At 44.6% G+C, this 115,343-nt stretch carries 110 protein-coding genes, 2 tRNA genes, 1 other RNA gene, 1 pseudogene and 1 riboswitch (2 of these 115 running past the window's edge); of the genes and pseudogenes, 17 read left to right on the forward strand and 97 right to left on the reverse strand.

All coding sequences use genetic code 11. From position 1 onward, the window contains the following. A protein-coding gene (locus ABE28_RS21960) for a M14 family metallopeptidase (protein ID WP_257390662.1) crosses the window boundary here: on the forward strand, positions 1-603 show its 3' end. 1,053 nt of this gene lie to the left of the window's left edge; only the last 603 of its 1,656 coding nucleotides appear in the window; the start codon falls outside the window, past its left edge; the stop codon is at positions 601-603. A 128-nt stretch (positions 604-731) separates the two neighbouring features. Next, positions 732-2,627 carry a squalene--hopene cyclase gene (gene shc, locus ABE28_RS21965; protein WP_064467258.1) on the forward strand — a complete coding sequence of 632 codons (1,896 nt, stop codon included), beginning with the start codon at positions 732-734 and terminating at the stop codon, positions 2,625-2,627. A gap of 220 nt (positions 2,628-2,847) precedes the next feature. On the opposite strand, the gene ABE28_RS21970 is transcribed toward shc, so the two are convergent. The 11 genes from ABE28_RS21970 to ABE28_RS22025 all read right to left on the reverse strand — a co-directional run bounded on the left by ABE28_RS21970 (position 2,848) and on the right by ABE28_RS22025 (position 12,651). Beyond that, the gene (locus ABE28_RS21970) at positions 2,848-3,336 is read right to left on the reverse strand and encodes a tetratricopeptide repeat protein (protein WP_064467257.1); all 489 of its coding nucleotides are present in this window, start codon (positions 3,334-3,336) and stop codon (positions 2,848-2,850) included. A gap of 277 nt (positions 3,337-3,613) precedes the next feature. After that, positions 3,614-3,684: transfer RNA gene (locus ABE28_RS21975), tRNA-Cys, on the reverse strand. 1,109 nt (positions 3,685-4,793) lie between these two features. After that, on the reverse strand, positions 4,794-5,342 hold the full coding sequence (locus ABE28_RS21985; protein WP_064467255.1) for a PepSY domain-containing protein: 549 nt from the start codon (positions 5,340-5,342) through the stop codon (positions 4,794-4,796). Positions 5,343-5,407: 65 nt separating this feature from the next. Beyond that, positions 5,408-6,763, reverse strand: coding sequence for a sensor histidine kinase (locus tag ABE28_RS21990; RefSeq protein WP_064467254.1), 1,356 nt, complete (start codon positions 6,761-6,763; stop codon positions 5,408-5,410). Continuing rightward, the gene (locus tag ABE28_RS21995) at positions 6,760-7,455 is read right to left on the reverse strand and encodes a response regulator transcription factor (RefSeq protein ID WP_064467253.1); all 696 of its coding nucleotides are present in this window, start codon (positions 7,453-7,455) and stop codon (positions 6,760-6,762) included. Before ABE28_RS21995 ends, ABE28_RS21990 begins: the two co-directional genes overlap by 4 nt. A gap of 108 nt (positions 7,456-7,563) precedes the next feature. Next, positions 7,564-8,085 carry a peptide-methionine (S)-S-oxide reductase MsrA gene (msrA, locus tag ABE28_RS22000; RefSeq protein ID WP_064467252.1) on the reverse strand — a complete coding sequence of 174 codons (522 nt, stop codon included), beginning with the start codon at positions 8,083-8,085 and terminating at the stop codon, positions 7,564-7,566. A 109-nt stretch (positions 8,086-8,194) separates the two neighbouring features. After that, positions 8,195-8,803, reverse strand: coding sequence for a response regulator transcription factor (locus ABE28_RS22005; protein WP_064467251.1), 609 nt, complete (start codon positions 8,801-8,803; stop codon positions 8,195-8,197). 12 nt (positions 8,804-8,815) lie between these two features. Beyond that, positions 8,816-9,937 (reverse strand): sensor histidine kinase, encoded by a 1,122-nt coding sequence (locus ABE28_RS22010; protein WP_064467250.1) that lies wholly within the window; start codon positions 9,935-9,937, stop codon positions 8,816-8,818. Positions 9,938-10,200: 263 nt separating this feature from the next. Beyond that, a complete protein-coding gene (locus ABE28_RS22015; protein ID WP_064467249.1) occupies positions 10,201-11,127 on the reverse strand; it encodes an AEC family transporter in 927 nt (308 codons plus the stop codon). A gap of 152 nt (positions 11,128-11,279) precedes the next feature. Further along, entirely contained in the window at positions 11,280-12,152 is an 873-nt protein-coding gene (locus ABE28_RS22020) for a LysR family transcriptional regulator (RefSeq protein WP_064467248.1), read from the reverse strand. A 136-nt stretch (positions 12,153-12,288) separates the two neighbouring features. Next, complete coding sequence (locus ABE28_RS22025; protein ID WP_064467247.1) at positions 12,289-12,651, reverse strand: Na-translocating system protein MpsC family protein; 363 nt, start codon at positions 12,649-12,651, stop codon at positions 12,289-12,291. A 323-nt stretch (positions 12,652-12,974) separates the two neighbouring features. On the opposite strand from ABE28_RS22025, the gene fdhF reads away from it, so the two are divergent. Both fdhF and ABE28_RS22035 read left to right on the forward strand, forming a co-directional pair. Continuing rightward, positions 12,975-15,914, forward strand: a complete 2,940-nt coding sequence (gene fdhF, locus ABE28_RS22030) for a formate dehydrogenase subunit alpha (RefSeq protein WP_064467246.1) — start codon at positions 12,975-12,977, stop codon at positions 15,912-15,914. Positions 15,915-15,932: 18 nt separating this feature from the next. Continuing rightward, positions 15,933-16,409, forward strand: a complete 477-nt coding sequence (locus ABE28_RS22035; RefSeq protein WP_064467245.1) for a helical membrane plugin domain-containing protein — start codon at positions 15,933-15,935, stop codon at positions 16,407-16,409. 35 nt (positions 16,410-16,444) lie between these two features. Here the strand turns inward: ABE28_RS22035 and ABE28_RS22040 are convergent, their stop codons facing one another. The 11 genes from ABE28_RS22040 to secG form a co-directional block, all read right to left on the reverse strand. Further along, positions 16,445-17,413: a nuclease-related domain-containing protein gene (locus ABE28_RS22040; RefSeq protein ID WP_064467244.1), complete on the reverse strand. Its 969-nt coding sequence runs from the start codon at positions 17,411-17,413 to the stop codon at positions 16,445-16,447. 316 nt (positions 17,414-17,729) lie between these two features. Next, entirely contained in the window at positions 17,730-19,379 is a 1,650-nt protein-coding gene (locus ABE28_RS22045) for an FAD-binding dehydrogenase (protein ID WP_064467324.1), read from the reverse strand. A 272-nt stretch (positions 19,380-19,651) separates the two neighbouring features. After that, the gene (locus tag ABE28_RS22050) at positions 19,652-20,401 is read right to left on the reverse strand and encodes an ABC transporter permease (protein WP_064467243.1); all 750 of its coding nucleotides are present in this window, start codon (positions 20,399-20,401) and stop codon (positions 19,652-19,654) included. Further along, positions 20,402-21,163 (reverse strand): ABC transporter ATP-binding protein, encoded by a 762-nt coding sequence (locus tag ABE28_RS22055; protein ID WP_064467242.1) that lies wholly within the window; start codon positions 21,161-21,163, stop codon positions 20,402-20,404. Positions 21,164-21,350: 187 nt separating this feature from the next. Continuing rightward, a complete protein-coding gene (locus ABE28_RS22060) occupies positions 21,351-21,704 on the reverse strand; it encodes a DUF1048 domain-containing protein (RefSeq protein WP_064467241.1) in 354 nt (117 codons plus the stop codon). A 71-nt stretch (positions 21,705-21,775) separates the two neighbouring features. Next, positions 21,776-22,096 carry a PadR family transcriptional regulator gene (locus tag ABE28_RS22065; RefSeq protein ID WP_064467240.1) on the reverse strand — a complete coding sequence of 107 codons (321 nt, stop codon included), beginning with the start codon at positions 22,094-22,096 and terminating at the stop codon, positions 21,776-21,778. A gap of 298 nt (positions 22,097-22,394) precedes the next feature. Further along, positions 22,395-22,756: a transfer-messenger RNA gene (gene ssrA / locus ABE28_RS22070) on the reverse strand. A gap of 123 nt (positions 22,757-22,879) precedes the next feature. Then, complete coding sequence (gene smpB / locus ABE28_RS22075) at positions 22,880-23,347, reverse strand: SsrA-binding protein SmpB (RefSeq protein WP_061141144.1); 468 nt, start codon at positions 23,345-23,347, stop codon at positions 22,880-22,882. A 66-nt stretch (positions 23,348-23,413) separates the two neighbouring features. Further along, positions 23,414-25,783 (reverse strand): ribonuclease R, encoded by a 2,370-nt coding sequence (gene rnr / locus ABE28_RS22080; RefSeq protein ID WP_064467239.1) that lies wholly within the window; start codon positions 25,781-25,783, stop codon positions 23,414-23,416. Positions 25,784-25,816: 33 nt separating this feature from the next. Then, entirely contained in the window at positions 25,817-26,563 is a 747-nt protein-coding gene (locus ABE28_RS22085; RefSeq protein ID WP_064467323.1) for an alpha/beta hydrolase, read from the reverse strand. A gap of 142 nt (positions 26,564-26,705) precedes the next feature. Next, positions 26,706-26,939, reverse strand: a complete 234-nt coding sequence (gene secG, locus ABE28_RS22090) for a preprotein translocase subunit SecG (RefSeq protein WP_057912046.1) — start codon at positions 26,937-26,939, stop codon at positions 26,706-26,708. A gap of 176 nt (positions 26,940-27,115) precedes the next feature. Between secG and ABE28_RS22095 the strand changes: the two genes are divergently transcribed. Then, positions 27,116-27,658 (forward strand): hypothetical protein, encoded by a 543-nt coding sequence (locus ABE28_RS22095; RefSeq protein WP_064467238.1) that lies wholly within the window; start codon positions 27,116-27,118, stop codon positions 27,656-27,658. A 56-nt stretch (positions 27,659-27,714) separates the two neighbouring features. Then, entirely contained in the window at positions 27,715-28,542 is an 828-nt protein-coding gene (locus ABE28_RS22100) for a M15 family metallopeptidase (protein ID WP_064467237.1), read from the forward strand. A gap of 93 nt (positions 28,543-28,635) precedes the next feature. Here ABE28_RS22100 and ABE28_RS22105 read toward each other — a convergent pair whose 3' ends face one another. The 14 genes and pseudogenes from ABE28_RS22105 to ABE28_RS22165 all read right to left on the reverse strand — a co-directional run bounded on the left by ABE28_RS22105 (position 28,636) and on the right by ABE28_RS22165 (position 41,920). Continuing rightward, on the reverse strand, positions 28,636-29,544 hold the full coding sequence (locus ABE28_RS22105; protein WP_064467236.1) for a hypothetical protein: 909 nt from the start codon (positions 29,542-29,544) through the stop codon (positions 28,636-28,638). A gap of 294 nt (positions 29,545-29,838) precedes the next feature. Beyond that, positions 29,839-29,934 (reverse strand): annotated as a pseudogene (locus ABE28_RS25345) (hypothetical protein); the annotation flags it as partial. 347 nt (positions 29,935-30,281) lie between these two features. Further along, entirely contained in the window at positions 30,282-30,557 is a 276-nt protein-coding gene (locus ABE28_RS22110) for a hypothetical protein (protein ID WP_064467235.1), read from the reverse strand. A 283-nt stretch (positions 30,558-30,840) separates the two neighbouring features. Continuing rightward, positions 30,841-31,338, reverse strand: a complete 498-nt coding sequence (locus ABE28_RS22115; protein ID WP_064467234.1) for a toxin-antitoxin system TumE family protein — start codon at positions 31,336-31,338, stop codon at positions 30,841-30,843. Beyond that, positions 31,328-32,101, reverse strand: a complete 774-nt coding sequence (locus ABE28_RS22120; protein ID WP_156775882.1) for a MerR family transcriptional regulator — start codon at positions 32,099-32,101, stop codon at positions 31,328-31,330. The genes ABE28_RS22115 and ABE28_RS22120 overlap by 11 nt, the downstream gene beginning before the upstream one ends. A gap of 553 nt (positions 32,102-32,654) precedes the next feature. Next, complete coding sequence (gene eno / locus ABE28_RS22125; RefSeq protein WP_064467232.1) at positions 32,655-33,950, reverse strand: phosphopyruvate hydratase; 1,296 nt, start codon at positions 33,948-33,950, stop codon at positions 32,655-32,657. A gap of 30 nt (positions 33,951-33,980) precedes the next feature. Further along, positions 33,981-35,516: a 2,3-bisphosphoglycerate-independent phosphoglycerate mutase gene (gpmI, locus tag ABE28_RS22130; RefSeq protein WP_064467231.1), complete on the reverse strand. Its 1,536-nt coding sequence runs from the start codon at positions 35,514-35,516 to the stop codon at positions 33,981-33,983. Beyond that, positions 35,509-36,270 (reverse strand): triose-phosphate isomerase, encoded by a 762-nt coding sequence (gene tpiA / locus ABE28_RS22135; RefSeq protein WP_064467230.1) that lies wholly within the window; start codon positions 36,268-36,270, stop codon positions 35,509-35,511. The genes gpmI and tpiA overlap by 8 nt, the downstream gene beginning before the upstream one ends. A gap of 46 nt (positions 36,271-36,316) precedes the next feature. Then, positions 36,317-37,501 (reverse strand): phosphoglycerate kinase, encoded by a 1,185-nt coding sequence (locus ABE28_RS22140; protein WP_064467229.1) that lies wholly within the window; start codon positions 37,499-37,501, stop codon positions 36,317-36,319. Positions 37,502-37,750: 249 nt separating this feature from the next. Beyond that, positions 37,751-38,758 carry a type I glyceraldehyde-3-phosphate dehydrogenase gene (gene gap / locus ABE28_RS22145; protein ID WP_064467228.1) on the reverse strand — a complete coding sequence of 336 codons (1,008 nt, stop codon included), beginning with the start codon at positions 38,756-38,758 and terminating at the stop codon, positions 37,751-37,753. Between the two features lie 32 nt (positions 38,759-38,790). Further along, on the reverse strand, positions 38,791-39,825 hold the full coding sequence (locus tag ABE28_RS22150; RefSeq protein ID WP_064467227.1) for a sugar-binding transcriptional regulator: 1,035 nt from the start codon (positions 39,823-39,825) through the stop codon (positions 38,791-38,793). A gap of 139 nt (positions 39,826-39,964) precedes the next feature. After that, complete coding sequence (locus tag ABE28_RS22155; RefSeq protein WP_064467226.1) at positions 39,965-40,207, reverse strand: glutaredoxin family protein; 243 nt, start codon at positions 40,205-40,207, stop codon at positions 39,965-39,967. A 16-nt stretch (positions 40,208-40,223) separates the two neighbouring features. Further along, a complete protein-coding gene (gene rpoN / locus ABE28_RS22160; protein WP_257390663.1) occupies positions 40,224-41,561 on the reverse strand; it encodes an RNA polymerase factor sigma-54 in 1,338 nt (445 codons plus the stop codon). A 287-nt stretch (positions 41,562-41,848) separates the two neighbouring features. Then, positions 41,849-41,920: transfer RNA gene (locus ABE28_RS22165), tRNA-Arg, on the reverse strand. 276 nt (positions 41,921-42,196) lie between these two features. On the opposite strand from ABE28_RS22165, the gene clpP reads away from it, so the two are divergent. Then, complete coding sequence (gene clpP / locus ABE28_RS22170) at positions 42,197-42,805, forward strand: ATP-dependent Clp endopeptidase proteolytic subunit ClpP (RefSeq protein ID WP_064467225.1); 609 nt, start codon at positions 42,197-42,199, stop codon at positions 42,803-42,805. 86 nt (positions 42,806-42,891) lie between these two features. Here the strand turns inward: clpP and ABE28_RS22175 are convergent, their stop codons facing one another. The 16 genes from ABE28_RS22175 to ABE28_RS22250 all read right to left on the reverse strand — a co-directional run bounded on the left by ABE28_RS22175 (position 42,892) and on the right by ABE28_RS22250 (position 58,266). Beyond that, positions 42,892-43,149 carry an HPr family phosphocarrier protein gene (locus ABE28_RS22175; RefSeq protein ID WP_048688029.1) on the reverse strand — a complete coding sequence of 86 codons (258 nt, stop codon included), beginning with the start codon at positions 43,147-43,149 and terminating at the stop codon, positions 42,892-42,894. A gap of 20 nt (positions 43,150-43,169) precedes the next feature. Then, complete coding sequence (gene whiA / locus ABE28_RS22180; RefSeq protein ID WP_064467224.1) at positions 43,170-44,123, reverse strand: DNA-binding protein WhiA; 954 nt, start codon at positions 44,121-44,123, stop codon at positions 43,170-43,172. 68 nt (positions 44,124-44,191) lie between these two features. After that, on the reverse strand, positions 44,192-45,178 hold the full coding sequence (locus ABE28_RS22185; RefSeq protein ID WP_064467223.1) for a gluconeogenesis factor YvcK family protein: 987 nt from the start codon (positions 45,176-45,178) through the stop codon (positions 44,192-44,194). Beyond that, complete coding sequence (gene rapZ, locus ABE28_RS22190; RefSeq protein ID WP_064467222.1) at positions 45,168-46,067, reverse strand: RNase adapter RapZ; 900 nt, start codon at positions 46,065-46,067, stop codon at positions 45,168-45,170. Before rapZ ends, ABE28_RS22185 begins: the two co-directional genes overlap by 11 nt. Before the next feature lie 45 nt (positions 46,068-46,112). Further along, positions 46,113-46,571: an NUDIX hydrolase gene (locus ABE28_RS22195; RefSeq protein ID WP_064467221.1), complete on the reverse strand. Its 459-nt coding sequence runs from the start codon at positions 46,569-46,571 to the stop codon at positions 46,113-46,115. Between the two features lie 485 nt (positions 46,572-47,056). Beyond that, complete coding sequence (trxB, locus tag ABE28_RS22200; RefSeq protein WP_064467220.1) at positions 47,057-48,004, reverse strand: thioredoxin-disulfide reductase; 948 nt, start codon at positions 48,002-48,004, stop codon at positions 47,057-47,059. A 103-nt stretch (positions 48,005-48,107) separates the two neighbouring features. Beyond that, the gene (locus tag ABE28_RS22205; RefSeq protein WP_064467219.1) at positions 48,108-49,610 is read right to left on the reverse strand and encodes a tetratricopeptide repeat protein; all 1,503 of its coding nucleotides are present in this window, start codon (positions 49,608-49,610) and stop codon (positions 48,108-48,110) included. 181 nt (positions 49,611-49,791) lie between these two features. Then, entirely contained in the window at positions 49,792-51,249 is a 1,458-nt protein-coding gene (locus tag ABE28_RS22210; RefSeq protein ID WP_064467218.1) for an aldehyde dehydrogenase family protein, read from the reverse strand. A gap of 465 nt (positions 51,250-51,714) precedes the next feature. Beyond that, a complete protein-coding gene (gene hisIE / locus ABE28_RS22215; RefSeq protein ID WP_064467217.1) occupies positions 51,715-52,371 on the reverse strand; it encodes a bifunctional phosphoribosyl-AMP cyclohydrolase/phosphoribosyl-ATP diphosphatase HisIE in 657 nt (218 codons plus the stop codon). Next, on the reverse strand, positions 52,368-53,126 hold the full coding sequence (hisF, locus tag ABE28_RS22220) for an imidazole glycerol phosphate synthase subunit HisF (RefSeq protein WP_064467216.1): 759 nt from the start codon (positions 53,124-53,126) through the stop codon (positions 52,368-52,370). Before hisF ends, hisIE begins: the two co-directional genes overlap by 4 nt. Next, on the reverse strand, positions 53,127-53,861 hold the full coding sequence (hisA, locus tag ABE28_RS22225) for a 1-(5-phosphoribosyl)-5-[(5-phosphoribosylamino)methylideneamino]imidazole-4-carboxamide isomerase (protein ID WP_064467215.1): 735 nt from the start codon (positions 53,859-53,861) through the stop codon (positions 53,127-53,129). Next, on the reverse strand, positions 53,858-54,490 hold the full coding sequence (hisH, locus tag ABE28_RS22230) for an imidazole glycerol phosphate synthase subunit HisH (RefSeq protein ID WP_064467214.1): 633 nt from the start codon (positions 54,488-54,490) through the stop codon (positions 53,858-53,860). The genes hisA and hisH overlap by 4 nt, the downstream gene beginning before the upstream one ends. Continuing rightward, entirely contained in the window at positions 54,491-55,078 is a 588-nt protein-coding gene (gene hisB, locus ABE28_RS22235) for an imidazoleglycerol-phosphate dehydratase HisB (RefSeq protein WP_064467213.1), read from the reverse strand. Positions 55,079-55,152: 74 nt separating this feature from the next. Further along, positions 55,153-56,433: a histidinol dehydrogenase gene (gene hisD, locus ABE28_RS22240; RefSeq protein WP_064467212.1), complete on the reverse strand. Its 1,281-nt coding sequence runs from the start codon at positions 56,431-56,433 to the stop codon at positions 55,153-55,155. 26 nt (positions 56,434-56,459) lie between these two features. Then, complete coding sequence (hisG, locus tag ABE28_RS22245; RefSeq protein WP_064467211.1) at positions 56,460-57,089, reverse strand: ATP phosphoribosyltransferase; 630 nt, start codon at positions 57,087-57,089, stop codon at positions 56,460-56,462. Further along, complete coding sequence (locus ABE28_RS22250; protein ID WP_064467210.1) at positions 57,082-58,266, reverse strand: ATP phosphoribosyltransferase regulatory subunit; 1,185 nt, start codon at positions 58,264-58,266, stop codon at positions 57,082-57,084. Before ABE28_RS22250 ends, hisG begins: the two co-directional genes overlap by 8 nt. Positions 58,267-58,718: 452 nt before the next feature. On the opposite strand from ABE28_RS22250, the gene ABE28_RS22255 reads away from it, so the two are divergent. The 3 genes from ABE28_RS22255 (at position 58,719) to ABE28_RS25350 (ending at position 60,660) form a co-directional block, all read left to right on the forward strand. Further along, on the forward strand, positions 58,719-59,792 hold the full coding sequence (locus tag ABE28_RS22255; RefSeq protein WP_064467209.1) for a processed acidic surface protein: 1,074 nt from the start codon (positions 58,719-58,721) through the stop codon (positions 59,790-59,792). Further along, complete coding sequence (locus ABE28_RS22260) at positions 59,788-60,447, forward strand: class D sortase (protein ID WP_064467321.1); 660 nt, start codon at positions 59,788-59,790, stop codon at positions 60,445-60,447. Before ABE28_RS22255 ends, ABE28_RS22260 begins: the two co-directional genes overlap by 5 nt. Positions 60,448-60,516: 69 nt before the next feature. Beyond that, the gene (locus tag ABE28_RS25350; RefSeq protein ID WP_156775884.1) at positions 60,517-60,660 is read left to right on the forward strand and encodes a YwzD family small protein; all 144 of its coding nucleotides are present in this window, start codon (positions 60,517-60,519) and stop codon (positions 60,658-60,660) included. A gap of 38 nt (positions 60,661-60,698) precedes the next feature. On the opposite strand, the gene ABE28_RS22265 is transcribed toward ABE28_RS25350, so the two are convergent. The 11 genes from ABE28_RS22265 to ABE28_RS22315 all read right to left on the reverse strand — a co-directional run bounded on the left by ABE28_RS22265 (position 60,699) and on the right by ABE28_RS22315 (position 74,028). Further along, positions 60,699-61,217, reverse strand: a complete 519-nt coding sequence (locus ABE28_RS22265; RefSeq protein WP_064467208.1) for an acyltransferase — start codon at positions 61,215-61,217, stop codon at positions 60,699-60,701. Continuing rightward, positions 61,214-61,882 (reverse strand): pyrophosphatase PpaX, encoded by a 669-nt coding sequence (gene ppaX, locus ABE28_RS22270; protein WP_064467207.1) that lies wholly within the window; start codon positions 61,880-61,882, stop codon positions 61,214-61,216. Before ppaX ends, ABE28_RS22265 begins: the two co-directional genes overlap by 4 nt. Then, complete coding sequence (locus ABE28_RS22275) at positions 61,872-62,816, reverse strand: nucleoside recognition domain-containing protein (RefSeq protein WP_083232198.1); 945 nt, start codon at positions 62,814-62,816, stop codon at positions 61,872-61,874. The genes ppaX and ABE28_RS22275 overlap by 11 nt, the downstream gene beginning before the upstream one ends. Before the next feature lie 27 nt (positions 62,817-62,843). Beyond that, positions 62,844-63,656: a prolipoprotein diacylglyceryl transferase gene (gene lgt / locus ABE28_RS22280; RefSeq protein WP_064467205.1), complete on the reverse strand. Its 813-nt coding sequence runs from the start codon at positions 63,654-63,656 to the stop codon at positions 62,844-62,846. A 23-nt stretch (positions 63,657-63,679) separates the two neighbouring features. Then, positions 63,680-64,615 carry an HPr(Ser) kinase/phosphatase gene (gene hprK / locus ABE28_RS22285; RefSeq protein WP_064467204.1) on the reverse strand — a complete coding sequence of 312 codons (936 nt, stop codon included), beginning with the start codon at positions 64,613-64,615 and terminating at the stop codon, positions 63,680-63,682. A 209-nt stretch (positions 64,616-64,824) separates the two neighbouring features. Continuing rightward, a complete protein-coding gene (locus tag ABE28_RS22290; protein ID WP_064467203.1) occupies positions 64,825-65,196 on the reverse strand; it encodes an iron chaperone in 372 nt (123 codons plus the stop codon). Positions 65,197-65,491: 295 nt separating this feature from the next. Beyond that, positions 65,492-66,592 (reverse strand): DUF4097 family beta strand repeat-containing protein, encoded by a 1,101-nt coding sequence (locus ABE28_RS22295; RefSeq protein WP_064467202.1) that lies wholly within the window; start codon positions 66,590-66,592, stop codon positions 65,492-65,494. A 326-nt stretch (positions 66,593-66,918) separates the two neighbouring features. Beyond that, positions 66,919-69,798 (reverse strand): excinuclease ABC subunit UvrA, encoded by a 2,880-nt coding sequence (gene uvrA / locus ABE28_RS22300; protein ID WP_064467201.1) that lies wholly within the window; start codon positions 69,796-69,798, stop codon positions 66,919-66,921. Between the two features lie 6 nt (positions 69,799-69,804). Further along, a complete protein-coding gene (gene uvrB, locus ABE28_RS22305; protein WP_064467320.1) occupies positions 69,805-71,790 on the reverse strand; it encodes an excinuclease ABC subunit UvrB in 1,986 nt (661 codons plus the stop codon). 215 nt (positions 71,791-72,005) lie between these two features. Further along, positions 72,006-72,236 carry a CsbA family protein gene (locus tag ABE28_RS22310; RefSeq protein WP_034309928.1) on the reverse strand — a complete coding sequence of 77 codons (231 nt, stop codon included), beginning with the start codon at positions 72,234-72,236 and terminating at the stop codon, positions 72,006-72,008. Positions 72,237-72,420: 184 nt separating this feature from the next. Beyond that, positions 72,421-74,028: a catalase gene (locus ABE28_RS22315; RefSeq protein ID WP_064467319.1), complete on the reverse strand. Its 1,608-nt coding sequence runs from the start codon at positions 74,026-74,028 to the stop codon at positions 72,421-72,423. A 155-nt stretch (positions 74,029-74,183) separates the two neighbouring features. Here ABE28_RS22315 and ABE28_RS22320 point away from each other — a divergent pair, with 155 nt between their 5' ends. Continuing rightward, positions 74,184-76,451: an MMPL family transporter gene (locus tag ABE28_RS22320; protein WP_167353421.1), complete on the forward strand. Its 2,268-nt coding sequence runs from the start codon at positions 74,184-74,186 to the stop codon at positions 76,449-76,451. Positions 76,452-76,644: 193 nt separating this feature from the next. Next, positions 76,645-77,178, forward strand: a complete 534-nt coding sequence (locus ABE28_RS22325) for a YceI family protein (RefSeq protein ID WP_064467200.1) — start codon at positions 76,645-76,647, stop codon at positions 77,176-77,178. A 53-nt stretch (positions 77,179-77,231) separates the two neighbouring features. Here the strand turns inward: ABE28_RS22325 and ABE28_RS22330 are convergent, their stop codons facing one another. Next, positions 77,232-78,287 (reverse strand): FecCD family ABC transporter permease, encoded by a 1,056-nt coding sequence (locus ABE28_RS22330; protein ID WP_064467199.1) that lies wholly within the window; start codon positions 78,285-78,287, stop codon positions 77,232-77,234. Beyond that, complete coding sequence (locus tag ABE28_RS22335) at positions 78,284-79,288, reverse strand: FecCD family ABC transporter permease (protein WP_064467198.1); 1,005 nt, start codon at positions 79,286-79,288, stop codon at positions 78,284-78,286. Before ABE28_RS22335 ends, ABE28_RS22330 begins: the two co-directional genes overlap by 4 nt. Before the next feature lie 179 nt (positions 79,289-79,467). Here ABE28_RS22335 and ABE28_RS22340 point away from each other — a divergent pair, with 179 nt between their 5' ends. Beyond that, positions 79,468-80,457, forward strand: a complete 990-nt coding sequence (locus ABE28_RS22340) for an ABC transporter substrate-binding protein (RefSeq protein ID WP_064467197.1) — start codon at positions 79,468-79,470, stop codon at positions 80,455-80,457. Between the two features lie 591 nt (positions 80,458-81,048). On the opposite strand, the gene ABE28_RS22345 is transcribed toward ABE28_RS22340, so the two are convergent. From ABE28_RS22345 to secA, 9 genes are all read right to left on the reverse strand, one after another. Beyond that, positions 81,049-82,242 (reverse strand): PDZ domain-containing protein, encoded by a 1,194-nt coding sequence (locus tag ABE28_RS22345; protein ID WP_083232199.1) that lies wholly within the window; start codon positions 82,240-82,242, stop codon positions 81,049-81,051. A gap of 211 nt (positions 82,243-82,453) precedes the next feature. Continuing rightward, on the reverse strand, positions 82,454-83,878 hold the full coding sequence (locus ABE28_RS22350) for a S41 family peptidase (protein ID WP_064467196.1): 1,425 nt from the start codon (positions 83,876-83,878) through the stop codon (positions 82,454-82,456). A 138-nt stretch (positions 83,879-84,016) separates the two neighbouring features. Next, positions 84,017-85,402, reverse strand: a complete 1,386-nt coding sequence (locus ABE28_RS22355; protein ID WP_064467316.1) for a murein hydrolase activator EnvC family protein — start codon at positions 85,400-85,402, stop codon at positions 84,017-84,019. A gap of 92 nt (positions 85,403-85,494) precedes the next feature. After that, on the reverse strand, positions 85,495-86,388 hold the full coding sequence (gene ftsX / locus ABE28_RS22360) for a permease-like cell division protein FtsX (RefSeq protein ID WP_064467195.1): 894 nt from the start codon (positions 86,386-86,388) through the stop codon (positions 85,495-85,497). Beyond that, complete coding sequence (ftsE, locus tag ABE28_RS22365) at positions 86,378-87,064, reverse strand: cell division ATP-binding protein FtsE (RefSeq protein ID WP_061141190.1); 687 nt, start codon at positions 87,062-87,064, stop codon at positions 86,378-86,380. Before ftsE ends, ftsX begins: the two co-directional genes overlap by 11 nt. A 298-nt stretch (positions 87,065-87,362) precedes the next feature. Beyond that, a complete protein-coding gene (gene cccB / locus ABE28_RS22370; RefSeq protein ID WP_064467194.1) occupies positions 87,363-87,704 on the reverse strand; it encodes a cytochrome c551 in 342 nt (113 codons plus the stop codon). Positions 87,705-87,752: 48 nt separating this feature from the next. Beyond that, positions 87,753-88,616 (reverse strand): YitT family protein, encoded by an 864-nt coding sequence (locus ABE28_RS22375; protein ID WP_064467193.1) that lies wholly within the window; start codon positions 88,614-88,616, stop codon positions 87,753-87,755. A gap of 171 nt (positions 88,617-88,787) precedes the next feature. Next, positions 88,788-89,886 (reverse strand): peptide chain release factor 2 gene (gene prfB / locus ABE28_RS22380; protein ID WP_257390664.1). Its coding sequence is split into 2 segments (ribosomal slippage): positions 88,788-89,822 and positions 89,824-89,886, totalling 1,098 coding nucleotides; the frame shifts between segments, so codons are not numbered across the junction. 169 nt (positions 89,887-90,055) lie between these two features. Then, positions 90,056-92,569 carry a preprotein translocase subunit SecA gene (secA, locus tag ABE28_RS22385; RefSeq protein ID WP_064467191.1) on the reverse strand — a complete coding sequence of 838 codons (2,514 nt, stop codon included), beginning with the start codon at positions 92,567-92,569 and terminating at the stop codon, positions 90,056-90,058. A gap of 407 nt (positions 92,570-92,976) precedes the next feature. On the opposite strand from secA, the gene ABE28_RS22390 reads away from it, so the two are divergent. After that, entirely contained in the window at positions 92,977-93,297 is a 321-nt protein-coding gene (locus ABE28_RS22390) for a helix-turn-helix domain-containing protein (protein ID WP_064467190.1), read from the forward strand. A 136-nt stretch (positions 93,298-93,433) separates the two neighbouring features. Here the strand turns inward: ABE28_RS22390 and ABE28_RS24740 are convergent, their stop codons facing one another. From ABE28_RS24740 to flaG, 7 genes are all read right to left on the reverse strand, one after another. After that, positions 93,434-93,565 carry an anti-repressor SinI family protein gene (locus tag ABE28_RS24740; RefSeq protein ID WP_156775969.1) on the reverse strand — a complete coding sequence of 44 codons (132 nt, stop codon included), beginning with the start codon at positions 93,563-93,565 and terminating at the stop codon, positions 93,434-93,436. Positions 93,566-93,604: 39 nt separating this feature from the next. Next, a riboswitch (cyclic di-GMP riboswitch) is annotated at positions 93,605-93,690 on the reverse strand. A gap of 249 nt (positions 93,691-93,939) precedes the next feature. Further along, positions 93,940-94,122, reverse strand: a complete 183-nt coding sequence (locus ABE28_RS22395) for a hypothetical protein (RefSeq protein ID WP_064467189.1) — start codon at positions 94,120-94,122, stop codon at positions 93,940-93,942. Positions 94,123-94,304: 182 nt separating this feature from the next. After that, positions 94,305-94,862 carry a ribosome hibernation-promoting factor, HPF/YfiA family gene (gene hpf, locus ABE28_RS22400; RefSeq protein ID WP_064467188.1) on the reverse strand — a complete coding sequence of 186 codons (558 nt, stop codon included), beginning with the start codon at positions 94,860-94,862 and terminating at the stop codon, positions 94,305-94,307. A gap of 256 nt (positions 94,863-95,118) precedes the next feature. After that, on the reverse strand, positions 95,119-95,460 hold the full coding sequence (locus ABE28_RS22405; RefSeq protein WP_064467187.1) for a flagellar protein FliT: 342 nt from the start codon (positions 95,458-95,460) through the stop codon (positions 95,119-95,121). Next, complete coding sequence (gene fliS, locus ABE28_RS22410; RefSeq protein ID WP_064467186.1) at positions 95,460-95,861, reverse strand: flagellar export chaperone FliS; 402 nt, start codon at positions 95,859-95,861, stop codon at positions 95,460-95,462. Before fliS ends, ABE28_RS22405 begins: the two co-directional genes overlap by 1 nt. A 24-nt stretch (positions 95,862-95,885) precedes the next feature. Then, on the reverse strand, positions 95,886-97,397 hold the full coding sequence (locus tag ABE28_RS22415) for a flagellar hook-associated protein 2 (RefSeq protein ID WP_083232201.1): 1,512 nt from the start codon (positions 97,395-97,397) through the stop codon (positions 95,886-95,888). Between the two features lie 14 nt (positions 97,398-97,411). Further along, positions 97,412-97,771, reverse strand: coding sequence for a flagellar protein FlaG (gene flaG / locus ABE28_RS22420; RefSeq protein WP_064467185.1), 360 nt, complete (start codon positions 97,769-97,771; stop codon positions 97,412-97,414). A gap of 179 nt (positions 97,772-97,950) precedes the next feature. Here flaG and ABE28_RS22425 point away from each other — a divergent pair, with 179 nt between their 5' ends. After that, positions 97,951-98,589: a DNA endonuclease gene (locus ABE28_RS22425; protein ID WP_257390665.1), complete on the forward strand. Its 639-nt coding sequence runs from the start codon at positions 97,951-97,953 to the stop codon at positions 98,587-98,589. Between the two features lie 675 nt (positions 98,590-99,264). Here the strand turns inward: ABE28_RS22425 and ABE28_RS22430 are convergent. The 14 genes from ABE28_RS22430 to ABE28_RS22495 form a co-directional block, all read right to left on the reverse strand. After that, positions 99,265-100,455 carry a flagellin N-terminal helical domain-containing protein gene (locus tag ABE28_RS22430; RefSeq protein ID WP_064467184.1) on the reverse strand — a complete coding sequence of 397 codons (1,191 nt, stop codon included), beginning with the start codon at positions 100,453-100,455 and terminating at the stop codon, positions 99,265-99,267. 138 nt (positions 100,456-100,593) lie between these two features. After that, entirely contained in the window at positions 100,594-100,827 is a 234-nt protein-coding gene (gene csrA, locus ABE28_RS22435; RefSeq protein ID WP_064467183.1) for a carbon storage regulator CsrA, read from the reverse strand. Further along, the gene (gene fliW / locus ABE28_RS22440) at positions 100,827-101,270 is read right to left on the reverse strand and encodes a flagellar assembly protein FliW (protein WP_064467314.1); all 444 of its coding nucleotides are present in this window, start codon (positions 101,268-101,270) and stop codon (positions 100,827-100,829) included. The genes csrA and fliW overlap by 1 nt, the downstream gene beginning before the upstream one ends. A gap of 8 nt (positions 101,271-101,278) precedes the next feature. Next, the gene (locus tag ABE28_RS22445; protein ID WP_306807311.1) at positions 101,279-101,860 is read right to left on the reverse strand and encodes a DUF6470 family protein; all 582 of its coding nucleotides are present in this window, start codon (positions 101,858-101,860) and stop codon (positions 101,279-101,281) included. Positions 101,861-101,901: 41 nt separating this feature from the next. Next, entirely contained in the window at positions 101,902-102,780 is an 879-nt protein-coding gene (flgL, locus tag ABE28_RS22450) for a flagellar hook-associated protein FlgL (RefSeq protein WP_064467181.1), read from the reverse strand. A gap of 15 nt (positions 102,781-102,795) precedes the next feature. Continuing rightward, on the reverse strand, positions 102,796-104,355 hold the full coding sequence (gene flgK / locus ABE28_RS22455) for a flagellar hook-associated protein FlgK (RefSeq protein WP_064467180.1): 1,560 nt from the start codon (positions 104,353-104,355) through the stop codon (positions 102,796-102,798). A 28-nt stretch (positions 104,356-104,383) separates the two neighbouring features. After that, the gene (locus ABE28_RS22460; protein WP_064467179.1) at positions 104,384-104,872 is read right to left on the reverse strand and encodes a flagellar protein FlgN; all 489 of its coding nucleotides are present in this window, start codon (positions 104,870-104,872) and stop codon (positions 104,384-104,386) included. An 82-nt stretch (positions 104,873-104,954) separates the two neighbouring features. Then, complete coding sequence (gene flgM, locus ABE28_RS22465) at positions 104,955-105,218, reverse strand: flagellar biosynthesis anti-sigma factor FlgM (RefSeq protein ID WP_064467178.1); 264 nt, start codon at positions 105,216-105,218, stop codon at positions 104,955-104,957. Positions 105,219-105,438: 220 nt separating this feature from the next. Then, positions 105,439-105,858, reverse strand: coding sequence for a TIGR03826 family flagellar region protein (locus tag ABE28_RS22470; RefSeq protein ID WP_306807312.1), 420 nt, complete (start codon positions 105,856-105,858; stop codon positions 105,439-105,441). A 98-nt stretch (positions 105,859-105,956) separates the two neighbouring features. Then, a complete protein-coding gene (locus tag ABE28_RS22475; RefSeq protein ID WP_064467176.1) occupies positions 105,957-106,649 on the reverse strand; it encodes a ComFC family protein in 693 nt (230 codons plus the stop codon). Next, entirely contained in the window at positions 106,642-107,604 is a 963-nt protein-coding gene (locus ABE28_RS22480; RefSeq protein ID WP_306807313.1) for a helicase-related protein, read from the reverse strand. The genes ABE28_RS22475 and ABE28_RS22480 overlap by 8 nt, the downstream gene beginning before the upstream one ends. 551 nt (positions 107,605-108,155) lie before the next feature. Beyond that, a complete protein-coding gene (locus tag ABE28_RS22485; protein ID WP_064467175.1) occupies positions 108,156-108,998 on the reverse strand; it encodes a DegV family protein in 843 nt (280 codons plus the stop codon). 165 nt (positions 108,999-109,163) lie between these two features. After that, positions 109,164-109,847 carry a response regulator gene (locus tag ABE28_RS22490; RefSeq protein WP_064467174.1) on the reverse strand — a complete coding sequence of 228 codons (684 nt, stop codon included), beginning with the start codon at positions 109,845-109,847 and terminating at the stop codon, positions 109,164-109,166. A gap of 40 nt (positions 109,848-109,887) precedes the next feature. Continuing rightward, positions 109,888-111,030, reverse strand: a complete 1,143-nt coding sequence (locus ABE28_RS22495) for a sensor histidine kinase (RefSeq protein ID WP_064467173.1) — start codon at positions 111,028-111,030, stop codon at positions 109,888-109,890. Positions 111,031-111,661: 631 nt separating this feature from the next. Here ABE28_RS22495 and ABE28_RS22500 point away from each other — a divergent pair. Continuing rightward, positions 111,662-112,297, forward strand: a complete 636-nt coding sequence (locus ABE28_RS22500) for a YigZ family protein (RefSeq protein WP_064467172.1) — start codon at positions 111,662-111,664, stop codon at positions 112,295-112,297. A 177-nt stretch (positions 112,298-112,474) separates the two neighbouring features. Further along, positions 112,475-113,500 carry an LCP family protein gene (locus ABE28_RS22505; protein WP_064467171.1) on the forward strand — a complete coding sequence of 342 codons (1,026 nt, stop codon included), beginning with the start codon at positions 112,475-112,477 and terminating at the stop codon, positions 113,498-113,500. A 99-nt stretch (positions 113,501-113,599) separates the two neighbouring features. On the opposite strand, the gene ABE28_RS22510 is transcribed toward ABE28_RS22505, so the two are convergent. After that, positions 113,600-114,649, reverse strand: a complete 1,050-nt coding sequence (locus ABE28_RS22510) for a glycosyltransferase family 4 protein (RefSeq protein WP_064467170.1) — start codon at positions 114,647-114,649, stop codon at positions 113,600-113,602. Positions 114,650-114,725: 76 nt separating this feature from the next. Further along, positions 114,726-115,343 carry the 3' portion of a glycosyltransferase family 4 protein gene (locus ABE28_RS22515; protein WP_064467169.1) on the reverse strand. Its footprint extends 486 nt past the window's final position, so only the last 618 of its 1,104 coding nucleotides appear in the window; its start codon lies beyond the right edge, outside the window; the stop codon is at positions 114,726-114,728.

Raw genomic sequence — 115,343 nt, forward strand, 5'->3', positions numbered from 1 at the left:
CAAGCACGTACCGTAAAAAAAGTGGTGAAACAGGCAGAGCATGAAATCGTCGAAAAAGGAAGAAAGGCTAATGATAAGGACAAGGTTGTCATTACAAGCGAGAATAAGCTAATCAGGAATCAAAGGCTTACAGTCGTCGATTTAGCGAAAGGCAAATTGGTCAATACCCAGATCGATTGGCTGGATTCTACCGATGCCTACCCTACCCTTGTCAGGAATCGCCCGACAGCCTACATCCTTCCGCCTGAATATAAAGATATCGCCAAGAAACTTCAGCTATTGGGTGTAGAGGTGAAAAAATTAAAAAAACCGATGAAAATATCAGTTGAAGGCTATAAAGTCAAGGATGTAAAAGTATCTCCAGAACTGGAAAGCGGACATAGCACAAGGGAAGTCACGACCGACATAACGACGAAGAAACGCGATTTCCCGAAAGGCAGCTATGTATTCGACATGGCCCAGGCCGATGCCAATTTCATCTCCCTTGCCCTCGAGCCTGAGGGGATAGACAGTTATGTGACATTCCATTTCATTCCTGCCGAAAAGGGGAAGGAACTTCCGATTTACCGCTATATGCACCAAACCTCGTTACCTGCTAAATGATTTATCCTGTTTATTTTAAAAAACGCTTTGGCTGATTTTATCGCCAAGGCGTTTTCTGTTTTCACGAATGCACTGGTAACTTCCGAATATATATTATAAATCAGAAAGTGTTTTAAGGGGGATCATCTTTGAACCAAAAAGTACAAGGGGAAATAAACCGGCTTATCCATCATTTGAAAAGGGACCAATCCGCTGACGGCTCTTGGAATTACCCATTTGATACCGGGATAACTGCAGATGCCTACATGATTATCTTATTAAAACTTCTCGATATGGAAGATCCTCCTCTTATAGAGGCTTTAGTAAAACGAATCGAAAGCAGGCAAACCGATAACGGTTCATGGAAGCTTTTCCAAGATGAGCTGGATGGGAATGTTACGGTGACGATCGAGGCATATTATGGTCTGCTTTATAGCGGCCTCCGAACTAAGCACGATGACCATATGAGGAAAGCGAAGCAATTCATTCTTTCCAAGGGCGGAATCAAGCAAGCCAAGGTGTTGACGAAAATGATGCTAGCGGTCACCGGGCAATATAAATGGCCGCGCTTATTCCCCATTCCTCTCGAAGCCGTCTTACTGCCGCCAACCTTTTTCGTCAGCATCTATGATCTTTCCGTATATGGAAGGGTCAACATGATCCCCATCCTGCTACTTGGTCATAAAAGGTTTCAGGCCAGGAGCTCCAACGCTCCCAGTTTAAAAGATTTGTTCCTGACGAGGGAGGAACGTTCAGAGGAACATGCTTGGGATGAATATCGGACAGATGAATATCGCTCATTCTTCTCCAACATTCAATCCGGTGTCAAAACATTGATCGGGTTTCCCGATTACTTGCATTCCCTGGCCTTGGATTCAACGAAGCGGTATATGCTCGACAGGCTTGAACCAGACGGAACGCTTTATAATTATTTCGGCTCCACCTTCTTCATGATCTTTGCACTCCTTTCGATTGGATATCCGAAAAACGATCCGGTGATCGTCAAGGCAGTGGCCGGTTTGAAGGGGATGGCCTGTTTCGCCGACGGACAGACGCATATCCAGTTTACGACGCCCCATGTTTGGAATACCTCCCTGATCAGCTATGCGCTTCAAGAAGCGGGCATCCCCTATGAAGACGGGACCGTTCATGCCGCCAATCAATATTTGCTTTCGCGCCAGCATTACATGTATGGAGATTGGTTGATTCATAATCCTGATGCGATCCCAGGGGGCTGGGGATTTTCCGATTTGAATACGATGAACCCGGATGTGGATGATACGACTGCCACGCTGCGGGCGCTCGCTAATCAAATTCGTGAAGCAACGGATAAACGGGATAGCTGGCAGCGCGGCGTCTCCTTCACCGTCTCCATGCAAAATGACGATGGCGGATTTCCTGCCTTCGAGCGCAATAACGACCATAAATGGCTCCAGCTTCTGCCTCTAGAAGGTTCCAAATATCTCCTGACCGACCCTTCGACTGCTGATTTAACGGGGAGAACGCTTGAATTTCTAGGAAACTATACAAACTTGAAGAAGCCCGAGGAAGTCAGCAAACGAGCGGTTGACTGGCTACTGCAAGACCAGAAGCGGGATGGGTCGTGGTATGGACGCTGGGGAATCTGCTATCTATACGGCACATGGTCTGCCCTTACTGGCCTGAAGGCAGCAGGGCAATCCAGCGAGCATCCGTCCATCCGAAAAGCGGCAGCCTGGTTGAAGAAAATCCAAAATAAAGATGGCGGCTGGGGTGAATCCTGCTACAGTGACATCAAGGAACGGTATATCCCGCTAGGTGCCAGTACACTGACCCATACGGCCTGGGCGGTGGATGCGTTGATCTCCGTATCCGAGGAGCCGACAGAAGAAATAGAAAAGGGCATCGCCTATCTGATCCGTTTCGGTGAAGCCGGCAGCTGGACCGATGATTATCCTACTGGTCAGGCAATGGCAGATTTTTTGTATATACACTACCATAGCTATCGTTATATCTATCCGCTTTTAGCTTTAAGTCACTACAAAAACAAATTCCTGAATGCTTAATCGTCCCTTCTGCTTGTTGGCATGTTGAATATGTGGATTACCTGTGGAAAAGGGCGGGATATATCAGAAATGTTATCCACAATCCACGGTTATCCACATCAGTTTGTCCGTAACATGACAAAATCGGCAATTATTGTTGATTACTCCATGCCGAAACTGTGCGTAACACCATTTTCGAATTGTTTTTTTCACGATATGTGGATAGTTTGGGGAAGGTTAATCATTTTTCCGTGAACACGGTATCCAATTTATCGCTATAGAATTCAATCGCCTTTGCATACGATTGAATGTCGTGGTCATTCGAGGTTTCCGCTATGATTTTCAATAAAGACTCCATGGCTTGATTGTGCTGCCCCAAATTATAAAAGGCCATCGCCCTGAATACCGATAACGCCTTATCATCAGGAAACTTTTCCAGACCCGCCTCCAAGGTCCGTTTTGCTTGCTCGTATTTCCCGAGGGTGCGAAATGTACTTCCCAATCCTAGGTAAGCACCCTTTGCTTCCTCATCCGGCAATCCCAATTCGATGGCCGCTTCATAGTGAGGCACCGCTTCCTCCTCAAGTCCCAGGATATCCAAGCTCCAGGCACATTGATATCGAATGGTTGCATCCCCGGGATCTCGCTTCGCCAGCTCCTGCAATACTTGCTTCGATTGTTCATATTCGTTGTTTGCTCTCAAGGACAGTGCCCTCGCTAAACCTTCCATCCGACATCCCTCCATTAAATGAAAATGCTTCCCCCCTCATTCGATAGGCACACCAGCATTTCCTGCTTCATTCTTCAAAAAACGTCCGTGTAAACAAGAATATGAAATTCCTATTACCCACAGTTTACGCTGGTTCATACTTTAACCCGTTCCATTGAATACGTATTCCTATAGAAATCTCGTATCTTTCAAACGAGAGTTTCACACCCTCCTAAGTGGAAAGTGCAAACAATAAAAAGTAAAAGACATCTCCACAACCGTAGGAGATGCCTTTTTAAGGCGGCAATCGGGATCGAACCGATGATGGAGGTTTTGCAGACCTGTGCCTTACCACTTGGCTATGCCGCCGTATCAACTTAGAAATAATAAAAGATACGACCTTACCTTAAGTTATGTCTCCCAATCATAAATGTGAATAAAAGATTATATAACCTTAAAAATATTCCTTGCGCGGCTAAATCTTTATAACACATAAAGGTTATTTACTGGAAAATTGAAGGAAGTTATAATGGGTTTGTAAAATGTAGATTATTTCAGGAGGACGAACCTTGCTTTCTTTCAAGAAAACCATTGTAGGTCTTATTGTAATCTAGCTGCTTGTGACTACGGACAAGTTCAAAAAAATGACATAATTATACCGAGCCAAATGAAGCACCCGTCACTTTTAAAAAAAACAGATAGTATCCCATTCAATTTCAATCCTGAATATGAATGGGGAAATTAACCGACTGCAGTGACATGCATCTAATGATGTATAAAAACCCATCAAAACGATGGGTAATGAAGTCTTCTTTTATTTTCAAACACAGTGCAATGGAACGGAAGGCGCGAGACTCCTGCGGGATATGCGGTCCTGGGCAGACACCGCAGGCGCAAACGCCGAGGAGGCTTCCCGGACCGCCCGCGGAAAGCGAGCGACTGCAGTGTAATGGAACGGATTCTCCAACCTGCGTGACATCTGTATCCCACCTTCATTTTCACACAGAGTGCAATGAAACGAATAATGTACAAATCTCCGAAAACGATGGGTAATGGAGTCTAATTTCACTTTCAAGCACAGTGACATGGAACGGTCAACGTACAAATCATCAAAACGATGGGTAAGGGAGTCTTCTTTTATTTTCAAGCACAGTGCAATGGAACGGAAGGCGCGAGACTCCTGCGGGAGTGCGCGTCCTGGGCAGACACCGCAGGCGCAAACGCCGAGGAGGCTTCCCGGACCGCCCGCGGAAAGCGAGCGACTGCAGTGCAATGGAACGGTCAACGTACAAATCCTCCAAAACGATGGGTAAGGGAGTCCACTCTCATTTTCACGCAAAGTGAAATGAAACAGTCTGTCTATATACTGGAACCCGAGCAACCGAGGTCTAAAAAACAGCCAATGAACATAAAAAAAGCCTCGGAATGAAATCATTCCGAAGCTTTGAGCCTGCGAATGGCAGGAATCGTTTTATTGTTTAATCGTCCAACTCGGTTTTCAAAACTTTCCCCGTCATTGCATCGACTGCTACATCATACTCTTTTTTATCTTGTTTGATCTCCAATTCATAAACAAGGCCGCCATCCTCCGAATCCAATTCTGCATCCGTCACTTGGCCGTCCACCTTTTTCAAGGCAATCTTTTCAGCTTCCTCCATGCTCACTTTTGCTTTGTCCACCGCTTGCTGCGTGCTCATTTCTTCATCGTCATCATCTTCGGTCTCCTGAGAAAGAATCTCCCCTTTTTCAGCATCGACATCTACATCTTGATAGCCATCCTTCGTTTTGACGGTCATTTCATAGGTCGTTGGCTGATCCCAATCCTTCTCGAATTGAATAACCTCCCCGCCTAGCTTATCCGAAATCATCTTGACAGCCTCATCCTCCGATAGTGCACCTTTGTTGACTGCGTATACAGCCGTTCCGGCGGCTCCGCCAAATAGCAATACCGTGGCTGCGGATACTGTCATGATCATCTTTTTCCTTTGAATGATACCTTCCTTTATCGTGCTCCACTGCTTTTTCATGAATGATTTCCTCCTTTAATTTGTTACCTTAAGAATAACCATCCTTCATGAAACGAGCATGAGTGCTAGATTAGAATTTGATGAGAAAGGATGATTGTCACCACAGTCCCCTCTCCCACCTTACTTTGGATGCCCAATTTACCATCAAATGACTCGACTAGCGATCGAGCGATGGAAAGCCCGAGACCGTTGCCTCCGGTTTTCCTTGCTCTCGACGAATCGACGCGATAGAAACGTTCGAATACATGCGGGAGATGTTCTGGCGATATTCCTGGACCTCGGTCTTTCACGCTGATGAAAATTTCATCCATCTGCCGTTTTATTACGACCTGTATATCGGCATCACTATATTTCATCGCGTTGTCGAGAAGAATGACCAGCACCTGTTCAAGCTTATGGGGAATGGTCATTGCATATATTTCCTTATCCTCGGATTGCAGCTTTATGTCACGCTTGCCCGTTCGCCTAAACGTCTGGGCCATTTGTTCACAAAATGAAATAAGCTCGATTTCTTCCTCCATATCGGCAGAAGGTCCCGATTGGGAAGCGGCCTGCAGCAAATGCTCTGTCAGCTGCTTCATCCGGATCGCCTCATGATGGATCGCCTCCACCGCCTCCTCCTGAATTGCCGCATCCTTCATTCCCCAGCGTTTCAATAAAGAGGAGTAGCTTTCAATGACCGTGATCGGCGTCTTCAATTCATGTGAAGCATCCGAGAGGAATTGCTGCTGTTGGTCATGATTTCGCTCCAGCCTGCCAATCATGCGGTTGAATGATTCACCCATTACCTCCAGCTCGTCCTTGGACTGTCCTGATAGCGGTATCCGTTTGAATTCACCACTCTTTTCGATATCCAACATCGTTCCGCTCATGACCGAAATCGGTTTGAGAATCAGCTTCGCCAGCCACTTGCCGGCAAGTGCCGATAACAGAATGACAAAAAGGGAAGACCCGCCCAATACGAGGGCAAGGGTCGATAAATGATCAAGGAGGGTGTCCTGCGGCTGGGTGATCTCGATCATTCCCAGCTTCTTTCCTTCATCTGGATAAGGATGGCGGTAGGTCAGTACATATTCCCCGTCAATCTTGGTAAAATCATATCCTTTCTCCCTAACCGACCGAGCCCCAAGCGCCAGGAGATCTTCGTCATCTGCAAACGAATTTACCACGCTTCCATCGGTTCCGAATATACGCACCATCGCGTCATCGGGCGTATAAGCCTCCAATAAACCGGCATCACCGGCTGCCAATTCTTTGTCCACGATGTTTTCTTCAATCAACGAAGCTTGATCTTCAAGCAGATCTTCTTCCCTTTCCACGGATATCCAAAGAAAAGCCAATAAAACGATAACGCTCAATAAAATAAGCATGATGCTTAAAAAGAGGCTGGAATACAATTGAATTTTCGCAGAAATCTTCATAAAGGCTCCTTCAAGCTATAGCCCACCCCGCGATACGTATGTATGAGCTGCATATCAAAGGGATAATCTATTTTTTTGCGTAAATATCGGATATAAACATCCACCACATTCGTATCGCCTACGAAGTCATATCCCCAAACCTGGGAAAGGATTTGGTCCCTTGACAGAACTTGATTTTTATTATGCAAAAGATATACAAGCAAATCGAATTCGCGGGAAGTCAGCTCGATCCTTTTACCCTGCCTGAGGATATCCCTTGTGCCGAGGTTCAATTTCAGATCATGGATCGTAAGTTCATCCGCATTTCCTTCTGCCTGACCCTTCTGGACACTGGTACGAAAACAAGCACGGATCCGTGCCAGCAGCTCTTCGATTTCAAACGGCTTTGTCACGTAATCATTCGCTCCATGGTCAAGACCATTGACCTTATCCGGCACGGCATCCCTGGCAGTTAAAAGGATGACTGGTGTGGAGATATTTTTCTTCCGATAACGCCTAAGCACTTCTATCCCATTCAGCTCCGGCAGCATCACATCCAATAAGATTAAGTCCCACTCCTCACTTTCCGCTCTCTCCAAGCCTGTTTTCCCGTTAAAGGCCGATTCCGTCCGATATCCTTCATAGTTCAGTTCAAGCTGGAGAACCCTTGCGATTTTTTCTTCATCTTCTATAATTAAAATCCTTTTATTCATCGTTACGACCACCTCCCCCTTAGTGTACTGAAGAAAAATGAAAATATCATGAGAATCTCATGAAAAGGATAATAAAAAGGACCGGATGTGAAACACATCCGCCCCTTTTCATTTTCCTACCCAATGTTGATCAAGGAATTCATCACGCCCCGATTTCGCTCGATCGGCCTTATACTCTTCTTTGTTTTTCTTATGGTAGCCTTGATGGTAGTCCTCGGCAGGATAAAAGGTTTGGGCCGGAAGGATTTCGGTCACGATCGGTTTGGTGAATTTCCCGCTAGATGCTACCTTCTCCTTCGCTTCAATGGCCAGCTTCTCTTGTGCCTCATCATGAAAGAAGATGGCTGTGCGGTACTGGCTCCCCCTGTCATGGAATTGACCGCCGTCATCGGTTGGATCAATCTGCTGCCAATACAGTTCGAGCAGCCGTTCATATGGAAATAATTGAGGATCGAACGTGATTTCCACGACCTCGTAATGTCCCGTAGCTCCCGTCTTCACTTCCTCATAAGTCGGGTTTTCCATATGCCCCCCCGTATAACCGGATACGATCCCACCGATTCCAGGTTGTTCTTCAAATGGTGTTACCATGCACCAAAAACACCCTCCAGCAAATGTTGCTTTTTGCATACTGGTCATCTCCTATCCTATATGTAATAAAAATCAATATACCATACTTCAATCATGACCCTATATTTTCGGACCCCACAAAGAGGAAATACTGTCGGCCCATCCTAATTCAATCTTTAGACCAGCCCTTTTCCTTGAACCTGACGATCGCCTCCACGCGATTGCTTACATCGAGCTTGTCGAGGATGACCGAGATATAATTACGGACCGTGCCGTTCGTTAAATAAAGCTGGCTGGCAATTTCCTTCGTATTCTTGCCATCGGCAATCAGTTTGAGCACCTGACACTCCCGTTCAGTCAGAGGGTTCTCCTCCTCGAACGCCATATCGACGAGCTCCGGGGCATAAATGCGCCGGCCATCCATGATGACCCGGATGGAGTTTGCCAGCTCCTCACTTGGGCTATCCTTCAGCAAATAGCCGCCGACCTCAGCCTTTCTCGCCCTTTCGAAATAGCCAGGCCGCGCAAACGTTGTCAAAATGATGACCTTGCATTGATTGCCCTCATTCTTGATCTCTTCCGCTACATCCAGTCCGGTTTTTACCGGCATCTCAATATCCGTAATGCATATATCGGGCTTTAAACTTTTGACGAGCTTCATTGCTTCTTCCCCGTTGCTCGCTTTTCCGACAACCTCCATATCCTCTTCCAAATCGAGGATGGAGCCTAGCGCACCGAGCAGCATTCGCTGGTCTTCGGCAATTACGATTCGAATCATCGCCAACCACTCCTAATCATTATTTTTTATGGCATTCGGCACCCTGATATACAGTGTCGTTCCATCAGTCGATTGAATATCCAGGCTGCCGTTCACGAATTCAAGCCTCTCCTTCATCCCTTGAAGACCATTGCCTTTATAAAACTCCGATTTATGTGAAAGTCCCACTCCATTATCTTCGACCTTGATCGTCACATCTGTCTGTAATTCCTCTATTACGATATGACAGGAGTCGGCATGGCTATGTTTGACGATATTGGTCACGGCTTCCTTCAAGCACATGCTTAATACCGTTTCAACAAGCAAAGGGGTATCTTGCAATTCCGTCGTGCCTTCCAAACTGAATTCTATCTCTGCGGCCTTCAATATTTGCTGGACCCGGATGATTTCATCACTCAGCTTGGCCCCGCGCATTTCCGATACCATTTCCCGTACTTCCTTGAGTGCCGTTCTCGCCGTTTGCCGGATGTCCCTGATTTCTTTCTTGGCCGATTCCGGTTTTATATCGATCAATTTTCCTGCGAGATCGCTTTTCAAGCCAATCAATGAAAGCTTTTGTCCTAGCGTATCATGTAAGTCCCGGGCAATCCGCTGACGTTCCTCTATCTTGCCCAGCTCTGATATTCGTTTGTGCGCATCTTCCAATTGTTCTTCCAGTCTATCCCGTTTATTGCGATTATACGTATTGAATGGAAGAAGGATCACACCCACTACACAAATGAGCATGAAGGGAAACTGTGAAAAGAAGGTCGGGTCCTTCATGATGAAGCCAATATTGACGGAAACGATGGCAGCTAAGAGCTGAATGGAATATAAAACGAAAAAGCCAACCTTATTTTGAACATTGCCAATAAAAAAGGCCAAAAAAAGGGAAAAGTAAATATAGCCGAAAAAAATGGTCATTGATATCGAGATGATGATTTGCATCGCCGTCCACACGTATACGGGCCAACCCTTAGATACGAATGAGAGACCATAAGAAATGAAAAACAAAATGATCATGACGATCCCAAAGACAATCTCCAGCATCGATGAAGATTTGAAAATGAAATAAAAAGGGAGGATACAAAAAATGATCCAGACATAAGGGCTTAGCCCCGTATTCTTCGGAAAGATATGATACCAACTTTGCATGGCGCCGCCTCTAATTCTTTTATTCCTAGTATATACTAAGAAGTTTCATCAAAAAACCATCCAATGGAATTCGAATGGTTTTTTGAGTGCGATTTAATTTTCTTGGGACGCTGCTTGATCTAAAACATCTTGTTTTCCCCGTCATGCAGTCAAAAACGAAACATTTTCAAGCTCGATCCGAGGGTGATTGTCGTTGCCTGCTGCAAAGGCACTTGAATATTGGATGCATCATTCAGTGACTTTTTCGTGAAAAGCAGGTCCTGCTAGAATAGTATTTTCGATAGATATACGACCAATGTTACCGTTATGCTGCTGAATAAGGTGGACATCAGGACAGCCTGTGCCGCATACTCCGGGTGGTTATCATACTCCAATGCGAATAAGGCGCTGTTTCTTGAGGTCGGAAAGGAGCTTGCGATGAATAGCCCTTGGGCGACAGTCCCCTCCAAGCCCAGCATGAGGATGATCACGAACGCGATGGCTGGAGAAAGGATCAACCGTCCGATCAAGCTAAGGACAAGCGGAAGCGGGAAATGCGTGATTTTCAAGTAGGCGCTCTGTGCACCCAAGGTAATCAGGGCGATGGCTATGAATGCACTGGCGATATTATCGATAGGGGTCCATAAAAACAAAGGGATATCAAAGGACGCAGCCTGTAATATAAACCCAAGTAAGAGCGCATAAATGATAGGATTTTTCAAAAATTCACGAATGGCTCCCTTTGCACTTTTTGTATGGACCGAAACGGAATTCATCAATCCATATGTATAGCTCAACAGGTTTTGAAATATGATCACGATGATTTGGATTGACAAGCCAAGGGGATTCCCATGAAAAACCATCTGGCTGACCGGCAGCCCGAAATTGGCTGAATTATTCAGAACCACACTATTTTTGAACGTGGCAGCGAGACTTTGGTCAAACCCGGCAAGCTTGGCAACCACGGTACTCACCAAGATGAGGCTTATCGCTTGCAGCGCGAGGAAGCTAAATATTTGGGCAACCATTCCCCCGCCGATATCGCTTTGATAAATATTGACAAAGCTAATCGCCGGCATGAGCAGAAAGTGATTCAATTTCGATAATGTATTCATATCGAGCTTGAATCTACGATGAAGAATGGCTCCAGCCCCTATCAGGAAAAAGACCGGGACAATGACATTCAATACGATCAGAAACAGGACACTCACATGACTTCCTCTCCATTTCTTAGGCTGATTCCTGTTGATTGGTATCTCCCTTCCATCATAGCCCTGTATAATCCATAATTAAAATACCAATAAATTATTGATATCCATTCAAAAAAAGAATGACAAAAAAGCACAGAATTTTCTGCGCCTCCTTATAGATCCGTCATGAAATCGATGCCTTCGACGAATTCGACAAACTCTTTCACCAGCTTTAATTCGAGTGACTTTTCATGATATAACATCCACGTATTCCGGATAAGCGGGTTTCCTAGCTCATCCCTGAGGTCCAGCTGCCTTAGGGTTGGGTCATGCTCCAATAATACACTAGGCAGGATTCCATACCCCAGCCCATTTTTGACCATTTCCTTGCATGTATCCCCCTTGTCCACCGCCATTCCCACTAATGGCGGACCTTGAAAATTATTCCTCCACCAATCATCGATCATCGTTTTCAGAAGTGCATCGGTCGTGTAATCGATTCTCGGCAATGATGGCAGGTCCCCGACTTCGATTTTCTCCTTGGAAGCAATGCAAATCGTTTCCTCAAAAAGATGATGCTTCGCCCCGGACCACTGATAATCGCCCCGGACGATTCCGACGTGGACTTCTTCCTTGTAAATGAGATTCAGTACCTCCTTGCTCCAGCCTGTAGTCACATGAAAATCCACCTTCGGATATCGCTCACGAAATCTTTTCAGCAATCCTGGCAGCTTATGCAGCGTAATGTAATTGGAAACGCCCAACCGTAATGATCCACTGATCTCCTGTCCCATATTGAACGCCGTCTCTTTGATTTGCCGCAGCCTGATCAGCATCTCATCAGCACAAATGGCCAAGTATTCCCCCTGAGGGGTGAACTGCACTCCCCTCGTTCCTCGCTCGACAATCTTCAAATTGAATTCCTTCTCCATCTGCTGGATCCTTTTCGTTAAAGAAGGCTGTGAGATATATAAGCTTTGCGCCGTTTTAGTGATATTCTTGTGCTCATGCAGAACCTTTAAAATATGCCAATCCCTTTCATTCATGGACCTTCCCCCGATACATTCATCCGTTGTTCACTTTTTCAAGTAGATATATTCCCTACATACAAAAAAAAACCGGCAAGGACTTTTTCCAGTCATTCATCGAATATGATTCTCTTACGGGGCTATGTAAATCCCTTTAATGCACATTAAACTTCCCCGCTATTTCTTTGTCGAAAACAAATACCGAGATTGCTATATTTTCTTCCACTTTAATATCAGAAAACAAATGAACAAGCTTGGCTCCCACCAGTTTTTCCATTCCATCGGGAGGATTCACGGTGTATACATCCTGAATCATTTTGGTTCGTGCAGAGTGAACCATATCCCTGCCTTCCTCTGTGCTGGATATGAATATTTCCGTCGGGGTTAAATTCCCATACAATGTGGTGACGGCCATATTTTCAACGAAAACAGTATGAATCCGTTCCGGGCCTTTCCCGAATAGTTCCTTACGCAGCTTACGGATCATGTCATTAAATTCATGAATGACCTTTGACATCATGCACTCACTCCAAATCGCCTTCTTTTTTCCTTATCATAAATCACGAAAGGCAAAAACGAAAGGAATTTTGGGAACGTCCACATCCAAGCAGGATTGTATCTTTTTGTAAATGAAGGTATAATGGCAGTGATGAAAGTTGGTGATGCAATAGTGAATTGTTGCGTATCTTTCTTTTTCATTGCTTATACATAATGGTATGATTGGTATACTGGCAAGTTTTGCTATTAAACTACTCCACCATGACTTACACCATCGTTTTAAAGGCGGAGGTGTGGGCATGGTGGTTTTTTATATGCTTTGGCTAAAAAGGGGGAAGTAGTATGAGCAATTCGACTGGCACATTTAAAATCAATGGCTTGGATTATACGGCAAAAACCGGATTAACGATACTTGAAGTCCTCAATCAAAATGGGATAGCCCATCCCCAGATTTGTTATGTCCCTGAGGTCGATCCGATCCAAACCTGTGATACCTGCATTGTCGAGGTGGATGGGACACTCGTCCGGTCATGTTCGACCGTGGCGGTGAGCGGGATGGATATCACCTTGGACTCAAGCAAGGCTAAGGAAGCCCAGACCGAAGCAATGGATCGGATCCTGGAAAATCACTCCTTATACTGTACGGTTTGTGATAATAATAACGGCAATTGCAAACTTCATAACACGGCAGAGTTAATGGAAATCGAACACCAAAAATATCCTTACACACCGAAAGTGAAATTGGCCGATGTCGATATGTCCCACCCATTTTACCGCTATGATGCCAATCAATGCATCGCCTGCGGACAATGTGTCGAAGTATGCCAGAACCTTCAGGTCAACGAGACTCTATCCATCGACTGGGAAGCGGATCGTCCAAGGGTCATCTGGGATGAAGGCACCGAAATCAACAACTCATCATGTGTTGGGTGCGGACAGTGTGTAACCATTTGTCCATGTAATGCATTAATGGAGAAATCCATGCTTGGTGAAGCTGGGTTCATGTCAGGTATAAAAAACGATTTGCTCGAACCGATGATTGATCTTGTCAAAGAAGTGGAGCCTGGGTACAGCGGGATATTTGCCATTTCGGAAATCGAGGCGGCAATGCGTGAGAAACGGACGAATAAGACAAAAACGGTCTGTACGTTTTGCGGGGTCGGCTGCTCATTCGAGGTCTGGACAAAGGGCCGGAAAATCCTTAAAATCCAACCGACTCATGAAGCCCCCGTCAATGCGATTTCCACATGTGTCAAAGGGAAATTCGGCTGGGATTTTGTAAACTCCGAAAAACGATTAACCAAGCCGCTCATTCGGAAAAATGGCAAATTCGTCGAATCGAGCTGGAATGAAGCATTGGAATTCGTCGCCTCAAGACTCGGGACGATCAAACAACAGCATGGCGGCAACTCCGTAGGCTTCATTTCTTCCTCCAAGATTACGAATGAAGAAAACTATGTGATTCAAAAGCTGGCACGGCAGGTATTCGAGACGAATAACGTCGACAATTGCTCCCGATATTGCCAATCACCTGCTACAGACGGATTGTTCCGTACAGTCGGAATGGGCGGGGATGCCGGAACGATCAAGGATATCGCCGCCGCCGGCCTGGTCATCATCGTCGGGGCGAATCCTGCTGAAGGGCATCCTGTACTGGCGACACGCGTGAAGCGTGCCCATAAGCTTCACGGCCAAAAACTGATTGTGGCGGATATCAGGAAAAATGAAATGGCGGAGCGTTCGGATATTCATATCAGCCCCAAACAAGGAACGGACCAGGTCTGGTTGATGGCGGTTACCAAATATATGATCGATCAAGGCTGGCATGATCGAAAATTCATTGATGAAAATGTGAACTTCTTCGAGGAGTATATAGAAGTACTTGAGAAATACACCCTCGAATATGCAGAAATGCACACAGGGCTTACAAAAGAAGCATTGGTCCAAATAGCAGAAATGATCCGTGATGCCGACGGGACCTGCATTCTTTGGGGAATGGGTGTAACCCAAAACACGGGAGGCTCCGATACGTCTGCCGCCATTTCCAACCTTTTGCTGGCTACAGGAAACTACCGCCGAAACGGAGCCGGGGCCTATCCGCTTCGAGGCCACAACAATGTACAAGGTGCTTGCGATATGGGGACCCTGCCGACATGGCTTCCCGGATACCAGCATATTTCCGATGATGCGGCACGCGCTAAATTCGAAAGTGCTTACGGTGTAAAAATCGATGGCAAACCAGGCATGAACAATATCGAAATGCTTCACGCCATTGAAAAAGGCGACATGAAAGCGATGTACCTTGTCGGTGAAGATATGGCACTTGTCGATTCCGATGCCAACCATGTTCATGACGTATTATCAAGCTTGGATTTCTTCGTGGTACAAGATATTTTCCTTTCCAGAACCGCCCAATATGCAGACGTCGTATTGCCAGGAGTGCCCTCTCTTGAAAAAGACGGAACATTTACCAATACGGAGCGTCGCGTACAGCGTCTATACCAGGCACTGCCTGCTCTAGGAGATGCTAAAGCGGATTGGTGGATCACCCAAGAGATCGCCAATCGGCTAGGGGCGGATTGGAACTACACACACCCTGGTGAAATCTATGATGAAATGGCAAGCCTCTCGCCATTATTCAGCCAAGCCAATTACAGTGCGCTCGAAGGCTGGAACAGCTTTCTCTGGGGCAGCCATGATGGAGCAAGCACGCCGCTTCTTTATGTGGACGGCTTTAACTTCCCTGATAAGAAGGCCCGATTTGCCCTATCCGATTGGGTCGAGCCGGCTCAATTCCCAGCGGAATACGATCTTCATATCAACAACGGGCGGATGCTGGAGCATTTCCATGAAGGAAACATGACGAATAAATCAATTGGAATCCAAGCAAAGGTTCCTGATATTTTCGTTGAAATTTCGCCAAAGCTTGCCAGTGAGCGCAAAGTCGGTGATGGCGGACTCGTTCGCTTAGTCTCACCGTTCGGAGCCGTTAAATTAAAAGTGCTGATCACCGACCGGGTAAAAAACAATGAACTCTTTTTACCGATGAACTCCGTTGACAAAGATTCTGCCATCAACTTCCTGACCGGTCCTATCTATGATCAACGCACAAGCACACCTGCCTACAAACAAACGATGGTCCGCATGGAAGTATTAAGCGCTTGCGGAGACACCCCGCTGCCTGATACGAATCCACGGAACAAAAAACGCCATCCCCAGAATGGTGTCGAGGTTGAACGGAAGTGGGCCCGTTCAGGGTATGTACATTTAACGGAAAAATAAACAAGGAAGGTGATATTCATGGCAGCTCCCATTACGGAAATCCATAATCCGCTTACAGAGGAAGAAAAGAAGCTCCAAAAGCTGGAAGAATTAAAAACACTGATCGCCAATAATGAAGATGCGTTAAACAATATGTTTAAGATCGTCAATGAACTGAATGACGCGGGAGTATTCGAGGCAGCGACCTCCATGCTACAAGGAAAAGAACAAATTGCAAAAATCGCCCTTGAACAAGTTACAAGACAACCTGTCACAAACCTGATCAATACCGTTATGGGGGCAACAGGAGCCTTGATGAATGCAGATGCCGCACAATCGACGAAACTGCTGAACAGTGCACTCGCAGGAATCGATGAAGGAAACAAGTTCCTCCAAAGCGAAAAGAAAATCGGCGTACTCGATCTAATGAAAACGTTGAATGATCCCGACATAAACCGGGCGATCGGTTTTGGCGTACACTTCCTAAAGGGAATGGGCAAGGAATTGAAGGAATAGGAATGAGGGCTGATTCTTTTAGGGTCAGCTTTTTTTCACTCATCAAAAAACAAGCTGTACACCCTCCCCTTATTCGCACCACTGCTTGTCAGATTCAATGATTGCAGGATACGAGTGGCAGCGGATGCGGAGGAAAGGTTAATAAAATCCCGCAGCTGCCGATTCGTGATAGTCGCTCCGATCAAGTAAAAATAATCTCGTAAAGCATGGATATGTGCCTCCTTACTGGATAGGCCGCATTGGTTGCAAAGCCATGTTCCATGCCTTCTAAGTAACTGGTGACTGTTGCAGTTCCCGCATATTACGCCCTTGATGAGGTCTTCTTCAGTAAGACTGTATCGTTCAAGGATGGAAAAATCGGCATCGATATGCTGTTTATTGATGATGCGAACAGCTTTCTTTAAAACTTTATCATCTAAAATGGACTCTTTCATCATATGTTCAATTTGCTTAATTTTAGCGGGAAGCGCATCGCGATGGATGACTTTGAAGTGCAGTTTACGGTTTTCAGGAGAGGTGCGAATGATGGTTTGGGGATTACTGATGACAATCAATGAAAGGATCGGAAATGCTGGGAAGCCATGTTCCAAAAACCAATTCTTCAACTGTTCTTCCTGGCGGCTGACTTGAATGAGGGGATCCGGAAACGCAGACTCCACTCCATCTTTCGTTCGGATAAGCTGATTGAAGTGGTGATCAAAAAAGAGCATGCCCGTTATATTTTTCACTTCGATGATGAGGCCGAATTTCTTTGTCATGATCAAGGTATCCAACTGAAAAAAACGGGCCTGTTCCTGAAGCCGTACATCGTGGAAAATGAAATGACTCTCCGGCTCTAAAAAGCCTAATGGATAGTCAATGGAACACTCCCCTTTATAGCCAGCCTCCTTTTTTTTGAGATCATTTATGATGAAGGCCATTCTAGGAAGATTAGGTGGAAGCCTGCGCGCCAAAACACGTAATTTGAGGATGGTAAGCGGTACTTTTCGTTGTTTTACAATCAATATTCATCACTCCAATCTATATTTCTCCCAACATGATTCGACAACTGCAATGAATACTCCTTCAAATTATTGCGATTGGACGTTTTTTCTGCGAAATGTGCTTTTTATCTACGATACTGCACCTTTTATCTGCGAAATCGGCATTATATCTACGATACCGGACCTTTTATCTCCGAATTCTGCTTTTTATCTACGATACTGCACCTTTTATCTCCGAAATCGGCATTATATCGATTTTTCGACAAAAAAACTGCACCTCCTCCAATTGTTAGGTGTTACCTAACAATTGGGCTCACTTCAAAACAGGTCCTCGCCGTCATAATTCTGCGATCGCTCTGCCGGCCTGTCTTCCGGAGAAAAGGCAGCCACCGACGAATGTTCCTTCCAATGAACGATAACCGTGAACCCCGCCACCGCCGAATCCGGCTACTTCACCCGCTGCATACAGGCCATTCACTGGATGTCCGGAAGCATTCAGGACGCGGCAGGAGAGATCGGTTTGCAATCCCCCCAATGTTTTTCTGCTGACGATATTCAACCGCACTGCTATTAACGGACCATTCTTCGGATCGAGCATTTTATGAGGTGCTGCCACTCTTATTAGCCGGTCACCGATATAATGGCGTGCTCCATGCATTGCGGTAATTTGCAGGTCTTTCGTGAATTTGTTATCCATCTCTCTATCCCTCGCGATGATTAGCCTCTCGATTTCGGCAAAGTCAAGCAAACTCTCCCCCGTGATCTTATTCATTCCCTCCACAAGTTCGGAGAGTGAATCAGCCAGCACAAAGTCCTCCCCTTTGTCCATGAAAGCCTGGACGGGAGATGGCGCACCCGGCAGGACCCGGGATAAAACCTTCCGAATGCTCTTCCCTGTCAAATCGGGATTTTGCTCTGAGCCCGATAAAGCAAATTCTTTTTCAATGACCTTCTGCGTCAAGATGAACCAAGAATAATCGTACCCTGTCGCCATGATGGCTTCAAGCGTTCCTAACGTATCAAAGCCAGGGAAGTTAGGGGCAGGGAATCGCTTGCCTGTTGCATCGAGCCACAGAGATGAAGGTCCGGGAAGGATTCGGATTCCATGCTTGGCCCAAACAGGATCATGATTCTTGATTCCTTCCGTATAATGCCACATCCGGTCGCGATTGACGATCCTTCCGCCAGCCTTTTCCGTTATGGCAAGCATCCTCCCGTCCACGTGCTCAGGTACGCCGGAAATCATATGTTTCGGAGCTTCACCTAGCCGCACAGGCCAATTCTTTCTGATCAAATCGTGGTTGGCCCCGATTCCGCCGCTTGTAACAAGCACAGCCTTCGCATGAAATGAGAAGTCATCGACCACTTCCCGCGAGCTAGCCTCGCCGCGAGCTGCCGAGCTCGGCACGAGCACGGATCCACATACACCAATGACAGCATCATGTTGCGTTAGCAATTCATTCACGCGATGACGGGGGCGATAATCGATCAGGCCATTTGCGATCGCTTTACGAATGCGATCCTCGAACGGCTTAACGATCCCCGGTCCCGTTCCCCAAACAATATGAAAACGCGGAACCGAGTTACCATGCCCTTCAGCAAGGTATCCGCCTCGTTCTGCCCAGCCAACTACCGGAAAAAAACGGATGCCCTGGGCTGTCAGCCATTCACGTTTTTCCCCAGATGCAAAGTTGACATAAGCCTCCGCCCACTTTTTCCCCCAATAATCTTGATCATCCTCACGATCGAACCCCGCCGAACCTAACCAATCCTGCCAGGCAAGTTCCCGCGAATCCTTAATGCCCAGTCTCCGCTGCTCGGGTGAGTCGACAAGAAACAAGCCGCCAAAAGACCACCAGGCCTGCCCGCCAAGGGAAGCTTCCGGTTCTTGATCCAATAACAAAACCTTCTTCCCGGCATCAGCGAGCTCCGCCGAAGCCACCAATCCGGCAAGGCCCGCTCCGACCACAATCACATCGAATTCCATCAACGTCAACACACCTCCAGTATGTAAACACTTCCATAATATTCGAAAAAATTTCACACTCTTCCTACATTCCCCGTTAAAACTCATTTTCCTTTCAAGGAGGAAGAATAATCTTGAAAGGAAATATGTTTTGAACCATATCTTGACCTTTTCAGAAGACTGGAGTTCCTTCAAACGAAAAACCTATGAAGGACACTCCTACTGAAATGCTCCTGGGAAAGAGCACTGTCTTCAATTTCTGCATTAGTTGCCAAGGCATTTAAGCGGGATGCTTACCCTAACTGGCGTTTGAATTCTTTACTGGCGAAGAAGTAAGCGATGACCATGATGCCGACGCACCAGGCAAGCGCTGTCCAGATATCGCTACCAACAGACCCTTCATACAAGAGGGCACGAATCGCATTAACGATTGAAGTCACGGGCTGGTTCTCTGCGAACACACGGACCATTTTAGGCATGGTTTCGGTGGGGACAAACGCCGAACTGATAAACGGGAGGAAAATCAGCGGATACGAGTAACCTGTCGCGCCCTCCAAAGAACTAGCTTTCAAACCGGGGATGACCGCCAGCCATGTCAGCGCTAGGGTAAACAGCCCGAGGATCCCTGCTACAGCGAGCCAATCCAGGATATTAGCGCTGGAGCGGAAGCCCATTAAAAGCGCGACGAGGATGACCACCATGAGAGTCAGCGCATTGGCAACAAGCGAGGTCAACACATGGGCCCACAATACGGAAGACCGCTTGATGGGCATCGTAATGAAACGCGCCATCAGCCCGCTTTTAACATCCGTAAACAGCCGAACGGAAGTATAAGCGACGCCGGATGCGATAGCTATCAGCAAGATTCCCGGCAATAGATAATTGACGTAGTTGTCTGTCCCTGTCTCCATGGCGCCGCCAAATACATAAACAAACAGCAGAAGCATCATGATCGGAGTAATCGCCACCGTGATAATTGTATCCGGACTGCGCATGATGTTACGCATTAAACGCCCTAGTAATACCCCTGTTTTGCTTTTCATTTACATCTCCTCCTTTTTCCCGATGATTGAAAGGAAAATTTCTTCCAATGTTGGCTGCTTCTCGATGTACTCCACTTTCGCTGGCGGAAACATCTCCTTGAGTTCGGTAAGGGTACCGGTCGAGATGATTTTTCCGCCATGCAGGATGGCAATACGGTCCGCCAGTTGTTCTGCTTCCTCCAGATATTGAGTCGTCAGCAAGATTGTCGTGCCTCCACCGGCGAGCTCTTTGACGGTTTCCCAAACTTCAATCCTCGCTTCGGGGTCAAGCCCTGTCGTCGGTTCGTCGAGAAAAATGACGGCTGGCGTCCCGATCAGGCTCATGGCGATGTCAAGCCGACGCTTCATCCCCCCGGAATATTTGTCCGCCCGGCGGTTGGCCGCATCCGTCAGGCTGAATCTTGCAAGCAAATTGTCTGCGACTTGAGCAGGATTGGAAACTCCCCGTAACTTGGCAATCATCATCAGGTTTTCACGCCCGGTAAGCATACCGTCTAAAGCTGCGAATTGCCCGGTCAGGCTGATGCTCTGGCGAACCTGTTCCGGTTGACGCCGGACGTCAAAGCCGCAAATGCCTACTTCTCCATCATCGGGCTTCATCAACGTCGAGAGGATGTTGACAATCGTTGTCTTCCCTGCTCCATTCGAGCCCAGTAGTGCGAAAATTTCCCCACGCAGCACTTCAAAATCCACCCCATTTAATACTTCCTTGTCTTTAAAGGATTTTTTTAACCCTTTTACGGATATCGATTCGTCGCTCATCTTTTTTTCCTCCTTATATAAAGTGCAGCAGATCGCTTACACATTTCATAATTAATCGGTAGAGCCAGTTTGCTTATATCCCTCTATTCAGTCAGACTGATATTCTGTATAACTTAGTACCAAACCGAAAATATAACTGAAAAGCAAAGGTGGCAATTCACAATTGTAATCAGCTATTCAGTCGATATTATTTATTAAGTTCATTTTTTCCCAATCGCTTGATGATACTTTGATTTAAATCTTCACGATACTTGTCGACATAGGTTTTAGCGTTCGCCACTAGTTCATCGGCAAAGGATGCTACGTCATCTCCAGTTATCTCCAGAACTTCTCGACCATCCGCTGCACCGGCTTCGAACAAATCAATTAATTCATACTGCATATGCAGCATATCCATTCCGTTGCCCGCCGCGAAATTCCACATGTAGCTTTGGATTTTCTTAAACACAAACTGATAGTCCTCTGGAAGGGCTTCAACCCGTGCCATCATCAGCTTATACTCTTTCTTATCACCAATCATCTTTTTGAAAAAATCCATCATATTATTTTTCCTCCTATTTATAATAGCTGAACAAGACACTCCAGGAATATCGTACGGAACATCTTATGAAGCTAATTTGATTTTAAGAAGTTGATTTTTGAGGATACGAAATCCCATTTCCCCCAAAACAATTCAAGCTCCTCGCGGCCAGCTTCATTCAGGGAGTAAAACTTACGGGGCGGCCCCATATCTGAAGGTTTTTTTTCTATGATCACCAGTTTTTTCTTTTCTAATCTCACGAGGATGGTGTAGACCGTCCCTTCAACGACTTCAGTAAACCCAAGGTCATTCAGGCGGCGGGTAATCTCGTAGCCATATGTTTCATGACGGCTGATGATTTCCAGCACGCATCCTTCAAGCGAACCCTTCAGCATTTCAGTTAAATTTTCCATGTTCAGCACCTCCCCTACTTAGTCTGACTTGTATTCAGTATTACTTAGTACTAAATAAAATTTTCACTGTATAGCTTTATGATATGCTATTCAGTATGGAGTATACATGTGCATGTGTAAACATAATTATTTAAAGCCGAGTTGGTATTACATGTATATCGTATCACTTAGTAGAAGAACGGTCAATGTGAATTTGTAAATATTTTCAAAAATATTTAGCCCAAATGGCTACCAATGCACCTCTCACATGGACGCGAATCTATTCCAAAGCCAAATAAAAAACCACCAATATATGTATTGGTGGAGACGGTGGGAGTCGAACCCACGTCCAGACATAACGGCACTTAAGCTTCTACGAGTGTAGTCGATATATTCGCATTTCGCGAACTCATTAGCCTATCGACAGGCGGCAGAGCAGCTAGTCTGATTGGTCTCTTCCTTCATCCTCAGACGGTGGATTCCGGCGTATCCCACTTAGAGTGAGTCCCTTACCCTACCACGTGGGCCATGGAGGGAGGAACAGCTAACGACTGTTGTTACGCAGCGAAAGCTAGGTTGTTGTTTTGTTTGCCAGTTATAGGCGTTGACGTTTTAACGAGGCCGATCCCCTCGACTCGCAACTTAAGCTCGAACTATCCCTGTCGAATCCGTAACGTCCCCATGAATGAAATGGAGCGTACGAGAGAAGAATAGTCAGCAAGTTGGCTGATATTCAATTGTCATCGGTACAGGATTAATTATAACAGATTGAAACGAAAAATCAATTGTAAGGTCTTGGCAGCGTTACATCTTCTGACGATCACGGAAAGCACGTTCAATATCACGCTTCGCTTCCTTCTTCTTCAGGTCATCACGCTTGTCATATTGCTTCTTCCCTTTTCCAAGTCCGATTAAAACCTTGGCAAAGCCATTTTTCAAATACATTTTCAATGGAACGATGGTGTAACCCGCTTCCTTTGTTTCACCGATCAATTTACTGATTTCTTTCTTATGCAAAAGGAGCTTCCGTGTCCGCAATGGGTCATGGTTGAACTGGTTACCCTGTTCATAAGGACTGACATGCATATTATAAAGATAGATTTCGCCATTTTCTATTTTAGCGAAGGCATCCCTCAAATTCACTCGGGCCGCCCTGATTGCTTTGATTTCGGTCCCTTTCAAAACGATGCCTGCTTCAAATGTTTGTTCAATGAAGAAATCATGATATGCTTTTTTATTTTGTGCTAGTTGTTTACCTGAGCCTTTTGGCATCTTTCTCTCCCCTTTTTACATCCGATCGCAGTGAGAGGATGAATCGCTCACCCCCTCACATCAACCTTATCTCTTTTTAGGCTTCCTCTTGCGCTTGGCAGCTGGCGCATTTTCAAAGAATTTTTTCTTCTTCTTCGGCTTTCTCTCGGAAGAAGGCGAATCTCCCTTGCGATTGCCGCCACGGCTGCCGCCTTTTCCTTCGTTATGTCCGCCATTGCCGCCGCGGCCGCGTTTACGGTCACCCGAATTGGCTTTGAATATTTTCTTTTCGCCGGATGGACGGGGACGGCTTACCTTCATGCCGATGATTTCAAAATCGATCGCCCGTTCGTCTTTATTGACGTTGGAAACACGTACGTCGATCTCATCTCCAATCCGGAACACATTGCCTGTACGTTCCCCGATCATGGCCAGCTGGCGCTCATCGAAGCGATAATAGTCATCCGTCATGAAGCTGACATGAACAAGTCCTTCGATCGTATTCGGCAGCTCGACGAACATCCCGAAATTGGTGACGGAGCCGATGATACCGGTATATTCCTCGCCGATTTTATCAAGCATATATTCCGCCTTTTTCAAATCATCGGTTTCGCGCTCTGCGTCGACGGAGCGACGTTCCCGCTTCGAGGTATGATCGGCAATCTCGGGTAGGATGGCATTCCATTTCTCTTTCGTTGCATCGTCCAGCTTACCTTCCACCAAATACGTCCTGATCAATCTGTGCACGATCAAATCCGGGTAACGGCGGATCGGTGATGTGAAATGTGTATAAAATTCAGCTGACAAACCAAAATGGCCCAAGCTTTCCGGATCATATTTCGCTTGCTGCATCGAACGGAGCATGACGGTGGAGATGACCGTTTCTTCCGGCTTGCCCGCCACTGCCTCGATGATATCCTGTAACGCCTTAGGATGAACGTCATTGGCAGACCCGCGCACAATGTAGCCAAAGTTCGTAATGAATTCGAAGAAGCGCTGCAGCTTTTCCGGCTTCGGATCTTCGTGGATACGGTAAATGAACGGAACGTCAAGACGGTTGAAATGCTCGGCAACGGTTTCGTTGGCTGCCAGCATGAACTCTTCAATCAGCTTTTCGGCAACCGACCTTTCGCGTAAAACGACATCAGTCGGATGTCCCTCTTCATCAACGATAACTCTTGCTTCATTGAAATCAAAATCGATCGCACCGCGGCTCATCCGCTTTTTACGAAGGATGGCGGCCAGCTTCTCCATGTCCTGGAACATCGGCACCAACGCTTCATAGCGCTCTAGCTGTTCTTCATCCTTATCCACCAAGATCTTGTTCACGTTGCCATAAGTCATCCGCTCCGTCGTCTTGATGACACTTTCAAAAATCTCGTGATTGACGACATGGCCGTCTGACGTGATTTCCATTTCACAAGAAAGTGTAAACCGATCGACCTGCGGATTCAAGGAACAAATTCCGTTCGATAAACGATGCGGAATCATCGGGATCACCCTGTCCACCAAATAAACACTCGTACCCCTTTCAAGGGCTTCCTTATCGATTGGTGAACCTTCCGTAACATAATGGCTGACATCGGCAATATGGACACCCAGCTTGTAATGGCCATTTTCAAGCTTAGAAACCGACACGGCATCATCGAGGTCCTTCGCATCGGCTCCATCAATCGTGACCAAAATATCATGGCGCAAATCCCTGCGGCTGCCGATTTCGCTTTCAGAAATCGTATCGGAAACGGCATTGGCCTGTTTCATGACATCTTCCGGAAAATCCATCGGCAAACCGTATTTATGGATGACGGAAAGGATATCGACGCCAGGGTCATTCTTATGCCCCAGAATTTCAATGATTTCGCCTTCTGCGCTTACACGTCCTTCCGGATAAGAAGTCAGCTTGACGACAACCTTATGGCCTTCCACCGCTCCATGGGAAGCATGCTGGGGGATGAAGATGTCGTTGGCGATCTTTTTATCGTCAGGGATGACGAAACCAAAGCTTTTACTTTCGGAGTATGTACCTACCACTTGAGTGATTCCGCGTTCAAGGATCCTGATGACCGTGCCTTCCTGTCTTGATCCGGATGTTTCCGAAGATACCCGCACCATGACGATATCTCCATGCATTGCCGTACCCGTTTCATTTGGCGGAATGAAAATATCATCCATTCCTGGGTTATCTTCAGGCGTTACAAAGGCAAAGCCCTTTGCATGACCCGTTAATTTTCCGCGGAACAAATTCATTTTTTGCGGCAGGCCGTAACGATTGCTTCTCGTCCTGACCACCAATCCCTTTTCTTCCAGCTTCACGAGCGCCTTGACGAAATTCTTGAAGTCTGCCGAGTCTTCGATCTTCAAAGCCTCTTCAAGCTCCTGTACCGTCAATGGCTTATATGCTTCATCGGTCATGTACGTCAAAAGCCTATTCATGTGTTCTTGAATGTTATCTTCCATAAAACCCCTCCTATTCAGGGTATGATTAATTTGTTATTCGGACCAATCCAGGCTTTCTAAAAATTCCAATACATCTTCATGCAGCTGTTCTTTTTCTTTATCAAGCGTTATGACATGACCGGATTCTTCATACCACTTCAGTTTCTTGACAGGTGACTCGATCGAATCATAAATGATATCGGCACTTTTCGGATTGATGACGTCGTCATGACGCCCCTGCACGACATATGTCGGTGCATAAATCAAATCGACATTCTCACGCACTTCCGTTATCAATTCCTGAAGGGCTTTCAATGTATTCATCGGTTTATCGGCCAGAAGGTCCATTTCACGTTCTATTTGCTCGTCTGTTTTTCCTTCGTATTTCTTAAATTCTCTAGCGTACTCCAATACTCCTTTAAACATCATTTCTTCACTTTTGATATACATGGGCGCACACATTGATACGATACCCTTTATAGGTACAGTGTAACCTAATTTAAGAGAAAATACGCCTCCTAAAGAGAGTCCGGCAACAGCTATTTCCTCATGGCCCTTGCTCTTGAGGAAATCGTATGCCATCATGACGTCCTTCCACCAGTCAGCCGGGCCCGTCTTCACAAGCTCCTCTGGCGGAACCCCATGTCCCTTATAGTGCGGGGCATGGCAGGTGTATCCGTGTTTCTCCAAATGACGTCCAAGCATCCGCACATCGGCGGAGTTGCCCGTAAACCCATGTAAAAGTAAGACCGCTCTTTTTCCGCCTTCGAAAGTAAAGGGCTGCTGCAGCTTAATTTTCATGATAATCAGCTCCTTCATTAGTAAATAGCATCCAAAAGGATTCCCTATCCTATCATTAAGTACTAAAATCACTATATCTATTCATGCAACTATCGTGCAAAGAAAAAAGCCTAGCTATTTAGCTAGACTCATTTTTGATCGATTACACATCAAAGAATGCAACAAGTAAAGTTAAAGCAAAGAATAAAATGGCCAATACTATCGTTGCACGATGTAAAATCAAGTCCAAGCCGCGTGCTTTTTGCTTTCCGAATAGCTGCTCAGCACCGCCGGCAATCGCACCTGATAAACCTGCGCTTTTACCCGATTGAAGCAATACCGTCACAATAAGGGCGATACTGACGATCACCAAAAGCGTTATGAGAAATGCATGCATGCAATTACACCTCCTGAAGTACCAATAAACAATTACTTTAACTTTACCACACCCATAAGATATCCACAATCTTTGTTATAATATAATGGAAAGAATTCCTAAACCGCATCTTCATCATTTTCTTTTTGAATCAAAGTTTGAGATAATTCACAAAAAGGGAAGAAAGAGGTGTCAGCATGTTTAAGCCCATACTTCGAATTCTTGATTTATTGACCATCCTGTTCTCGGTGGTTGCAGGCTATTCTTTATGGATAGGCGGAAGCAATCTCTTAAGCATCCTATTGATCATTCTCTCGCCGCTTTTGCTGCTGCTTGCAAAATACCATGGAAATCGATATTTATTATTTGCTGCATATATCACGACAACCGTCTATTTTACTGCTATTATTTATAATGGACTTTCCAATAGCGGTATCGACTTTTTCCAATCAAGTTACAATGTACTGCTGATCGGTGCAGCTGCAATCCTGCTGAGCATCGTAGCGGCCGTCATTGGTTTCGGCACCAATACCCTTACGATTCTCTGGCTATCGCTGCATGCCCTGGTCACCTTCGAGACGATCAGGATGTCAGGTGGTTTCCTTTCGCACTTTTGGTCTGCACCCGTCGTGGAAACCGCAGTCCGCAATGATTATCCATTTTTGTTGATGGTGGTCTGGATCGGTTTATTCCTTGATAAGTACCAAAGTGAATTGACGAGGGATTACTTGTCACGATAATCTTTCAATACGCCTATTCGCAGGAAATCTCATTTTAAAAGCAAGGGGCCTTTCATATGTTAAAACCTATATTTACAGCAACTGCTCTGTCATCGTTCATTTTATTGTCCGGATGCTCATTCGACCAATCAGGCGATGACAAGAAAGAGCCAAAAGAAGAACACCCGAGCTCCCACCATACGGAGACAGCCAAGGATGATACTAAAGAAAAAGATTCAAAAGAATCAGCCCAACGCCAGGTGGAAGTCGATGAAACGGTCAAGCCCGCACAGGCTGGCCTGCAGACTTTAGCAAACCCAGGGAGCATCCCTGTTCTTGTCAACAAACAATACAGCTTGCCGGAAGATTACAAGCCTGAAGATCTCATCTACCCAAAAGTGGATTTCATCTTTCAAGATAAAATCGAAAAAAGAATGATGCGAAAAGAAGCCGCAATTGCGCTTGAACGGTTATTCCAAGCTGCTGAAAAAGACAATATGCATTTCGCCGGTGTTTCTGCCTACCGTTCACATCAGACACAAATCACGGTCTTTAATAACTATGTGGCCAAGGACGGGGAAGAAAAAGCGAAAACTTACAGTGCCATGCCAGGTACGAGCGAGCACGAAACGGGCCTGGCCATCGATGTCACGACACATGACGGTGCATGTGCTGCCCAAGATTGCTTCGGGGACACGAATGAAGCGGCCTGGCTTGCAGAGCATGCCCATGAATTCGGATTCATCATCCGCTATCCGGAAGGCAAGGAAAACATTACCGGCTATAAATACGAACCATGGCACATCCGCTACATTGGCGTCGATGCCGCAACTGAAATTTTCAAAACGAAAAGCACATTGGAAGAATACTATAATGCCGTCCCAGTAGAAGCTGTAGATAAATAAACAAAAGGTGCCCATATGCGGCACCTTTTGTTGTCTGTTAATCAAACGTTTGATTAAATTTGCTTCTCCATATCTACAAGGTAATGATACAAATCAAGGTTTGATGACCGTTCGAATTGAACCGGAAACGTCTGTACTTTCATAGTCACTTTCGCTGACTTCATAAGGTTTTGGTAACGCAATAACCTGAAAATTCGAATCATGCCGTACCTGTGGAAGCTTATATTCAAACACTTTTCTTTCTCCAGGGTTAACTGCCACATGTCCTACTAATTGATCTTTTCCCAGCGAGACTTGCTGCCATTCGTTCAATGCAATTATATGGTAATTTTCCTCCTTTTCACCAATATTGCCAACAGATAGGAAAACACGCTCACCACTTTTTGCTGCAGGCAGGATAATCAGTTCTTCTTTTTGTTTGCTGACAAATATGGTATCGTTCGGTCCCTCCTTTACCATGTCATCTGGAATTAAATCAGTAGCTGCTTTTGGTTCTTCTCCCTTGCTCTTGACCATGAAACGCATCGGCAGCACTTCTTGCAACGTGTCCATTTTTGATATATCCAATTTATCTATTAGATAATTTGGTTTTTTAAATATAAGATAATCTATTTCTTTTGTACGATCGTTAGTGGCAACACTCAGATCAAACTCGATACTTTTATTCGGTTTGGCTTTAAAGGTATAAACACTGTATGGTTTTCCTTCGACCGTGAAGGGTGTTTGTTCAAAATTACGAAGGACCATTACGGCATATTCCCTTTCCACTTCTATAAAATTCGAGAGCGAAAGCGTATACTCAAGCTTATTATTAATCGGTTCCAGAGTACTCCCATTATTCATTACTTTTCCATCGTCATCCAGCAAGCCATAGGAAATCGTATTGGAGCCTTCCCGAAAACCAGGCTGTACACCTTTTGTATTGTCCGTTTTGTTGTAAAAGATCCAAACAGAGATTCCAATCAATATAAGGGGAATTGCTATCAGGAGTTTCTTTTTCATATCATCATGTCTCCTATAATGAAAATCTTCCTTCATACGCGCGGCAGGAGTGCTTGTAATCAATTATATCTTTAGAGTAGACTGCTTGACTTCAGTCGTAGCGATTCCGTTTCTTCAAGTTGAATATGCGACACCCCTACCTTAATTATACCTTTAATACCATATATTACAATTTTAAAAAACTAGATGCTCTCCTCCTTCATGAAACACAAAAAACCTCCCATTCAAATCGAATGGGAGGTGAAAGAAATAATGATCTTACCCACTTCTCGTCAGAAGCGGATTTTGCCATGATTATTTCTTCAAGTTATAGAAAGATTTCAAGCCGCCGTAAACAGCTAAGTCGCCAAGCTGGTCTTCGATGCGAAGCAGTTGGTTGTATTTAGCGATACTTCCGTTTGCGACATGGAATTCTTCAAAAACTAGGGGAATGAATCTAACTCAACAGTTTTTTTACTCAAAATGATAATAAATGAACAATTAGCCAAAGATAGTACTATAGCTAAATTCCGGCACATACTTATCAGAGAAGGAATCTGGACGGGGAGGTTTCTATGTGGTAAAAGATTATAAAAATTATCGGGACATGAAGAGCTTAAGGGAAATCATGAAAAATAAATCGGATAAAATAAAATCATGGGATTAAAAATCTGAATCAAAAAATGGACAAGCTCATAGAGCAAGTTGAGAAAAAAGAGAAATGAGCTTCCTTATAAAAGGTGGATCATATTTGTTGCTTATTTACTATTAACAAGCTGAAGAAGTTCAGAAAACTTTTGGTCCATAAATTGTGCTTTCCTTAGAATTTCTTCCTTCTCGTTTTCTACATGTACTTTTACCGTTTTACCTCTTTGGCTTAACTCGTTGTTGATTTTAATGGTTAAGACTCGACTGCCGGCCGTTTTATTTTCAAAGTTTCCGGAACCTTCGGAAACTAATGCGACTTTATGCTTTTTATCTTTATTCAAACGTAATGTACCATGCAATCTACGTATTTTATGCGCTCTATTCATTATAATTCCTCCCCTACTGAATTCATTATTGAATCCATATGATGGATTACTAATAGGTGTTTTCGGATTTCATATAATTCTCTACTTAAAAAAATACCAAAAAGTAATCACTATTAAATAATATACGTCTAAATGTTTCTAAATTTAAGTACATATCCTCACAAAATATCAAATATTAACTGTCATTAATACCACAGTTTTTTAGCTTTTCTTCATTTCTGGTTTGTAAAGTACAGGGTTTTAACAACAAAAAAAGATACCGAATTTCTTTATCAGGTATCTCTCAAGGTTTGTATTCTTGCCCACTTCGAATGTATTGGGCAACAAATTCTAAGGCTTCCTCCAACGCCCAGACATTCCAATTATCCTGTCTTTTACTCCAATCTCCTGGTACATGATGATGGTGATGAGGCTCTGATTTTACGATAAATTCAAGTGGAGTATCTTCGTGATCATGCGGATCATTACCCCATGCGGAGATATGATACCCCTTCTTACTCATTCGTGGGATAATCAATTTCCATTGATACGAATACTTTCGTACATGGTCTTCATCATCATATCGTTCAATTGCGTGTAACCCCGTCTTCCCATGGACTGGATGTTCCCTTAATGGAAATAAAACAGATAATAATTTTCGTGTTCGCTTGTATTCGGGATAAATGTGATCGCTACCCGGAATACTATCATAGTGAGTTATAATGTCCCTATATCTTTCCATTATGTCAGGGATGTCAGCAGGAAGAAGGAGTTTATCTATGCTTATATGTTTATTTTCCATTCTTCCGCTCCCCATAAACTTTTTGTTTCAATTCCAAATATTCTTCCTCTAAGTCTTCCCATTCATAGTAGTCGGCTATTGCATTTATTTCATCACCGTCTAACTCTGGAAAAGCATCTTTATGGAATTCTGCCCCGTACTTCATTTGAAACTCCAGTAACTCCTTGATGACTTCTTTCAAACGTTCTTCTGGTGTTTGATTCCGTAATTTCTTCTCTTGGAATAACATTTGGACCTTAATGGCATACACTGGATCTTTCCAAAGGTAAATCATGTGTTTCGGTATCCGATTTTGCGAACTATTAGGAATGTACTCAAAGCCACGTTTGACATATTTGTTGAGCGTAACCGTAGAAACACCAAGTATCTCCGCAGTTTCTTTCGGTTTCAACAAATAGGTATCCCGGTATTCAAACACAATATCCCGTCCACCGATTTGATAATACCATTCTTCTAAATCTACCTTCAACTTCCCGAACTCATGGTCATCAATCGGATGATACATGCCAATCATTCGCTTTAACCAATTTAACAACGCTGTTTTGTTTTTGTTGGACGTAATAAAGACTTCATCAAAGTAAAGGTCATGGGTGTCAAAGGTAATGCTCTTGAGTCGATCTTTGAATGTTCCCATCATAACCATAATTAGTTGACTGAGGATATAGCTTGTCTCTTTCTCTATCTTTGTTTTGTTTAGTTCTTTATAAGCAAGATCAATCTCCTTCTCTGTTTCTTCGTAAACAGCCAAACTCATTATTTTCACCTCTTCTCACCTCCATTATAGCTTTCTAATTAACGAAAAGTCAATTTCATTAACTTTTCTATTATTAATATTCATTAATATATTCTATCCGTTAGATTCTGTTTTATACCTCACGCAATTGATATTCCAATTTATAGATTCTGTATCAGGTCTAGTTTGTCCATATTTTCTCAACTAATATATATGTGGGTGTTCTTCGGATTAGAAGAGTAATGCTTGCAACTCTTAAAGTCATAGACCCAATCATCTTAGCTACTTCCTTGTCTGTAAATATTTTTATAACGATTATGTCCTCTTTTAACAAATTTATCTTTGCTCATACATTAAGAATGACGTATTCCTCATTAATTAAATAACTATAAATAAATGCAAACTCTTTCAATAATTCCTTTATGAACATAAAAAAACCTCCTAATTAATGTGGATTACCACATATAAATAGGAGGTTAAAAGTAATAAACTGTACGACTAAGTTCATGTTTTTGTACGACACAATTCAAGCCCTACGAATTAGTCTTGTACGACTAAATTCAACCCTTATAACTCAAAATGATTACTTCTTCAAGTTATAGAAAGATTTCAAGCCGCCGTAAACAGCCAAGTCGCCAAGCTGGTCTTCGATGCGAAGAAGTTGGTTGTATTTAGCGATACGGTCCGTACGTGACATCGAACCTGTTTTGATTTGTCCTGCGTTCGTTGCAACGGCGATGTCAGCGATTGTTGCATCTTCCGTTTCACCTGAACGGTGGGAAACGACAGCCGTGTAGCCTGCGCGCTTAGCCATTTCGATTGCGTCAAACGTTTCAGTCAGTGTACCGATTTGGTTCACTTTGATCAGGATCGAGTTGCCGATGCCTTTTTCGATGCCTTCAGCCAATTTTTTCGTGTTCGTTACGAATAGATCGTCACCAACCAATTGAACTCTAGAACCAATGCGTTCAGTTAGAAGTTTGTGGCCATCCCAGTCATTTTCATCCAAGCCATCTTCAATGGAAAGGATCGGGAATTCATTAACCAGCTCTTCATAGAAAGCAACCATTTCTTCGGATGTTACGCCATTGCGGCCTTCACCTGCAAGATCGTATTTGCCTGTTTCTTTGTTATAGAATTCCGATGAAGCCACATCCATGCCAAGGTAGATATCTTCGCCTGCTTTGTAGCCTGCTTTTTCAATCGCCTCGATGATGACTAGAAGAGCTTCACGGTTTGAACCAAGGTTCGGAGCAAAGCCGCCTTCATCGCCGACAGCCGTATTAAGGCCTTTGGCAGATAGAACGGATTTCAATGCATGGAATACTTCAGCACCCATACGAACGGCTTCCTTGAAGCTTGGTGCACCTACAGGAAGGATCATGAATTCCTGGAAGTCTACGTTATTATCGGCATGTGATCCACCGTTGATGATGTTCATCATTGGAGTTGGAAGTTGCTTTGCATTGAACCCTCCAAGGTAACGGTACAATGGCAGACCGGAAAATTCAGCAGCAGCGTGTGCAGCAGCCATGGATACACCAAGGATTGCATTCGCTCCAAGGTTTCCTTTGTTCTCCGTACCATCCAATTCGATCATCGTAAGGTCAAGCCCAGCTTGGTTCGTTACATCCAAGCCAATGACAGCTTCAGCAATGATTTCATTAACATTATCAACTGCTTTTTGTACACCTTTACCAAGGTAGCGAGATTTATCTCCGTCACGAAGCTCAACCGCTTCATGCTCTCCTGTTGAAGCACCGGATGGGACGATGGCGCGTCCGAAGTATCCGGACTCAGTTTGGATTTCTACTTCTATTGTTGGATTACCGCGGGAATCAAGCACTTCGCGTGCATATACATGTTCAATGTAAGGCATTATAAATCTCTCCTTTTCCAATTCGCAATTTTATTTAGATAATAGGGATTTCCCTGTCATTTCAACAGGTTTTTCGACTCCAAGCAGATCAAGCATCGTTGGAGCCAAATCGCCTAAAATACCATCTGTTCTTAATGTTACCTGATTTTTGGTGATAATGACAGGTACAGGATTCGTTGTATGGGCCGTCATCGGGTTTCCTTCAAGCGTAACGACTTCATCGGCATTCCCATGGTCTGCCGTAATGATTGCCGTGCCGCCTTTTGAGACGATTAGATCGACGATCCTGCCTAGGCATTCATCAACGGTTTCAATCGCTTTTATGGTCGGCTCAAGCATCCCTGAGTGCCCAACCATGTCCGGGTTGGCAAAATTCAAAAGAATTGCATCAAAGTTATCCGCCTCGATTTGTTCCACCAGCGCATCCGTCACTTCATAAGCGCTCATTTCCGGTTTTAGATCGTATGTAGCGACTTTCGGAGAATTAATTAAAATCCTCTCTTCACCAGGAAACTTCTCTTCTCGCCCACCGCTCATGAAAAACGTCACATGCGGATATTTTTCAGTTTCAGCAATGCGAAGCTGAGTAAGCTTGTTCTGGGAAAGCACTTCCCCTAATGTATTATCAAGATTTGTCGGCTTGAATGCAACATATCCATCAACGGTTTCCGAAAAATGCGTCAAGCAGACGAAATGAAGGTGCTTCGGATGTCCGGGACCGCGGTCGAATGAGCGGAAGTCTTCATTCGTGAACGTATTCGAAATCTGGATTGCCCGGTCGGGACGGAAGTTATAAAAGATGACGGCATCCTCATCTTTAATCGTCGCCACCGGCTTGCCATCTTCTGCCGTAATGACTGAAGGAATCACGAACTCGTCGAATATACCATGTTCATATGAATCCTCGACACACTCCATCGCAGAAGGGTAAGCAGGTCCATCACCATATACCATTGACCGGTAGGATTTTTCGACACGCTCCCAGCGTTTGTCACGGTCCATGGAATAATATCTTCCCGAAATGGTTGCAAACCGGCCTACACCGATTTCCTTCATTTTCGCCTCGGCATCCTTGATATAGCCCTGTGCCGTTTTCGGTCCGACATCACGCCCATCAAGGAATGCATGTACATACACATTCTTGACTCCTTCTTTGGCTGCCAATCTCAGCAAGGCATACATATGTTCAATATGACTATGAACGCCGCCATCGGAAAGAAGGCCAAACAGATGAAGGTCTGTACCTTTGTTCTTTGTATGCTTCATAGCCTCGACCAATGTCGGGTTTTCTGCAAACTCACCTTCGCGGATTGCCAGGTTCACACGTGTCAGGCTTTGATAAACGATCCGTCCGGCACCGATATTCAAATGACCGACTTCAGAGTTCCCCATTTGACCGGCAGGCAAGCCGACTGCTTCGCCGCTCGCAGTTAGATGGGAGTGCGGGTATTGCTCCCAATAACGGTCAAAATTCGGTTTTTTCGCATGATAAACCGCATTTCCTTTTTCCTCGCTGCGGCAGCCAAAACCGTCCAAGATGATAAGTGCCACAGGCGACTTACTCATAGTGACCAGCCTCCAGCAATTGTAAGAAGCTATCAGCTTTCAAGCTTGCCCCGCCTACCAATGCACCGTCAATATCAGGCTGTGCCATGTACTCTTTAATATTCTCAGGTTTTACGCTGCCGCCGTATTGGATACGGATGGCTGCTGCCGCTTCGTTAGAAAACTTGTCAGCAACTACGGTACGGATATGTGCACAAACCTCATTCGCATCCTGGGCAGATGACGATTTACCGGTTCCAATCGCCCAAATCGGTTCATAGGCAATGACGGCTTGTTTCAATTGCTCGTCGGATAAGCCTGCCAGGCCTTTTTCGATCTGGCTAGCAACGAAATCATTCGTTTCGCCGGCTTCACGCTGCTCAAGCGTTTCACCGCAGCAAACGATCGGAGTTAATTGGTTGGCGAAAGCTGCATGGGCTTTTTTATTGACGGCTTCATCCGTTTCATTGAACATTTCGCGACGTTCGGAATGGCCTAAGATGACATAAGAGACACCAAGATCAGCTAATGCGATCGGGCTGATTTCCCCTGTGAAAGCTCCATTATCTTCAAAGTGCATGTTTTGTGCCCCGATTTTCACATCGGTTCCCTTTGCTGCTTGAACTAATTGATCCAAAAACAAAGCAGGAGCACATACAACCGTATCGATTACATCTTGCTTAGGAATTAAACTGCTCACTTCTTCTAAAAACGCAGTTGCCTCAGATAGTGTCTTATTCATTTTCCAGTTACCTGCAATAATCGGTTTACGCATTTGGTTTCTCATCCCTTCTAAAGTTGAAATTTTTGACGATTCGCGTTTACTTGTCGTTCAATGCTACAACGCCCGGCAATTCCTTGCCTTCCATGAACTCAAGAGATGCACCGCCGCCTGTCGAAATATGGGACATTTTATCCGCCAACCCAAACTTCTCAGCAGCCGCAGCAGAATCTCCGCCGCCGACTATGCTGTAAGTATCTTTTGCATCAGCCAGGGCTTGGGCCACGGTTTTTGTACCATTCGCAAATTTATCGAATTCGAACACGCCCATAGGTCCATTCCAAATGACAAGCTTGGAGCCTTTAATGATATCCGCATATAATTCACTTGTTTTCGGACCGATATCAAGAGCCATCTTTTCTTTTGGTATCGAGTCGATATTGACGATTTCGGTTTCTGCATCAGGTGAGAACTCTGCCGTTACGACGGCATCGATCGGCAAATGCAGCTTCACGCCTTTTTCTTTAGCGCTTTCGATGAAGGATTTGGCCAATTCGATCTTATCTTCTTCCAACAACGATTCACCGATTTCATGACCTTGCGCTTTAATGAATGTGTAACCAAGTCCGCCGCCAATGATCAAATGATCGACGTTTTCCAAAAGATTTTTGATGACGCCTATTTTATCCTTTACTTTTGCGCCGCCAATTATAGCTGTAAAAGGACGTTCAGGATTCGATAAAGCTTTTCCGAGCACATCAAGCTCTTTTTCCATCAGCAAGCCTGAAACAGCCGGAAGATGGTGGGCAATTCCTTCGGTGGAAGCATGGGCACGATGGGCAGCGCCGAATGCATCATTCACATAAACATCGGCAAGTGCAGCGAATGACTTAGCCAATTCTGGATCGTTCTTTTCTTCGCCTGGATAGAAGCGGACGTTCTCCAATAATAAAATGTCGCCATTCTCCATGTTATCAATGATGGCTTGGACTGAATCGCCGTATGCTTCATCAGCTTTTTGCACATCCTTGCCGCTAAGCTCGCTTAGTCGTTCGGCGACAGGAGCTAAACGCAATTCTTCCACGACTTGTCCTTTGGGACGGCCAAGGTGGCTCGCTAAAATGACTTTTGCGCCTTGTTCCGTCAAGTGGGAAATCGTCGGCAGTGCAGCTTTGATCCTCGTATCATCCGAAATCTTTCCATCCTGCATCGGAACGTTGAAATCAACACGGCAAAATACACGTTTCCCTTTTAATTCAATATCTCTAATCGATTTTTTATTCATAATCCAAAGAACCTCCTTAGATATTGTTAGCACATTTTTGATTCTTTTAGTCAAAAAGGGAGAGGGTAAATATCCCATCTCCCCTTTTCTCTACTTCATTATAGTCGGTTTCCTGAAAATTATCCAAAAACAAGGAATCGAAGCGATCGAGATGCCTCATGACTTACTAATAATATCATCATCTTCCAGGTTTTATTAGAGGTATGATTAAAAAAACCTCACCTTGGTGAGGTTTTTTTATTATTCTAATTACAATCCTTTTTTAGCCAAATAGTCGATTAAATCAACTACACGGTTAGAATATCCTGTTTCATTATCATACCAAGATAATACTTTAACCATGTTTCCTTCCATTACCATTGTGGAAAGGGCATCGATTGTAGAAGAAGATGGGTTACCGTTATAGTCCGTTGATACTAGCGGAAGTTCGCTGTACTCAAGAATTCCTTTTAGTTCCCCTTCAGAAGCCTTTTTGAATGCTGCATTCACTTCTTCAGCTGTTACGTCTTTTTCAAGTTCTGCGACAAGATCGACAACAGATACGTTCGGAGTCGGTACACGCATTGCCATACCATTCAATTTCCCTTTAAGCTCTGGAAGAACAAGTGCAACAGCTTTTGCTGCCCCAGTTGTTGTAGGAATGATGTTTTCAGCCGCTGCACGTGCACGACGGTAATCTTTATGAGGCAGGTCAAGGATTTGTTGATCATTTGTATAAGAGTGAACAGTCGTCATCATACCGCGTTTGATTCCGAATTGCTCATGAAGCACTTTGGCGAATGGAGCCAAGCAGTTCGTAGTACATGAAGCATTCGAGATTACATGGTGGTTTGCTGCATCATACTTATCTTCATTCACGCCCATGACGACAGTGATGTCTTCATCGGATGCTGGAGCAGAGATGATTACTTTTTTCGCGCCAGCTTCTAAGTGCTTAGCTGCATCTGAACGTTTCGTGAAACGTCCTGTAGATTCCACCACGACTTCTACTCCTAGTTCTCCCCAGCCTAATTGAGCAGGGTCACGTTCGGCCAATACTTTGACTTTATGGCCATCGACAACCAAGAAATCACCATCAACTGCAACTTTTTCATTAAGAGAACCGTGGATTGTATCATATTGAAGAAGGTGCGCTAACATATTAGCATCTGTTAAGTCGTTAATAGCGACAATTTCCACCTCAGGATTATTCAATGCTGCACGAAATACATTACGTCCAATACGTCCAAAACCATTAATACCAACTTTTACTGCCATGAAAAATTCCTCCTTTAAAGTTCACAAATATATTAAGGGGTATAATTCCCCTGAATTAACTCTAGTGCTGCCGCTTCATCCGTTATGAGAACGGTGGATGAAGGCGCGCCTTTCATGTAAGAACGGATAGCCTTGGCTTTGGTTTTCCCACCTGCGACAGTTATCACCCGCTTTTCAGGGCTGAGATCATCTAACTGGATGCCGACAGTCAATACCTTATGAACAACTTGACCGTTTTCATCGTAGTAATAACCAAATGCTTCTCCTACAGCATTTCCATCTAACAGCTTCTTTAACATTTCCGGCGGTGAATTTCTTCTCTCTGCCATCGCCATGGCATCACCAATTCCATGAATGATCATATCGGCAGATTTGATTTGGGAGATGACTTCCTTAATTGCAGGTTCCTTCTGGAAGGAAGCGTAAACCTCACCGCTCAATTGATCTGGTACATATAGCACTCTGTATGAAGCGTGTGCCTTCTGTGCCATTTTTTCGACAATCGTATTGGCCTGGTTCTGCACGGCTTCACCAATTCCACCGCGGGCTGGAACGAATATCAATTTCTTCGATGCTTCATCAGGTGACAGCGAATTAGCCACTTCGGCCATTGTCGACCCACCGGTTACTGCAATGATATTCTTTGAATTCCACTCGAGTTTCATACGGTTTGCACAAGCTTTGCCCAATTCTTTTTTTACCCATGGGGTTTCATCGCAATTTCCTGAGACGATGATGACCTCATCGACTTGTAGCAATTCCTGCAATTGCCGCTCCATTATGTCTATACCCATAACTTCACGCATTATTCCTTCTAACTTATCGAGGATTTCCATCCCTTCATCAGTCAGTGTCATGCCGGAACTGAATATATTGACCAGGTTCTGACTTTTCAGAAAATCAACCTCGCTCCTAAGCGTCCGCTCCGTCAAATTAAGACTCACGGCCAAGCTTCGCCTTCCCACTGGCTGCATCATTTTGATATAACGCAGGATATCATATCTTTTTTGCATAACCACCAGGAAATCAGGTAATAATTTTCTTTGTACCTCGAGTAATGTACGCATATTTAAAACTCCTAAAAAGTTTGGTTGGACACCAATTGTCCCGCGTAGTCATTTTATGTCCCACTTGAAATAAAAAAATATTCCTGCTACATATTTTATTCTAGCAGGAACGGATTGTTTCTTCAAATGATTTGACAAATTATTTTTGCAAAAGCCCATTTAGCGCTGATATATCAACTTTTCCATATTGTACGATTTCTTCTTTCCATTCAATCACAGGGATCATCATGGCAAATTTCTCAAGCAGTGCGTCATCGGAATGGATATCGATTTCCTTGTACGATATCCCTGAATCCCGTTTCACTTCTTCAAGTATCGCCTTGGCCTCATCACATAACGGACATCTTTGCCTGCTATATAGAATAAACTCATTCGTTTTCAAAATGCCTCAACCCTTTTCAATCATATCTTTTTCGCTTGGACGATGACGGTATTCCCAGCTGTTCCCGGTATTTGGCAACCGTCCTGCGTGCAAGGATGATCCCATGCTCCTCCTTCAACCGTTCAGCCAAGTCCTGATCCGAAAGCGGCTTTTGTTTATTCTCGCCATCGATGGCAGCCTTGAGTCCCTTTTTGGCTTGCATCCCAGACATATCCTCTTCAAGCCCCACGGATTGCAGGGATGTCGTGAAGAAAATCCGCATCTCTATCGTACCGAATGGGGTCTGCACATATTTCCCTTTAACGGCGCGGCTTACCGTTGATTCATGGATTCCAAGTTCATCGGCCACTTCTTTCATCGTCATCGGCTTCAAGTGATTCAGCCCGTGATGAAAGCATGCTGGCTGTTTTTCGACGATGCATTGAATAACCTTCAATATGGTTTCTTTCCTCTGTTGGATCCCTCTTGAAATCCATTGGTATTCCTGCCACTTATCCTGGATAAAGCGTTGCACGCCTTTATCTCCATGGCTCTTCATTCGGTTTAAGTACCCTTTATCGACATTAAGATTGGGTGTGTTTCCATCATAGTTCCCGACAAGCAGCATCCCCTCACGGACCTCGACCACCACATCCGGCACTATATATGATGGTTTCTCCTGAAAGAAAAGTGACGCCGGCCGCGGATTAAGCGTTTGGACATAGTCGAAAACCTCTTGGATTTCCTTCATTGTAACACCGATCTTCTTACTTAAATCTTTCCAACGCTTTTCGGCAAAGTCGAGGAAATGATTCTCAATGATGGTTTCCGCCAGCGGGCTGATTTCTTCCGCTTTCACTTGAAGCAAAAGGCACTCTTGCAAATTTCTGGCTGCAAGTCCATGTGGCTCTAACTGCTGCAGAATGGAGAGGCTCTCCTCCAAAACGGTTGGAGTGACACCTTTCATGCATATATCGTCCAGCTTTATTCTTAAGTAACCGTTTTCATCAAGATTATGAATCAATAGCAGCATCGCCTTATGCTGCTCCCCCGTAAGCTGCTGGTGATTCACTTGGGACATGATGTGCTGTTCAAGTGAAACGGTGTCTTCACTGATTTGTTCGATCCAATAGTTGGCATCATACGTATTTTTAAGAGTCCGCTTACCCTTTTTCCGGTCAAAGGTCGGCTGAAATAATGCAGAAGTTGGCTGATCTAGGGACAGTAATGGATTTTCGGCCATTTTATTTTCCAAGAAGGCTGATAGCTCCTGCGCGGAGTATTGCAGCAAGGTAATAGCCTGCATGAGCTCCTGGGTCATTGCCATCTTTAACGTTTGCTGTTGAAAAAGTCCTGCTTTCATATTCATACTCATCGATTCATCCCTCCCCACTCCATTTTACAATATCAGGAGAAAATTCTACACAAAAACCCATGAAAACGCTTACGTTTTTTTCTGAATAGTATATTTGTTTTACATACTATATGTTAGAAATGCGTTTTTCACAACACTTTTTATTGAAAAATCACTATTTTCCAAGACTGAAGTGCATTTATTTCAGAAGGGCCCATCTGACAGATTTCGATGGAAATCGCGTGTTTCCAACAAAAATCAGCTTTCAAAAAAAAATCCCCCACTTAATATAAGCGGGAGATTGGTAGTGCCCTCGGCAGGAATCGAACCTGCATTTCAAGCTTCGGAGGCTTGCGTTCTATCCGTTGCACTACGAGGGCGAAATGTGACAGACTTCATTATATGATAGAATGCACTCCTTTGCAAGGGGTAACAGGTTTAAAAGTTTGTCTTTTGGGTATTATGGATAATGTGGAAATTCATCCCTGTTCGGCATAATCATAAATAATTCCAAACGGGAAGGAGCCTTGACCAGAAAATTGTCGAACAAATTATCCAATATAGGATTTGTTTTGTTTGACCTAAATTGACCAAAAAGTGTATCATACATACATAAAGAATTTAAATGATTCTCTTAATCGAAGGAGGAAATGAACATGAATTTAATTCCTACAGTTATCGAACAAACTAGTCGTGGGGAGCGTGCCTACGATATTTACTCCCGTTTATTAAAAGACAGGATCATTATGCTAGGAAGCGGAATCGACGATAATGTTTCCAATTCCATTGTTGCTCAATTACTATTTTTAGAGGCGGAAAATCCTGAAAAAGATATTACGTTATACATCAACAGCCCGGGCGGAAGCATCACTTCCGGTATGGCCATTTATGATACGATGCAATATATCAAGCCTCATGTATCCACTGTATGCATCGGCATGGCCGCTTCCATGGGTGCATTCCTATTGGCTGCTGGTGAAAAGGGCAAGCGTTATGCGCTGCCGAACAGTGAAGTCATGATTCACCAACCACTTGGAGGAGCCCAAGGACAAGCTACGGAAATCGAAATTGCTGCACGCCGCATCCTTCACTTGAAAGATAAATTAAACCAAATCTTGGCGGAACGGACTGGTCAGCCGATTGAAGTCCTTCAAAGAGATACGGAACGCGATAACTTCATGACTTCCGAAAGAGCCCTTGAATATGGCTTGATCGACAAAGTCATCACGCGCAACATCCTTGAAGGTAACAAAGATTCTAAATAATGATCCTGACAAAAGGCCGCGAAAAGATTTCGCGGCCTTTTTACATTCCATGAAAAAAAGGATGCACTTTTAGGCACCCTCTTTCTTTAACCCTCTTGTTGAACGAATTCTTCCAATGCCTCCAGCGCTTCCTTTTCATCGCGTCCCTCAACGATCAATTTCACGGATACGCCTGAACTGATGGCAAGACTCATTAATCCCATGATGCTTTTAGCATTCACTTTCTTTCCTTCTTTTTCAAGGAATACATCGGAATGAAAGCGGTTAGCTTCCTGTACAAACAAGGCCGCCGGCCGAGCCTGTAAACCTGTTTTCAGTTTTACTTCAACTTGTTTCTCCACCATCATGATCTCCCCTGTAAGCTTTATTTTTTCGCAGCAATAGCCTCTCCCCCACGGAGCCTGTCAGCTATTTCGTCGATCTTCCGCAATCTGTGATTTATACCGGACTTACTGATGCTTCCCCCGGATACCATTTCGCCTAGTTCCTTTAAAGTTATGTCCTGGAAGGCTATTCTCAGTTCGGCAATTTCACGAAGTTTATCGGGCAAAATGTTCAGTCCCACCGTATCCTCGATATAATGAATATTTTCCACCTGCCGCAATGAAGCACCGATCGTTTTGTTCAAATTAGCTGTTTCACAATTCACAAGCCGATTGACTGAATTGCGCATATCACGGACGATCCGGACATCCTCGAACCTCAATAATGCGGAATGGGCACCAACGATACTTAGAAACTCGGCAATCTTTTCGGCTTCTTTCAAGTAAATGATGTACCCTTTCTTGCGTTCAAGTGTTTTCGCCTTCAGGTCAAACTTATTCATTAACTCACAAAGCGCATCGTTATGTTCTTTATAAAGCGAGAAAATCTCCAAGTGATACGAGGACGTTTCCGGATTATTGACTGAACCTCCCGCAAGAAATGCCCCTCTTAGGTAGGAGCGCTTACAGCATTTCTTTCCAACAATGGTATCGGATATCGCATGGAGTATCTCAAAACCTTCACCTAAGATTTCCAAGTCATTTAAAACCCGTTGCCCTCCAGATGACATCCTGACAATGTAGACGTTATTCTTTTTAAGCTTCATCTTTTTACGGACCAAAAGCTCGACTTGGACCTCATAGCTTTTTTTCAGCAGCGTATAAATCCTTCTTGCAATCGCTGCATTTTCAGTTTGAATATCCACAACAAGCTTCCGATTAGAAAATGAAAGGGATCCGTTCATCCGGATCAGCGCACACAATTCCGCTTTTCCGCAGCAATCCTTTCCCTCCAATGTAGTAAGCTCTTTTTTTGTTTCTGAAGCAAAAGACATCCTTTTCACCCCCAATCGAACGCAGGTAATCTATTCGTATCCAATCAAAATACCGTCCCTGCTTATATCTACGGAACTATATGACTTTTTGTTTCATTTATTAGCATATTGTAAAGCAAATCGGCGACTTTTTTCGTATCATGCCGGATGACATTCCCTTCATAGCTGAAAATGCGCTCCTGGATGATTTCAAGACCCATCCGCTTTAAACTTTCGACATCATACATGACCGGCTTGGCGTATTCAGCTTGATACCGCCGCTGGATTTCAGAAGGTATTTCCTCATTATTTACAAGTATCCTGTCAATATATGCATTGCCCATATGATCATATATCGCTTTAATATGATCACTTGCGCTATAATCCAGCGTCTCGCCAGCTTGTGTCATCAAATTGCAAATGTACACCTTCTTGGCCTTGGAGCGGCCAACCTCTTCCCCTAGTCCAGGGACAAGTAAATTAGGCAGAATGCTAGTATATAAGCTTCCCGGTCCGATGACAATAAGGTCTGCCTGCTTGATTTCCTGAAGGGTTTCACTGAGCGGCTTTATTTGCTGAGGAGACAAGAACACTTTTTTTATTTTCTTTCCTGAGAAGGGAATCTTGGATTCTCCCGTAACGATCGTTCCATCATTCATTTCCGCATGGAGAACCACGCTTTGGTTGGCTGCCGGCAGCACCTTGCCGCGGACATTCAGGAACTTACTCATTTCCTGGATCGCATGGACAAAATCACCTGTCAACGAGGTCATTGCGGCCAGGATCAAGTTACCCAGCGAATGCCCGGACAGTTCATTTTTGCTCTGAAAGCGATGCTGAAACATTTGCTCGACGAGAGGTTCCACATCCGATAACGCAGCAAGCACGTTCCGTATGTCGCCCGGAGCGGGAATATCCATGTCCTCACGAAGGCGACCAGAGCTTCCCCCATCATCAGCTACCGTAACGATTGCCGTTATATCGACCGGATGCTTCTTCAGGCCCCTTAACAAAACGGGAAGACCGGTTCCTCCTCCAATGATCACGACCTTAGGCTGTTTCTTATCATTTAACATCAGCTTTCCCCTTACTTTTTTCGATATCACGATGTGACACTTGAACCCGGTAATCATTCTGGAAGTAGTTCGAGATATACTCCGTCAATGCGACGGAACGATGCTGACCGCCTGTACATCCTATCGCCACCACAAGCTGTGCTTTTCCCTCCCGTTTATAGTAGGGAAGCATGAAAGCAAGTAGATCTGTTACCTTTTCCAAGAACTTCTGGGTCTCGCTCCATTTCAAAACGTAACTGGACACTTCCTGCTCCAATCCAGTCTTCGGCCTCATGTGGTCAATATAATATGGATTTGGCAAAAAACGCACATCAAACACAAGATCAGCATCTATCGGCAAACCGTGCTTGAATCCAAAGGACATGATGTTGACCGTGAACCCGACACTTTTATCGGCAGAAAACTCAGTAGCGATTTTCTCCCTCAATTCTCGCGGCTTCAGCTGCGACGTATTGAAAATCAGCTGAGCCCTGCCCTTCAATTGATCCAAAAGCTCCCGTTCCATCTTAATGCCTTCCAATGGGCGCCCTAATGGAGCTAGCGGATGGGTTCTTCTCGTCTCCTTATATCTACGCACCAAGGAATCGTCATCGGCCTCAAGAAAAAGGATCCTTGGAGAAACTGCCGTGGTTTCCGTTAGGTTATCGAGTGCCAGAAATAGCGAATCAAAAAACTCCCGCCCCCTCAAGTCCATCACAAGGGCCACTTTATTCATCTTATTCCCGGAGTCCTTCATTAACTCCAAAAATTTTGGCAATAGTGTGGGCGGCAAATTATCGACGCAAAAAAAGCCGAGGTCTTCAAAACTTTGAACAGCCACTGTCTTCCCCGCTCCCGACATTCCGGTAATGATGACCAATTGCGTTTCATTCATCTGCCCTGTACTCATTGTTCTCCGCCCCCATGTATAACAATCTTTTTTTATAAGCAACCATTAACCTGGATCCAAACGATAGGAAAGTAACTTAAATTCAGGCGTGTAGGTAAAGGTTCCATAAATGATGCCACGTCCATGGACCATATAATCCAGAATGTGAAAGTCGCCCTCAGCCATTTCCAGTTTTTTAACATCATCAACTGCATGCCAGCTAAGTTCCCCTTCTTCACATACATCCAAATTGACGCCATCGGAATCTGTTGCAAAGAAGGTGAACATCATCCATTCCGAAAGCACCTTATCCCCATCCTTCATGATGAAAGTGAATATGCCCTTGATGGAAGGATTTTTTAAATAAACGCCCGTTTCTTCGCGATACTCCCTTATACAGGCATCTCGTATGGACTCTCCAGGCTCCATCTTGCCACCCGGGGCTACCCACCATCCGCGTCTAGGTTTTTTCAATAAGAGAATTTGTCCATCCTTGATCAATACACAATTTGTGACACGTTGCACGTTCTTCACCTCGATTTAGCCACTGTTCGACTATAGGGACCTTCACCTTAAACCGCCGTTCCCTTTTACAAATGCTGATAGTCAAGCAAATGGTATTTTTCATCCTTTTTGAAAGATATATGTTTAGTATATCTTATCATTATACTATTTTTAAAATGAGCTAACAATAAAGTAAACTTCCTGCATCGGGGGAATATTCATTCGAACGATGAACGTTCTTAATGTCCAACGCCTGCTTATCCCCTATTCTTCACCAGAATTGCCGCTTGCATGCAAAGGGATGCATCCCACAACTTACCGGTAATTGGAATTCCAAAATATATTTTTAGCTGAAAACAAAAAAAGGACACAGATACTTAATCTGTGTCCTCCAACGTTTATAATTAAAGGGGGTCAACTTCTACCCTAACTATACCGAATCATTATTTCACAGGTGTTACAGCCTCGTTAAAACGCAATTACGATGTGTAAATTATTGTAATCAATTACGCCTTTGGCTGCAATTTTTCTTGAAGTTCTTCTACATAATGCTGAACGGATTGAGCGGCAATGCTTCCATCTCCTGTTGCTGTCACGATTTGACGCAATGTTTTTTCACGAACGTCACCTGCAGCAAAGATGCCAGGAACGCGTGTCTCCATCCGATCATTCGTTTCAATGTAGCCCATCGCATTCAGGATGTTCAAGCTTTCAAAAGGTTTAGTCAGCGGCAGCATTCCGATATAAATGAACACACCGTCTGCATCAAGCTTCGTCTCTTCCCCATTCACTGTTGAAACGAGAGTGACTCCGCCCACTTTTCCGCCTTCTTCATTGATTTCCTTCAACGTATGATTCCAGATGAAATCAACTTTTTCATTGGCAAAAGCACGATCCTGAAGAATTTTTTGGGCACGAAGCTCTTCACGTCTATGAACGATCGTCACCTTCGAAGCGAAGCGGGTCAAGTACACACCCTCTTCAACGGCAGAGTCCCCACCGCCGATAACGAACAGTTCTTTTTCCTTGAAGAACGCGCCATCACAAACTGCACAATATGATACACCGCGACCGCCCAGTTCTTTTTCACCAGGTACGCCGATTTTTTTATACTCCGCACCTGATGTAATGATGATTGAGCGTGCTTTGAATTCCTTGGAACCGGCAATGATCGTTTTATACTCTTCACCGTCGATGATTTCCTTAACATCGCCATAGGCATACTCCGCACCGAATTTCTTTGCATGGTCAAACATTTTCGTTGAAAGCTCAGGTCCGAGGATCGTGTCGAATCCAGGATAGTTTTCAACTTCTTCCGTATTGGCCATTTGCCCGCCCGGGACACCGCGTTCCAACATCAATGTTGATAGATTCGCACGTGATGTATAGACAGCAGCCGTCATCCCAGCAGGACCAGCTCCAATAATAACAACGTCATAAATTTTTTCAGACATGTTCTCACTCCTCCATATTCCATTACAAATGGAACCTTCACTACGGTTAGTGTTCCCTACCTATTATCCTATATAACAAATAATTTTTCGTCCAAATATCTGCTCATTCCAGAAGGGTTTGCACCAACTTCACGTACTTCGATAAGGTTGACACGGATATGAAATGTTTGTCTGCAATTGCCTGTTTGCTGACTTTCTCATTTTTAAGCTGATTCCATACGTATTCCACTGCTGAGGCCCAACCTGCGGGATTGTTGAGTTTTTGCCCGGATTTCACCGCTTCGATGAAGACGGAAAACCACATGAGGTAGAGCCCCGCTTCATCCAATTGAATTGGCTGGAAATGCCGGTATAATAATTCAGCCGTACGATCGGCAAAATCGACGGGAGCCAATTGACGATCTTTGGAAGGAGCCTGCACAAGGGCGGCATAATCCCGTTCGAGATCAGTGAAATTCTGATTTAAATTGAGCACTTGGTTTTTCAATAGCTTCTGTTTATGGACCGAATGCTTCAGTAGGAAAATGGCAAACAGCCTTTCTTCGATAAACTCGCTTTCCAGCCGTTTTATAATGGAAGGAAAGTGATGTTCAAAGCCATCCGAGGTAGCATTCATATCGCCCCATGGCTCCATGCCTTCCTTTTCGGGGTTCATTTCCACGACTTTTTTCCAAGCCTTTCTAGCTACCTGCTCATGCCCTAAGTGATAAGCGGATATCGTTAGCCAATAGTAGAAGGTTCCGTCACCTTCGAAACCTTGCTTTTGCAAGACTTTTAGCCATTTATACGCAGAGGCATAATTTCCGATCAAGGCGAAGGTCGCTCCAAGCTTGAAACGATGTTCGGATAGCATCGGCCGGATTTTCTCCAACATCTGTATGAGCTCCTCAACCTTCACTTCATCCTGTTGATAATGATGAAAAACGACGAGGTTGCAAAGCGCATGCAGGTTTCCTGGGCTTTTTTCCAGCACTTCATCCAAGGTCTCAAAGGCATCCTCCACTTGGCCAAGGTAGAAATAGGCTAACGCCAAGTTATTATAAGCCGACCAGTAGTCCTCATACTCGGCTATCGTTTCCTTCAATACCTCGATTGCCTTCGGGAAGTTCCCCGATTCCAAATATTCACGCGCTTTCTCTTGTTTGGCAATGAGTCCATCATGCTTAAAGGGGTTCTCTTCCGATTCATCCGTCTCGAAGGTAATCAGTTCGAGTAAATCCTCAGCATCATCACTGAACTCCCCATCGACTTCTTTATCTAGATAAGCACTTGCGTGACGATACGCTTCCTTGAACATGCCTAAGTGGGCATAATTATTTGCCAGGAAGTAATGACATTCCGACATATAAGGATCCATCACATCGAGAATGTTTTCCAAGAGATTGTTTGAATAATTATATTCACCGATTTCCGAGCATGTGATTGCCAATTGGCAGGCTATCATCGGTTCCGCTGGTTCAAGTTCAAGCGCACGCTCCAAGTATTTTTTTGATTTTGGCAGTTCTCTTCTATGATATGCTTTTAAACCCTTGGTGAAATAATACTCACCTGTTGGGTGAAAGGTTAAAATTTTTGCCTGTTGGCCAAATTTAGAGTCTTTACTCATGTAATCCTCCATCTTCAAGTTGATTAACCATAGTATTATAACATATTGGAGTAATTTTGCCGAATAATTCAAGAAAATGGAAAAAGGGTTCAAACCCATGATTACTGGAAACATCCGGCAACGCCGATATCATTTTTGGGTGCAGCCATTGAGTATTGTATTATGGATTTTCCTCGTCCCTTTAGAAAGGATATTGGCGGGCAACGGTTTGCTTGGAAATCCATTTGGTGACAGTGAATTCCTCCACTACCCACGGGTTGCCGAAGCGTCCCATTCCACTCATCTTATTTCCGCCAAAAGCAACGTTCGGACCATCATTTACTGTCTGATCGTTGATATGTGTCATCCCACTATCGATTTCGAGACCTAATCGTTCGCCTCTCTCCAAATCGTCGGTGAAGATGGCAGAACTCAAACCGTATTCGGTATCATTGGCTATCTCGATGGCCTCTTCATCGCTCTCCGCTTTAATGATGGAAACGACCGGTGAGAATAATTCAGTTTGAGCAATCTTGTCCGTATTTTTCACATCACGGAAAATATATGGCGTCAGGACATTTCCTTCCCGTTTTCCTTCAAGAGCAAGAACGGCCCCGCTTTGCTTGGCCTCCTCGATGTAGCGCTGCGCTTTTTCGATTTGGCTTTCATTCACAAGCGGCCCAATGACGGTCTTGGGATCTAACGGATTTCCGTAAGGTAGCGCCTTGGCCCGTTCCACGAATTTTCCGATGAAGTCTTCGTAAAGGTCCTTATGGACGATGATTCGGTTAATGCTCATGCATATTTGTCCTTGGTGCAAGTACTTTCCAAAGATGGCTGCATCGGCTGCGCGATCGACATTGGCATCCGAGAGGACGATAAAGGGATTGTTGCCACCTAGTTCAAGTGCCACACGTTTTAAATTCTTCCCGGCGACTTCGCCAATATGGCGTCCAACTGGTGTTGAACCCGTGAAACTGATTAACCTCGGAATCGGATTGGTAAGCATGTCATCCCCGATTTCTTCCAAATCAGTAATGATCATGTTCAATACCCCTTTTGGAAGACCTGCATATTCAAAGGCGGCAGCGATGATGATTCCGCCTGAATAGGAAACTTGAACATCCGGTTTGTGAACGACACTATTTCCTAACGCTATGGCAGGAGCAATCGTCCTTACCGATAGGTTCATCGGGAAATTAAAAGGAGATATCGATGAAATGACCCCCAATGGCCGTCGATGAATGCGATTCACCTTACCTTCCACAGCCGAAGGCACCTCATGTACACGGTTCACTTCATGTGCATATGTCATTGCTTCTTTTAATATCTCTATCGTCAGGCCAAGTTCAGCATTGGCTTTGATGAGGCTTCCGCCTGTTTCGCGGACGATGACATCCATGATATCTTCGCGGTTTTCCTGAAAATATGACACTGCCTTCCTCAATATCTCATTGCGTTGTTCCGGAGTTGTCTTGGCCCATTCTTTTTGCGCTGCTTTTGCATGCTCAAAGGATTCCTGCACTTGTTGGGATGATGCTAGACTTACAGTTGATAAAAGAGAACCATTAAATGGGTTAAGAATATCGTAGGTACGGCCCGTCAAGCCTTCCGCCCATTCACCACTAATGTAGCTTTTATTCATTGAACTGAATTTCATCTGTGTATCCTCCTTATTGAAACACTCCATTTTTGATGAAGTATATTCCTAGATAAATCATGAGTCAAGAAATTGTGTCCACCACTTTGAATCCCCGGATATATTCCATTTTCATTTCAAAAAAGCTCGTTTTGAGTGAAATGAAACGTACGGAGCGGGCCAGAACTTAAACTGGCGAGTAAAGTGGTTAAATTCGCGAGTAAAAGTGCCAAATTGGCGAGTAAAGTAGTTAAACTCGCGAGTAAGGCCCCGAAATGATGAAAGTAAGCAGTGATTTATCGGAGAACCCGGGCCGGTTTCGGGAGTAACGCAAGAATTCGATGAGAACCGACCCGAATCACTCGCGAGTAACTTTACTTTGAATGGTATCCACTTTATGTACCTCATTCAGGGGAGCATATAGGTCGTGGCGCCTTCTAGCAGAAATATAAACTGCCCTCCTTTTAAGGGAGGGCAGATAACCATTCATTCCGTTTCTTTAGGCTCGTCCTTATCGGAGTGTCTGGCCTTCAATACATCCAGAACAGCTTGGAAAGGCAATTCCTGTTCCTGAAGAAGGACGAATAAGTGATAGAGGAGATCGGCACTTTCCATGGACAATTCCTCGGCATCGCGGTTTTTAGCGGCGATGATCACTTCTGCCGCTTCTTCCCCGACCTTTTTGAGGATTTTATCCACGCCTTTTTCGAACAAGTAGGTTGTATAGGAACCTTCAGGCATTTCCGCTTTCCTTTTTGCAATCAATTGTTCCAATTCAGTCAGGAACATCACATTCGTTTCCAGCGCTTGACGGGCTTCGCCATTTAGATGAATCGATTCGCTAAAACAGCTTGTTGCCCCAGTATGGCACGCAGGACCTGCTGGAACGACTGCAACGACCAATGCATCTTGATCGCAGTCATACTTGATTTCGATGATTTTCTGTGTATTTCCGCTCGTCTCCCCTTTATGCCATAATTCTTGACGTGAGCGACTGAAGAAAACCGTTTCACCCTTTTCGATCGACATTTTTAGCGATTCTTCATTCATATAAGCAAGTGTCAGCACTTCTTTGCTGCGGGCGTCCTGGACAATTGCCGGTACTAGACCTTTTTCGTCGTATTTAATAGTTTCAAGATTCATCGTACAACCACTCCTTGTTGTTTGAGAAACGCTTTTACTTCTTTGACCGATGTTTCTTTATAATGAAAGATCGAGGCAGCTAAAGCAGCATCGGCTTTTCCCTCTTCAAATGCTTCCCGGAAATGCCCGGCGTTACCGGCACCGCCCGAGGCAATGACCGGCACCGAAACAGCTTCTGATACCGCCTTTGTCAAAGCAATATTGAACCCCTGTTTCTCCCCGTCACAATCCATACTCGTCAATAAAATTTCACCGGCACCTCGGCTGACGGCTTCCTGCGCCCAATCGATCACTTCCCACTCAGTCGGTTTTCTGCCGCCGTGGGTGTATACGCGCCATGATCCGAGCCCTTCATCGTAACGGGCGTCAATGGCGACTACGATGCATTGGGCACCAAAGTAATCCGAGCCTTCATTAATCAGATCAGGCCGGAGAACGGCTGCTGTATTTAGAGATACTTTATCTGCACCTGCTCGTAATATCCTCCTCATATCCGACAGGGAATTAATGCCCCCGCCAACCGTGAAAGGGATGGCCAAGCTGCCCGCTACCGCTTGAACGACGTCGACCATCGTTTCCCTGCCTTCATGTGAAGCGGAAATATCAAGGAAGACAAGCTCATCGGCACCCTCCTGATCATAAAAAGCGGCAAGCTCGACCGGATCTCCGGCATCCCTTAGCGAAACAAATTGTATGCCTTTGACGACACGCCCATCTTTTACATCGAGACATGGAATGATTCGTTTAGTGAGCATTTAACCACGCACCTTTTCCAGCGCATCTGCAACGGTAAAGCGCTTCGTATAAATTGCCTTGCCAATGATCGCCCCTGCAATCCCTTCCGCTTCATGCCCCTTGAGGGCTAGGATATCTTCCAGTGAACTTATGCCGCCGGAGGCAATCACGTTTTTCCCTGTTGCCTCCGCCATAGCCAAAATCCCGTTGACATTCGGACCTGAAAGCATGCCATCCGTTGCAATATCAGTGACGATGAACGTTTCGGCACCTGCATCCGCCAGCACTTTACCAAGCTCTACAGCAAGGGTTCCAGACGTTTGCAGCCAGCCATGAGTCGCAACCTTGCCATCCTTCGCATCTATGCCAATCGCGATATGCTTTCCATACTTCCTGATCATATCCTTCGTGAAGACAGGATCTGAAACGGCTGTGCTTCCAAGAATGACACGTTCCACACCATTATCCAGATAATGGGCGATATCCCGTTCCGTGCGGATGCCGCCGCCGATTTGGATGCGTGCCCCTAACTCACTTGCCGCTTTAATCACGTATGAATCATTGATGCGAACTCCCTCTTTCGCCCCGTCAAGGTCGACCATATGTATCCAATCCGCGCCTTGGTCCGCGAAGCTTTTAGCCATATCGAAGGGAGAATCGCCATATACGGTTTCTTGATCATAGTCTCCCTGGACCAAGCGGACGCATTGGCCTCCGCGCATATCAATCGCCGGGTATATCGTAAAGTTGCTCATGATTTTTCCTTCCCTTCCACTAATGACAGGTAATTCCTCAAAAGTGACATGCCCATCTGCCCGCTTTTCTCAGGATGGAACTGCATGCCCAATACATTCCCTTTCGCCACGATTGCCGGAACTTCCACAGCATACGTTGTGCTGGCGGCAATATATGCGTCATCCGTATCGGCATAATATGAATGCACGAAATATACATGGTCCGCTTCCAGTCCTGCAGTGACAGGTGAAGCGTGTTTGAATTCAAGTCGATTCCAGCCCATGTGAGGCACCTTATAAACATCGCCGCTTGCATCAATGCCCTGGAACCGGATGATTTTTCCTGGTATGAGTGACAATCCTCGAGCTGGCCCATTTTCCTCGCTTTCATCAAAGAGAAGCTGCATCCCAAGACAGATGCCTAATATATAACCTCCTCCTGCTGCATATCGTTGCAGGAATCCATCCAATCCTTGTTTTTTCAAAAGACTCATGGCATCCCGGAATGAGCCGACACCAGGAAGGATAATCCCTGTTGCCTCCGAAAGTTCTTCCGGGTCATCCGAAATGAATGAATCGGCACCAAGTCGCTCCAGCCCTTTGCTTACGGAAAACAAATTTCCCATGCCGTAATCGACGATCCCGATCATTTACAACATTCCTTTCGTAGAAGGAATGCCTTTGACCCGCGGATCGATGGTCGTCGCTTCATCTAAAGCACGTCCGAGCGCTTTGAATATCGCTTCGATCATATGATGTGTGTTATGACCATAATGGACGACTACATGCAAGTTCATCCTCGCTTCTAGAGCGAATTTCCAAAGAAACTCATGCACAAGTTCCGTATCGAACGTTCCGACCTTTTGTGAGGGGAACTCCGCCCTGAACTCCAGATGCGGGCGATTGCTTAAGTCGATGACTACCTGTGCGAGAGCTTCATCCATCGGGACGAACGCATTTCCATACCGCTTTATCCCACGCTTGTCTCCAAGCGCCTCCAATAACGTTTGACCTAAGCAAATGCCAATATCTTCAGTTGTATGATGATCATCGACCTCCGTATCACCTTTTGCATCGACCGATAAATCGAATTTTCCGTGTTTCGTGAACAAATCAAGCATATGTGTCATGAACGGGACGCCAGTCTTTATCGAGGAATTACCTTCTCCATCCACACCAAACTTTAAGCTGATTTCCGTTTCATTCGTCTTTCGCTCCACGCTAGCAAAACGTTCCATCATAAGTCCTCCTTATCGGGGCATGTCCCCTTTTCCCAAGCTGTAATTTGCATTCTTCCCGTAAAGAAGCAGCACTATTTTCCGGATTCATTCACGCCGCGCGATTCTATGGCACGGGCGTGAGCCTCAAGTCCCTCCATGCGGGCAAAATCCGCGATTTTTTCTGCATTTTGCCGGAAGGCCGTTTCACTGTACATGATGATGCTCGATTTCTTTTGAAAGTCATCTACATTCAGCGGACTCGAAAAACGGGCCGTTCCGTTTGTTGGCAGAACGTGATTCGGACCAGCGAAGTAATCACCAACAGGCTCCGAACTGTAGCGGCCAATGAAGATTGCCCCGGCATGCCGAATTTTGGCCATCACTTCAAGTCCATCCTTGGTCATGATCTCTAAATGCTCCGGAGCAAGCTCATTGACGGCTTCGATCGCTTCCGTCATATTTCCGCATACGACGATTCTTCCGTAATCCTTTATCGATGCTTCGGCAATTTCCCGGCGGGGGAGCAGTGCCGCCTGTTTTGTCACTTCTGCAGCAACCTCTTCTGCAAGAGATGCTGATACTGTCACCAAGACACTGCAAGCACGGGCGTCGTGTTCCGCTTGTGATAGCAAGTCGGCGGCAACCTCCGAGGCGATGGCTGATTCATCAGCCAACACGGCAATTTCACTCGGTCCGGCGATCATATCAATGGCCACGTCACCGAATACCTCCCGCTTCGCCAGTGCAACGTAAATATTTCCCGGACCGACGATTTTGTCGACCTTTTTTATCGTTTTCGTCCCATAAGCCAATGCGGCTATGGCCTGAGCCCCTCCGACTTTATAGATTTCCTTGACTCCGGCAATCTTCGCAGCCGCCAAAACCGCCGGTGATAATTTACCATCTTTGCCTGGAGGGGATACCATAACGATTCGTTCCACCCCCGCAGCCTTCGCTGGCATCACATTCATCAGCACTGACGATGGATATGCAGCTGTGCCCCCTGGTACATACACTCCTACCGCATCAAGCGGTGTCAATTTTTGCCCTAGCATCGTTCCCGTATCATCCGTCGTAAACCATGAATTTCTAATTTGTTTCTCGTGAAACATTTCAATATTATCGGCAGCCTCCTGAATGATAGCTAGCTGTTCAGCCGACAAGGATGCTGTCGCCTCTTCCATTTCCCGCTCCGACACAAGTAATTCCTCAAGCCTGACCCCATCGAAACGTTCGGTAAAATTATGTACAGCGGAATCCCCGCTTTTCCTGACATCATGGATGATATCCTGAACCGCCTTTCGTTGATCGGCAGTACCTGCGTCAACCGAGCGTTTCAGTGAAATCCCTTCCGCAAACCGTTCAATTTTCATATGCTCACCTCATTTGCGCTTCTTTTCTACTCAATGATTGCTGCCAATCTATCCACAATCTCCGTGATCCGTGCTTCTTTAATTCGGTAGCTGACAGGGTTCGCCACCAGCCTCGAAGTTACATCAGCAATTTTTGCATATTCCACGAGTCCATTTTCCTTCAATGTCTGGCCGGTTGAAACGATATCCACGATCCGTTCCGCCAAGCCAATCAATGGTGCCAGCTCGATTGAGCCGTTCAGCTTGATAATCTCGACCTGCTCTCCCTGTTCTCGGAAATAACCCGAGGCTACATTCGGATATTTGCTGGCTACTTTAGGGGCGATGTCACTTATTTTCGTACCAGGTAAACCTGCTACAGCCAAGTAGCACGCACTGATCTTCAAATCAAGTAATTCATATACATCACGGTCTTCCTCCATCATGACATCCTTACCGGCAATGCCAATATCGGCGACACCATGTTCAACATAGGTTACGACATCCATCGGTTTGGCCAAAATGAAACGTAAATTCTCCTCTTCCACTTCCAGGATCAGTTTCCGGGAATCATCAAACTCGGGAGGCAGTCGAAAACCTGCCGTTCGTAATAGCTCTGCCGCTTCTTCAAATATTCTTCCTTTCGGCATCGCTATCGTTAAAAAGCTATTATTCATCTTTGCCACTCCCCCCATTCCCTACAAACAAGTGCACCTCTGAAAAGGTCCTTGTAAAAGCATCCACGTTTTGGACGACGGTGATATCCTGAATCGTTACCCGCTTTCCTTCCGATCTTTTTATTCTTGCATTTTCGATCGCTTCCAATCGCCGTTCGGGACTGAATAAAATGCACTCAGGCGCGACAGGCTGCTTTGGCTCTCCGAGAGCCTCGGCCAGTCGATCTACACGGATCGCAAACCCCGTTGCAGATGCGTCCCAGCCGAATTTTTCAAGCAGATTATCGTAACGGCCGCCATTTCCGATTGGCGAACCGACTTGTCCTGCATACACTTCAAATAAGGTTCCCGTATAATAGCTCATGTGACTGACCAATGTTAAATCGAAGCTCACATATTGCCCAACGCCAAATTGCTGTAGCTGTTCGGATAATTCCTTCAGCTCCGACAGGGAATCTTGGCCCTTATTATTTTCAACTAGCTCCAGCGCCTTATCCAAGGTGCCCTCACTTCCTCTTAAAGAGGTAAATGCGATGAGCCGCTGTTTATCAATGGAGGATAGCGGCAGCGATTTTACATGCTCCCGAAAACCTACATAATTCTTTTCATAAAGAAACTTCCTTAATATAGAGGCCCTTTTCTCCGTCCCTAGTATACTTAAGAAAAATTCCTGTAAAAATCCGATATGTCCAATGGAAATCTTGAACTGCTTCAGACCGGCGGCCTTTAAAACATCGGCAAGCAGGGCAATCATTTCAGCATCTGCGCTTATCGATTTATTACCGATGCACTCGATGCCAATCTGCTCGAACTCTGCCGGCCTGCCGCCTTCACGCTGCTGGGCCCGATATACATTCGCTGAATAGGCCAGGCGCAGCGGAATTTGCTGCTTTAACAGCTTGGATGCTGCCACCCGGGCAATGGGCGCTGTCATATCAGGACGCAATACGAGCGTGTGTCCCTCGGAATCAAGAAGCTTAAACAGCTGTTGATCTAAAATGGCTGAGGCCTCGCCAATCGTTTCATAATATTCCAAAGCAGGGGTCTCGATAAATTGATAGCCCCACTTCTTGATTTCATCGCTCATTTTGTTTCTGGCCGACACTTTCGTTTCATAAAGCACCGGCAATGTATCTCTCATGCCTAACGGTTTCTCGAACATAAACGGCTTTGTCACGACTGCACATCCTTTTGAGTTATAGTAAGCATCTATTCAATCGGTTCGCCTTCCCCGGCCAATACCTATTCCTCTTGATACCCTCTTTTTATCCTTCCAAGATCGGATACGAATAAATCCTTTAAATCCATATAAAAATAGTAGCAAAAAAAATATCATAATCCTATAAATAATCATAATAATCTTATAAATTACTTTAGTTCGCTAATATGGTAACACATTGAAGTTACCATTAGTGTAACGCTGCCCCGACCTTGCGTCAAGAAAAAGCTGTCGTTTCGCCTTTCCCTCGCATAAGTGCTTTGTGAGAAAAAAGGAGAAAGCGCTACCTTTCACCCATTCCTAACCTCCTATTTATAGTCAAACATTGTTATTATTGTATACCTTTTGGTTTAGCTGCTTTATAATGGTTAGTAGTTTGGCTTTATAGAAATTATTAGGGGGAAAAGAAATTGAAGAGAATTTTTTCTATATTTGTAGCACTTATCGTTCTGTTTTCGGTAGGCTCGATCGGGGCCAAGGGCTTCGCTGCTACGAAGATGAATCAAGATGAGCTTAATACATACCTGGCGGAAGTCCGAATGACGCAAAAGGAATTGGAAGATTACCTAGCCTATTATGACTTAACCTTAAATGAGATGGAATCGGTAGATGAGCTACGCGAGACATTGGGACCGGCAGTCACTCCTGGGACGTTACAGCAGTTACTGAAGGATTATGAAATGACCGAAGCTGAACTGACGGAATTATTAATAGAATATGGTGAATTGGAAGAAGGAGATTCCATCATCGATACCTTCCATTTCATCTATGATATAGAAGATATTATTGATTTAGAGATGGGTTATGATGATGAAGATATGGAATACGATGACGAAGAACTGAGCGATTTAATGGCTGGGCTCTTCACTGAGATCGGGCTAACGGACGAGGAGCTTGACAGACTCATGAACCACCTGCAGCCCCTCGTTGAAGATCCTGCTTTCGAGGATCGCTTAATGGCACTTTCCGATCGGATGGACAAGCTTGCCGATTTTGAAACAATCGATGAATTATCAGCAGCACAAGTGGCTGAACTGCTCTCCATATACAGTGAGCTGCAAAACTTGCTTCAAGTTCAATTCAAGTTTGCCTTAATCCAAGACGGTGTCACTACAAACCTATCACTTGAAGCATTATTCAAGCTTAAGGATTTGAATAATGCCAGTTTACTAGTGTCCATTTATGATCTAAAAGGCAATCTATTGCTTGATTTCATCTTGACAGGTGAAATGATCGGTTCCGATCTAGTGAAGGAAACCGGGAATGACATTAAACAGTCCACTCAAGTCATTTCCAAAGTGGCTGATGTAAAAGCAAAAACTGATGTGAAAAAAGATAAGAAAAAGAAGAGACCGACCCACAAAACGGAAAAAGGCGGATTGCTTCCTAAGACGTCCGGTAATTACCTATCGGGAGCTTTGATCGGTTTAGTGATGATGGGCATCGCTATCGGGTTAATCAGAAAAGCGAGACTTGCAAATTAAGATGACCGAAAATAGGCAATCCAAGCAAAAGAAAAAATGGTTATTTGTCACTGCTGCTTGCTTTTTGATCCTCGGTTTTTATTTTACGACGACAAACACGTACACACTGCTGAAGGGCTATGCCATATATAAGTGGAATAAGCCTGAAACAACGGAGACGATGGCGCAGGCGGAGGCCAAACCCTCAAAGCCGGAGAAAAAAGCTACTGTTGCCGGGGATCATGAACTATATGAGAAACGACCGGAAACAGGCGATTTGATGGGGGAGCTTTACATCCCAAAAATCAAGGCAACACTCCCGATTTACCACGGAACCGATGAGGATGAACTCGAAAAAGGCGTCGGCCATTATGCAGGGTCGGTTTTGCCTGGCGAGGACGATAATTCCGTTTTATCCGGTCATCGGGATACCATTTTCCGGGAGCTTGGTAAAGTCGGTCAAGGGGACTTGCTGATAACCAAAACGGAAGCTGGAACGTTCACCTATAAAGTTAGGAAGGTCCGTATCGTCGATGCAGATGACCGCACCGTAATCGTTCCCAAGCCTAAAGCGACGCTTACAGTAACAACCTGCTATCCATTTTCATATATTGGTAGTGCACCGGAAAGATACGTACTTGTAGCCGATTTATTGAAAACTGAATTGAACGAATGAAACGGGTGGGCTGAAGTTTTTTCAGCCCCTTTTCAATCGAGCCATTATCTAGAAGGAGGATAGCTCATTATGGATAAGCAAGCACAGGAAAGGTTTTTTCAAATCTTGAAAGATACTTATGAAGTTACCTTGAACAAGGAGAATATATCTATCGACGAGATCATGGAACATCTGAAGAACGAACTGACTCCGCTTTACCCTAAATGCCATTAAAAAAGGACATGTCGCATAAACGGACAAGTCCTTCTTTTTCATATCGATGTTTGCTGATCCCGCTCAAGCATTTCCTCTTTCGTATAGATGACCTTCATTGGGTTGCCTCCGACGAAAGCCCCTTCTGGGACGTCCTTATGGACAAGTGTTCCCGCAGAGACGATCGCTCCATCCCCTATGGTAAGTCCCGGAAGTATCGTTGAATTGGCCCCAATCAACACTTCATCACCGATAATCACTTCTCCTAAACGATATTCCCTAATCAAATATTCATGGGCAAGAATCGTCGTATTGTACCCTATGACTGTATTCATTCCCACTGATATCTTTTCCGGAAACATCACATCAGGCATGACCATCAATGCAAATGATGTATGCTTCCCGACCTTCATATGCAAAAAAGTCCTGTAAAGCCAATTCTTCATCCCGAGGAATGGTGTATAGCGGGCTAGCTGGATCACGATAAAGTTCTTTACCACCTTCCAGAAAGGAACCGTCTTGTACACATGCCATAATGAATTTGCCCCTTCAACCGGATGGCGGGTCGTGCGTCTCATCTTTTAGCCTCTGTAAAAGTTTCAATCTCGACGATATTCAATAAATCGGCCATTTTTTCAAGCATATAGTCTGGATGGTAGCCTTCCAAAAACTCACGGCCTCTTATCGACCATGCCACCCCTGCCGTTTTTGTACCTGCATTCTTCCCGCCAAGAATATCATGATAGCTGTCGCCAATCATGATCGCTTCGTAAGGCTTTGAACCGAGCTGAGTCAGCGCCTTAACCAAAGGCTCTGGATCAGGCTTTGCGTTTTCCACTTCATCGAGCGTGACCACGACTTCAAAAAACGGTTCAAGATTGCTTAGACGCAGTCCCTTTTCAACGACATCACGTTTCTTCGTCGTAACGACTGCCAATTTATAGCCAGCCTGCTTCAACGTTTGAACGGTTTCATATACCCCGTCGAATTGTGTCACGAGGGCATCATGGTTTTTCCAATTATACGCCCGATAGAAAGTGATCATTTCCTTCACCCGCTTCGGGTCAATCGAAGAAAATGTATCGGTCAAGGTCGGACCGATAAACGGAATGATATCCTCACGCTTGAACTGGCCGGGACAAAAATGGTTTAACGTTTCTGTAAAAGAAGCAATGATCAACTCATTTGTATTGATCAATGTGCCATCAAGATCGAATAGTAATGTATTTATGTTACTGCTCATAAACAGCTTCCTTTCTCTGTACACGGTCAGACCGATTCCAAATATACGCAACGACCATCGTTAGAACGATGGCAGTGAGCAGCCGAATAAGTAACAACGGCAAGACCGGAATGCCCAGTGGGATGAAAATTAATGTGTCTTCTACAACAGCATGACAGGCAACCAAAAAGATGAAGGCAATCGTCATATCCTTCTTTGAAACGTTGTCTTCTTTAGCTGCCTGAATCATTACACCGGCCCCATATGCCAAGCCGAGGGTAAGCCCTGTCACGAATGGCATGGAAGCATTCTGTTTCATTCCCAGCACTTTCATGAAGGGAGCAAGTGCTTTCGAGAAGGCTTCCAGCCATTTTAAATCTTTCATGATTTGAACCACTATCATAAGCGGAATGACGATGACCGCAAGCTGGGCGATGCCGGAAAGGGCCTGAACGATCCCATGCATTAGGATTGCGCTCATTCCGTTAACCTCGGCCGTTTCTCCGACAGCCATCCCTTGAGCCATTTCGGAACCACCATGCCAAACAAGATTAATGACAAGCGCCGATAGGAGAGCAAGCCCGATCCGAACTGTCAGGATGATCCACAGCTTGACTCCGGTCTTCATCGCCACGCCTGATTCAATCAATAAATTATGTGAAAATGATAGCATCATCGCAATGATGAATACTTCCTTTACGGTCAGATCAAGCGTCAAAATGCCGGCAATCGCTGCGTATAGGTTCAGGAAATTCCCTAACACGAGCGGAATGGCCGCATCTCCCGGAAGTCCGATGAGATTCATCAAAGGCGCTATCAAATCGATGGCCCACGGCAATACAGGCGTATATTGGAGTACGGTGACGATCAGCGTTACCGGAAATATCACCTTACCCAATGACCAGGTTGTATTCAGGCCCGAAAGAAGTCCCTTTTTAACTGAATTCCCTATCACTATTTCCTCTCCCCTTACAGATGATCCCTATAGGTCCAAATATCTTTTATCCGCTTGCCCACTGACCCTTCTATATACGATAAGGGCAATGGCTGCTGCTACCAATGCAATTGAGATCACTTGCGCGATTCGCAGTGAATCCGTCAGCATCAAGCTATCCGTACGCAATCCTTCGATGAAAAAACGGCCGACTGAATACCATAAAACATAGGTCAAAAATAGCTCCCCCCTGCGCAAGTTCACCTTCCGCAGACTTAAAAGGATGATGACCCCGATGATATTCCAAATCGACTCATACAAAAAGGTCGGATGATAATAGGTGCCATTTATGTACATTTGATTAATGATGAATTCCGGCAAGTGCATATTTTCGAGGAATGCCCTCGTCACTTCTCCACCATGCGCTTCCTGATTCATGAAATTACCCCAGCGCCCGATCGCCTGCCCCAGCAATATGCTCGGAGCCGCGATATCGACCAGCTTCCAAAACGAGATCTTCTTCACCTTGGCAAAAACGATAGCGGTCAACACCGATCCAATCAACGCGCCGTGAATGGCAATTCCGCCATTCCATATTTTTATGATATCACCTGGGTTCTGTGAATAGTACTCCCACTGGAAGATGACATAATAAATGCGGGCACAGATGATTGCGATCGGTACGGCAAACAAAATCAAATCCGTAAATATTTCCTTATCCAGACCTCTCCGCTCCGATTCCCTCAAAGCGATGATAAGGCCCAATAACACACCGAACCCGATGATCAGTCCATACCAATGAACCTGGATAGGCCCTAGATCAATCGCAATCGGATTCAGCGGCTGTATTCCTTGTTCCATTATGACCCCTCTTTTCCATACGTTTAAAATTCTTCAATTTCCGGATCTGCGATCGCATGATTCAAACGATCCGAAAACTGCTCTGCCGCATTGACACCCATTTTCTTCAGGCGATAATTCATGGCTGCCACTTCAATGATAACGGCTAAATTCCGCCCCGGGCGAACAGGTACGGTTATTTTCGTCACTTCCGTATCAATGATTTTCATTTTCTCCTCATCAAGACCGACACGATCATATTGCTTATTTTTTTCCCATAGCTCCAAGCTGATGACGATTGAAATCCTTTTATTGCTGCGGACTGCACCAGCACCAAACAGAGTCATGACATTAATGATGCCCAGTCCTCTTATTTCAAGAAGGTGTTCAATTAAATCCGGTGCGTTCCCGACCAAAGTATCTTGGTCTTCCTGGCGGATTTCAACGCAGTCATCAGCGACTAGACGATGACCCCGTTTCACTAATTCGAGTGCCGTCTCACTTTTTCCTACACCGCTTTTTCCAGTGATCAATACACCTAAGCCATATATATCGACCAATACACCATGAACAGCCGTTGTAGGTGCCAACTTGCTTTCAAGGAAGTTGGTCAGACGGCTATATAGCCGTGTTGTCTTCATATTCGATTTCATCACGGGAACCGATTCCCGCTCAGAAGCTTCTACCAACTCAAGCGGCACTTCCTGTCCACGTGTGATGATGATGCCCGGAGTAAAGTCCCTGCATAGTTCTTCCATCCTCTGAACACGTTCAGGTTCATTCAGGCGATTAAAAAAGGACATCTCTGTCATTCCTAATAGCTGTACTCGATCGGCAGGATAATAATCAAAAAAACCGGCTATTTCAAGACCTGGACGAGATAAATCACTTGTGACAATCGGTCGGTTAATTCCTTCTTCCCCACTGATGAGCTCTAGACCCAACGCTTCAATGATATCCTTTGTACGGACTTTTGCCATATATCTTTCCTCCTTCTGGAGCGGTGCTGTTTTTCGAGATACTTTAATATTTTAGCATTTTTCTGTTAATAACCAAACAAAGCATGATCGATTTATTGTTTTTTGTTACACTCTGCCGTCCTGTTTTTTAACCATCCGCCGCAAGTTAATCGATTATCCCCTACAATTTTTAAAAAGGCTGGTCGAAATGTGTGGGACTATTTTTGTTTTCATTTTCGCCAAAAAGTCGAACAGTCTGCCTTATCCAGCATATTGAACTCGATCATCTTCTTAAGCAATGAGAAATCAACCGGACCATCCCAGCGAATACGCACCAATTGCTTTGTATGCTCATAGCCGGCCTGCACAATTTCATCTGAAAAATGCTTGATCCCTGCCGCCTCAGGAGCAACAGCCAAATGATGTTTGGCTACGCTGAAGCCAATGATATACGTACCATGATCGGTGAACATAGGTTGATTCCACGCAATTTTAGGCATTAAATGGGGATATTCATTGTTAACCCAAGTCAAAACTTCTTCCATTCGCTCCCTATGTCCCTGATTAGCCATACTATCTAAGTACTCTGAAAAAACTTCCATCTCATTCTCTCCTTCAATTAATTTATCGTCTGAATATTGCGTATCGATTTTATCCTATCCAAGTTACACCAACCTGTTGTTCAGCGATAGTTCATGTATTTCTTTTCCATTTCCAGAGTTTAGCTATCAAACTGCGGACTCAATTATCACTCCACTTGAGCTGTGGATGTTTGCATTTCTTCGAAATAAAACCCCACTGCCCTTTAGACAATCATATCCAACGGGTTGACGCGGTGCAACTCCATTTCTTATCGACACGAAAAAACCCGCCATTTCGAATCGGCGGGTTTTTCCATCAGGAAATCGTTATCGCTGCAGTCTTCGTTTCTGCAAATACGTGAAGTGAGGGAACCTCTTCCTTCACAGTCTTGAACTTAAGAACCTTTTGGACAACATCGCTTTTCTCCTCTACGATGGTCATCCCCTCCAAGGTTACGTTAAAGCTGCCCAAGTTGGATTTCAACTCCCCTTCAATCGCCTTACCCGCTGGCAGGTTCAGCTGAACCTTTCCAGTAATTGACTTAGCGTGTATAGAGTCGCAATCCAGCCCTGAATTGTTACAAACGATTTCTCCATTAAACGTTTGAACATCCAATTTCTTGAAGTACCCATCCGCTCTAATCGCACCATTCAAAGTCTCCGCTTCGAGGTCATTGAAGTTCGTATCTGAAATGGTGATCGTTCCGTTACCGGTTTCCAGTTCACACGAATCTCCATTACCATGCATGATATGAATGGACCCATTCGCGGTTTTGGCTTTAAGATTTTCGGATTTCAAGGACTCAGTCGTGATGGCACCGTTGAACAGCCTTACCTGAATCTTCTCATACTCCCTCCTCGGAATGTACATGATCGTATCGACCTTCACCGCTTTTTCCCGCACCTTGAATATGATCTTTCCATCTTTAATCGAAAAATCCACTTCATCCAAGAAATTTTTTCTCGCTTCTTCAATATCCTCCACCCGATAAATCCTTGCCTGACATTCTACACGGACATCCTGCTGATCCCATGCAGCGATTTTTATTTTCCCATTTGCTATATCTACATCCACTTCGTTCAGGAAATCATAATCATGCTGAAAAATATGGCTGACCTCAACCGATTTCCCGAAATTGAAATCCAGGTCGGTTTCTTTGATTTTCTTAAAAGCACTCTCAACGAAATCAAAGATCTTTTCTTTTGATGATTGGATATTCTTCTTAAATGAGTCGTGTGTGCTTCCTTCACTTTTCTTTTCCACGACTACCGTTGATAATTCATTTTGCAGTTTTTGCTCTTTCGCTTCACTTTCCTGACTGGCCTTTTCTAATTCTTCCAAGAGGCCCATGGCTTCATCCGCTGATAGCTTTCCATCCTGAATCATTTCCAATATCTTCTTTCTTTCCTCCTGCATGAACATTCCTCACTTTCTTCAATCATTTTATTCATACATACGCCTAGATATTTAAAAAGTTTCATAAAAACCGTTTAAATCTTCATTCGACAAACTCAAATGACAATTTCTGAAACGGAAAAAAGAAAATTCCCCCGGAAATATTCTGTTTCCCCGGCATTTAATCAAATGATTGATTAAATGACCCCTTTCATTTTTCTACAAAAAAACAAACAAGATGAGCTCATCCTTTAAGCTTGCAGGGAAAAACGAAGCTATGGCGAGGTTGAGCGTTGACCGATTCAATCCATAATCAAAAAGAAGCAAGCCGGAATGGCTTGCTCTTGTTAGGCATGTTCATGCTCTTGTTCTTTTGCTTCAATCAAGTTTTCCATGCGGATTTGATCACGCGTCAATACTGGCTTTAGATATTTTCCCGTATATGATTCGGAAACCTCACAGATTTTTTCAGGCGTACCATACGTGACAATCGTTCCGCCCTTGTCTCCGCCTTCAGGCCCCAGGTCAATGATGTGGTCTGCCGTTTTTATGACATCAAGATTATGCTCGATCACTAAAACGGTATCCCCGTTGTCAACGAGGCGCTGCAGGACTTCCAGCAGCCTTGCTATATCGTGGACATGCAACCCGGTAGTCGGTTCATCCAGGATATAGAAGGAACGGCCGGTCGAACGGCGATGCAATTCAGAAGCAAGCTTCACCCTTTGCGCTTCACCGCCCGATAACGTCGTGGCCGGCTGCCCAAGCTTGATATAGCCCAAGCCAACATCAAAGATCGTTTGGAGCTTCCGTTTGATTTTCGGAATATTTTCAAAGAAATTGACGCCTTCCTCGACTGTCATATCGAGGATGTCAGAAATGTTTTTCCCTTTATATTTCACTTCAAGCGTTTCCCGGTTATAACGTTTTCCATGACAGACTTCACATGGAACATATACATCCGGAAGGAAATGCATTTCAATCTTGATAATGCCATCGCCGCGACAGGCTTCACAGCGGCCGCCCTTCACATTGAAGCTGAAACGCCCTTTTTTGTAACCGCGGATCTTCGCCTCATTCGTCGTCGCAAAAACGTCACGAACATCATCAAATACACCTGTATACGTAGCTGGATTTGAACGCGGGGTTCTCCCTATCGGGGACTGATCGATATCGATGACCTTATCTAAGTGCTCAATCCCTTTAATTTCACGAAAGTCCCCTGGTCTAGCTTTTGCACGATTCAGCTTTTGGGCCAATGACTTATGGAGGATCTCGTTCACTAACGTACTCTTGCCTGACCCCGAAACACCCGTCACGGCTGTAAAGACCCCAAGCGGGAACTTCACATTCACATTCTTCAGGTTATTTTCCTTGGCACCTTTTATTTCAATGACACGGCCATCGTTTTTACGTCGCTCCAATGGCAATGGGATGAACTTCTTCCCTGCCAAATATTGACCCGTCAGCGAGTCGGGATTGTTCATGACTTCCTCCGGTGTGCCGGCAGCGACGATTTCCCCTCCATGGGCTCCTGCCCCAGGACCGACATCAATCAAATAATCAGCTGCAAGCATCGTATCTTCATCATGCTCGACAACGATCAGGGTATTACCGATTTCACGCATATTCTTCAACGTTTCGATCAAGCGGTCATTGTCGCGCTGATGCAGCCCGATGGACGGTTCATCCAAAATGTACAGCACCCCCGTCAACCGTGAACCGATCTGCGTTGCCAATCGAATACGCTGCGCTTCGCCGCCTGATAATGTTCCCGCTGCCCTGCTCAACGTCAAATATTCCAACCCTACATTAGCCAAGAATCCGAGCCGCTCACGAATTTCCCGTAAAATCAACCTCGCGATCGCTGCCTCTTTTTCCGTCAAATCGAGCTTATCGAAAAATGCCAGGGAATCTTCGACGGATAAAGCAGTCGTTTCACTTATATGGACCCCTTGAATGAGCACGGCCAGACTTTCTTTTTTCAATCGATGCCCCTTACAGGTTGGGCAGTGGTGCTCTGACATATATTTCTGCATTTGCTCACGAATGAAATCCGAGCTCGTCTCCTTAAAACGCCTTTCGATGTTTTTCAGGATACCCTCAAATGATATATATCCCTCTTGCACTCTTCCAAAATCATTTTTATAACGGAAATAAATCTTGTCTTTACCCGAGCCATTTAAAATCTTATCCATATTATCTTCAGGCAGATCTTTAACGGGCACATCCATGTCGATTCCATAATGGTTGGCTACCGCCTCAAGCAGCTGAGGATAATATTGGGAGCTCGTCGGTTCCCAAGGTGCAATGGCATGCTCACGCAGGGTTAAATCCTTATCGGGTATGACAAGGTCCCGGTCCACTTCAAGCCTTGCCCCCAAACCATCACAATCGGGACAGGCTCCAAACGGGCTATTGAAGGAGAACATCCTTGGTTCCAGTTCTTCAATCGAAAAACCGCAGTATGGACAAGCATGATGCTCACTGAACAGCAGTTCCTCCTCGCCCATAACGTCAATGATGACCTTGCCCTCACCTAGCTTCAAAGCACTTTCCAGTGAATCGGCAAGCCTTGCCCTCACGCCCTCTTTAATGACGATACGATCAATGATCACTTCAATTGAATGCTTTTTATTTTTTTCCAGGACGATATCATCACTTAAATCATGCATTTCCCCATTCACGCGAATGCGGACATATCCTTGTTTCTTGACTTCCTCCAAAACCTTCGCGTGTGTCCCTTTCCTGCCGGAGACTAGCGGTGCCAATACTTGAAGCTTGGTCCGTTCGGGATAATCAAGAATGCGGTCCACCATTTGCTCGATTGTTTGGGAGCTGATTTCTATGTTGTGGATCGGACAGGTCGGCCTGCCGACACGTGCATATAACAGCCTTAAATAATCATAGATTTCCGTAACGGTCCCTACGGTTGATCGAGGATTGCGGCTGGTCGTTTTCTGGTCTATGGAAATGGCAGGCGATAAGCCCTCGATCGCATCGACATCCGGTTTATCCACCTGACCTAAAAATTGACGCGCATAAGCGGATAATGATTCCACATAACGTCTTTGCCCTTCTGCATAAATCGTATCAAAAGCCAAGGAAGACTTTCCCGATCCCGATAACCCAGTAAGGACGACAAGTTTGTCCCTCGGTATCGTGATATCAATATTCTTTAAATTGTTGGCCCTTGCGCCTTTGATCACAATCTTATCCATTGCCATGTTTCGTCACCCTTCCGCTTTTAACTCTAGTAATAAATCACGCAGCTCGGCGGCTCTTTCGAAATCCAGCGCCTTTGCCGCTTCTTTCATTTCCTTTTCCATGCTTTCCATCACTTTTAGGCGCTCTTTTTTAGGGAGCTTCGCAAGGCTTGGCGCAAGATCTTCTTTGTACTCTTCCCCTTCTTCCGCAACATGGGTAGCCCTGATGGAATCACGGATATCCTTTTGAATGGTTTGCGGCAGGATTCCATGCACTTCATTATACTGCTCCTGAATTTCACGGCGCCGCTTCGTTTCATTAATGGCAAGCTCCATCGAATTCGTGATGCGGTCGGCATACATGATGACATGTCCGTTGGCATTACGGGCAGCACGGCCCATCGTCTGGATGAGCGAACGCTCCGAGCGAAGGAAGCCTTCTTTATCAGCATCGAGGATGGTCACTAACGACACTTCCGGTATATCCAATCCTTCCCGCAAGAGGTTGATTCCGACGAGTACATCATATTTGCCCATTCGCAGCTCGCGGATGATTTCTATTCTTTCCAAGGTTTTCACCTCAGAATGAAGGTATTGAACCTTGATGCCGATTTCCTTTAAGTAATCGGTCAAGTCTTCGGACATCTTTTTCGTTAAGGTCGTGATCAGGACACGTTCATTCTTTTTGACCCTATCCTGTATTTCACCGATCATGTCATCTATTTGCCCTTCAATTGGACGAACCTCGATAGTTGGGTCAAGCAAGCCGGTAGGACGGATGATTTGCTCGACCATTTCAGGTGTATGCTCGAGTTCATATGGTCCCGGTGTCGCTGAAACGAATATCGATTGATGGACCTTTTTCTCGAATTCCTCAAATCTTAGCGGACGGTTATCCTTTGCGGACGGCAGGCGGAAGCCATGGTCCACCAGAACTTGCTTCCGTGCCTGGTCCCCATTGAACATGCCCCTGATTTGCGAAAGGGTCACGTGGGATTCATCGACGACCAATAGGAAGTCCTCAGGAAAATAATCGATTAACGTGTATGGAGTCGCACCTGCGGGACGGAGCGTCAAATGGCGGGAATAGTTCTCGATACCTGAACAAAAACCCATCTCCCGCATCATCTCAAGATCATAACGGGTCCGTTGCTCCAACCGCTGTGCCTCAAGGAGTTTTTCATCTTCCCTTAATACCTTCAATCTTTCTTCCAATTCCAGTTCGATATTTTGTATCGCGACTTTCATTTTCTCTTCACGGGTTACGAAGTGGGAAGCAGGAAAAATGGCAATATGTTCACGTTCACCGGTAATTTCGCCAGTCAGTGCATCGACTTCCCGGATCCTGTCAATTTCATCTCCGAAGAACTCGACACGTACGCAATGTTCATCGCGGGAGGCCGGGAATATTTCGACCACGTCACCACGCACGCGGAAGGTCCCGCGTTGGAAAGCAATGTCATTCCGCTCATATTGAATGTCCACGAGCCTGTGCAGCAAGGCATTCCGATCCATCTCCATGCCTGTTCTAAGCGAAACCACCATCTCCCGGTATTCTTCCGGTGATCCCAGCCCATAAATGCAGGATACACTGGCAATGATGATGACATCTTCCCTTTCGAACAAAGACGAAGTGGCCGAGTGGCGAAGCTTATCGATTTCATCATTGATGCTGGCATCCTTTTCGATGAATGTATCGGTGGATGGGACATAAGCCTCTGGCTGATAGTAGTCATAATAACTTACGAAATATTCAACGGCATTATTGGGAAAAAACTCTTTGAACTCACTGTAAAGCTGCCCTGCCAACGTTTTATTGTGGGCAATGACAAGAGTCGGTTTATTGATTTGCTGAATGACATTGGATACGGTGAACGTTTTCCCTGTTCCCGTCGCCCCCAGCAATGTTTGCATTTCCTTTCCTTCATTAATGCCATTGACAAGCAGTTCTATTGCTGCAGGTTGATCTCCTTGTGGGGAGTACTTTGAGACTAACTCAAACTTATCCTTCACCAAGCATAGCCTCCTATAGAAATATTTTTATATGAAAAACGGGACATGGTCATACCCCTTCTATTTATTCCGGTTTAATAAGTATATATACACATTCTACCACAACAGGCCCAAAACAAACCAGCAATAAGCGAACACCCATTCTATTTTTTCATTTATATCCTTCACGGGTATGTACGTGAAGCCAAGCTGAGTACAAAAAAAGCACCTTTGTTTCAGGCGCTCTTGGATGTTCGTTTCATCATTCTTTTTGATAGCCAGAATCCCACTGTCAGGGATAATGCATCAACGATGATCAATAAGTTCGTATGCGTATAACCTTTATATGCAGAAGCTGTGATCAAGGCAACCGTTAACACAAGACCCACGACATTGTTATAGGTAACTCTTGAAAAAAGCATGACAAGTAAACAAGGAAGGAAAAGGGCAGAAAGAATTTTAATCATTTTGTCATCTCCTTTATAAGAGAAAAATAGAGTAATTTCAGTTTAAATGATTATGCTGTTTTTTGCCAATCTATTTCCTGCTTGATTTCCGATATCCAAAAAAAGAACGTTTGAATCCTCCATCATTATTTCCATAACGAAAAGGAAGCAAACCCCTTAAAAAGGAAGTCTGCTTCTTTGACCGTCAATATGGATCTGCTTCGTGCCCTTCTTTGGCAGCATCCCCTGGGTTATCCGTCCCTCCCATCGGTTTGGAGGAATCTGTTTGTTCAGAAGCGGAGGCCAGTCCCTCTTTTAGTCTGCGGCCATAGTCTTCATCAGCCTCGTTTGCGAGCGCGATCATTTTTTCTTGAATGCGTGGATCTGCCGGTGCCAAAGCCGATACTAAGTTGGAGATCAATTCATCCCTTTCCCAATCTTCGAATTCCCGGAATGTTTCACCAGCCTGCTTCGTATTGCTTTGGCGATCTATTGTTTCACGTACCAGTTTCCCTTCTACGAAAGGGGTATACTCCTTACCCGTTTGCTCGGCTTCTTTCAAGCCGCCTACTGTCGATGGTTCATAGTTTATGTGGGGGCTTTGGTTACCTCTGCCCACTTCGTATTGCATTTGTCCGCCGGTCTGATTCGTTGCTGTCGGCTTCTTAGGGGCATTGATCGGCAATTGCAGGTAATTGGCTCCCACACGGTGGCGTTGTGTATCCGAGTAAGAGAAGGTACGGCCTTGGAGCATCTTGTCGTCCGAGAAGTCAAGTCCATCCACCAAGACGCCCGTACCAAAGGCAGCCTGCTCCACTTCAGTGAAGTAGTCCTGCGGGTTTCTATCCAATACCATCGTGCCGACATGCAGCCAGGGGAATTGATCCTTAGGCCAAATCTTTGTATCATCGAGCGGATCAAAATCCAATTCGGGGTGATCATCGTCACTCATGATTTGCACGTTCAGATCCCATTCCGGAAATTCACCGCGATCGATCGCTTCATATAAATCCTGTGTGGCATGATTGAAATTCGTTGCTTGTATCTCATTGGCTTCCTTCTGTGTCAGGTTCTTGATGCCCTGCTTCGGTTCCCAGTGATACTTGACGAGAACGGCTTCACCTTCTTCATTCACCCATTTATACGTATTGACGCCTGACCCCTGCATCATGCGATAATTGGCTGGAATGCCCCAAGGGGAGAATAAGAACGTTACCATATGGAAGGTTTCCGGAGAGCTGGAGCAAAAATCGAAAATCCTTCTCCCATCCTGGATGTTCGTGACGGGGTCCGGTTTGAAGGCATGAATCAAATCCGGGAATTTCATCGCATCACGGATAAAAAAGATTTTCAGATTATTACCTACAAGATCCCAGTTCCCATCTTCCGTATAAAATTTAACGGCAAATCCCCTTGGATCCCGTAACGTTTCCGGAGATGTCCCGCCATGGATAACAGATGAAAATCTTACGAATACAGGTGTTTTTTTGCCTTCTACCTGAAATACCTTAGCCCTCGTGTATTTTGAAATTGGCTCGTCCCCCGCTTTGCCAGTCGGAACGAAATAGCCATGGGCTCCTGCACCACGGGCATGCACGACCCTTTCAGGGATGCGCTCCCTATCAAAGTGGCTGATTTTTTCCAGGAAATCATAGTTTTCCAATGTACTTGGTCCCCTGTTCCCCACCGTTCTAAGACTCTGGTTATTCGTTACAGGGTGCCCTTGCCTGTTCGTCAAGGTTTCTTTCGATTCATCATTTATTTTTTTGGATTCATCAGACAAAAAAATCCCTCCTTTGTTAATTAAAGCCATATCCATTCATTACTTTCCCCTATTCCCTTTATTTCACTCTTCAATCTTTCATTTTATTTACCTTTCATTATTTTTTTGAAAAGGGACCTCAAGCCTTTTCGGCAAAGTGAAGGAAGCACACCCATCTTTGTATAAACCGGGGCGACTCCACTATAATGAATATAAACGAAAAATTTAAAAGCGAGGTGCCCTCATTGGATGAATCAATATTAAGTAAATTAGGCAGGATGATGACCGGAAAGATCAGTCGTTGGGTTGTTATCGCCGTATGGATAGTGGCAGCAATCATACTGACCTTCGCATTGCCCGCGGTAAAGGACGAAACGTCAAACAACAGCGCGGACCTGCCTGCGGACTCTGCTTCTGTCGTTGCAGATGAATTCATTAAAGAAGAGTTTCCGAATTCGTCAGGGATACCAGCATTACTCACATGGCATCGTGAAGGCGGATTGACGGATGCCGACTTGGCTGAAATCCAGTACCTTTCGAAGCAGCTGACGGACAAACCACTGACACAGCAATCTTTCTTTCCACCGCTTCATGAACTTCCGTTACCTGCTCTAAAAAAATCAGTTTCAGAAGATGGCAATACTTTCGTACAGCCGCTTTTCTTTAAAGAAAATGCCGAGACTGCCACTTTGGAAAAAAATCTTGAAAGCATTAATGACATGGTTTCAGATCGCATCGGATCGGACCCATTCAAAGTTTCAACGGATTCAGATGAATTATCACTTCGAGTGACAGGACCTGTCGGGATATCGGTCGATGCAACGGGATTATTTGCAGGTGCAGATTTTCAATTGCTATTAGCCACCGTAATCCTTGTACTCGTCGTGCTACTACTGATTTACAGATCTCCACTTCTAGCCATCATCCCACTGATCGGAGTAGGCTTTGCCTATCTTGTCACAAGCCCTATCCTGGGATACATGGCGAACCATGGCTGGATTACAGTCGATTCACAGGCGATTTCAATCATGACCGTGTTATTATTCGGTGCCGGCACGGATTATTGCCTATTTTTAATTTCCCACTATAGAAGTGAATTAAGGAATCATGCTAGTAAACGGGAAGCCATGATGGCTGCATTTAAAGATTCCTCAGGGGCGATTGCAATGAGCGGTCTGACGATCGTCATCTCCCTGCTGACCTTGCTTGTCGCCAAATATGGTGCCTATCACCGTTTCGCCGTTCCGTTCAGCTTATCCATTTTGATCATGATGGTAGCAGCTTTAACACTTGTTCCAGCCTTGCTTTCCGTATTCGGGAGAGCCTCCTTCTTCCCGATCATTCCGCGGACACCGTCCATGGAAGAAGAGCGGGCCAAGAAAAAAGGGAAAGCCGTCAAAAAACATAAGGAATCCGGGCGCATCGGTAAATGGATTGGCCATATCGTCACAACCAAGCCATGGACCGTCATCGTTTCCTGCCTGATCATCTTCAGCATTTTAGCTGGATATTCTTCACAAATAAAATATTCATATGATATTCTGTCATCATTCCCTGAAGATATGAACTCACGGGAAGGCTACGCTGTCATTTCCGACTCCTACTCACCAGGCGAGCTTGCACCTGTCACAGTGGTTGTCGATACAGAAGGTAAGGATATCGATTTAGCCCCGGCATTAAAAGGGATGAAAATCGTTGAAAGCGTTAATGATCCCGTTGCAGGCAAGTCCAATAAAGACCTGAAATCCTATGAAGTCAAATTCAACATGAATCCTTACGACATCGAGGCGATCGATTCCATTCCCGACATTCGCACCTTAGCGGAGAAGGAATTGAAATCGGCCAAGATCTCGAATGTCGATGAAAAGGTATGGGTCGGTGGCCAGACAGCCACTCAATTTGATAAAAGGGACACCGTGAAAGCCGATGAATTCAAGATTATCCCGATTATCATCGTCTTGATTTCCTTGCTCCTTCTAGCCTATTTGCGTTCCGTAACGGCAATGGTGTATTTGATGGGTACGGTCATTCTCTCATTCTTTGCAGCCATGGGACTGGGTTGGATCATCCTGCATCATTTCATGGGTGTGGATGCCATTGAAGGAACCATTCCACTTTATTCATTCGTTTTCCTTGTTGCACTTGGGGAAGATTACAATATTTTCATGGTTTCGAGCATTTGGCGCAAGAAAAAGACAATGTCAATCAAACGTGCAATCAGGGAAGGTGTGGCTGAAACGAGCGGTGTCATCACATCCGCTGGAATAATCTTAGCTGCCACTTTTTCCGTTCTTGCCACACTGCCGATTCAAGTGCTCGTTCAATTCGGACTCATTACAGCACTAGGCGTGTTGATGGACACGTTCATCGTCCGTCCATTCCTCGTTCCTGCGATAACCGCCCTGCTCGGCCGCCATGCCTTCTGGCCAAGTAAGGTCACTGATCTAGAAGAGAAAGAGCATAGCAAAAATTAAAGGCAAGCGGATTTCACCGCCTATAAAAAGGAAAAACCCTGTACACTTTATGCACAGGGTTTTTCCGTGTTTTCTAAATTCAGGAAAAGATTTCAGTTGACACCATCTCCTCCACCTTTTATAATTACATTAAGTTCAAATATCTCAAATTAAAGATAAATAATTTTAGGATTAATCATTAGGAGGAATAATCATGACAGTTTCGAATTGGACGATCGACCCGACACACAGTTCGATTGAATTTTCCGTAAAACATATGATGATTGCAAAAGTTAAAGGCAGCTTCAATAAATTCAGTGCAAACATATCAGCGGATCCATTGGATCTGACTACTGCAGAAATCGATTTTGACGTGGATGTTGCCAGCATTGACACTCGCAATGCAGATAGAGATAATCACCTGCGTTCCGCTGACTTCTTCCATGTGGAACATAATCCAACATTAACATTCAAGTCATCGAAAATCGTAAAAACGGATGAAGATGAATACGATGTAACAGGAAATGTAACCCTTAATGGAATTACAAAAGAAGAAACCTTTGCAATCACCTTCGAAGGTCAAGGAAAAGATCCATGGGGAAATGAAAAAGCAGGATTTAGCGGAAAAGGAAAAATTAAACGCAGTGATTATGGTTTAACTTATAACGCAGCATTGGAAACGGGCGGCGTCCTTATTGGTGATCAAATCACTCTTACCCTCGATATCGAGGCAGCTAAAGAAGCTTGAGGCAAAAAAAAAAGAAGCAGTTGTCCAGTTTAGTTGGACGGCTGCTTCTTTTTTCATGCATTTCTCGTTCGATAAAGTAAATAAATGAAATAAGGGGCACCGATGCTTGCGGTAAAGACCCCGGCTGGTATTTCCAGCGGGGAGAATAAGGTCCTTCCAATCAAATCGGCTATCATGACCAGGATGCCGCCAAGCAAAGCAGATGCGGGCAACAGTACACCAAAGCTCGAACCTACCAGCCTTCTCGCCATATGGGGTGCCATTAAACCGACAAAGCCTATTCCTCCAGCAAAAGCAGTGGCACCGCCGATTAAGGCCGTACTGATCATCAATAATGTGAACCGCTGTTTTTGTACATGCCCGCCAAGACCGGTCGCCAGGTCATCACCGAGCTCCTGTAAATTTATATTTCTTGCATAAAGGAAGGCTATCAATAAGAACAAAAATGTCCATGGCGCCAGTATGGCGATATTATTCCATGTAGAGTTGGAAACCGATCCCGTAATCCAGAGGTTCGCCTGGCTCGCTTGATAGACCGGGCCGAGGATCATCATCATCGTCGTGAGCGCCTTCATTAAAGCCATTATCCCTATTCCGATCAACACAAGCCTTATTGGGGGAACGCCATTTTTCCAGGCTAATGAATATACGAGCAATGCCACGATGGTCGCGCCGATGAAGGCTGCTAACGGCAACCAATTGATGCTTACCGTTAGAGAATGATTTTTGTCGCTAAAAATCGCCATGAAGCCAACGACCGCCACTGTCGCCCCTCCCGTGATTCCCAGGATATCGGGTGAGGCAAGCGGATTTCGGATCATCCCCTGAAGGATTCCTCCCGCCACGGCAAGGCCCATCCCTACCAAAAGGGCAACGATGATTCTCGGCAGGCGAAAGGATTGGATGATCAGGCGATCGCCATCCGTTCCCCCTCCGAATAAGACCTGCAGGACATTCCATGGATGAATATTCATTTCACCCAATCCAGTGCTGATCACAAATACTGAGGAGGTGACCAAAAATAATATCAAAACGACGATCATCGCTTTTTTATCGATTAAGAATGATATTTTTTCATTAAATAAACGAAAGCTTTTGTATGGCTTCATCGGCTGCTGAACCCCTTTCTAGCTATGTAAATGAAGAATGGGGTGCCAATGATCGCCGTCATGACTCCGACGGGCACTTCCCGGGGCATCAGGATATACCTGGATATGATATCGGCTGCAATCAAAAGCACTGCTCCCAAAAGCCCGGAGAACGGAATCAGCCAGCGATGATCGATTCCCACTATATAACGGGTAAGATGCGGGACGACAATTCCTATGAAGCCTATCGGTCCCGCCACCGCCACTGATCCGCCGGCGAGCAGGATGACTGACAGCCCAAGGACAAGCTTAAGGAAAACGATATTCAAACCAAGACCCTTTGCCACATCTTCACCCATGGATAATACATTCATTTTACCGGAGACGATCAAGGCCAGCCCCCATCCAACTAAAAGGTAAGGAAGGACCGCAACTAAATTATCGAGACTCCTGCCCGAAACCGATCCGGCGAGCCAGAACAATACTTGATCCAATAGAGCCTCATTGGAAACTAGAAGACCTTGTGTCAGTGACGCTACCATGGCCGTCATGGCAGCTCCAGCCAAAGTCAGCTTCATCGGCGTCAAGCCGCCCCGTCCCATGCTTCCTATCATATAGATACTTATTGCGGCGATTGCCGCCCCGATGAAAGATAACCAAGTGAACACTTGCATATTGCTTATTCCAAAAATGGTGATACCCGCGACCACCGCCAAGCCCGCCCCGGCGTTGACCCCGAATATATCCGGTGAAGCAAGCGGGTTTTTGGTCAGTGTTTGCATCAGCACTCCTGAAATGGCCAAACTCGCACCAATGGCCGAAGCGATCAAGGCACGCGGAAGTCTGACCGATTGGATCACGATATGTTCGTTCGACCCATCGAAATGCGTGAAAGCATCAATCGCCATTTGCCATGTGGTATTCGTATAACCGTATACAATACTTGAGCACAGTAAAAAAAGCAGCAAAAGAACGGTAGTGAACAGCCCCATCCATTTCTGCCATGTATTTTTTAATAACATATCCAGTTACCATCCCAATCATCATGTACTATTTTATTCAATTGTACGGGCGCCATCAGAATTATGTCAATGATTTTGATAATCGTTTTCAATTATATATTGACAGAATAGTATATTCATTTTATGATTCTGTTAAGTGCGAATGATTATCATTCGCTTAAAACAGGAGGGATACATACATGTTAAGGGTCAAGTCATTATTCACCATTTTTACTATATTTGCAGTTTTCCTGCTTGCAGCTTGCGGGAACTCGGAAGATAAGACGTCAGGAACGAACGCTGATGACAAAAAAGAGGATACAAGCTATACGATCGAGCACGCAATGGGCTCGACTGAATTGAAGAAAACACCAAAAAGAGTGGTCGTTTTAACGAATGAAGGTACTGAGGCATTGATCGCTTTAGGGATCAAACCTGTCGGTGCCGTACAATCTTGGCTTGGCGACCCTTGGTATGACCATATTAAAGCTGATATGGATGGAGTCGAAGTAGTAGGTGTGGAGCATGAAGTGAACTTAGAGAAAATCGCATCACTTAAGCCTGACTTGATCATCGGCAGCAAGATTCGCCAAGAAGCCATTTATGGTAAATTAAGCGCCATCGCCCCTACCGTCTTTTCCGAAACGCTTAGAGGTGATTGGAAAGAAAACTTTAAGCTTTATTCAAAAGCCGTAAACCTTGAAGATAAAGGGAACGACGTAATTGCACAATTCGATAAGCACGTTGGGGATCTTAAAGCTAAGTTGGGCGACAAGGTCAATCAAGAAGTTTCCGTCGTCCGTTTCATGGCTGGCACTACACGCATTTATTATACTGATTCATTCTCTGGAGTGATTTTCGATCAATTAGGCTTCAAACGTGCTGAACAACAGAAGGAACTGTTCACAGCTGATAATAAGCTAGGCAACCTTGCCATCGAGGTAGGCAAAGAAGTCATTCCTAAAATGGACGGAGACATCCTCTTCTACTTCACTTACGCTCCTGAAGGCGACAAACAAGCACTCAGCACAGCAAAAGAGTGGACGAACGATCCGCTTTGGAAAAATCTTGATGCAGTCAAAAAAGGAAATGCCCATGAAGTCAGTGACGCGACATGGAATACAGCAGGCGGGGTCATTGCCGCTAATAAAATGTTGGACGACCTAGAAAACATTATGCTGAAAAAGTAATAATCCGGCTTACTTCATGACAAACTAGATAATGCTTTAACAAAAGCACCCTATGGTATAGACATTTTGAACAGTCTATCTCGTAGGGTGCTTTTGTTTATATGAAGAAATGCGGATAGCCCTCCCATTACCGATAGATATTGCAGGATTGGACTTGATAGGTTCCACTCCACCCAGCTTGTACTTGAAAATGAATTCCGTTTATTTGTTTGGTATCTAGTGAATCCGTTGCTTTCCACTGCAGGGACTCCCTTTCCGCGGGCGGTCCGTGGGCCTCCTGGGCTTTCAGCCCGCAGGAGTCGCACCCTTCGTTCCATTCCGCTCTGCGTGATAATGAAGATAATTTCTTCATTTCCTACTGTCTGGGACCTTTACTATTTCCTTAAACATACTCCTACAGATCATCGAATCTACTGGAGGAATCCCTGGAAAGTTAAGAAAGCAAAAGGTAATGATCTATCGGACTGTTACATAAAAAAATGCCGCCTGTAAAATACAGACAACATCTCTTTCGATTTACCAAGCGATTTCATGTTTTTTACAAAGAATACTCATTTTTCATATAGACGCCAGTCTTCACTGTTACAGCCGTTAGCCAACTTGGCCACTTTCCTTCAGTTGATCGTCAACGAACAAAATGCCCAATTCATAATGCTCGCCGTCAAATAATGCCCTTTGGACGAAACGAATCTGTTCATTGTTGTCAATGACCTCAAGCTTGCAATGGGCCCGGTTGATTTGAAGTGCCCTGTATAACTCTTCTTCTTCCCTGACGATGACACCGTTGATTTTCGATATGACCTCGCCTTTGACTAACCCCATTTTGTCAGCCGGGGACTGAGGGATGACGCCTAAGATCTGGACGCCCAGCTTGCTTTTTGAAAAATAAAAAGGAAGCCTTTCATCCATTGCCCTTTGGGAATAATGCAGGAATTCACGGCCGATGATAGCCAAAATGACCGTTATGAGTGCAAGCATCGGGTACCAGTAGCCAACGATGGCCAATGCCGTAATGACCACTCCTAGAGCCCCAACCTTTTTGCCGTGTGCCCGGATTGCCTGCTCTGGGAGCATACCATGCACTTTTTGTTTGAAACCGATTAAAATCGGCAGTACGATTGGGGATATTGCCATATCACCGATTGAAAAAACCGGATACCAATCGAAAGGAGCAGGAAGTTGTCCTCCCGGTATCATGACGAACATCGGAATGAGCCAGATCCTTTGTGAGACGTAAACACCTATCGGCTGCCCCCTTTTTGACACCTGCAGCTGCGGGGAGACCTTCTTGCTTCCATGGCTAACGATTAAAAATCCTTCCGCAATCAGCAAGAGCCCTATCAGAATAACAAGTGTCGGATAGATGGAACGATCGAGCTGATTAATGGCATCCTGCAATATCGGGAGCTTTAGCTCCCTATCATATAGAAAGAAAAGGATGAAGAAGGTGAGTCCCACCGTATATACGGGTGAAACGATCCTCTTGTTCATCGTCAATACAGCAAGAATCGTCACTCCGGCCATGATCAACATCGCTGCCAAGGGAATGGTCATCCCAGATGCCAACGTTAGGCATGAAAGAAGCAGCCCCCATATCAATCCATGAGATAACAAGGAACGCAGCTCCATCGTATTCCTGTAAACCTTCGTATTAAAGTCATGGCGCTCCCGTTTAACACGAAGATAGCCGATGAATAAACAATATGCAATCGAAATATAAAGCAAAGGATGCAAAAATAGTTTTCCTAATCCTATCATGCATGCAATCAGCCAATCCGTTGTCAATTTCTTTCCACCATCCTCAAAGGGTAATTAATCGTATGTGATATTCGTTCTTGTCAGTTACCTCCTATTCTATCAAAAATGTAACCTCCTTGCCTATCAAATGCAGAAAAAGTAGCATTATCGCAAGTTTGCCTCCCGCTCCTTTCATGCTGCCGATAGCTATGACCAAACGGGGAAAAGGCACCGCATCATGGAGGCGGCACCTTCTTTATCATTTCACTAAGTAATTCAAAGCGGTACGCAACTGAATATCATTATCTTCATCCTGGATTTTTTCCAGAATCGCACTTTCCAAATGGGCGGCGGTTTTCGCATCCAGCTTCCCTGTCACTTTCAGACCAAACTGCTTTTGAAATGCTTTTACTGCAATTTCCGTATTCCAATCATAATAGCCGTCCTCTCGTCCCGTTTCAAAACCAAGTCCCTTCAGAATGCTTTGGGCATATTGGATTTGTTCATCGTTCATGTCACGCTTCAGGACCCCTTCAACCGCAAGCTGATGAGCATTAAAGTAATCCGGCTGCTTGACTTTGATCGTCGGTTCGATCCCTTTTTTATGAATCCAATTCCCTGAAGGCGTCAGCCACTTATACAGTGTAAGTTTAATTTTACTTCCATCTCCCATCGGTACTGCCTGCTGCACGGTTCCTTTCCCGAAGGTCTTCTCCCCGACCAATGGATAGCCACCTGCCTCCTGCATCGCCCCAGCTAGGATTTCCGAGGCTGAAGCGCTCCCTTTATCCGTCAAGACTGCAATCGGATACGTTTTCGCTTTCTTAAGACTTGTAAAAAACGATTGCGTTTCTCCCGTTCTTTCCGCTATTTGCAAATATGGTTTGTCTTTGATGATGAACTCGCCAAGAATCGTTTCCACACTGGAAAGCAGCCCTCCTGGATTGCCGCGTACATCTATGACCAAGCCTTGAATCCCTTTCTTTTCTAACTGCTTCATCTTCTTTTTGAAATCTGCCGCCGTATTTTCAGAGAAAGTGGTTAACTCGATGTAGCCAATCTGCTCCCCGGCCACTTCTTTAACGGATGAAAATACAGTATCCAGTGGAATTTCCGCACGCACCATATTGAACTCTAGTGGATTGGAAACTCCTGCCCGCTTTACTTCCATTTTGACGGGAGAGCCCTTTTCACCACGGATTTTCAGGCGGGTTTCATATAAATCCAAGCCTTCCACACTCTCACCATTCACCTTAAGGATTTGATCCTTTGGCTTCAAACCCGCCTTTTCTGCAGGCGAATCCTTGTATGGAGATACGATGATCACCTTGCCATCCTCCATGCCGATTTCAGTACCGATCCCCTCGAACGAGGAATCCAAGGTTTCATTGAATTGTTTGGCGGTCTCCTTGTCCATATATACGGAATAAGGATCTTTCAAAGCTGATAGCATGCCTTGGATCGCACCTTCCACCAAACGGGAGCCATCGACCTGTTCGACATACTCACTAATGATCAAGCCATAAGCTTGTTCCACTTTTGCCCAATCCTTATCCTTGGATATGGCTGGGCTTTCATGCTTCGTTTCATTTTTGTCCTGGAGGCTTGTCCAATATAAGCCCCCCACTGCTCCAATGGCTAATGACATGATGATTGCTAGCGGAAGTACCCATTTTTTGACCATATTTATCCCCATTTCTGACCTGATATGTATTCCACTATATGTGGCTCTGGACAGGAATATTCCTTGAGGATATGGTTCATCATAAAAAAACAGACCAGGAATTCATCCAGGTCTGTTTTACCGCAGTTATACGGGGTATTAGTTAGGTATATAGTTTAAAGGATTGACAGCATTCGATTTGCTATAATTCCATGCGCCTTTATGTAGCTCGAAGTGTAAATGCTGTCCGAATGAATGGCCAGTGTTCCCCATGATGCCAACTTGCTGACCTTTGGCAACCACAGCGCCCTCACTTACTTGCCTGGAGCTTAAATGTGCATAAACCGTAGTCCATTGCTGTCCGCTGATTGAGTGGGTCACAAAGACGACGTTACCGTACGAACTCGAGAAATAAGAACGGCTTACGATGCCATCGGCTGCCGCTACAACCGGAACCGTTCCACTGGCAGCAATATCAATGCCGGCATGTTGTTTATTCCAACGTTCTCCCATTGTGGAAGATACATATCCTGCACTAGGTCTAGTGAATGTACCCGAGGATACAGCAGGTACTGAACTTACACTTGCCGAAGAGTGGGAAGGTGCTGGCGCTGAACTGCTTTTTGCACTTGATCCCGATGAAGATTGTTGCTTGGATTGTGAAGCTTGGGATGCTGCTTTTGCTGCTTTTGCTGCTTGTGCCGCTTCCTGCTCTGCACGTTTCTTAGCTTCGGCTGCCGCTTTTTTACGAGCCGCTTCCAATTCTGCAAGACGTTGATGTTCTAAGCTGATTGCTGATTTGATGGCTTTTTCTTGAGCAGAAAGATTTGCCTTTTCTTCCTCTAAGCCCATCTTCTCGTCTTCATGCTTTTTAGTTTGTTCTTTCAGTTTCTTAACTAAAGCATCCTTTTCCTGCTTTTGCTGTTTTTGCTGCTTTTGAATTTCCAATAGCTCGACTTTTGCGACTTCTAGGCTTGCGAGTTTCGTTTCAACAGCATTTTGTTTTTCTTCAAGATCTTTTTTATCAAGCTCATGCTGCTTCAAAATATCCCGGTCGGCCTCGGCAATCGTCGCCACAGCTCCTACACGGTCCACTAAATCCCCAAAACTGGATGATCCGAATAGCACTTCAAGGTAATTGACATCCCCACCAGTCTCCTGAAAGGAAAGTGCCCGTTCCTTCAATACTTCATTACGTTTGGCGATCCGCTCTTTCAATACTTCAATCTCTTTTTTCAATGCTTCGATTTCTTTTTTCGTTTGAGTGATCTCAGCATTTTTAGCATCGATTTTTTTGTCGGATTCTGCAATTTTCGCTTCAATTGCATCGATTTGTTCTTCTGCGGTCATTTGCTTATCCTGAAGGTTATCGATTTTCTTCTCCGTGTCAGAAATGTTCGATTCTACACCTGAACGTTTTTCCTGAATCGATTCTTTCTGCTTTTCCAAATCCGATATGGACTCAGCATGAACGGATGGTACCGCCAGAAGGCTTCCCAACCCAATCATGATGGAAGCATTCATGGCAATAATATTTTTTTTCAACGTTTCATTTCCCCTTTCAATCCCGTCGCGTCTATTGCCTTGCAACGTCTCTCTATCTATACCAGCTTCTTTTTTAGAAAAAGGAGCCACTTTTATACTTTTAAGAATTTCCTGACGGACATCAAGCTTCCCCAGATTCCGATAACGGCACCTATCACGATGAGGATTGCCGAAACTTGATAAATAAATGGACTTGCCGGCAGCAGCTCAACGAATTTGAACGTAATCTGCGGTTGTGCATATTTATAAAGATTGTAATAGAGGACGGAAACCAGACCTATCGGCACGATTGAACCGAGTATTCCTAACCATAATCCCTCCAAGAAGAATGGCCAGCGGATGAATGTATTCGTTGCCCCTACCAATCTCATGATCTCGATTTCTTTTCTTCTAGCTACAATGGTGATTTTGATCGTATTCGAAATCAGGAACATAGCCGTGAATAGTAAGCCAACAATAAGGACGATCCCTATGTTCCTTGCAATATTCACGAAGCTGAATAGCTTCTCTACGTAGCCCTGTCCGTATTTGACGCTTTGAATATAATCAAAATCTTCGACCTTTTTTGCCACCTTGATGACATCTTGCGGAGATTTCGTCTTGATGATATAAACATCCCTTAAAGGGTTGTCCTGCTCAAACGGCTTAAAAGCATCACCATTATCACCTAAATCATCTATCAAATTCGTAAGTTCTTCATCTTTTGGAGAGAAAACGACCGATTCAATGCCATCCATCTCCGTAATTTTCTTTCCGATTGCCTTTATATCGTTTTCATTCGCCGCATTATCAATATGTGCGCGAACTTCAACATCATTTTCCACATTTCCCGCGATATGATTTAAATTCATCATGAGCACTAAAAAGACGCCAACCAATGTTAGAGTGACCGTTACCGCACTTACTGAAGCGAACGTCATCCATCCATTACGGCCGATATTTTTAAAACTTTCACGGAAGTGACGGCTCAATGTTCTAAATTTCATATCCGTAATCACCTCGATGTTCATCGCGAACTATTTTTCCACTTTCTATGGCAATGACCCGTCGTTTGATATTGTTGACGATGTCCCTATTATGCGTGGCCATGACTAGCGTCGTTCCGCGTTTATTTATTTCTTCAAATATGTTCATGATTTCCCAAGATGTTTCGGGATCAAGATTCCCTGTTGGCTCATCGGCTATGACGACCTTCGGATCATTTACGATCGACCGGGCAATCGCAACCCTCTGCTGTTCTCCCCCAGATAACTCGGAAGGCAGCATTCTCGCTTTATGTTTAATGCCAACGAGATCGAGGACTTCCATGACTCTCTTTTTGATTTCTTCCGGTTCCTTTTCGATGACTTCCATTGCAAATGCCACGTTTTCATACGCTGTGAATGTTTGAAGGAGTTTAAAATCCTGGAATACCATACCGATATTGCGGCGGAATAGAGGAACTTTCGAATTGCGGATACTTGGCAGGCTAAGTCCATTGACCAAGATATTCCCACTAGTCGGCTTTTCTTCCCTATACATCATTTTGATGAAGGTCGATTTTCCGGCACCGCTCGGTCCTACTACATAAACGAATTCGCCCGGCTTTATTTTTACGTTGATCCCATTGATGGCAATGACGCCATTTGGGTATGTCTTTTTCACATCTATCATTTCTATCATTTCAAAACCACCTAATTTGCTTGAATTATCACTATGTAATTGCAGCTTTTTCGACAATTTCCACTGAATTCTGACAGGAATCGCTCTTACTTGAGCACAGACACATTATAACATCAAATTTTGTCAAATTAATCATTAATAATATTACAGTTTCATTTCAGTCAGTCATATAACAGCACCTGCGTAATATTCCCAGAAATTGTTTGGTAGATAAAGGGTTACATAAGAGGTAATTCGGGGATTTATAATGGCATGCAAAATAAAACGTCCTGCTGCTGCAGAACGTTTTGGCGATCGATTACTTATGTTCAGCAAGCCATTCAGCGACCATGCTGGCTTCTTTGCCTTTGATGATTTCCTTTGGCATTGCTCCTTGCCCATTAGCAATGACCTTTTCGATATCAGCCTTCGTCAGCTTCGCGCCGACCTTCGTTAAGTTTGGTCCAACGCCACCCTCGAGATTGACAGCGTGGCAGCTTGAACATTTGTTTTCATAAATCTTGGCGGCATCACCGGCTCCTGCCGTTGTCGTTTCGCTGCCCTCACCTGCAGGCTCTTTATCCGAAGCATCATCGTTCCCGCCACATGCAGCCAATGCCAAAGAAGTCCCCAACAATAAGGCCATCCATTTCATCTTCATTGAACTACCCCCTCTTCGTATTACCAATACAAGAACATTATACCAATGTCACTCCAGTTTAAAACCCTCCCCCAGCACTTCCGATGCATCCATGACGATTACAAACGCTTTAGGATCAACGATTTTCACCAATTGTTTCAATTTGGTGAATTCGGACTGGTCTATTACACACAGCATGATTGGGCGGGTGTCATCCGTATACCCGCCATAGCCGGATATCCCCGTTACGCCTCGGTCCAGCTCATGTAAGATGGCATCCCTTACATCCCGTTCATTATTCGTGATGATGAGTGCCATCTTGGATCGGTTCAATCCTACTTGGACAAGATCGATCGTTTTACTTGTCACATACAAGCCAATCAACGCATAAAGCCCTTTTTCAATATCAAAAACGATCGCGGCACTCAACACGATGATGCCATCGATAATGGCAACACAGGTCCCTAAAGACAAATGGGCATACTTGTGGAAAATCTGCGCAGCCAGATCGGTGCCTCCTGTGCTGCCCTTCCCACGAAAGACAATCCCAAGGCCAAGGCCGACCATCAATCCCCCGCAAATGGAACCGAGTAGAGCATCATTCGTCCATGCAGACCAATCCTTTGTCAGAAATACGACAAGAGGCAAAAACAAGGTACCAATCAAGCTTTTGGCACCAAAATGCTTTCCAAGAATGATGAGTCCCGCAATGAATAGCGGGATATTGAACCCCCACAGCACATAGGCTGGCTCCCAGCCGAGAGTGGACCTGAGGATCGTACTGATCCCGCTGACTCCGCCCGATGCAATTTGGTTGGGCAGTAAGAAGACATTAAAACCGATGGCAATTATGGCCGAGCCCACAATTACCAGTCCATATTCAATTAACTTTTGCATAATGGGCGGCTTCGGCTCCCTGTATCTTTTTCGCATTCTTCATTGTCTCCTCAAACCATCATTCATTATTATGTAGTATTGGCCGAACGTATTATCGTATTCCTTATCTTATCCTGTAAAGATCAGCCAGAGTGCGAGCTTTGAGGAAAAGGCAGTCATGATTTCATAATAAAAGCCGGACCTCAGAACGGGTCCGGCCATCATATCTTATAATTTTGAACGCAAGTACGCATCGATGAACATATCAATATCCCCATCCATGACCGCACCCAAGTTTCCGGTCTCCGCACTTGTACGGTGATCTTTAACCATGGAATACGGATGGAAAACATAAGAACGAATTTGGCTTCCCCAGCCAATTTCCTTTTGCTCACCGCGGATTTCATCCAGATCCGCTTGTTGCTGTTCAATTTCACGTTGATACAATTTGGCTTTAAGCATATTCATCGCTTGAGCCTTATTCTTGATTTGCGATCTTTCGTTTTGGCACGTAACTACCGTATTGGTAGGTAAATGGGTGATACGGACTGCCGAGTCGGTCGTATTGATATGCTGACCGCCAGCACCGCTTGCCCTGTACGTATCGACCTTCAGATCCTCCGTACGTATCTCGATATTGATCGTTTCATCGAATTCCGGCATGACTTCACACGAAACGAAGGATGTATGGCGTCGCCCTGATGAATCGAAAGGTGAAATGCGAACAAGACGGTGAACGCCTTTTTCCGCTTTCAAGTATCCGTAGGCGTTATGCCCTTTGAAAAGCAGGGTGACACTCTTGATTCCAGCTTCATCACCTGGAAGGTAATCAAGGGTTTCCACTTTGAAGCCTCTTTTTTCTCCCCATCTTGTATACATGCGCAGCAGCATCGAACCCCAATCCTGGGATTCCGTTCCGCCTGCACCAGGATGCAGTTCAAGAATGGCATTCTTCGAATCATATTCTTCGCTTAAAAGTAGCTGCAGTTCGAATTCATTCATTTTTTGTGAAAGGATCGTGATTTCTTCTTCAAGCTCTGCCAAAAGTTCGGCATCATTCTCTTCTTTCACTAACTCATACGTCAAATCCAGGTTTTCGTATGATTCATTCAAATCAGCCAGCTGGGTTACTTGCTCCTTCAATGCATTCGTTTCATTGATGACAGTCTGCGCCTTTTGCTGATCGTTCCAAAAGTCAGGGTGTGTCATCTCATTTTCAAGCTGAGCGATTCGTGCCTCTTTTTCATCTAAGTCAAAGAGACCCCCTAAAGTCCGTTAATCGTTGCGCTGTCCGTTCAAGTTCATTTCTTATTTCTCCTAATTCCATTTCCATTCACCTCATTAAGTATGTTAAAAAAATCCCTGCAGAGGGATTCGCCTCAGTACAAATAAACCTCTTCAAACTATATGCAACTATACAACTTTATGCAAACGAAACATGAAAAGAGGCGGCAAGCCTGACACTTGACCGTCCCTTAATCATTATACACCTAATATTAACCTACACTGCCATGGCAATTCTTATATTTTTTCCCACTGCCGCATGGGCATAGCGTGTTTCGCCCAACTTCATCCTTTTTACGGGCCGGTGCCTTTTTCACTTTACCGCCGTCTTCTTCCTTCGGGTTTACCGCTTGTCCTTTTATGACTTCCTTCCGCTCCAGGTTGTTGCGGATCTCGGCTTTCATAATGTATTTAGCGACTTCGTCCTCCATCGAGGCTATCATCGCCTCAAACATGGCAAAGCCCTCTGATTGATATTCACGAAGCGGATCGATCTGACCATAAGCACGAAGGTGAATCCCTTGACGCAATTGCTCCATTGCATCGATATGATCCATCCATTTGCTGTCGACCGCACGAAGAACGATGACCTTTTCGAATTCACGCATTTGCTCTTCGGATAGCTCATCTTCTTTTTGGTCATAGTCATTTTTCACTTTGGCTAAAATGTATTCAACCAATTCAGCCTCATTTTTTTCTTCTAAATCGGCAATAGTGATCGATCCCTCATCGAATAAGTTACCATTCAAGTAATCGACCAGTCCTTGCAGGTTCCAGCCTTCCTCATCACCCATCGGTGCGAATGCCCCCACATTGCGCTGGATGGAGGCCGCTATCATCGTTTCGACGATTTCACGTAAATTTTCGCTTTCCATCACATCGAAGCGCTGTTTATAGATGATTTCCCGTTGTTGACGAAGGACATCATCATATTGCAGTAATTGCTTACGTGAATCGAAGTTATTGCCTTCCACCCGTTTCTGGGCAGATTCAACGGCTCTCGTCACCATCTTGCTTTGAATTGGCTGGGAATCATCCATACCGAGGCGTGTCATCATATTCTTCATATTATCGGAGCCGAAACGGCGCATCAATTCATCTTCCATCGATAAGTAGAATTGTGTGACCCCAGGATCTCCCTGACGGCCCGAACGACCGCGCAGCTGGTTATCGATGCGCCTGCTTTCATGACGCTCAGTACCGATGACAGCAAGGCCGCCGAGCTCCTTGACACCTTCTCCAAGCTTGATATCCGTACCACGGCCAGCCATGTTCGTGGCGATTGTAACGGAACCTTGATTACCTGCATTGGCAATGATTTCCGCTTCACGTTCATGATTCTTCGCGTTCAAGACGTCGTGAGGGATTCCCTTTTTAGATAAATAGGCTGAAATGACTTCAGACGTTTCAATTGCAACCGTTCCGACAAGCACAGGCTGCCCCATGGCATGCCTTTCGGCGATGTCCTCGACAACTGCCCGGAATTTTCCATCGGTGGAGGCGTAAATAAGATCGGCACGGTCATCCCTTATGATATTCCTGTTTGTCGGGATGGCGATGACATTCATATTATAGATATTGCGGAATTCCTCTTCCTCCGTTTTGGCAGTACCAGTCATACCGGAAAGTTTTTCGTACATCCGGAAATAATTCTGGAACGTGATCGTCGCAAGAGTCATGCTTTCATTTTGAATTTCAAGCCCCTCTTTCGCTTCGATCGCCTGGTGGAGGCCTTCACTGTAACGACGCCCTTTCATCAAACGGCCAGTGAATTGATCGACGATGACGATCTCGCCTTCCTGAACGACATAATCCACATCCAAATGCATGGAAACATGCGCCTTCAATGCCTGGTTGATATGATGATTCAAAGTAACGTGGCTAATATCAAATAAATTATCGATATTGAACGCTTTTTCGGCTCGGTTCATGCCTTCTTCTGTCAGCTGTACGCCCTTTGTCTTTTCATCATACGTATAATCCTTTTCCTTTTGCAGCGTTCTGACAAACGCATTGGCCTGGATATAAAGCTGGGCCGATTTTTGTGCGGAACCCGATATGATCAACGGCGTTCTCGCTTCATCAATCAAGATGGAATCGACTTCATCAATGACCGCAAAATGCAAGGGCCGTTGAACCATTTGTTCTTTATATAACACCATATTGTCACGCAGGTAATCAAAACCTAATTCATTATTCGTACTATACGTAACATCGGCATTATACGCCTCTTGTTTTTCTTCCTTTGAATGGCTGTTCAAGTTCAAGCCGACTGTCAAACCAAGGAATTCAAACAACACCCCCATCTCGGAAGCATCACGGTGTGCCAAGTATTCATTGACTGTAACGACATGTACACCTTTACCAGTAAGCGCGTTTAAATAAACCGGCATGGTGGATGTTAAGGTTTTACCTTCCCCAGTTTTCATCTCTGAGATATTCCCATCATGAAGAGATGCCCCGCCCATGATCTGAACGCGGTAAGGATATAGGCCAAGAGCACGCTTCGCCCCTTCTCGTGCTACCGCAAAAGCCTCTACGAGCAGGTCATCGACGGTTTCCCCGTTTTGGTAGCGCCCTTTAAACTCCTCCGTTTTGGCACGCAGCTGTTCATCCGATAAGGCAGCCGTCCCATCGGCCAAGGCTTCCACTTGGTCGGCAATTTTTTCCAGGCGTTTAATTTCTCGCTTATTCGGATCAAAAACTTTATTTAATATATTAAGCATTCAATAACGCTCCTCTATTATGGTAATGATCGTTCATTGACAAATTCATATAAGTAAGAAGAAATGTAACTTCTATTATTCCCAATCCACGCTTAATTTTACCACTTCTATCCTAGAGGTACAACTTCATATGACTGCATGCCTTTATACCTGAATTCAATTCTTGCGAAAAACAATGGATTAATGATGAGTAAAACTGTTAAAATAAAAGGAAGTATAAATCATTAAATGGAACTCCCCACTATCCCAAGTGCAAATGTGAATGATACATAACCTTCCACCACTAGATGCTGACCAGGCCCTAGTGATAGCTGCCAAGGAAATGCAACCAGGTTTCATGTTTGAATTTTTAAAAGGTGGGCTACTAACAAGTAGAAGATAAATAGAACATGTTTCGAGGTGGTATTATGATTGGTGAACGTGTAAAAAAACTGCGTGAAGAAAAAAAGATGTCAATGACTGAACTAGCCGATAAAGCCGGGGTGGCGAAGTCTTACTTAAGTTCGTTAGAGCGTAACTTACAAACGAATCCTTCTATTCAATTTCTCGAAAAGATCTCCGCCGTACTTAACATTCCTGTTGATGCCCTCCTTTACGATGCACCAAATAAGGAAGCCTTGGATAATGATTGGATGAAAATCGTTGAGGAAGCCATGAAATCAGGTGTTTCGAAGCAACAATTCAGGGAATTCATCGAGTTTAATAAATGGAGAAAAGATAAAGAATAGTAGAAGTTCATTGGTCTACCTACATAATCCTGAAGTAAACAGTATGAAAAAAGCTAGACTTGCTGAAATCTAATGGGAATAATTAGCCCTATAAACAGCTTTGTACACACCGCTGTTTATAGGGGGTTTAAGGCAATTAGCTTCCATTCCTCTCCTCTAACTGAAGCTCAAGGCATTTCCGTTCAAAAAAAGCACTTATCTCCTCTTTTTTAAAACCCAAGCTTCGTGCTTCTGATATTAAATCCACCCATTCTTGATCCATTTCCATTTTAGCCACCTCTTCTACCTCCTAAAATACCTTTGTATTTCAGGCAGACCAGCCATCTTAGTCGAGCGGACCTTAGACCTGTGCCTTTGCGCCCCTATCTTTCAATAAGTTTGCCTTTGTCGTGGTACTAATTACCAAATACATTGCTTGTTAAACCTATTATACCGGATACTTGCACCATATAATGTAATATTATGTCGCTAAATGAGCAAAATGTAAAAAATTTTATCCGACAAAATATTACAATATTGAGAAAATTCAAGATCTCCTTCAACTTCTCCTGTTTATGAAATAAAAAATATTGCTCTTCCTATTCAGTGGACTTTTTCTATTGACTCTCTCCAGCACTAGCGGATCCAAGGCTTTTTGCAAAGTCAGGTCATCACCGCAGGTTGGGCAAAGCCACTGTCCATATTCTGCACTGCTAAAAGAAGCCCGATGGCATTTATGGCAATTCTTTTGATACAAAATATCCAGCCCCCTGCACCATGATCAAATTGTTTTTTATAAATAACTTTATGTTCTTTATAAAGAACCACAATTTGAGTATAGTACAAAAGCAAGATCCATTAAAATAGGTATAATTAACTATTTATCTCATTAAAGAACGAATTTTGTTCTTTAAACAAAACATATCATTGCCTGGACTACCATGAAGAATAGCCCCTATCAATATCTATCAACATGCAAAAAAGCACAACCCAATGGCTGGGCTGTGCTTTAATTCATAGTTTCAAATTTAGCTAGGTTCAATCAAGCCGTAGCGCCCATCTTTACGACGGTATACGACATTCGTTGTGTTAGTATCTGCATTCGTGTAAACGAAGAAGCTATGACCAAGCATATTCATTTGCAAAATCGCTTCTTCACTGTCCATTGGCTTCAAATCGAAGCGCTTATTGCGGACCACTTCAACATCATCATCATCTTGGAATTCATCGACCATTTCGTCAACGTCCGTATTGAAAGCAAATGCTTCAGGAGTCGTTGATAAGTTGTTTCTGAATTTACGATTGACCTTCGTTTTATGTTTACGAATTTGGCGTTCAAGCTTATCATTGATCAAGTCAATGGCAGCATACATATCCGCATTTTCCTCTTCAGCACGAAGAACCAAATTCTGCATAGGAATCGTCACTTCGACCTTGGATGTATTATTGTTCACTTTCAAATTAACTAACACATTTGCATCTGGTGTATTGTTAAAATATCGTTCTAACTTGCCAATTTTCTTTTCGACGTATTCTCGAATTGCTGGAGTTACCTCAATGTTTTCACCGCGTACGTTGTAATTCATAAAGTGAGTCCTCCTTAAATTAAGACTATAACAGTTAGATTCTACAATACCCCTCCTGGTTCCTTTAGAAACATATCATGCAATATGTCGAAATTATGAAACAATTGTCGGAAGGTTTTTGAAAGGGTTGATGTCTTCCCTACATTCATTATAACAAATGGCTAGCGATAAAGAAAAAATTAAGCACGGATTATTTACAGAAAATTTATAAAATCTTAACTCAAAAAAGCCGTTTGGACTCCAAACGGCAGGGTAATCAATTTCTTTTATCGTAGAACATGCCATCGATCGATAGACTCTCATATGGGTTCGTATATTTATTGGAGGACTTTTTCTTTTTGTTTATTTCCTGGATGTCCCGCTGTATTTCCTGTTTTTGAAGCATAAGCAGGCTGTCGACCTGTTGATTAAGCAGCATGGTCCTGCGGCCTAACTGCTGCTCTACAGCAGTAAAAGGCGGCTTGATTTGTGCGAGGACTTCATCCCTTCGGTCAATCAGCTCGGTGATCTTTCTTATTTTGTCCTCACGTTCTGCGTTCGTCATATCTTCCAGAACGGCAAGTAATTCGGCAGTCAAGTCGTGAAAGGCTTGTATCATTACACTTGCCCGCTTTGGCTGAATTGTTTTTTCCGATTGATCTGAATGACTTCCTTCCACGTATCACGGAAGTCGCTGACAAGTACTTCCACCTCGTCCAAGGCAGCAACATCATTTTTCATATTCGCCTCAATCAGGCGTCGATTCATGAAGTCATATAGACTCATCATTTCCTTGGATACCTCGACATCCATGTTCAGCGTCACCATCAATTCATGGATGATGTTTTGCGCCTTGATGATGTTCGTGTTTTTCGCTTCGATATTCCCTGCTTCTATGGCCTTCCGCCCAAGCATGATGAACTTCAGGCAGCCATTGTAAAGCATCAATGTCAGCTCTCCTGGCGACGCTGTATTGACCGAATTTTGTTGATACGATTGATAGGGATTATTAATCGCCATATTTATCTTCCTCTCCCGCTTGCCTTAACTAAAATAAGATGCTAACGATGAACTTTGGCTGTTCGCCTTTTGAATCGCCTTTTCCATGGCCGTGAATTGACTGTAATAGCGAGATTCCAGCTTCGTTAACTTCGCTTCGAACGCTGAAATCCTCGTATCCAGCCCATTGACCATTTTCCCAATGGTAAAATTGTTATTCACATATCCAGCCTTCCCCGCTTTTTCGGTGATGACCTTCATGGAAGATTGTATATCATCACGCAAACGGCGTGCCAACCCTTTTTCGGCTTTCCCCGTTCCATCAGCCATGAACATATTATAAATTGCATTCGGATCCTCACTGATCGCCGCCCGAAGCTTGTCCTCGTCGATCGTTAGTTTGCCGCCCTCCAAGTAATTCTTGGTCGTCGTTATGCCAATACTGCTGAGATTGTTCTTTCCCGTAACCCCATCCACAGCCGTGTATAGGGAGGATCTCATCGTGGTCAAGAGGCTTTTAAGGGTCGAATCGCTTTTTAATGTTCCACTTTTCGCCTTCTCTTCCCATAGCTTCACTTCATCCTCCGTCATTTCCTTCTTTTGCTCGGCAGTCAGCGGAGTGAAAGAGCGATATTTCGCTTCACCTGTTTTATCCTGGACTTTTTTTATGATTTCGTTGTATTTGTTCACGAACTGCGTCACCGTGTCCAAAATCGCATCCACATCAGCGTTGGAAGAGAATGTGACGGTCTCGGCCGTTTTCTGCTTTACCGTTATTTCCGCTCCATTGATTTGGAACGTATTCGAAGGACGGGAAATGTCCAGGCCATTATACGTAATGGATGCATTTTCCCCTTTTGTGCCGCCAGCTTCTTCATTGTTGCTGCTCAGTTTTAACGCAGCAAAAAAATCCCCGCTGCCCCCAAGTTTAATTTCAGGGCCATCCTTTACATCCCCCGTATTTTTAGCGGTGATTGAAAAGTTTTGCGAATTTTGATCAAAAAACAGCGTGACTCCCGAGTTGGCATTAATTTTATTGATGACGCTCTCCAGCGTATCATCGGCATTAAGCGTAAGGGTGTACGGCTTTACCGAGGTTACTCCGTCCTTGACTTCCGTATCGAATCCACCCTCTTTATTTGGAGCTTGTATCGTAATCTCCTGAGGCGCCGTGATGCCCAAATCCGACAGTTTCTTTTTCGCGTCCGTAACAGCCGACTTTTCCGTACTGGTCATCGTTGCTGCCTTGGCAAGACTGTTGACCTTGATATTTCCTGTAAAGTCACTTGCCGAACTTATATTTTTCACGGATATGGCATCTGGATTCGAAACCGATACCTTCTTTTTAATGAAGGAGGACTGCTTTCCAATCCCATCCCGGATGAGCGTATCCAATTCCGATAAAGCAGTATTGATCGAGCGGTAATCATCGCGCTGCCACTCGGAGTATTGCTTTTTCTGTGTCAATTTATCCAAAGGCACCCGTTCCGCCTGCATCATGCTTTTAACTAATTCATCAATATCCATTCCACTTGCCAAACCACTGATTCTTACCACAATACATCACCCGCTTATATTTTTTCATCCACCATTATGCCGACAAACTCCGTCATTGCCGCATAGAAATCCAATAATTTCTTAGGCGGAATCTCCCTGATCGTCTCATCGGTAACATCATCCACTACCTTGACATAATACTCATTAAGCTTTTCATGATACTCAAAGCGAACCGCCGTATGTGTCGGGTTCAGGAAGGTGTTTAAGCTCTCCACCACTTCTTGAACCTTTTCCTTTGTAGGCTGACTGCTTTCCACACTTTGCTCTGAATAAGCTAGCGTATTCATTTCACGCTGATAATAAGAACTGATTCCATCCGAGATGGCCGTTCTGAGTTGTGAGGAAAGAATATTCGTGGACAAACTCTCCAGCATCTAAATAGCCCCCAATATGATGTCTTTAGTTTTTATATCGGTTCTGAAATTGAACTTTACAGTGTTCATACAAAGGTTTTATCATTATATAGAGAACAAACATTCTGTTCCGAAAGGAGATAACATGATAAAAAAGGAAGTAGAGGAAAGGATTTCAGACTTTTATTAAGGAGGTGTCCATGATGATGCTTACTGAAATTCAAAGAAATGTATTATACGCAAGCATAATAAGTGACGGGGAAATCACGAAAATTTATAAAAATAGCAGGAGAAAGAACAATAGCTATCGAGAGCACTACGGTATATCTCAAGAAGAGTACCGAAAATGGAAAGTCGCCTTCTTTGATGGGCTATTGTATATCACTCCGGCAAGCCAATATGTACGTTCCGCATCTTTAGAATTATTAACCAATTTATTCCCTCATTTTTACAGAAAAGATGGAACTAAATATCTTCCCTTCACTTTAATCAAAAATTGTCTATTACCACATTTCATAGCTATTCTATACATGGATGATGGCTCTTTAAGCATTTCATTTAGGGTGAATCATAATAAGAGAATCATCTACCTCACACCTCATATTTACCTATACCTTCAGTGTTATCGTAAGGAAGAATTAGAGAAGTTAAAGGACCATATTTTCACCACCTATGAATTATCTTTTAGACTGAGTGCTCGTAAGGATGGACATGGATTCATTCTAAAAACCACTTCTGTTAAAGAAACGTTTCGTTTCCTTGAACTAATCGAACCTGTGGCTACAACCTGTTCTTCTATGTTATACAAAACCTCTTGGGATTTTAGATATCAAAAATAAGTAATTAAATGGAAATCGAAGTATCCTGACTACACGGTTGTTACCAGCAGTTCCGATCGGTCTAAACCTTATTCTCCAGATGAAATCAAATTATTAAATCACCTCAAAGAAATTGGATACTCGACAAATGAAATAGCAAAGGTGCTAAAAAGAAGTTATTGGTCCGTTACTTACAAATGGAAAGATATTAAAAAACGAAACTAACACCACTTCTTGATAGCATTCCACACAAAATGATAATATCTATCCGTTTGTTTTATAGAAAAAAAGAGACCCTAGCAAAACTAGAGTCTCTTTCACGTTATTAACGAAGAAGTTGTAAAACTCCTTGTGGTTGTTGGTTCGCTTGCTTTGCGACTATGTCTTTCGAGCATAGAATAGACTATATCTTCACCCTTAACTTAATAAGGGGCTGGGCACTTCGAATGGCTGCTGCCACCCTACGGATTTCATGGTCATAGCTTTAGCCTTAGACTGTATATCCTAGTCGTTGAACCTTCTCCAGAGTTTCCTCAAAGGAGCTTGGCTGCTGATTGTCCATTGTGTCATCTCCATCATTTTCAGACCATCACGCTTACCGTTTCCAGTTACGTTGTGGTTGATAGAGCTTTAGGAAGTTCCAGCAATTCACCCAGTCATCCTTTTATCCATTACTGGATAAAACGCCCTTCAAATTTACCTTAGAAGTTGTAAAACTCCTTGAGGTGCGGAATTTGCTTGAGCCAACATTGCTTGTGAAGCTTGTGCCAAGATGGAGTTTTTAGTTTGCTCCATCATTGTTTTAGCCATATCTGTGTCACGTACACGTGATTCAGCAGCAGTCAGGTTTTCAGAAGAAGTACCTAAGTTGTTGATTGTGTGCTCTAAACGGTTTTGGTTAGCACCTAATTTAGAACGCTCTGCAGAAACTGTGTCAATTGCAGATTGGATTTTCGTGATAGCAGCTGATGCGTTTTTAGCATTAGAAACATCAAGACCAGATTCAACGCCTGTAGAATCAGTTCCATTGCTTACACTTGTTTCAGTAGTGAACCCTGCTCCAGTACCTGTCAATCCAAGAGCGCTTGCACGCATGTCACCAATTTCAAGAGTCAGGCTTTGGTTTTCGTTAGCACCGATTTGGAATTGAAGTCCTGCGCCATCAGCTTTTCCTTCTGTTGTAGCAACAGTTTTGTTTGTAACACCTGTTCCGCCAGCAAGATCAGCTTTTAAGGTTGTATCCTCACCTTTTGATTTCGCTGTAATTTCCACTTGTCCACCTGTCACAGTAACATCGTATTTAGCATTTAAATCCGCATCGCCTGTGATAGCTGTTTTGATAGCTGTAGCTGTAGTATCCGCATCAGTAGCAAAGTTTACTGTCTTACCTAAAACATTTACAGATCCTGCTGTCATTCCAGTTAGATCAAATTCAACCTTTGCTGAATTTCCAGTAGTGCTAGAATCTTTAGCACCATTCAATAACTTCTGAGTATTGAACTCAGTCGTGTTACCGATACGGTTGATTTCAGATGTTAGGGAATCCATTTCTTTTTGGATTTCGCCGCGGTCGTTTGTTGTATTAGTATCTGTTGATGCTTGAGTAGCAAGTTCACGCATGCGTTGAAGGATGTCAGTCGTTTCGTTTAATGCACCTTCAGCAGTTTGGATTAGAGAGATCGCATCTTGTGAGTTACGGGAAGCTTGATCCAATCCGCGGATTTGTCCACGCATTTTTTCAGAGATTGCTAGACCAGCTGCATCGTCACCAGCACGGTTGATACGCATACCAGAAGCTAGTTTCTCCATTGATTTGGATTGAGCGTTTGTAGCACTTGATAATTGACGGTGTGTGTTAAGAGCTGAAATATTGTGATTGATGATCATTTATGTTTCCTCCTTGAGTTTTAAGTTCCCACATCCATGTGGTTCATCACGGTGGGCAGTGAATAAGTCGGCCGCCTATATCACAGCCCATCGTTGTATAGTTAATATCGACCTGCTTCGAAACATATTTAGCGGATTTTACGATTTTTTCTTGAAATACTCATTTATGTTTTGCAGCAGATGTGATTCCGTTTGAGTGGCCTCACTATTTTCCTGCTGGATCGATAGATAGATTTCCTTTCTATGGATCTCGACGTTTTTCGGGGCATTGATGCCGAGCTTTATCTGTTCTCCCTCAATCGAGAGGATCGTGATTTCGATATCATCGCCGATCATGATCGCTTCATTGGGCTTTCTCGTCAATACAAGCATCATTTCGCCCCCTGTTCTGCCGGAGGCTCGAACAGCTTATGCTTCGTTCGGTAATCAGTTCCGGTCAGGATGTATTGCTTACCGCTTTTTTTTGATCCATTTATGATGACGGGCGCCTGAAGGTTCGCTGTCGTTTCATTGAAGGGGTCAGAAATCGTCAAGATCACGAACGTAAGGACATCCTGCTCCGTTTTTATTTGTAAAAGCTCGAGCACTTCATCCGTAAGCTTCACTTCGTAATCGGGAAATACATCAAAAGGATTCGTGACAATGAAGGCAATCTCTTTTGTTTTGGTAGATTGCAGGACGAAAAAGGGGGTGTCATCCAATGTAAGCAGGCAAAACTGCTTTTCTTCCAAAAAGCCCGGCAGCCCGCTTTCGAATCGATAAATCTCTTCTGCCACCAATTCAATTTCGCCATGAAATTTCGTTTGTACATTCATCTTTGTTTTCACTCACCTGTCTCTTCTGGATATAAATTAATGAAATCAATATCCAGCGTATTTTTTTGAAGGATGTCCAAATTGACACTGCCCGGTGTGTAAGTATGTTCCGGCCTGTAGATCTGGGCATCAATGATCGGTTTTTGGGCGGTTGCCTTTATCTCCACTTGCGCCGGCTCGTAGTCAAGCTTCACGCTGAAATAAGAGGGTAACCAGCCAAGGTTGAATTGCTTTTCCGCCCCTTTGCTGTTTTGCTTGGCCTGATCGGCGAGCGGACTGCCGCCTCTTTCTATGTGCCTCAGCTCCGTCCCCTGCTGTGAGCGTCGAGCCATGCCTGCGAGCCAATCCTGGTATCCTTGCTGGGCGAATTCCTCCACTCGCTTAGAGAGGCTTTTCAAATCCATTTCCTCCCTGGCCTTTGTCTGATCGATCGTCAGCTTGCCTCGGTTCGTGTGGATTTCCAAAATGGCCTGCGGCTGTTCGATCGATTGGACCGCTGCCTTTTGTTCAATTTGCTGTACAGGCTGTTCGATATCCAACCCAATCTTCATCGGGGTGGATTGCAATCTAATTTGCGGAATCTGCATCATCAACACTCCTTATAAAAAAAAGCTATCCATTTAAGAATAGCTTAGCGTAGAAAATCCAATAAACTCGGTTGCATGATTTTTGCCCCAATGCTTAATGCGGCACTATGAATGCTTTCCTGGGTCGTTAAATCCATGATCGCTTTTTCGATATCGACATCCTCGTTTTTTGAAAGGATCGAGGTAGCAAAAACCTCCTGCTGCTTGAGACGGTCCGTCATCAGCTCAATCCGGTTTTGCCTGGCGCCGACCTGGGCCTGCATGCCCAAGAAGGTATTGATCGTTTCGTCAAGCCCTTTAAGCGTGCTGGTCACATCGCCGCCGCTTTCCAGTGCAGCGATCGTTTTGTCGATGCTCCCGCCATTTGCAAGCGCTTCTCCAAAAACCTTCGAGCCGTCCGTGTTGATTTTCAAGGAAATCCCCGAAAACACCTCAAGGTTTATATCCCCTTTGCCATATACGATATTCCCATTCGCGTCTTTAACGGAAGATGGCTTCACATTCGTATCCTGACCGTTGAAAATATACTTACCGCCGATCTGTGTGTCACCGAGGGTGATGAGATGTTCCTTCAATTGCTTGATTTCCTCTGAAATGTTTTTCGATTGATCTCCTTCGTACGTGCCATTGCTTCCTTGAACCGTTATCTCCCGAATTCGCTGCATCGTGGAGACCGCTTCAGAAATCGTATCATCCGTACTGTCGATCCAATTCGTCGCCTCGGAAATATTGCTCTGATACTGTCCGATTTGATTCAGGTTCGTCCGGTACCCCATCCCCATCATGGCCGCGACCGGATCGTCGGATGGTTTGGAGAATTTCTTTTGAGAGGAAACCTGCTCTTGCAGCTTGGCCATCTTTTCGTAGCTGCCGCTTAAATTGGTTAACATATTATTGGTTAGCATCGATTGCGTTACCCGCATGTTCGTTCACTCCTCTTATCGGCCTACCGTGCCCATTCCGTTGATGATTTTATCGAGCATTTCATCCATCATCGTCATCATCCTCGCAGAAGCATTGTACGCCTGCTGGAATTTGATCATGTCGGTCATTTCTTCATCTAGTGAAACGGAGCTGACGGAATCCCTATTTTGATTGACGGAAGTGGCAAGCACAACCGAGTTGGACAGGTTCTTTTGGGCGCTTTGGGAATCGACACCAAGCTTGCCGATGATACCGGCATAATACGTGTCGAAGCTTCCCGTCAATTCTTTTGAATTTTGGTCCTTCGTCGAGTACTCACTGAACGCCTTCTTTTTCAGGTCTGCCAGAAGTTTGGCATTTTCGTTATCGCCGGATGCGCCGCCGCTTTTACCGCCTGCAGCAATTTTGGAAGGGTCCTTTATGATCTCACTGTTCACCTTGATGCTTTGGGCAGCACTCTTGCCTGGCTCTATCTCGAAGAAGTTCAGGGCGGAATTGCTGCCCTCGCCCAATGCATATCCTTGTTTGTGGATGGCATTGAACTCATTCACGAAGGCAGCCGTCATATTATCGAGCTTTTTCAGCATATCGGGATAAGCTCCGCCGATCGTTCCGTCAGCCTTTTTATATCCGAAGCTGTTGATCAAGCCGGATAATTCACCTGAAAACTTGTAGTCCGTCAATGTTTTTGAGCCGACTTTCACTCCATCGACCATACCTGTCGTTTTGTCATAGCTGACTTCCACTTTCGATGTGGCCACCATTCCGGTTTGGTTAACGCTTACTAGATTGATGGGCGGCTTATAGGAAGAACCGTCCTCCTGCATCAATTCGATATTGTACAGTCCTGTAGCTACATCGCTTGCCCTTCCGTAGTCCGTCGGTATGACATTCTGCACTTTTATGCTGACAAGCTGTGAAAGGTTATCAACAAGAACATCACGTTTATCATAGAGGTCGTTGGGGATATAGCCATGCGGCTCGACCTTGCTGATTTGTTGGTTAAGCTGGTCGATGCTGCTGATGAGCGTGTTGATTTCGTTCGCTTTGACGTTGATTTGATTTCCGATATCCGTTTGGACGCTCGTAAGCGAGTTATAGTAGTAGTTCAAGGTATCTGCAACCATGACCCCTGTCGAGGCAACGACTTCGCGCGCACCGGAGTTTTCCGTGTTCGCCGTCAACCCTTGGAGTGAATTCCAGAACTTCTCCATCGTGGCAGCCAATCCGCTGTCGGTCGGTTCGTTCATGACCCCTTCCATTTTGGTCAAGGATTCGCTCATCGCCCCATAATATCCGATTTTATTGCTTTGTGTCCGATACTGTGCATCGAGGAAGCTGTCCCGGATACGCTGCACCGTTTCCGCCGCAACACCTGTGCCGATTTGGCCGGCCACCCGCGGGCTGTTCATCCCGACAGTAGGGAAACCAGACGTCTGGACGAGGTTGACCCGCTGCCTGGAATAGCCTAGTGTATTGGCGTTGGCCACGTTATTTCCCGTGGTGTACAAGGCTCCCTGCGAGGTAGATAATCCACGCTTGGCCGTCTCAAGGCCCATAAAGGTTGAAATCATTTTGCTCATGCCTCCTTTTGTCAGTTTGTTATGCTTTTGAATCAAACATCGTGATGCCGCTTTTGGCGGGCTTTTTAACCGAGTTGCCGTAATTCAGATTTTGATTCCGAGGCCTGAACATATCCAAAGAGACGTTGATGAATTGAAGCGACTGATAAATCAATTGCTGATTTAAAGTGTTCCGTTCCTTCAGGTTAGCCACTTCTTCCATCAATTCGGCTTTTAGTTGGTTCAATTTTTCCGTTTCGACCGTGCCCGTCAGTTCGGTTACGCCGTGGATGGAGGCAGGTTGTCCCGCTTTCCCATTTGCACGAAGGAAATCCGCGACCGCCACTTCTCTATCCTTATCCGTTTGACTGATCGCTTTCATATGCTTTTGTTCCTGAATCAGCAGTGCGGTTATTGCCTCGGTATCATTCGCTTTCAACAGGGCCGTTTTCCTTATCGCTAAATGATTGAAGCTTTTATGAAGCTTGATCAATTTTTCAAGCGACTCGATGATGCTGCTTACAGACATTTCCCTGCCTCCTCTCCTCATGAATGAGGGACGGAAACTGGTGCCTCCCGTCCAATGCATTCATCCATTTCTTTTCAAACGTTCATTTCCGGTAAAAATCGATGAGACCTTTAGCCGTCGCTTGTGCATTCAATTTATAATTTCCGTTCTCCACTTGCATCTTCAGTTCATCCACTTTTGCTTGTCTTGCAGCAGGTATCGGAGATGATTGCTGCATTTCTTTTGCTGCTGAAGAAATTTCAACTTTATCCTGGGCACCGGCCTTGGATTCCTTGATATTCCCTGCTTTATTTGCTTGAAGATTATACGGGTTAACACCTGTCATACCGACGTTATTGATTTTCATATTCCAGATCCTCTCCTTCGGTCGATTTATCCATCCCAATTTACGATTCCCCCAACAGGCCATTGGAGTCGCTATAAACCGTTTCATTCACCCTATCCTTATTATCGACAAGGAATGGGCATTTTTTAAGGTTTCTTGTTATCTTTCCTCCGACAGCAATTGTCGAAAATTGTTCTCAATATCGAATATTTTAGCAAATCATGCATTAGGCTGCCATGATTTACCCTTCTTGATTATCCTTCATGTAATACGTGTTTTTTTTATCATTCCCGAGATTTTCAGTCAGGCGCCTTTCCTCATCTTCAAATGCCTGTAAATCCGCACGCAGGGAATCGCCGCAATTGTCGCATAACCTTCCGCTCTTGATCTGGGTGCCGCACTTTTCACACGGAATGCCTAAATTAGGGAACTGCGAAATCCTTAGCTTTCCTGTTTTCACGAATTTAATGATCAAGATTTCTTCCACACCAGTGTCCTTGACCACTTGCATCATGGAGGCCGTCCGATTTATTTTCTTGCGAATATATGCATACACTTTATCATATTTAGCTTCTTCCTCTTTATAACAGGCATCGCAAACGTCGCGGAATTTCGTCATGACGAATAACGAATTACAGCTTGGGCAGTTGAATATATCCATCAAGGTCCCTCCTAACCATCACACCGATTATTGATTTGTACTGTATATATCGAATAATCCGTACGATACTTTAGGAAGTTCCTTAAATTTGTGCTATTTCACCTACTCAAAGTGATCGATGATACGGCTTTCGCCCCAGCTTTTTTCAAGGCTTTGGCTGCTTGCCTGAGTGTTGTGCCGGTTGTGTATATGTCATCGATGACCAAAATCGATTGATTACGCAGCAAATCCTTTTTTGCGATCTGGAAAACCTGTGGCAACGTCATTCTCTCATGACGTGATTTTTTTGATTGTTTTTCCGTATCGATCCGTGTCAGCAACTCGACTGTCCGAAGGCCAAGAAGATCCGCCAAAGCTTGCGCCTGGTTGAACCCCCGCTCCTTTAGCCGTTCATCACTAAGCGGGATGCACGTTATAAGGTCGTACTCCATGTCCTCCAGTATCTCCCTCATATAGGGGACAAAAATCTCAGCCAATGCATAATCCCCGCGGTACTTATATTTGGCAATGATTCCTTTCAGATGTTCATTATAGTGAAATAGCGATATATTCTTGGACAAATAGCCGGACCACTGCTCATCGCTTTCCCATCTCGTGCAATCGAAACAGATGTCACCACTGCTATAATTTCCGGCCAGGCTCCTTGAACAGAAGGAGCACCTCTTCCCGGTTATCCTTTCCAGCTTTCCCTCACATCCTTTGCAGATTGCCTTGGCCTCGAGTGGCTTAAGCAAGTTCCTCCATGTCAAGGCATCCTTCATTGCTTCGTCACAAACAAGGCATCTACGCATCGAGCAATCCCATTTCCCGAGCAGCCTTATTCATCATTTGGATATGATGGATCGCCTCGCTCATCGCTTTACTTTTGCCATAATGAAAAAAAGTGATCGTGCCGTGCGGATGTGCCGAGCTTCTCCCCACCCTTCCGGCAATTTGGACGAGGGCGCTTTCTGAAAACACTTCATGCTCCGAGCCGATCACGGCAACCTCCAAGCGTTCAATCGTCACCCCGCGTTCCAGAATGGTCGTGGTCAATAGCCCTGGAACCTCTCCATTCCTTAACGCCATCACTCTTTCTTTTCGCTTGGGATGCTGGGAGTGGACGATATTCAAGTTAGGAGACAGCGTGTGAAACAGTGGAACGACTTGCTCCAACACTTGAATGCTCGGAAAAAACAAGAGGAAGGGGGTGTTTTGCCTCAGCCGGTCACTTACCCACCTGCTAATAACGGGGGGAATCTTTTTCCCATGAAATTTTTTCTGCCAGTTCCCGCACCACTTCATTTCCGGGACAGGAATTGGCTGACGATGGTAACGGGCCGGGATGGTCACGGCTTTCAATTTGCCGCTTCGGTGCAATCGCTGCATACGCTTCGAAGGGGTGGCGGTAAGGTAGATGGTTGAGGCAGAGGCTTTTTTCGACTTATTGACTGCATGACGCAGGGAAGCATCCGCGGAGTAGGGAAACGCATCAACCTCATCGACGATGATCACGTCAAAGGCTTCAATAAAACGAAAAAGCTGATGAGTCGTGGAGATAATAAGCTGAGAGGGGCTATCCCGGTCTGCACTGCCTCCATAAAGTGCAGCGACATCGATTTCGGGGAAAGCCTTTTTCAGTCTTGGTGAAAGTTCGAGAACGACATCCGTACGCGGTGTTGCCAGGCAGATTCGTTTCCCGGCAAGCAGCGCTGTCTCGACGGCTGGAAATAAGACCTCCGTCTTGCCTGCACGCAGACCGCCCATACGAGGAGCTCTCCCTTTTCGTTCACCGCATCGATTGCCCGTTGTGAGGCCGTTTGCTGCCCACCAGATAGCATGCCGTCCCACCTCATCACTTGATCAGGGATGGCATAAAGCAACTCAGGGCCGGTCCAATGATATAATCTTGCGCATTCGCTGACACGCCCCATCATGATGCACGAGCGGCAATAAGCACAGTCTCGGTTGCATATCCTGCACGGAAATGCATAAAACATGGATTGATCTTTGTTGCCGCAGCGCACACAGGTAAGCTGACCGTTTCTTGATTGCACGCCGCTTGTTTGCGCGATATGCCCATTATTAAGATGGTCTAAAATCATTGCTTCGGAAAAGGGGATTTCGGACGCCAACAGATGCCTTCCAGAGAGGTGGTTCTGAAGTTCGGGGGAAAAAGATTGGGGAATGATTGGATGTTCCACACTAAACCCTTCTTTCATCATGGATTTACTTCTCCTTATCTTCGCTTTAAGACATGCCGATTCCTCCTCTCTCCATAAAAAAACGTCCTCCCGAGCCGGGGAGGACGACTTCACTTATACTTTATACCAGCCCATCCCCATCGAGCCTTCACCCAGATGGGTTCCGATCACGGGACCGAAATAGCTGATGTCAAATTCGACATTCGGTAATCGTGCTTCTAGCTCGCTTTTCCATTCATGCGCTTCAGCTTCCCGCTTCGCATGGATGATGACGGCTTTAAACTTCACACCGCTTGCCGCATCTTCTCCAAGCAAATCGGCAATCCGCTTCATCGCTTTTTTCCTGGTGCGGATTTTTTCGAAGGGGACGATGACCTTATCAACAAAATGGAGGACCGGCTTCACTTGAAGCAGGCTGCCAATCAAAGCTTGGGCACTGCTTAAACGACCTCCCCGCTGTAAATGGGACAGGTCATCCGCCATGAAGTATGCCTTGACGGACGGTTTCATTTCCTCGAGCCTGGCGAGAATCTCTCCTGCTTCCTTTCCCTCAAGGGCCATCCTTGCCGCCTCGACCACGTAAAATCCCTGAACGCTGCAGCTGATCTCCGAATCGAAGGCGTGGACGTTAATTCCCTCAACCATTTCCCCTGCCGATTTCGCACCTTGATACGTGCCGCTGATGCCGCTCGATAAATGAATCGAAATGACATCATCATAGTCTTTTTCCAGCTCCTCGAACTTCTCGACGAACAGACCGATCGGTGGCTGTGAAGTCGTCGGCAATTTCTCCTGCCTCTTCACTTCCTCGTAAAACTCATCTGCAGTGATATCGACTTCTTCCCGGTAAGCTTCATTCGAGAAAATGACATTAAGCGGCATCATATGTATATGTAAACGTTCACGTATTTCCTTAGGTATATATGCAGTGCTATCCGTTACGACTGCCGTTTTCATAATGAGTACCATCCTTATATAAATTTGCTCTGGTTCTTCTTATTCAACATTTTATCCGAAAATGCCTTCATTTGCATTAAATAGCCTTTTGCCGGCAATTAAGTAAAAAAATCCGGCTCTTCAGTACGCAGTGCGAAAACTGAAGAGCCGGATTTATCAAAAGCATTACTTCACTTCTACCCAGCCGTTTTTAATAGCCAGGACAACAGCTTGTGTACGGTCATTCACATTCATCTTCTGAAGAATGTTACTTACATGGTTCTTGACTGTTTTTTCACTGATATATAGCGTTTCGCCAATGGCACGGTTGCTTTTTCCGTCAGCCAATAGTTGAAGGACTTCACATTCACGTCGAGTCAAGAGGTGAAGCGGTCTCCTGATTTCTATCGTATGTACGGAATCACGATCAGCACCCTCGTCGGCTGCCAGGCGGCGATATTCCTTAACTAAATTATGTGTAACCTTAGGATGAAGGTATGAACCGCCTTCAGCGACTACACGAACGGCATCGATCAATGCATCCGCATCCATCTCTTTCAATAGGTAGCCTTGGGCTCCCGTTTTCAGCGCATGCTGTACGTAGTTCTCATCATCGTGAATCGAAAGGATGATCACTTTTGTTTCAGGGTACCGGTTAACGAGCATTTTGGTTGCTTCGACCCCATTCATGTTCGGCATGTTGATATCCATGATAACAACATCTGGTTTATGTGTTTCAACGAGATCCATGGCTTCGCTTCCGTCATCACCCTCGGCAACAACATCAAAGGATGATTCAAAATCTAATATGCGCTTAACGCCTTCACGGAAAAGCTGATGGTCATCGATAATGATGATACTAGTCTTCAACGGCTTCTTCCTCCTAGTTTCTATTTATGATGCCTATTCTCTATAATTCATAGGGAATTTGTATAAATACCAAAGTGCCTGCGCCTGGCTGTGAATCGATCGTCATTTCACCTTCAAGCAGCTCGACCCTCTCCCTCATGCCCACCAAGCCAAATGAGCCTTCTTTTTGTATGGAACAGTCGAACCCTTTTCCATCATCTTTGACGACAACGGTCACCATCTCTTTTGAAATGGACAGTTTAACTTGAACCTGTTTTGGCTCTGCGTGCTTCAATGAATTTTGTACAGCTTCTTGAACAAGCCTGAACAAAGCGACCTCCATATCGGGAGGAAGCCTTTTGACCTGCCCGAGATTGACGAAATTCAAATTCACGCCATTATTATAGTCTTCGGTCGTTTGCAGGTACTTTCTGAGGGTAGGAACAAGACCTAAATCATCAAGTGCCATAGGGCGAAGATCATAGATGATCCTGCGCACTTCATATAGGGCATTCCTCACCATGACCTTCAAACTGCGGATTTCCACTAACGCTTCATCAGGCCCTCTCTCCCGCTGGACACGTTCGATCAAGTCTGAACGCATCATGACATTCGCCAGCATTTGCGCTGGACCATCATGGATTTCCCGTGAAAGCTTTTTTCTTTCCTGCTCCTGGGCTTCGATTATTTTCAAGCCGAAGTCCTGTTTGCGTTTCGCTTCCTGCAGGGCCTCCCCTACAAATTTCAGGTCCTGGGTCAAATAATTCTGTACGACCGAAATTTGCGAGACAAGATGCACCGCTTTATCGATCGTCGCCTGCAAGCCCCTTAACCTTAATTCAAGTTCATCACGGCGATTGCGAAGCTCCTTCTCCAATTGCCGGTTTATTTGCAAATCGACTTGCAGCTTATGCGCCCTTTCATAAGCATCCCTTACCTGCTCTTCAGAAAAATGGTTGAAGTGCATACTGACCTCGGAAAGCCTTTTTCGAGCAAATCTGGCTTTTGAGTCCAGTGCATCACTGTCGGTTATTACAATGGCGACCCTGATTTTCACATCATCAAGCTCTTTTGTTAGTGATTCAAAATCTTTTCGGCATTGCTCACCGATGTCAAAGACCTCGTCCTTACTTTCACTAACAGTGCTCACCATTGTTTCTAAGATCTTGTCCAATGCTTTAGCATCAACCTTTTTTATGGACATTAAGATCCCTCCACTATCAAAAGACTTGAACAATTTATTGTCTTAAAGACTATGTATATGGAAAAAAAATCTTTTTTCCTTTTTCATGAACGGTTAATTTTAAGGAAAATACTGTATGCAGTAACCTTCATGAACATATTGTACCAAAAAAAGAAGAAAAATACGTTAATTTCATCGTCGGATTTTTACGAAAAGTGCATATATGGTACATATCTCCCGGTCATAGGTATTATGACCGAATAGGTAGTCTAGCATACCCATTAAAGGCAAAATCCGTTTCCATTATCCTAATACAAATGATCCTATTCAATCAAAACGGGTCTTCCACTCCATTGATTATCATATGAAACAGATCGATTTATTAAATGGCAAAATCCTTGAAATGAACGGACACGCTGGGAACAAGCCAGCGTTAGTATCCAAAACCCGTAGTTTTTCCTAAAATGTTATTCTTTTAAGCATATTGATCAGCTGCACCAAATGAAAAGCAATAGAACTAATTATAACATGGACTCCTTTTTCTTATATTAAAGTTTCTTTACACATCAGCTCTTGAAATAAATCGTGATTGCCACTTTTTACACAAAGAATTATAATGAATCAACCATAGCAAGTATGAAGGTGGAATAGTATGCTCACTAAATATTTAACGGTGACAGGCCGCGGCGAACATGAAATCACCATTGAAAAATCACGTTTCATTTCCCACATCGCACGCGTCGAAACGGAAGAAGCCGCACATGCATTCATCCAGGAGATCAAGAAAAAGCACAAAGATGCTACACATAATTGTTCAGCCTATATGATCGGGGAGCAAAACCAAATCCAAAAGGCACTTGATGACGGGGAACCGAGTGGTACGGCAGGAGTACCCATCCTCGAGGTTCTTAAGAAAAAAGAGTTGAAAGACACTGTTGTAGTGGTTACAAGGTATTTCGGGGGAATCAAACTTGGCGCAGGAGGATTGATCCGCGCTTATAGCAAGTCGACATCAGAGGGAATCAATGCCACTGGTATCGTCATGAGAAAGTTAATGAGAGTCATTTCGACAACGGTCGACTATACATGGCTCGGAAAATTGGAAAACGAATTACGTTCTTCCATTTATCAAATAAAGGAAATTAAATACCTCGATCAAGTAACGATCCTCGTATATGCCGAAGAAGCACATAAAGAAACCTATACCTCCTGGATGACTGAGCTGACTAACGGTCAAGGTGAAATCGTTGAAGGTGAAATGCTTTATTTGGAGGAGGCATTCGCCTGATTTCCCCCTGCATTTTTTTCCTTTTTTAGGCTGTAATATAATTGAAAAGAAATATTTATTTTACGAAATTATTAAACCATTGTAAAATTAGGTTTGTTATATGACGAAATATAATATGATAGATTCGAAAAATAGCGATTTATGTCAAAAGCTCGTTATTTAAAAGGAGAAGAAAAGATGTCTACTACTAGGCGTGTCTATAAAATAAAGAAGACAAAGAAAAAAAGGCGAAAGAGGCTGTGGCTTTTCCTGGTGCCTCTGCTGGTACTTGGACTGGGTGCCACTACGTATGCCGCAACTCTATATATGAAAGCACAGCATGTATTCAATGATTCATATGATCCCGTGGAGGCTTCGGCGAAGCGGAGTGCATCCGTCGACCCGCTCGAAGATAATTTCTCCATTCTATTCATAGGAATCGATGATAGTGACGAACGGGACTATAAAGGAAATTCACGCTCGGATGCTTTAATCCTGGCTACGTTCAATAAAGATCAGAAATCGATTAAACTTTTGAGCATCCCGCGTGATTCCTATGTGTATGTGCCCGCCAAGGGAGTCACCACAAAAATCAATGCTGCACATGCTGCCGGAGGTCCAAAAGCTACGATGGATACCGTGGAAGAATTATTTGATGTTCCAGTCGATTATTATGTACGCATGAATTTCAATGCTTTCATAGATGTCGTGAATTCTTTGGATGGAATCGAAGTTGACGTGCCATATGAAATGCATGAAATGGACTCACATGACAAAAAGAATGCGATCCATCTGCAAAAAGGAATACAGACCGTTGATGGTGAAGAGGCACTGGCCTTTGCACGCACACGTAAACAAGACAGTGATATCCAACGCGGCGAGCGCCAGCAGGAAGTCCTTAAAGCCATCATTGCCAAAGCTACATCCGCTGGAGCTTTAACGAAATATACTGACGTAATGGAAGCTGTCGGTGACAATATGACTACAAATCTTCAATTCTCACAAATTAAAGGTTTCATAAAATATGTAACTGGCGATAATGGCCTAGATCTTGAAACGATCAAGCTTGAAGGACAGGATTCCACCATTAACGGAACTTATTATTATCAGTTGAATGAAACGTCCGTAGCGAACACGAAGCTATTGCTTCAATCACACTTGAATTTGGGACCTAAAGAAGTCTCCAATCAAACCGAAGCCGTACAGCCGCAGGTAGAAGAATAAAAAAAAAGCCCACTTGAAAAAGTGGGCTTTCCTTATGGACAAAAAAAGGCCCTAACCGCAAATGCACGGGTAGGGCCCATTCATGAATCTAGTAATCTATCATGGTTTGTTTTTAAAATTGAGCATCTTCAGCAGCGGCTGGTAGTTTGAGTTGACCAAACCGATTTTCTCGACAAAAATCTCTATGATCAGCAGCAGACCCGTCACCAGGATCAAAGCCCCCCACATCGTCGCAAATGAGAATATGATGGCTGCCAGGCCGAAGCAAGCAGCTAGGGCGTAGATAAGCAGGACGGTTTGCTTATGAGTGAACTCCAAATTGATTAAGCAGTGGTGCAAATGGGATTTATCAGCAGCAGAAATCGGCTGTTTATTGACAAGCCTGCGGATAATCGCGAAAAATGTATCCGAAATCGGCACGCCCAAAATGATGATCGGTACGATCAAGGAAATCATCGTAACGTTTTTAAACCCTAGAAGGGACAGGACGGCAATGATATAACCTAGGAACAGGGCGCCTGTATCCCCCATGAAGATCTTTGCCGGATGGAAATTATATTTCAGGAAGCCCAGAGTGCTTCCGATTACGATCAAGGCAACCGTGGCAACGAATAGATCACCTTTGATGAGCGCCATCGTTGCAATCGTCACTAATGCAATCGTCGAAACACCGCCTGCAAGGCCATCGAGACCGTCTATCAGGTTAATGGCATTGATGATGCTGACAATCCATAAAATAGTGATGGGCGTACTTAATATTCCAAATTCCAGTGTATCCGTAAAGAACGGTAAATTGATGAATTCCACTTCAAGACCGCCCCATAAGACGATGATGAGGGCAGCAAGAATCTGGCCCAGAAATTTGGGTGCAGCCTTCAATTCATAAATATCATCCGCCATTCCGATCAATATGATGATCAGTGCGCCGACCAGGAGTGGCAATTGTCCGGAAAAATCATTCGTAAACAGTAAGAAAGTAATGAAAAAACTTAAAAATATAGCTAAACCGCCCATGCGCGGCATAATTTTACTATGCACTTTTCGCTCATTCGGTTTATCGGTAGCTCCTAATTTAAAGGCCAGCTTTCCGACAAAAGGAGTCAAAAAAATGGATAATAAAAAAGCTACCAACAAGGCCCCGATTAACATTAAGAACCACCTCAATCCAACTAAAAATCTAATACCCGTCACGCTTTATAAGAAAACCTATATATAAATGGTTATTTTAATTTTTCATCCTCAAATAAACATTATATACGTTTTCGGCTAAAATCTCTATAGAAAAGTTGTTTTTTGCAAATTTTTGTAAATCTGACCCTATCTTTGTCAGTTCACCGGATTCCTTCAGTTCCAAAGCATGAATGATGGCTTCCGCAAGTTTGCCGACATTTCCTATTTCCGTAACCCAGCCCTTGCTCGGATCGGGGATCAATTCCTTCACACCGCCGACATCACTAGTGATGGCAGGAAGACTTGACCTTGCCCCTTCAAGTAAAACGAGCGGAAAGCTCTCGCTCAAGGAAGTGAGCAATGTGACGTCCGCCATCGGATAGATTCTTTCCACATCTGCCCGATGCCCCAAAAAGATGACATTATCGGATAATCCGGTATCCACGACGACACGTTCCAGAGTCTTCCTCCTGCTGCCATCCCCTACAAGCAAAAGTTTTACAAGTGGTGACTTAGAAACCACAGCACGCAACGCCTCCAAGGCAAATTCATGGCCTTTTACAGGTTCAAGCCTTGCAGGCATGATGATGATGAAGTCATCTTCGCCAAAACCGAACTCCCTTCTTTGAAAGGGTGTCGGCAGTTTTTTTTCGAAGTCGATCCCATTTAGGAT

It is taken from the genome of Peribacillus muralis (genome assembly GCF_001645685.2).
Taxonomy (GTDB): domain Bacteria; phylum Bacillota; class Bacilli; order Bacillales; family DSM-1321; genus Peribacillus; species Peribacillus muralis_A.

Excerpts from the sequence above, each read along its gene's own strand:
- ABE28_RS22485 (WP_064467175.1), bottom strand. The coding sequence starts at position 108,998 with ATGAAAACGGCAGTCGTAACGGATAGCACTGCATATATACCTAAGGAA.
- msrA (WP_064467252.1), bottom strand. The coding sequence starts at position 8,085 with ATGCAAAAAGCAACATTTGCTGGAGGGTGTTTTTGGTGCATGGTAACA.
- rnr (WP_064467239.1), bottom strand. The coding sequence starts at position 25,783 with ATGGAAGATAACATTCAAGAACACATGAATAGGCTTTTGACGTACATG.
- hprK (WP_064467204.1), bottom strand. The coding sequence starts at position 64,615 with ATGGCAAAAGTCCGTACAAAGGATATCATTGAAGCGTTGGGTCTAGAG.
- flgM (WP_064467178.1), bottom strand. The coding sequence starts at position 105,218 with ATGAAAATCAATAACGTCGGTATGACAGGTGTTAACCCGTATAATCTT.
- ABE28_RS22060 (WP_064467241.1), bottom strand. The coding sequence starts at position 21,704 with ATGATGGATTTTTTCAAAAAGATGATTGGTGATAAGAAAGAGTATAAG.
- rapZ (WP_064467222.1), bottom strand. The coding sequence starts at position 46,067 with ATGAGTACAGGGCAGATGAATGAAACGCAATTGGTCATCATTACCGGA.
- ABE28_RS22495 (WP_064467173.1), bottom strand. The coding sequence starts at position 111,030 with ATGTCCATAAAAAAGGTTGATGCTAAAGCATTGGACAAGATCTTAGAA.
- whiA (WP_064467224.1), bottom strand. The coding sequence starts at position 44,123 with ATGTCTTTTGCTTCAGAAACAAAAAAAGAGCTTACTACATTGGAGGGA.
- cccB (WP_064467194.1), bottom strand. The coding sequence starts at position 87,704 with ATGAAGATGAAATGGATGGCCTTATTGTTGGGGACTTCTTTGGCATTG.
- ftsE (WP_061141190.1), bottom strand. The coding sequence starts at position 87,064 with ATGATAGAAATGATAGATGTGAAAAAGACATACCCAAATGGCGTCATT.
- ABE28_RS22320 (WP_167353421.1), top strand. The coding sequence starts at position 74,184 with ATGAATATAAACGAAAAATTTAAAAGCGAGGTGCCCTCATTGGATGAA.
- trxB (WP_064467220.1), bottom strand. The coding sequence starts at position 48,004 with ATGTCTGAAAAAATTTATGACGTTGTTATTATTGGAGCTGGTCCTGCT.
- ABE28_RS22310 (WP_034309928.1), bottom strand. The coding sequence starts at position 72,236 with ATGATTAAAATTCTTTCTGCCCTTTTCCTTCCTTGTTTACTTGTCATG.
- ABE28_RS22065 (WP_064467240.1), bottom strand. The coding sequence starts at position 22,096 with ATGGAAAATTTAACTGAAATGCTGAAGGGTTCGCTTGAAGGATGCGTG.
- ABE28_RS22460 (WP_064467179.1), bottom strand. The coding sequence starts at position 104,872 with ATGTCTGTAAGCAGCATCATCGAGTCGCTTGAAAAATTGATCAAGCTT.
- hisIE (WP_064467217.1), bottom strand. The coding sequence starts at position 52,371 with ATGAATCTTGAAACTATTAAATACGACGAAAAAGGTCTAGTACCGGCA.
- secG (WP_057912046.1), bottom strand. The coding sequence starts at position 26,939 with ATGCATGCATTTCTCATAACGCTTTTGGTGATCGTCAGTATCGCCCTT.
- fdhF (WP_064467246.1), top strand. The coding sequence starts at position 12,975 with ATGAGCAATTCGACTGGCACATTTAAAATCAATGGCTTGGATTATACG.
- ABE28_RS22265 (WP_064467208.1), bottom strand. The coding sequence starts at position 61,217 with ATGAGACGCACGACCCGCCATCCGGTTGAAGGGGCAAATTCATTATGG.
- ABE28_RS22085 (WP_064467323.1), bottom strand. The coding sequence starts at position 26,563 with ATGAAAATTAAGCTGCAGCAGCCCTTTACTTTCGAAGGCGGAAAAAGA.
- ppaX (WP_064467207.1), bottom strand. The coding sequence starts at position 61,882 with ATGAGCAGTAACATAAATACATTACTATTCGATCTTGATGGCACATTG.
- hisF (WP_064467216.1), bottom strand. The coding sequence starts at position 53,126 with ATGCTCACTAAACGAATCATTCCATGTCTCGATGTAAAAGATGGGCGT.
- ABE28_RS22480 (WP_306807313.1), bottom strand. The coding sequence starts at position 107,604 with ATGGGCGGTCTGCGTGCAGGCAAGACGGAGGTCTTATTTCCAGCCGTC.
- ABE28_RS22115 (WP_064467234.1), bottom strand. The coding sequence starts at position 31,338 with ATGGAAAATAAACATATAAGCATAGATAAACTCCTTCTTCCTGCTGAC.
- hisH (WP_064467214.1), bottom strand. The coding sequence starts at position 54,490 with ATGATCGGGATCGTCGATTACGGCATGGGAAATTTGTTTTCCGTAAGC.
- clpP (WP_064467225.1), top strand. The coding sequence starts at position 42,197 with ATGAATTTAATTCCTACAGTTATCGAACAAACTAGTCGTGGGGAGCGT.
- hisB (WP_064467213.1), bottom strand. The coding sequence starts at position 55,078 with ATGGAACGTTTTGCTAGCGTGGAGCGAAAGACGAATGAAACGGAAATC.
- ABE28_RS22150 (WP_064467227.1), bottom strand. The coding sequence starts at position 39,825 with ATGCGTACATTACTCGAGGTACAAAGAAAATTATTACCTGATTTCCTG.
- ABE28_RS24740 (WP_156775969.1), bottom strand. The coding sequence starts at position 93,565 with ATGGAAATGGATCAAGAATGGGTGGATTTAATATCAGAAGCACGAAGC.
- gap (WP_064467228.1), bottom strand. The coding sequence starts at position 38,758 with ATGGCAGTAAAAGTTGGTATTAATGGTTTTGGACGTATTGGACGTAAT.
- ABE28_RS22005 (WP_064467251.1), bottom strand. The coding sequence starts at position 8,803 with ATGATTCGAATCGTAATTGCCGAAGACCAGCGAATGCTGCTCGGTGCG.
- ABE28_RS25350 (WP_156775884.1), top strand. The coding sequence starts at position 60,517 with ATGGATAAGCAAGCACAGGAAAGGTTTTTTCAAATCTTGAAAGATACT.
- ABE28_RS22445 (WP_306807311.1), bottom strand. The coding sequence starts at position 101,860 with ATGATGCAGATTCCGCAAATTAGATTGCAATCCACCCCGATGAAGATT.
- ABE28_RS22500 (WP_064467172.1), top strand. The coding sequence starts at position 111,662 with ATGCTCACTAAATATTTAACGGTGACAGGCCGCGGCGAACATGAAATC.
- ABE28_RS22505 (WP_064467171.1), top strand. The coding sequence starts at position 112,475 with ATGTCTACTACTAGGCGTGTCTATAAAATAAAGAAGACAAAGAAAAAA.
- ABE28_RS22205 (WP_064467219.1), bottom strand. The coding sequence starts at position 49,610 with ATGAGTAAAGACTCTAAATTTGGCCAACAGGCAAAAATTTTAACCTTT.
- ABE28_RS22325 (WP_064467200.1), top strand. The coding sequence starts at position 76,645 with ATGACAGTTTCGAATTGGACGATCGACCCGACACACAGTTCGATTGAA.
- ABE28_RS22290 (WP_064467203.1), bottom strand. The coding sequence starts at position 65,196 with ATGGAAGTTTTTTCAGAGTACTTAGATAGTATGGCTAATCAGGGACAT.
- ABE28_RS22405 (WP_064467187.1), bottom strand. The coding sequence starts at position 95,460 with ATGATACAAGCCTTTCACGACTTGACTGCCGAATTACTTGCCGTTCTG.
- ABE28_RS22315 (WP_064467319.1), bottom strand. The coding sequence starts at position 74,028 with ATGGCTTTAATTAACAAAGGAGGGATTTTTTTGTCTGATGAATCCAAA.
- eno (WP_064467232.1), bottom strand. The coding sequence starts at position 33,950 with ATGCCTTACATTGAACATGTATATGCACGCGAAGTGCTTGATTCCCGC.
- ABE28_RS22105 (WP_064467236.1), bottom strand. The coding sequence starts at position 29,544 with ATGAAAAAGAAACTCCTGATAGCAATTCCCCTTATATTGATTGGAATC.
- ABE28_RS22335 (WP_064467198.1), bottom strand. The coding sequence starts at position 79,288 with ATGTTATTAAAAAATACATGGCAGAAATGGATGGGGCTGTTCACTACC.
- gpmI (WP_064467231.1), bottom strand. The coding sequence starts at position 35,516 with ATGAGTAAGTCGCCTGTGGCACTTATCATCTTGGACGGTTTTGGCTGC.
- fliW (WP_064467314.1), bottom strand. The coding sequence starts at position 101,270 with ATGAATGTACAAACGAAATTTCATGGCGAAATTGAATTGGTGGCAGAA.
- fliS (WP_064467186.1), bottom strand. The coding sequence starts at position 95,861 with ATGGCGATTAATAATCCCTATCAATCGTATCAACAAAATTCGGTCAAT.
- csrA (WP_064467183.1), bottom strand. The coding sequence starts at position 100,827 with ATGCTTGTATTGACGAGAAAGCCCAATGAAGCGATCATGATCGGCGAT.
- ABE28_RS22295 (WP_064467202.1), bottom strand. The coding sequence starts at position 66,592 with ATGCAGGAGGAAAGAAAGAAGATATTGGAAATGATTCAGGATGGAAAG.
- ABE28_RS22095 (WP_064467238.1), top strand. The coding sequence starts at position 27,116 with ATGTTTAAGCCCATACTTCGAATTCTTGATTTATTGACCATCCTGTTC.
- ABE28_RS21985 (WP_064467255.1), bottom strand. The coding sequence starts at position 5,342 with ATGAAAAAGCAGTGGAGCACGATAAAGGAAGGTATCATTCAAAGGAAA.
- ABE28_RS22045 (WP_064467324.1), bottom strand. The coding sequence starts at position 19,379 with ATGGAATTCGATGTGATTGTGGTCGGAGCGGGCCTTGCCGGATTGGTG.
- ABE28_RS22425 (WP_257390665.1), top strand. The coding sequence starts at position 97,951 with ATGATGATGCTTACTGAAATTCAAAGAAATGTATTATACGCAAGCATA.
- ABE28_RS22035 (WP_064467245.1), top strand. The coding sequence starts at position 15,933 with ATGGCAGCTCCCATTACGGAAATCCATAATCCGCTTACAGAGGAAGAA.
- ABE28_RS22185 (WP_064467223.1), bottom strand. The coding sequence starts at position 45,178 with ATGTTAAATGATAAGAAACAGCCTAAGGTCGTGATCATTGGAGGAGGA.
- uvrA (WP_064467201.1), bottom strand. The coding sequence starts at position 69,798 with ATGGCAATGGATAAGATTGTGATCAAAGGCGCAAGGGCCAACAATTTA.
- ABE28_RS22025 (WP_064467247.1), bottom strand. The coding sequence starts at position 12,651 with ATGTCAAAGGTCATTCATGAATTTAATGACATGATCCGTAAGCTGCGT.
- ABE28_RS22390 (WP_064467190.1), top strand. The coding sequence starts at position 92,977 with ATGATTGGTGAACGTGTAAAAAAACTGCGTGAAGAAAAAAAGATGTCA.
- ABE28_RS22110 (WP_064467235.1), bottom strand. The coding sequence starts at position 30,557 with ATGAATAGAGCGCATAAAATACGTAGATTGCATGGTACATTACGTTTG.
- ABE28_RS22050 (WP_064467243.1), bottom strand. The coding sequence starts at position 20,401 with ATGAAAAGCAAAACAGGGGTATTACTAGGGCGTTTAATGCGTAACATC.
- hisD (WP_064467212.1), bottom strand. The coding sequence starts at position 56,433 with ATGAAAATTGAACGGTTTGCGGAAGGGATTTCACTGAAACGCTCGGTT.
- ABE28_RS22430 (WP_064467184.1), bottom strand. The coding sequence starts at position 100,455 with ATGATCATCAATCACAATATTTCAGCTCTTAACACACACCGTCAATTA.
- ABE28_RS22055 (WP_064467242.1), bottom strand. The coding sequence starts at position 21,163 with ATGAGCGACGAATCGATATCCGTAAAAGGGTTAAAAAAATCCTTTAAA.
- ftsX (WP_064467195.1), bottom strand. The coding sequence starts at position 86,388 with ATGAAATTTAGAACATTGAGCCGTCACTTCCGTGAAAGTTTTAAAAAT.
- tpiA (WP_064467230.1), bottom strand. The coding sequence starts at position 36,270 with ATGCGTAAACCGATTATTGCAGGTAACTGGAAAATGAATAAGACACTA.
- rpoN (WP_257390663.1), bottom strand. The coding sequence starts at position 41,561 with ATGAGTATGAATATGAAAGCAGGACTTTTTCAACAGCAAACGTTAAAG.
- ABE28_RS21995 (WP_064467253.1), bottom strand. The coding sequence starts at position 7,455 with ATGAATAAAAGGATTTTAATTATAGAAGATGAAGAAAAAATCGCAAGG.
- ABE28_RS22175 (WP_048688029.1), bottom strand. The coding sequence starts at position 43,149 with ATGGTGGAGAAACAAGTTGAAGTAAAACTGAAAACAGGTTTACAGGCT.
- ABE28_RS22020 (WP_064467248.1), bottom strand. The coding sequence starts at position 12,152 with ATGAATGAAAGGGATTGGCATATTTTAAAGGTTCTGCATGAGCACAAG.
- ABE28_RS21970 (WP_064467257.1), bottom strand. The coding sequence starts at position 3,336 with ATGGAAGGTTTAGCGAGGGCACTGTCCTTGAGAGCAAACAACGAATAT.
- hisA (WP_064467215.1), bottom strand. The coding sequence starts at position 53,861 with ATGAGCAACTTTACGATATACCCGGCGATTGATATGCGCGGAGGCCAA.
- secA (WP_064467191.1), bottom strand. The coding sequence starts at position 92,569 with ATGCTTAATATATTAAATAAAGTTTTTGATCCGAATAAGCGAGAAATT.
- ABE28_RS21990 (WP_064467254.1), bottom strand. The coding sequence starts at position 6,763 with ATGAAGATTTCTGCGAAAATTCAATTGTATTCCAGCCTCTTTTTAAGC.
- ABE28_RS22375 (WP_064467193.1), bottom strand. The coding sequence starts at position 88,616 with ATGCGAAAAAGATACAGGGAGCCGAAGCCGCCCATTATGCAAAAGTTA.
- ABE28_RS22510 (WP_064467170.1), bottom strand. The coding sequence starts at position 114,649 with ATGTTAATCGGGGCCTTGTTGGTAGCTTTTTTATTATCCATTTTTTTG.
- ABE28_RS22210 (WP_064467218.1), bottom strand. The coding sequence starts at position 51,249 with ATGAAATTCAGTTCAATGAATAAAAGCTACATTAGTGGTGAATGGGCG.
- flaG (WP_064467185.1), bottom strand. The coding sequence starts at position 97,771 with ATGCTGGAGAGTTTGTCCACGAATATTCTTTCCTCACAACTCAGAACG.
- ABE28_RS22330 (WP_064467199.1), bottom strand. The coding sequence starts at position 78,287 with ATGAAGCCATACAAAAGCTTTCGTTTATTTAATGAAAAAATATCATTC.
- ABE28_RS22340 (WP_064467197.1), top strand. The coding sequence starts at position 79,468 with ATGTTAAGGGTCAAGTCATTATTCACCATTTTTACTATATTTGCAGTT.
- hpf (WP_064467188.1), bottom strand. The coding sequence starts at position 94,862 with ATGAATTACAACGTACGCGGTGAAAACATTGAGGTAACTCCAGCAATT.
- ABE28_RS22100 (WP_064467237.1), top strand. The coding sequence starts at position 27,715 with ATGTTAAAACCTATATTTACAGCAACTGCTCTGTCATCGTTCATTTTA.
- ABE28_RS22010 (WP_064467250.1), bottom strand. The coding sequence starts at position 9,937 with ATGCAAAGTTGGTATCATATCTTTCCGAAGAATACGGGGCTAAGCCCT.
- ABE28_RS22470 (WP_306807312.1), bottom strand. The coding sequence starts at position 105,858 with ATGGATATATTCAACTGCCCAAGCTGTAATTCGTTATTCGTCATGACG.
- ABE28_RS22140 (WP_064467229.1), bottom strand. The coding sequence starts at position 37,501 with ATGAATAAAAAATCGATTAGAGATATTGAATTAAAAGGGAAACGTGTA.
- hisG (WP_064467211.1), bottom strand. The coding sequence starts at position 57,089 with ATGAATAATAGCTTTTTAACGATAGCGATGCCGAAAGGAAGAATATTT.
- flgK (WP_064467180.1), bottom strand. The coding sequence starts at position 104,355 with ATGATTTCAACCTTTATGGGCCTTGAGACGGCCAAGCGTGGATTATCT.
- ABE28_RS22350 (WP_064467196.1), bottom strand. The coding sequence starts at position 83,878 with ATGGTCAAAAAATGGGTACTTCCGCTAGCAATCATCATGTCATTAGCC.
- flgL (WP_064467181.1), bottom strand. The coding sequence starts at position 102,780 with ATGCGGGTAACGCAATCGATGCTAACCAATAATATGTTAACCAATTTA.
- lgt (WP_064467205.1), bottom strand. The coding sequence starts at position 63,656 with ATGGAACAAGGAATACAGCCGCTGAATCCGATTGCGATTGATCTAGGG.
- ABE28_RS22475 (WP_064467176.1), bottom strand. The coding sequence starts at position 106,649 with ATGCGTAGATGCCTTGTTTGTGACGAAGCAATGAAGGATGCCTTGACA.
- smpB (WP_061141144.1), bottom strand. The coding sequence starts at position 23,347 with ATGCCAAAAGGCTCAGGTAAACAACTAGCACAAAATAAAAAAGCATAT.